Raw genomic sequence first — 115,343 nt, forward strand, 5'->3', positions numbered from 1 at the left:
GGAAAAGGCGTAAATATCAAAGTGTGTTTGTATGAGGCCCTGGGGCGCCCCATGCAACACGTAATTGGGACATAGCCAAAGCAAAGGCATCAGCAACTACCATCTGGAAACCACCAGTTTTCAGGCCCTCCCCTTCTATCAGAAGCAGGGTTACGAAGTCTTTGGCCAGCTGCCCGATATGCCGCCGGGGCATATCAGTTACTTTCTGAAAAAGCAGGACAAGTGATGACATTCCAGCCCCTTGCCAATGCCAATATCGTGATCCGCCCGTTCGAACCGGCCGATGCCGACGAGTTTGTCCACGCGGCCCACGAATCCATCGAGACGGTCGGCCAATGGATGAGCTGGTGCTCCCCTTCATTTACCCGGGAGAGCGCGCTGGAGTGGTTTGCCAGCTGCGATCAGGATCGTGCGGCGGGACGTGCCTTTGACATGGGCATCTTCTGCGCCACCACCGGCCAGCTTTTGGGTGGCGCAGGTATCAACCAGCTGTCGCCCCATCACCGCTACGGCAATATCGGCTATTGGGTGCGGCAATCCCGGCAAGGCTGCGGCATCGCCCGACAGGCGGTCGCCCTGCTCCGTGACTTTGGCTTTCAGCAGTTGGGCCTATTTCGGCTTGAGATCGTGATGGAAGTTGGCAACAGCGCCAGCGAAGCCGTTGCCATCGCCGCTGGGGCAACCTTTGAGTGCCGGGCAAGGAATCGCATCTTCCTACATGGCCAGCCTCTTGATGCACATATCTATGCCCTTGTTCCCGTAGAATGAATCTTTTAGCGGCACCAATTTCACTGGTTTACCTGAGGTGATTTAACGGTGGTTATGCTCCTCCCTCTCAGATTCTAATTATTCAGAAAGTAAGGGTAATGTAATTCAAATACATGAGGAACCTCAAGTTTAGCCCGACGCATTAATGATTATAAAATAGTTAGAAAATGTTCTACATATCACACGTTGATAAAATACCTCTTGCTTTTCTATAGCAATGTGCATTTTACTATCTTTAACATGATATATGTTTATTTCAGGGATATAAATAATGACAGATTACACCTATTCAAGACACGACTTCGGGTTAGTCCATAACAGAGTTATAGAGGTCACTCAATCTAATAACCTACAAAAATGCTCACAAGGATTTTCTTATCTAACCATTGGATTACTGTTAAATATAAATGACGATGAGATAGAGCAATCACTAACGGATACTGAATATCTAAATATCAAGGCTGATCCAAGTAAAAAAGGAAAGGATAGAGGTGTCGATGCCGTCTATATAGACTATAGTTCAACCCCCGCTTGCATTCATATATTTAATTTCAAATACACCGAAAGTTTCGAAAAAACAAAAAGCAATTTCCCAAGCGGAGAAATAGATAAGCTAATCAGTTTTATCTCCGACCTTATGTCTGAGTCAGAGTCATTATCTAATGGTATAAATAGTGTCTTGGCTGATAAAGTACAGGAGATAAACGAGTTATATAAAGAACACCCGATCGTGGATATAAAGATACACTTATGCAGTAATTTATATCATGGCCTAGTCTCTGATGAGAGGGACCGTTTTATAAATGCGCTCTCAAGATATAGCAAAGTACAATTCATTGAGCATAATCTAAAAGAATATGTATCTATAATATCAAATACAAATAAAGAGGTGATCAATGCTAAAATAAGACTAATAGATAAGAATTTCTTTGAAAAAGCTGATGGTGATATCAATGCGCTAATCGCAAATATAGATGCTACTGAAGTATTAAAAGCTGTTTCTAAAAAATCTGACATTAGATTGTCATCTGAACCGGTTACCTATGATGAACTTATATCTAATGGCGTTCATGATGATGCTTTTGATGATAATGTAAGGATTTATTTAAAGCAGAAAACGAAGATAAACAAAAATATTAAAAACACAGCAAAGTCAGAAAATAGCCATCGTTTCTTTTATTTTAACAATGGTATCACAATAACCTGTAAGAGTTTTGAATACACAAAAAGCATTCGGGCGCCGTTAGTTCAACTCCATGACCTACAAATAGTCAATGGATGCCAGACGATTCATGCTTTGTTGGATGCTCTTTCCGAGTCACCTGAGCATTTCGATAATGTCGATTTATTATGCCGCATATATAAAACTGAAAATGAGTCTCTTAGCAATGAAATTGCTGAATATACAAACAGTCAAAATCCTGTTAAATCCAGAGATATACGTTCTAATGATTTCGTTCAAAAATATCTTGAACAATCACTACTTTTAAAAGGATATTTTTACGAAAGAAAACGAAACCAGTACTATAACAAACCAATTGCTTATAGAATTGATGCCGAGAAAGCAGGCCAGTTATTAATGTCATTATATAACGGAATACCTGCCGAAGCTAAAACAGATAAAAAAGTGATATTCTCAGAAAAATATGACATCATTTTCGACGAGAGTATTACAGATGACGACATAATAATTGCTTTTGAAATATATAAACACATTATGCTGAAGGCGAAAGCAGCAAGAGAAAGTAAAGAAACATCCGTATTGGGAAGTGTCAGCTCATTCATAAATCATGCTTCTTACTATCTTTTATATGCAATAGGTGAATGTGCAAAAAAGAGAGGAGTGGAATTAAAGGTTGAAAATATCAACACCCTAAATTGTTTATACGATGACGCATTCAATATTTTAATAAAAGCAGCTGAATCTGAAAAAGAGAAAAAACAAAGCTATGATCACCGCTCATTTTTCATAAGTGCAAGACCTCGTTTCTATCTAGAAGAAGCTTTGCGATAGAAATACCTCATATAGAGAAATCTATCAAACCGTACGACAAGCAACTGAAATATGTAGGGATGCAATGCGCTCCGTTTATTGCACCCTACGACCACTCCCCGAGGTTATGGTGGGCACGGTTTTGGTTCCCCCTCCAATCCGCCGAGGGGAAGGGGCAAGGTCAGGAGCGCCATCAGGGATGATGGCGCAGACGCAGCCGGCACAGGGATGTGCCGTCTGCGGCGGTCCGTCCGACCTTGTTCCTGACCCGAGGGAAACCGCGTAGCGGTCGGATTGGCGGGGGAGAAGACCTTTGGTGACTTTGGGTCTTTCCAAAGTCACTCGCCCAAGCCCGAAGGGCGGGCGAAACCCCTTCGAGGCCAGCGGCCTCGCGTCCTGCACGGCACAGCCGAGCCATCCATCACACACACCACAAAGCGGACGATTACGCCTGACGGCTAATCGACCCTACGATGGCAATGAAATATCGCATCAAGACCCCTCCCCAACCCTCCCCTTCGCAGGGGAGGGAGCCAAAGCGTCGCCACCAGCAAGGTGTGTGACCGAACACCGCCCAACCATGCCGGATGCCACCGGCAAAGGGGCGTGGCCGCCCCTATCGGCCCAAAAACGGTTCCCAGTCCTTGAACACCGGCTGCAACCCCGCCTGCCGCACAGCGGCGGCCACCTCCCCCACCGGGCGGTCGTCGTGGATGGCGAACTGCTCCAGCTCCTCGGCATCTCCCTCGGCATAGCCCCCCGGCTGGGTGCGCGACTCGGCCGACATCTGGGTAATGCCAAGGCGCACCGCGCCGTTGCGAAACGCGGCCGACTCGCGGGTCGAGAGCGACAAGTCCAGCGTCGGTGAGAAGAGGCGCCAGGCGCAGATAAGTTGGGCCAATTGGCGATCCGACATGACCACGGAAGGCTCCAGCCCACCGGTGCAGGGGCGCAGGCGCGGGAAGGAGAGCGAGTAGCGGCTCTGCCAGTGGTGGCGCTCAAGCCAGCTCAGATGCTCGGCGACAAAGTAGCTGTCGGCGCGCCAGTCCGAGGAGAGGCCGATCAGCGCCCCCAACCCGATTTTGTCGATACCGGCGCGGCCCAGCCGATCCGGCGTGGCGAGGCGCCATGCGATATCCCGCTTGTTGCCACGCAGATGGTGGCGGGCGTAGGTGGGGGCGTGGTAGGTCTCCTGATAAACCATGACGGCATCGAGGCCGAGGCTCTTCAGTTCGGCATAGTCAGCCTGCGAGAGGGGCTGAACCTCCATCCCCACCGTGCTGAAGTGGCGGCGGATGATGGGCATCACCTCGCGAAAATAGGCGAGCCCCACCTTGTGCTCGTGCTCGCCGGTCACCAGCAGCACGCTGTCAAAACCGCGCGCCTTGATGGCCAGACACTCGCGCTTAATCTCCTCTGTATTCAAGGTCTTGCGCTTGAGGCGGTTGCTCATGGAGAAGCCGCAGTAGGTGCAGTCGTTGGCGCAGAGGTTCGACAGATAGAGCGGCACATAGAAGCCGATGGTGTTGCCAAAGCGCTGGCGGGTCAGCCGCTCGGCCTCGGCCGCCATCTGCGGCAGATAGACTTCGGCGGCAGGGGAGATCAGCGCCATAAAATCGCCCAGAGTGCGGCGCGGAGCACTCAGGGCGCGGGCCACATCGGCGGCAGTTTTGGCGCGGATCTGCATGCCGATATCGTCCCACTCAAGTTCGAACCAGCGGTCGAGAAAGGAAGGCTCCTTAGCCCTCCCCCCCGGCGCCCTCACCCCCAACCCCTCTCCCAGAGGGAGAGGGAGGCAAACCTCTGGCTGCCCTTGGGGCAAGGGGGAGATGTTCATGGTCGCCCCTGTTTCATGACTCATAACGCCCCCAGAAAATCGGTGAGCGGGCTGGAGGCTTGCGCCTGCAGGGCGCGAGCGCCAAGGCCTGCCTCATAGGCGCTGCGACCGGCGGTGCAGGCCAGCGCAAAGGCGCGGCCCATGGCGACCGGATCGCCGCTCACCGCGATGGCGGTGTTGACCAGCACGGCATCGGCGCCCAGCTCAAAGGCGGCGGCCGCGTGGCTCGGTGCGCCGATGCCCGCGTCCACCACCACAGGCACATTGGCCTGCTCGACGATGATGGAGAGAAACTCCCGGGTCACCAGCCCCTGATTGGAACCGATGGGCGCGCCGAGCGGCATCACGGCGGCGCAGCCCACCTCTTCCAGCCGCTTGCAGAGCACGGGGTCGGCACCGCAGTAGGGCAGCACCACAAAGCCCTCTTTCACCAGCTGCTCGGCGGCTTTCAGCGTCTCGATGGGGTCTGGCAGCAGATAGCGCGGGTCGGGGTGGATCTCCAGCTTCAGCCAGTTCGTCCCCAGCGCCTCGCGGGCGAGATGGGCGGCAAACACCGCCTCGGCGGCGGTCTTGGCGCCGGAGGTGTTGGGCAGCAGCTTGACCCCGAGTTGCAGCAAGGGGCTCAGGATATCGTCGTGGGCCTTGCCCGGTTCGAGCCGCTTGATGGCCATAGTGACCAGTTGGGAGCCGCTCGCCTCGATGGCAGCGGCCATCAGATCCGGGCGGGCAAACTTGCCGGTGCCGGTAAAGAGACGCGATGAGAAGGTGTGATCGGCAATTGTCAGCATGTCAGCCTCCTGCCACTGCGATAAGAAGAGATGAGGCCCCGCCGCAAGGCAGAACGCTCGAAGATGGGACTGTGAGCATCATGGGTCAGCCTCCCGCAATGGCGGTAAAGAGGTGCAGTTCATCCCCGTCATTGAGACGGGTCTCGGCCCAGCGGCCACGGGGCAGCACGGCGCCGTTAAGGGCCACCGCTACCCCTTGGGGACTGACCCCCTGCGCGGCCAGCAGGTCGGCCACGCTCTGCCCTGCCGCCAGCGACTGGGCTTTATCGTTGAGTCGAATGGTGAGGGTCATGGGGTGATCTCCTTATCGTGTGTCGGGCATCCGCGCTGCCCGCAAACCGGGCAATCGGGATCGGGGGCCAGAGTGAGGGTCTGCCACTGATGGGCCAACGCATCGAAACGGCGCAATGTGCCAGCGACCGGGCTTGGCATTCCGAGCAACAGTTTCAGTGCCTCCAGTGCCTGCAAAGAGCCCATCACCCCGACCAGTGGGCCGGTGACGCCGCTGGTCTCGCAGCTCAGGCTCACCTTGGTATCCAGTGGATAAAGGCAGGCGTAACAGGCGTGCTCCGAGCTGGTACGCGTCATCAGCTGCCCCTGCCACCCCACTGCGGCGGCGGAGATCCAGGGCTTGCCCTGAGCTACGCAGGCGGCGTTGATGGCCTGGCGGGTGGCTAGGTTGTCGCAGCAGTCGATCACCAGATCTACCTCGGCCACAAACTCCGGCAGGCTGGCGGCATCGAGCCGCTGGTTGATGGCAATCAGCTCCACCAGCGGGTTGTGGGCAGCCAACCGCTCGCGGGCCAGCTCCGCCTTGGAGTGGTTGACCGCCTCGCTATCGAACAGGATCTGGCGCGGCAGGTTGCTGGAATCGACGGTATCCCCATCGGCCAGCCACAAGGTGCCCACCCCGGCGCCAGCCAGATAGAGGGCCAGCGGCGAACCGAGCCCGCCCAAGCCCACGATCAGCACAGACTTACCTTTCAGCCGTGCCTGACCTACTTCGCCCACTTCCGCCAGCATCAGCTGGCGGCCGTATCGCAGATACTCTTTGTCACTAAGAGAAGCGGCATCAGAGCGCATGTTCTACCTCCCTTATGGCAGTGGCAGAGCGTGGCTCATCCCCCGCCCCCACGGCGGCGAGCAGCCGTTCGGTCGCCCCCTGCCAGTCGTCGCTGGCAGTGATAGCCGAGACCAGCGCGATGCTGCCCACCCCGCTCTCCTTGACCGCCGCCACCCGCTCCTCGCTGATGCCGCCGATGGCCACCGTCGGCCACTCCGCCATCAGGGCGCGGTAGCGGTGCAGCCGCACCAGCCCCTGCGGGCGCGAAGGCATCGCCTTGGTATTGGTCGGGAAGATATGACCCAGCGCAATATAGGAGGGGGCCAGCTCGCGGGCCCGCATCAGCTCGAAGTAACCGTGGGTGGAGATGCCAAGGCGTAGCCCGGTCGCCTGAATGGCGGCGAGATCGGCGGTCTCCATATCCTCCTGCCCCAGATGCACGCCCCAGGCGCCCGCCTCGATGGCCTGCTGCCAGTAGTCGTTGATAAAGAGCCGCGCCCCATGGCGGCGACCGAGCGCGACCGCATCGCGAATGGCCGGTGCCACCTCTGCGGCAGGCAGACTCTTGATCCGCAGCTGGATGGTCTTGACTCCAGCCCCCAGCAAGCGGCGCAGCCACTTGACCGAATCCACCACCGGATAGAGGCCGAGATTGTGCTCGGTGGCGGCAAAGGGGCCATCCGGCAGGCGGGCGCTGCTTGTCTGATAAAGTCCGAAACGACGGTCGAGGGCAGACCCTGCCAGCACGGCACGGGGGAAATGAGCAAGATCGGCTGGCCAGCCAAGATGGGCGATGGGCCCCGGGCCTGCCCCCACTCCTTGCGCCGCCGCCAGCCCCTGTTGCAGGTAGGCGCGAGCGAGGGTGATGGCGTCCTCCACCGGATAATCCTGCGCCACCACGGCGGCGATGGCGCTGGCATAGCAGCAGCCGGTACCGTGACCGTGGCGGGTATCGAGGCGCGGCGCCGCCAGCCAGAATTCGCGGGTCTCGTCCTGGTAGTAGTCGAGGCAGAGATCGCCGCTCCACTCCAGATGGCCGCCCTTGACCAGCACGGCGCGGGCGCCGAGTTCGCGCAGCCGCTGGGCGGCGAAGCGCACCAGCACAGGGCTGGTCGCGGGAATGCCGGTCAGGGCTTCCAGTTCGGGGCCATTGGGGGTAATAAGCGACAGACGTGGCAGCAGCTGCTCGCGCACCGCCTCCAGCATATTGGGCTCCGCCATCGGGGTGCCGGTGCTGGCGATGGCCACCGGGTCGTAGACCACGAAGGGCGCCTCGATGGCAGCCAGTCGGCGGGCCAGCACCTCGACGTGAAGCCGGGTTGGCAGCAGGCCGATCTTGATGGCGGCAGGCGGCAGATCGACACCGAGGGCGTCGATCTGGGCGGTGAAGGTCTGCATCAGCACGGGATCGACCATCTTCACCGCCACCGAGTTCTGGGCTGTAATGGCGGAGATAACAGAGCAGCCGTGCACGCCGAGGTCGTGCAATGTGTGCAAGTCGGCCTGAATGCCGGCGCCACCGCCGGAGTCGGAACCGGCGATGGTCCAGACCACAGGGCGGGAGTCCGTCACAGGCAGCAGATCGGCGGGGCTGACAGCCCCGCTTGCTCTGCTCACGCCTCCTCCCCTGCGGCCTGTTTCAGCGCCGCCGCCTGATGGTAGATCTCGCCACCGGTCTCCTTGAAGGTTTCCGCCATGCGGGCCATGCCGCTCTCCACCTGAGCCACTACCTGCTCCTGTTGGCCATCCATACCGACCAGCTTGATCTCCACCGCTTCAAGCTTGGCTGCGTAGTCGCGCACATCCTGAGTGATCTTCATGGAGCAGAACTTGGGCCCGCACATGGAGCAGAAGTGAGCCACCTTGCCGGACTCCTGCGGCAGGGTCTCGTCGTGGTAGGCACGAGCGGTGTCGGGATCCAGCGCCAGATTGAACTGATCCTCCCAGCGGAATTCGAAGCGCGCCTTGGACATGGCGTTGTCGCGGATCTGGGCGCCCGGGTGCCCCTTGGCCAGATCGGCGGCGTGGGCGGCGATCTTGTAGGTAATCAGCCCCTGCTTCACATCCTCCTTGTTGGGCAGCCCCAGATGCTCCTTGGGGGTGACGTAGCAGAGCATGGCGCAGCCGTACCAGCCGATCAGCGCCGCACCGATGCCGGAGGTGAAGTGATCGTAACCCGGCGCGATGTCTGTGGTGAGCGGGCCCAGCGTATAGAAGGGCGCCTCGTGGCAGTGCTCCAGCTGCTCGGTCATGTTGCGCTCGATCATGTGCATCGGCACGTGACCCGGCCCCTCGATCATCACCTGTACGTCGTACTCCCAGGCAATTTGGGTCAGCTCGCCCAGGGTGCGCAGCTCAGCAAACTGGGCCTCGTCGTTGGCGTCATAGACGGAGCCGGGGCGCAGACCGTCACCCAGCGACAGGGCCACGTCATAGGCGGCGCAGATCTCGCAGATTTCGCGGAAGTGCTGGTAGAGGAAGTTCTCCTTGTGGTGGGAGAGGCACCACTTGGCCATGATGCTGCCGCCGCGCGAGACGATGCCGGTGAGGCGCTTGGCGGTCATCGGCACGAAACGCAGCAGGACGCCGGCATGGATGGTGAAGTAGTCCACCCCCTGCTCGGCCTGCTCCAGCAGGGTGTCGCGGAACAGCTCCCAGGTGAGATCCTCGGCGATGCCGTTGGTCTTCTCCAGCGCCTGATAGATGGGCACTGTACCGATGGGGACAGGGCTGTTGCGCAGGATCCACTCGCGGGTCTCGTGGATGTAGCGACCGGTGGAGAGATCCATCACGGTGTCGGCGCCCCAGCGGGTGGACCAGACCAGCTTCTCCACCTCCTCCTCAATGCTGGAAGTGACCGCCGAGTTGCCGATGTTGGCGTTGATCTTCACCAGAAAATTGCGGCCGATGATCATCGGCTCCGCTTCCGGGTGGTTGATGTTGCTGGGGATGATGGCGCGACCGGCTGCCACCTCATCGCGCACGAATTCGGGGGTGATGTTCTGGGGCAAACGGGCACCAAAATCGCGGCCCGGATGCTGGGTACGCAACAGTTCAGAGCGCACCCGCTCGCGGCCCATGTTCTCGCGAATGGCGATAAATTCCATCTCGGGAGTGACGATGCCGGCGCGGGCGTAGTGGAGCTGGGTGACCCGGCGACCCGGCTTGGCACGGCGCGGCTTGGGCAAGTGCTCGAAGCGCAGGTGATCCAGCCCCTCGTCGGCCAGCCGCTCCTGAGTGAAGGTGGAGCTGAGCCCCGGCAGTTCGTCGGTATCATCCCGCTCCAGCACCCAGTTCTCCCGCAGGCGCGGCAGGCCGCGGCGCACATCGATGGCGACCCCTTCCTCCCCGTAACGGCCCGAGGTGTCGTAGACCGGCACCGGCTCGTTGGGCTCGAATTGGGGATCTTCTTTGGTGCCGCCGACGAAAGTGTCGGCCAGCTGAATCTCCCGCAGGGGCACCCGGATATCGGCGCGGGAGCCTTCGATAAAGATGCGGCGGGAGTTGGGATGAGCCATCCCCTTGAGGCTGTCGATAAAAGCCTGGGCGCTGGAGCGCTGCTCGCGGCGGCTGGATTTGGCGATATCAGATACGGAAGTAGACATAGCAAAACTCACATTAACTGGTTGAAGTTATGGGTATTTGCTTGTCTGGAGTTCGAGGAGAAGATGAACTTGCGGCGGGGTGTTTATCTCGGGAGGGAGTGCGCGCGGGATGGATCTCCGCGCTGCTGTTCTGCCACTTCCCGCTCTCTGCATGCTGTGGGCAAGGCGCCCCACGTGCTGGACAACCGGACGGGACAGACTCCCTCCTGTGCGCCCTGACCCATCAGGGTTACCCCTTCGATGAGCGGAAGAGGCTTGTTCCTCCTCCGGCGCGGTAACCCGCAAGTTACCCTTGTTCCCTTCGCAGGTTTTAACCTGATCAGGTTCCACGGATCCCGAATTAACGGTCTCAGCTTCGCGTCGTTCGACGGTCAGCACTCCGACAAGATGGCGCCAGTATAAGGGGGAAAATTTAAAGCACAAGCCGTTAACAATCTGGCCAACACGCCTCTTTCAACAAATGAGTGAACGATGCCTCGCTCACGGGGCCACCCCAAGTACAGGTCAAACCTGCGTTGGCATCCCCTTGGCAAGCCACAGATTCCCGCTGTGATCATGCAGGGACAAGAGGACAAAAAGAGGGAAAAACGAGGGGCGCAGGGCAAGTGCAGCGTCTTGCGCAGAACAGAAACAGGCCCCTATGAAAGGGGCCTGCGAGGGAGGTTATTGAACCGGAACTATGGTCAGGGATACGTTGCCAAACCCTTCGTTGGCAAGGGCCTCACTGTCCAGATCCACACCGGTAAGCGCCACCTCATCGGCAGAGGCACTGCGCAACTGGGCAGCCTTCGCGGAACGGGTCTGGGGCTGACCGATTTCGATATCGCCGGCAAACTGGCTCTCGGCATAGAAGTCACCGGTCACCGCCGAACGGATCGGGCGCAGCACACGACCCAGGTTATTCTGCATGGTCGACAAACCATACTCGCTGATGGTCCAGTTCCAGTCCCACCACTTCACTTCACCCGGGATATAACGCTTGTCCCACTGGTAGCGGATGCTGCTCGCCTTGTCGCGGAACGGGCCGACGGCAAAGGTGTGCTCCCAGGTCGGACGATTCTCCGGATGGGTATACCAGGCATTGCCGCCCCAACGCAGGAAGCCCTTCATGGTCAGGTCATAATTGACCTCGGCCTTGAACTCGTAGGGGTAGGAGATGTTGGACTTGTAGAGGGCAACCCGCACCGGCAGGCTGGAGTGAGGCGGCACCGTGGGGCGCGCTTCAACCGAGACGGTCTCGGTCGTCGACCCCCCTTTCTGGGAGGCCCAACTCTGGCTCGCAGCGATCTCGATGGCCAATTCGGTTTCACCCACCAACGGCCATTGAAACTTGTTCTTGGTGGTCACCTTCTCGCTCAGGCTGTAGGTGTCGGTCTTCGACCAGTTGGTGGCCTTGTCGTACTTCAGGGTCACCACCACCTGCTGAGGCAGATCCGTGTAGTTGGTCGCATTGGCCGTGATGGTCTTGACCAGTTGCTTGCCGCTCTCGGTGATCTGACCATGGCTGAAGGAGTCGGGTTCCAGGGTATATGAGAAGTTGCTTACCTTGATGGAACTCTTCTCCCCGCAACGATATCCGGAGCAGCCGCCGTCATTATTTCCCTTTATCAGCCAGCCATCGCCAACCCGGGTAACATCCATATCCTCCCCGACATAGGGGCTATGATTTCCACCCACCCAGGCGTATCCCAAATAATGAGCGAGATAACTGACTGGCTTAATAAAATAATCATTATCATGGACAAGCCGCCATTGCACATCGACCTCATCACCCGCCGGAATATTCCAGTCAGAGAGTGTTGGTATTTCTCCGGAAACCGGTGAGTTGGGATAACACCAGGTTTCTCCGGCAGTGCCCTGTTTGATTTCGCCATTATATCCCGGCCCCATAATCACCCAGCGATCAGCCAGCCCGGTTATCTGCCACTGCCCCATGCGGCTGACCAGATTACCCTTGATACTCATGGCTTCATCGCGGGTCAGAGGACGGTAACCACTGGCACAGACGCCCGTGCCAAGGCCCGCCCACTTGACCTGATCAGGGTAGACAGGTTCAGCCGCCTGCACCTGAGCGAGCATCAATGAAGACGCCAAAAACGCCAGATTGGCGGTAATTATTCTATTCATCATTTATCCCTCTTTCAGACATACGATAATTGTTATTGTGTAGAAAGATCCTTTTTCATTTGACAGGTATGGACTCCGACAAAACCTGACACAAATAAAATAAACCACCAAAAAACATCCATGACAAATAAAATAATGGTGATACAGGAAAATAATTAGAGCGATGACTTTATTGAGAAATAAATCATAAATATTGTGACAGTCATTATTTAATGGCTGCCACAATATGGTGAAGCTATATTAAATAAGAAGATGCTGAATTACTCTTCCGGATTGATCACTTCAATTCCCTGCAATATTCCATCCGCCGAACGGATCAATACCAGCTCGCTCCCGGCATGCAGATCGGCGGCCGAACCGTTGACCCAGCGCACCTGTGGATTGAGTGGCACTGTGCCCAGGGTTGCCAACGTGAGCTGCCGTTCATCGAAGGATTGCAGGCGATCTTGCGCCCGCTGCCAGGGCTGATTGGCCAGCGGGGCTCTGGCGGCCAGCAGCTCAATCCGGGTGGCAACGCCATCGGCCACCAGCAGGGCGAGCTGGTCGCCGGGTTTGAGTGGCTGCGGCCAAATCTCCCCCTGCCGCCAGATGGCGGCACTGCCCTGTTCCACCTCGGCCCCCTGAAATTGCAGGCGGATGCCGTCGCTGTGCTCCAGCTCCACCAGCCACAATTCGTCGGCTCCCGCCTGCGCCGCCCAGAGCGGCATTCCCAGCATCCATGCACACCATTTTCTCGATTGTTCCATCTTCGTTCTTCCCTGAACAAAAAGCCCATGCAGGACAAGCATGGGCTTCATTCGGGAGCATTTCTAATCGGAACGCAGAGATCGGATCAGTCATCCTCGCGGCAGCGGCTCAGGCGCATGCCGTCAAACTTGCACTCCAGCTCGAGCCAGCGCCCTTCAAACGGCGCCAGACTGTTATCCGAAGTGGTGTAGCCCCAGATCCGCCCCCCTTCCACCGGCCCCTCCAGATCCATCTCGTCCTTGTCATCTTCGTCGAGGGCTTCGACCTTGCGCACATAGCGCACGCCGTTCTCCACCACCCCCTTCATCTCGACCCAGGTACCGCCGAGATCATCTTCGTTGAGCCAATCCTTGAAGCGGGTCTGGTCGTCGATCACGAACGGCATGCCGTTGACCATCAACTGGCCAAGCTGCCAGGTGGTGCGGCCGGTCAGTTTGAATTCGGTCGCCTGTGCGGTGCCAAGTGGCAACAAGATAAGCAGCAGGAGGGCGCAGAGAGACTTCTTCATCAGGGATCCTCGGGGTTACACTGGCAAACAGGATGCCGAATCCGGTGTGAAAAGAGCGTGAAACGCTCGCCAACCAGGAGAGCAAAGCATGAAGATTTTGGTAGTGGAAGACAATCCTCAGGTGGCGGAAACCATCATGGATTATCTGGAGCTGGCCGGTCACCGCCTCGATTGTGCCTATCACGGTCAGGCGGCGCTGCAACTGCTGGAGGAGCAGCGTTTCGACGTCATCATCATGGATGTGATGATGCCGCGCCTCGATGGCCTCAGCACAGTAGCGCGCCTGCGCGAGCAGGGGATTGCCACTCCCGTACTGTTTCTCACCGCCCGCGACAGCCTGGAAGACAAGCTGGCAGGCTTCAAGGCGGGAGGGGATGACTATCTGGTCAAGCCGTTCGCCATGGAGGAGCTGGAGGTACGGCTGCAAGCTCTGAGCCTGCGCGGCCCGCGCGGCGATGTGGGGGCCATCAGCTTTGGCGATCTGACGGTCGATGTCGCCAGCGGCCGCGCCACCCGCGCCGGTGAGCCCCTCAAGCTCGGCAAGATCCCGTTCCGGATCCTCGCCCTGCTGGCCCGCCGCGCCCCCGCCATCGTCAGCCGTCAGGAGGTGCTCGACACCGTCTGGGGGGATGAGGAGCCCGACTCCGATGCCCTGCGCAGCCACATCTACGCCCTGCGCAACGCGCTCGACAAACCCTTCCCCACTCCCATGCTGGAGACCCTCCACGGTCAGGGCTATCGACTGGTGAGCGCATGAGTCTGCCGAGCCTGCGCCACCGGCTCATCATGGCGCTCGGCGGCGCCGGGGTAGTACTGCTGATCCTGCTCTCCGGCCTGATGCTGGTGGCAGAGGACAAGATGGAGGAGCTGAGCCTGCGCCACTGGCTGGAAGCCGAAGTGACCCGCTACAGCGATGACTGGCTGCGACTCGGCCCGGCCGCCGCAGCCCCGAGCCCCAGACAGTTCTCCAGCTACTGGACCGAAGCGGGCCGCCTGCCGAAATGGCTGAAGCCCTACCAGACCCCCGGCTTTTTCGAGCACCAGCTGGGCAAGGAGGACAAACACTTTCTGGTGGCCCGTCACCCCTCCGGCGAAGGACTGCTCTATCTGGTCTTCAACGACGACGCAGACGACTACCTCGACCCCTACGAAGACAAGCTGCATCTGGCCACCCGACTGATCGGGCTGACGCTGCTGCTCGCCTGCCTCGGCTTCGGCATCTGGCTGGTACGCCATATCACAGGGCCGCTGCAACGGCTGCAACAGAGGGTCGCCCACCTCACCCCGGATCAGGCGGATTTCGAGCCAGACGCCCCCTGGCAGGAGCTGCGGGATATCGAGCTGGCGCTGCTGGCCGGCAAGCAGGAGGTGAGCGCGGTGTTCGCCCGCGAGCAGGAGTTCAGTCGCTTCGCCAGCCACGAGCTGCGCACCCCCAACATGGTGATCCAGGGCTCGGCGGCCCTGCTCGGCAAGGTGACGGACTTGCCCGCACCGGCCGCCCGCGCCACCACCCGTATCCGCGCCGCCGCCGACGAGATGGCGCTGCTCACCGAGACCTTCCTGCTGCTGGGCCGCAAGGAGGCGGTGGAGCGGCCACTGCAACAGGTGACCCCGCTGATCCGTCAGGAGCTGGCCCGCCTCGCTCCGCTGTTGCAGCGGGAGGCCCTCGATATCCGGCTTAATCTGGACGAGAGCAGCGAAGTAAACGCCCCCCTCTCCCTGCTCGCCATCGCCCTCGGCAACCTGCTGAAAAATGCCCTGAGCTATGCCGAGGGACATATCGACATCGAGCTGTGTGGCCCGGTGCTCACCATCAGCAACCCGACGGCGGCGGCGCCGGATCAGATCCTCGGCTACGGCTGTGGCCTCACCATCATCCAGCGCATCTGCGAGAAGCTGGGCTGGCAGATCGATACCCGGCTGGAGGATGGCGTATTTAGCGCCCGATTGGCGATGATCACTGCCGAACAGTTCCCTCTCCCTTTGGGAGAGGGTTAGGGTGAGGGCGCAGTGGCACCGCCAACCCACCAGCCAGATAGCAACAAGGCGCCCGAGGGCGCCCTGTTTCTATCTGACGGATGCAAGCCTGAGGCTCACTCCGCGGGTTTGTTCTTGCGGCTCGCCTTGAGTTCGAGGAACTCGATGATCTTGCCGGCCACATCCTTGCCGGAGGCGGCTTCCACCCCTTGCAATCCGGGGGAGGAGTTAACCTCCAGCACCAGCGGGCCACGTGCGCTGCGCAGGATATCGACCCCCGCCACATCCAGCCCCATGATCTTGGCGGCCTGCACCGCGGTGGCGCGCTCTTCCGGGGTGATCTTGATCGCTTCGGCAGTACCGCCACGGTGCAGGTTGGAGCGAAACTCCCCCGGCTGGGCCTGACGGCGCATGGCGGCAACCACCTTGCCATTGACCACCAGACAGCGGATATCGGCACCATTGGCCTCGCGGATATACTCCTGTACCAGAATGTTGTTGTTGGTCTGGATAAAGGCTTCGATCACGCTCTCGGCAGCCTTCTGGGTCTCGCAGAGCACCACGCCAATCCCCTGGGTTCCCTCCAGCAGTTTCACCACCAGCGGCGCCCCGCCCACCATGGTGATGAGGTCGGGCACGTCGTGGGTGCTGTGGGCATAGCCGGTGATGGGCAGGCCGATGCCGTGGCGGGAGAGCAGCTGCATCGCCCGCAGCTTGTCGCGGGAACGGCTGATGGCCACCGAGCTGTTGAGGGCCATGGTGTTCATCATCTCGAACTGGCGCAGCACGGCGGTGCCGTAGGCGGTAATGCTGGCCCCGATCCGCGGGATCACGGCGTCATAGCTTCCCAGCTCCCCACCCTCGTAATGAATGGAGGGGTTGTGGGAAGCGATGTTCATATAGCAGCGCAGGGTGTCGAGCACCTCTACCTGATGACCGCGCGCCTGTGCCACCTCGACCAGACGGCGGGTGGAGTAGTTTTTCGGCTCACGGGATAAAATGGCGATCTTCATGACAATTCCGCTAGAAGGCTGTGCCTGGGCAGGATGGGGCGGGAGAGTATAAGGTGCCACAGCGCCAAGACAACGCCAATTGTTTATCCTGACAACAAGACAAACCACACCAAACCGCACGCTACCACATCACTGTGACCAACAGGTTAAACGGCGGCTCTGCGCAGATTGTTCCACCCGAGCAAGGATGCCGCCGTTTCTCGTTAAAGATCAACCGATGTCACGCGGGAGTCAGTTCAGGTTGGGCCCCAGCCAGCGCTCGGCCTCGGCCAGCGTCATCCCCTTGCGGGCGGCGTAATCTTCCACCTGATCTTGCTGGATCTGCGCCACCGCGAAGTATTTGCTCTCGGGGTGGGAGAAGTACCAGCCCGACACCGCCGCCCCCGGCCACATGGCGTAGGATTCGGTCAGCTGCATGCCGATAGCCTGCTCCACCTCCAGCAGTTCCCAGATGCTCCCCTTCTCGGTGTGCTCCGGGCAGGCCGGATAACCGGGGGCCGGGCGGATGCCCTGATAGTTTTCGCGGATCAGCTCCTCGTTGCTGAGGGCCTCGTCGGGAGCATAACCCCAATGAACCTTGCGCACCTGCTCGTGCAGATACTCGGCAAAGGCTTCGGCGAGACGGTCGCACACCGCCTGAATGAGGATGGCGTTGTAGTCATCGTGCTGCGCCTTGTAGGCCTTGGCGATGGCCTCCTCGCCGATGCCGCCGGTCACCGCGAAGGCGCCGATCCAGTCGGGCTTGCCGCTCTCTTTCGGCGCCACATAGTCCGCCAGACAGTAGTTGGGGAAGCCCTGCTTCTCGCTCTGCTGGCGCAGGTGATGCAGCACCTTGATGACCTCGGTGCGCGACTCGTCACTGTAAACTTCGATGCTGTCCCCTACCGCGTTGGCCGGGAACAGGCCGATCACCCCGGCGCAGCGCACGCTCTGATCCTTTTCCAGCTGGTCCAGCATGGCGTTGGCATCGGCAAACAACCTGGTTGCCTCCTCGCCAATGATCTCGTCCTCGAGGATGCGCGGGAATTTGCCCGCCAGCTCCCAGCTGAGGAAGAACGGCGTCCAGTCGATGTAGGGGCGCAGCACCGAAATGGCCACATCTTCGAACTTCTGCACCCCGAGCTCGCGGGGCTTCGGCGGCTGGTAGCCAACCCAGTCCAGCTGGTGCCGGTTGGCGCGGGCATGAGCCAGACTGACCGGACGGGAGCGCGGCTGCTTGCGGGCATGCTGATCCCGGGCGATCTCGTACTCCTTGTCGATGCGGGCGACAAACGCCTCCTTGAGATCCGGACTGAGCAGGCTCTGGGCCACCCCTACCGCGCGGGAGGCGTTGGAGACATAGACCACAGGCTCCGAGTAGTTTTGCTCGATCTTCACCGCAGTGTGGGCCTTGGAAGTTGTGGCACCGCCGATCAAGAGCGGCAGCTTGAAGCCCTGACGCTCCATCTCTTTGGCCACGTGCACCATCTCGTCCAGCGACGGGGTAATGAGGCCCGACAACCCGATGATATCGGCGCCGACCTCACGCGCAGTCTTGAGAATGGTCTCGCAGGAGACCATTACCCCGAGGTCGACAATCTCGAAGTTGTTGCACTGCAGCACCACCCCGACGATGTTCTTGCCGATGTCGTGCACATCCCCTTTCACGGTCGCCAGCACGATTTTGCCATTGCTGGAGCCACCCGACTTTTCCGCCTCGATATAGGGCTGCAGATAGGCCACCGCCCGCTTCATCACCCGCGCCGATTTCACCACCTGCGGCAGGAACATCTTGCCCGCGCCGAACAGGTCGCCGACCACGTTCATGCCATCCATCAACGGCCCTTCGATGACGTGCAGCGGCTTCTCGGCGCCAGCGCGTGCCTCTTCGGTATCCTCTTCGATAAAGTCGGTGATCCCCTTGACCAGTGCGTGCTCCAGCCGCTTGCCTACCGGCCAGCTGCGCCACTCCTGATCCCGCGGATCCTCAGCCTGGGCACCGGCACCGCGATACTTCTCGGCGATGGCCAGCAGCGCCTCGGTGGCATTGTCATTGAGGTTGAGCACCACCGCCTCGACCTTCTCTTTCAGCTCCGCCGGAATGTCTTCATAGATGGCGAGCTGACCGGCGTTGACGATCCCCATGTCCATGCCGTTTTTGATGGCGTGGTAGAGGAAGACGGCGTGAATGGCTTCGCGCACCGGCTCGTTGCCGCGAAACGAAAACGAGACGTTGGAGACGCCGCCGGAGATCATGGCGTGGGGCAGGTGCGTCTTGATGTCCTTCACCGCCTCGATGAAGTCCACCGCGTAGTTGTTGTGCTCATCGATGCCGGTCGCTACCGCGAAGATGTTGGGATCGAAGATGATGTCTTCCGGCGGGAAACCGACCTGATCCACCAGGATCCGGTAGGCACGCTGGCAGATCTCGAACTTGCGGGCGCGGGTATCGGCCTGACCCGCTTCATCGAACGCCATCACGATGACGGCGGCGCCGTAGCGACGCAGCAATCTGGCCTGCTGGATGAACTTCTCCTCCCCCTCTTTCATGGAGATGGAGTTGACCACCGGCTTGCCCTGCACGCACTTGAGGCCAGCTTCCAGCACCTCCCACTTGGAGGAGTCGATCATCACAGGCACCCGGGCGATATCGGGCTCACCGGCGATGAGGTTGAGGAAGCGCACCATGGCCGCTTCGGCGTCCAGCATCCCCTCGTCCATGTTGATGTCGATGATCTGGGCGCCGTTCTCCACCTGCTGCTTGGCGACATCGAGCGCCTCGTCGTAGAGCCCCTCCTTGATCAGCCGCTTGAACTTGGCCGAACCGGTAACGTTGGTGCGCTCCCCTACGTTCACGAACATGGATTCGGGGGTGATGATCAGCGGCTCAAGACCCGACAGGCGGCAGGCCACCGGCAGCTCGGGCAGCACACGCGGCTTGATGCCCGCCACGGCGTCAGCCATGGCGCGGATATGGGTCGGGGTGGTGCCGCAGCAACCGCCGACCATGTTGAGGAAGCCGCTTTGGGCCCACTCGCGGATATGCTCTGCCATCTCACCCGCATCGAGGTCGTACTCGCCGAACGCATTGGGCAGACCGGCGTTGGGGTGGGCACTGACATGGGTCTCGCTGATGCGAGACAACTCCTCCACATACTGGCGAAGCTCGTCCGGCCCCAACGCACAGTTGAGGCCGAACGATACCGGTTTGACGTGGCGCAGCGAGTGGTAGAAGGCTTCGGTGGTCTGGCCCGAGAGGGTACGACCAGAGGCATCGGTAATGGTGCCGGAGATCATCACCGGCAGGCTGTAGCCCAGCTCCTCGAACACCCCTTCCACCGCGAAGGCGGCCGCCTTGGCGTTGAGGGTATCGAAGATGGTCTCGATCAGGATGATGTCGGCGCCACCCTCGATCAGGGCGTGGGTCGATTCGGTGTAGGCGGCCACCAGCTGGTCATAGGTGACGTTGCGCTTGCCGGGATCGTTCACATCCGGCGAGATGGAGGCGGTGCGGTTAGTGGGGCCCAACACCCCTGCGACGAAACGCGGCTTGGCAGGATCTTTTGCCGTCCACTCGTCGGCCACGGCGCGGGCCAGACGGGCGGCTTCACGGTTGATCTCGGCGGAGAACTCTTCCATCTCGTAATCGGCCATGGCGATGCGAGTGGCGTTGAAGGTGTTGGTCTCGAGAATGTCGGCCCCGGCAGCGCAATACTGCTCGTGGATCTCGCGGATCACCGCCGGACGGGTCAGCACCAGCAGATCGTTGTTGCCCTTGATGTCGGTATGCCAGTCAGCAAACCGCTCACCCCGATAATCAGCCTCCCCCAGCTTGTAGCCCTGGATCATGGTGCCCATGGCCCCGTCGATGATCAGGATCCGCTCCCTGAGGCAGGCTTCCAGCTTCTTTGTTACGTCCGACTGCTTGCTCGGCTCTCTGCTCGACATTACGTTCGACACCGCGTGTTCCTCTTACATCCATGCAACTGCGTAAACAGCATCCTAACAGCAAACAAATAAAATGGAAATCTAGCCGTCTATCAGTCCAAATGCGCCACCATATACTCATTTATGGGTAATGAGTAACATAGGGCCCGAGAGTAACCTATGCCCGTCCTGCATAGGGATACGTGCTTGCTGTCTACCAACGAGAAAAAAATAACTATGAGCGTCTACTACACACTCTGTTTTCTGGCAGCGTTGGCGATTTTTATCGCCTTTGCCAACCAGTATGTTGTGAAGATCCAGACCACCATCGCCATTACTGCGGGCTCCATGCTGATCTCCGCACTGCTGGTGCTGTTTGGCAAACTGGGTTGGTTCAATCTGGAACCTCTTGCCGTCAAGACCATGGAGAGCATCGACTTCCAGAACTTCCTGCTGAAGGGGATTCTGGGCTTCCTGCTGTTCGCCGGTGGCCTTGGCATCAACCTCAAGGCGCTGCGTAGCCAGAAGTGGGAGATCACCATTCTGGCCATCATTGCCACCCTGCTCTCCACCTTCCTCATCGGCTACGGCTTCTGGTTTATCGCCAAGCTGCTGGGCTGGGAGTTGCCGCTGGTCTACTGCATGCTGTTCGGCGCGCTGATCTCCCCCACTGACCCGATTGCCGTACTGGCCATCGTCAAGAAGATGAAGGCGCCACCCCAGATCGCCATCCAGATCGAAGGGGAATCCCTGTTCAACGATGGTGTTGGCCTCGTCATCTTCGCTACCGTGTTTGCCGTCGCCTTTGGTGGTGTCGAACCCACCTTCGGTAGCGTGGCCGGTCTGTTTCTGCACGAAGCCCTCGGCGGCATCCTGTTCGGTGCCGTGCTGGGCCTCATCGCCCACGTGATGATCAGCGCCACCGATGACGGTTCATTGGAGCTGCTGCTGACCCTCTGCATCCCGACCGCCGGTTTTGCCTTTGCCAACATGATCGGCGTCTCCGGCGCACTGGCCATGGTGGTCACCGGCATCATGATCGGCAACTGGACCCGTCACTCCGGCTTCTCCGAGCAGAGCAGCCATCACCTGGATCACTTCTGGGAGTTGATGGACCAGTTCCTCAACGCCCTGCTGTTCCTGCTGATCGGTCTGGCGCTGGTACTGCTGGATCTCGCCTGGCGTGACTGGATCCTGCTGGTCATTGCGGTGCCGCTCTGCCTGGGCGCCCGCTTTATCAGCGTGTCGCTACCCTATGTGGCTTTCCGCCGATTCCGCAATTACAACACCTTCTCGGTGCGGATCCTCACTTGGGGTGGCCTGCGCGGTGGTCTGGCCATGGCGATGGCGCTGGCACTCCCCTCCGGCGTCATGATGATCCCGGAACATGGCGTCGATCTGCGGGAGGTCATCCTGGTGATGACCTACTCGGTGGTGATGTTCTCCATCGTGGTGCAAGGCATGACCATCACCCCGATGATCACGGCCGCCAAGAAGGCCTGTGGCGACTACTGAGTCGGCCCACTGTGCTGATTGCAGAATGAGAGAGGGCTCCCGTCGGGAGCCCTCTTTTTATGGCGGATAGTTGCGAATATTTGCTGCTGATAGCGCCTTGATTACACAGAGGAAAAGCGTACTGACTTCAACATCGGCAAATTATTGTTTGCTTTTTATTCATTTCGAGGAGAGAATGCTCGTCGGCTAGTTAATCAGCCCTGTTTATGTTTATCCTGCAATGCTTCACCTCACGATGAATCCTGCCAGTACCCGCATAACCTTCTTCTGATTTACTCGCCTTGAGAACCGTCAGGCTGTCTGCCTGCGTTGCCCGGCTCTCACGGTGCAGACCCGATCTGCCCACCCAATTTGATTTATGCATCAGCATATTCCTTGAAAGTGCAGACGCCCTTTAACCGGGCTGGGTATTCCTGCGCGCTTGTCGTTCACCCAATCGATCGCGCCCATTGACCTGACATTTGCCAATACAAGGAGCAAACACCTAATTTATATAGAGAAATACCATGATGAAAGCAGTACAAACACACAAGCCCCTGCGTCGCAGCAAACCCATCAACCTGCCTGTGCAAGAGCACGACAATGATGCGTTTCTGATCCAGTTCAGCACCCGCTTCAGCGGCGGTTTCGCCATCTCCTGTGATGGTATCGCTGGCGAGTTCTCCATCGAAGAACTCAACTGACGTTTCGTTACGTCCAATTAAAACCCGCCTTGCCTACAAAAGCCCCATGATATATAAGGCCCACTGAGAATTCATGTCCCATCAGGTGATGGGAGGTGATACCAGTTAGGGATACATATGTGGGGTTTTTTATGGGGTTTTGTGGGGGTATAAAATGGCATTAGTGGTCACTGCACTCAGGAAAATGCTTGGCACCCCCCACGGCGGCAAGAAGCCCATCCGTAAAGTGGATCGCGGCGATGGACTGAATGCCTTCTGGCATCCAAGCGGGTCAGTCAGCTTTGTTTTCCGCTATCGCTTTAATGGGAAAAATCTGGAAGTGACCTTGGGGAAGTTCACCAACAACAGCGCAGGGATCGATATTGAAGAAGCCCGCAGGAAAACCGAGCAATGTAAAGGATGGCTAGCGGCCGGCCACAATCCAGCGTTGATGCTCAAACTGGCCAAAGAAGAACGACTGAAACCAGTCACGGTAGAAGATGCGATTTGTTATTGGCTGGATAACTACGCAGCTAAAAACAGAAAGAATGCCCCAAAGATCCGGCAACAATTCCAAAAATGGATCTTTCCCAAGATAGGCTATCTCCCACTCATCGATTGTGAGACCAGACACTGGCTGGTGGCTTTTGATGAATGCAACAAGCAGGTACCTGTTACCGCTGGCATGCTCTTCCAGATCTCCAAACAGGCGCTGAAGTATTGCCGTGTTCGATGCTATGCCGTCTCGAATGTACTCAATGACCTGACTATTGCAGATGTAGGTAAACGGGGTGGAAAAAGGGATCGCGTTCTGAGTCTTGCAGAAATCCACGCTCTGATGGAATGGATCCAAAGCCCCTCCTCCAACACCTACTATCGTGCACTATCTCTCTTGCTACTATCTTTCGGAGCAAGAACACGTGAAGTGCGGGAATCCCATATAACAGAGTGGGATCTAGCCGCAGGGATATGGACCGTTCCTATCGAACATTCAAAAACGGACCATAAAATTGTCCGCGCCATACCTGAGCGACTCAAACCGATGCTCGCCGAACTTATCGCAACCGCAAAAAAGAACAAAACGCCCTATCTTCTCGGCCAGCTCAAGAAAGTGAGCACGGTGGCGACCTACGGCCACAAGTTGTCAGTAAGACTTGGACATAGCCCTTTCTGGACCTTCCACGATTTACGACGCTCTCTTGCAACCCATCTCACAGCTGCTGGGATCGCCCCACATGTGATCGAAATCATTGCCGGCCATAGTCTAAAGGGAGTCATGAGTCATTATATTCACGACCACCGGCTATCAGAACAAAAAGCCACCCTCGAGTTATGGCAGTCAATAATCTGGAACTCTACCGCCAGCAGCAATATCATCCACTTAAATAAGGCTGCATGGCGACATCAATAACTATGAAGAGATGCAATTTACCGGACACCGACTACCTCAAGATTACCAAGGCAGCCAGCGAACTGGGTTGCAAGGTAGAAGACATAATCCATTGGGCAGCCAATCAGAAGACCACGCTCTATTTGATGCTAGAAGAGTCAGAATGTGCCGTCATCGTACGCAACCTGGACCCAGCACAGCCAAATGATGCCTTCGACAAGCAGATGGGAGCTCAGGACCGGTTGGTCAATGCGACGCTGAAGATCACTCAGGGTGAATTTGGGCTGGCACGACTCCACTTTAATGATGTGCGTCCAAGCAAACTGTTTGGTGGCGTCCCCATGTTCTACCGCTTCAGTTACGGCGGGGTTACCTATCCATTAACCTTGATGGCCAAGGCTTCCGGACTCTGGACTGTGGGCCACAGCTTTGCCAAGCAGTTGGAAACTCACGGGATGGTGGAGTTCCGCTCCTTCTTTGTGACACACGGTTATCTGCTCACCCTCAACAATCCCATTGATGGCTTTCAGGTCTCCATTGTGCCAGTTACCTCTGCCAAAAACCCCGAGGTGCCAGATTGCCGTGTATTTCCCGAGCACTTGTGGTTGACTCATGAGAGCGTGAAGCAACTATTCAGCAACACGGCCCGGCATTCATCTCGTTCGGGGATTACAGCCCTCAACAAACACCCCAGATATTCCCCCAAAAAACATGCAATGCTCATCTTCCTGACGGAATTGCTGGTGGAGCATGATGACGTGCTGGCAACCATCGCCGTTGATCGGGATACCTTCACATCCTCTCACTATCACCAACTGGTCATCGAGCTGCGTCACGCTCTACAGTGTCCTGATAAGGAGTTGGTCAAGCAGCTTATCAAACGGTGTGCGCACACCTCGGCAGGCTTTCTCTTTCTGGCTAACAAGCCGTTTGAAGAGTGGTCGAATACCGCGATTGCAGAAGCGATTCAAACGCTGATGTGCTCAAGGCCACGAGATCAAATACAGAGCCAGTTGGCCAATGTCGACAAAAACACCATCCGAGATTGGTTAAATTAACGACCATCACGGTGAGTTAACCTAACTCACCGTGATTTAGCCTTTACTCACCTCACATCTCAAAATAATTCCGAGAAGATGCACTCATCAAATCCAATGAGACGAGGTGAACCATGAATTCTCAAAAAATACTTTCCATTACAACAGTTTGCGACCTTGTCGGACGCAATCGCCGCACTCTGTGGGCATGGGTTCGTGACGGGGTTTTTCCCGAACCCATCAAGATCCATGGCAAAACAGTCGGCTGGCCAGAGTCGGTATACCAACAATGGCTCGCAGAATTGATGGAGAGCAAGTGATGGCCAAATCACCCTTCAGCTATCGTTCGTTGGCGGCGGCAGACAGCGGAACGCTGCAACCCATTCTCAAACACAAAGACCTGCAGCGAGTGCTGGGGTGCTCCAGAACGACGATCTACCGGTGGCTCGCTTTGGCCAAGCTCCCGGCACCGCTCAAACATAGCAACGGACGGATCATGGGGTGGACAAGGCAGCAAATTGAAGCGCTGTTAACAGTGGATTGAAGAATAAATGGGGGCAGCAGCCTCCTTTATTTGGCACCGAATGTAACAAACTGGCACATCATCCCCGATTTTCTCCAAGGCCTAGTCTCTGCTTGCAAAGCACCCCGTCCACGATCGGCGGGGGGTTAACTGCACCCAGCCGCCATCACTGCTTCAGGATATTGATAATATATGCCCGGTATTCATCACGATTCTTCTTTGACTCTTCCCCTGAACTATGAGTATCAAGGCCATGCTTGGGCGGTCATGAACAACATACGTATCAGGCGGGACATCATGGATGGCATCTTCCGATTACTGGAAAGATTCTTTAGCAAGACCAGCAAGTTACTTGCCATCCGCCTGGAGCTTAAAATGCAACAGGGCACAGACAACAATCAACCCATCAGTCGTTTCTGCAGACAGTTCAAATCAACACTGATCCAGCACTACGGCCCCTGTTATCACGGTTACATCTGGGTCAGAGAGAAAGCCAAATCCGCAGCCCAACACTACCACTTGGCCCTGTTTTTGGACGGACAAAAGGTCAAGCACTCTGACAATGTCTACCGGTTAGCCAAAGCAGAATGGACATATGGCTACCTAGCCCTACCGATGAATCCCTTTTACTTCGTCCACCGTGATCGCCTGGATGAACATAGATTGCTTGTCTACCGCTTAAGCTATTTGGCCAAAACCAAAGACAAGGGAAAGCGGCCACCAGCGGTCAAGGACTACCAAATCAGTCGCAGTATCAGGAAGCAATGAACGATGAAAAGCCGAATTTATGCTCCGAGAATCCCAACCCGCATTAGGAAACCGAGCGAAATGGGGTTCTATGAACGCAAGGTGTTCTGGCGTAATCATCAGGAGAACTTTGCCAATCTGGTGCTGCTTCAAGGTATCAGCATCAAGTTCTACGCAGAGCTATACAAACTTGATTTGAGACTCGTCTATGTAAAGTTTCGGGATCTGGGCAGTGCGGAGCTAAGGCGACGCTTCTGGGAACGTCATCGTCAACAATACCAATCTGAGCAGGCTGAAAACGGCCTGTCGGTAGAGGCCTATATAAAAACGCATAAGCTGCATCATAAGACAGCAAGACTGGAACTGAAGCGACGGTCCATGAGTGAAAAGTGGGAGACCCACTGTAGACGCTACGCTCTGCAGTCGAAACATCGAGATATCACCATTGCCCAGTATGCGAGGGAAAACAATCTGAATCCCTCGACAGCACGGCGTTACATACGAAAAGCCATCACATCTAATAGATAAAAAGCACCATAGGTATTTGGTCCCCCCCCTAGGATGCCCATCAATGGCAGGGATCGTTTACCAGAAACGCAAAGTCTAAATACACATGTAAAAAATTACCAAAAACAATAAACTTAAATAAAATCAGTAATATATTAATATTGAAAGTGATCATCGCAACTTACTGAACATGCAGACCAGAGGTAAAGTGATCCTCCGTCATCAGTGCGTAAACCTTAGACTTGCTGGTGGCTGGGTACTGACAGGGCTCGCTTGGCGTTTACAATCATCGCTGCAGCCATTGCAGGCAGCAACACAGACATCAGGTACACGGAGGCCTGTGCGTTGTGCGCTGGTGACTGAGTCGATATATTTGGGAGAGTCAAGAGAGGCGCTTGGCCTTTCTGTTGCTTGGCATGGTGGATCGAGCTGCACTAGTTTGTGAGCATGAGTCCTGCAATCCCTCTTAATTCCACGAACTATCAGACCTTATCCCTTCAACGGCCTAAATCCTGGGCATGGTGGCAAGACGCGACCTGGACCGAATGTGTGCTTCGACGGCCTATGCTGGCACCACCTCGGAGGTCTCACCCCAACTGATGGGCCACCAACACGATTCAGAGGTTCAACATGACATTTCAACCCTCAGAACTGAATAAAAAACGCTCCCGCCGCTTGCGCAAAAAACTGCATCTCGATGAATTTCAGGAGTTGGGTTTACACCTGACCTTTACCATAGATCGAGCGCAAGTCGACTTCGAAGAGGCACTGGATCGATGGCTGGACTATATCGAACTACAAGGTTGGAGCTTTGGCGGGGGTGGAGCCGACGCTGAGCTCAGCGGTTACCTGTGCCAAGCAGCTAACGACTCATTGACCTCTCAAGATCGGGAAGCAATTGCCAACTGGTTGACCGTACAGCCATGGGTGACTGGCCATCGGCTAGCACCACTGAGCGATGCCTGGTATGGCCCCTGAGCGGGCTGACCAATTGGGCAGCCCGCTCAGGATCATGACTTACTGATAGCTCATGACAAAGTCTGCCGCGGCATCGAACTCACCCGGCACGGGTGGGTTGCTACCATCAGCAGCCACCGTGCTCACGACCTTGGCGCCAAATTTGAGGTGGTTATCACCATTGACCAGACTGGACACCTTGGTTGGCGTACCCAACACAATCTCTTCCCCTGACTGCTTGTTGACCAGAGCAATCGCACCACCAGACCCCCCACCGTTCAATGCCAGCGCATGCTTGGTATCGTCGGATGGAATCCCGGAGAAGGTCACTGTCGCACTGGCTGCGGTGGCAAAATCACAGGCTTCCAGGTGGATTTCGAAAGGCCGCAGCGGAGTTGAACCCTGCTTTTTCAGTAGCGAGTTGGCGATCTCCCCCATCTGTACTGTCTGATCCACACTCTCGGGCGCAATGGAGCAGGGGGCATCGATAATGGCACCCACAAACTTGATGGTGCCATGACCCTGATCCTGAGGAGAAGACGCAGCTGGACTGGATGGACCCAAATCACTCCAACCGCCATCATCGTCTGCACAGGCAAGTGCAGCATACCCTCCAGATACCATTGCCACAGTCAAGGCAGTGACCAAACGCAAGCCTGATATTTTTTTCATACAATCAACCTCTATTTGTCCAATGATCGAGCGTTGATCATATAAAGAATGAAAGACACTCTCCAATTATGAAAAATTACCTTTAAACTCAGCCATTAACCATGATTTATAGAACCGGAACGGCCATCACCCTGTCGTTATTTAGAAATAACAAATATTAATTTTAAATAATTTGACTCCTCCACCTCACAGGCTACTGTTTCACCCCGCGATTATCAAATCTGCACCGTCCTGATTCAATGTGAATTATGAGCGCTGCGTTGATCGTCGGCATTTGCTTGCAACAAAGCAATAAAACGAGAAATTAAAATATGAGGATGTCATCTATGTTATTTGGACAAAAGAAGCTTGCCCTTGTCGTGAGCTGTCTGATGCTGGGTCTTGGTACCGGTTCTGCCAATGCCACCGAAAACGGTGACTCGGCTGATCTCTATTTCGGTGCCGGTGCCGGCTTCACCCACTTTCAGGGTCTGAACAAGATTGGCGGTGTCGAAAACGGCACCGAAGATGCCGCCGCTACCAACGCCTTTGCGGGTTACAACCTTAACGACTATCTGGGGGCCGAACTGGGCTACATCTACGCCGGGCGTGGCAACACCGATGGCAACCGCTTCGAAAATCAGGGGGGAACCCTCTCCCTGATCGGCCGTGTTCCCCTGGCTGGTGACCTTAGTCTGTTCGGTGAGGCAGGTGGTTACTGGGCCCACACCGACGGGCTGGGCACCAAGGATACCAAGGTCTCCTCCCTGTTTGGCGCCGGCCTGACCTATCAACTGACCGATGCGCTGGATCTGCAGGCCCGCTGGCGTTACATCACTGATGTGGCAGACCTGCACAGCAGTGACTACCACACCAGCACCAAACCCAACCAGAACATGACCACGCTGGAGCTGGTCTACCACCCCTTCCGCTCCAGCTATGTTGAGCCGGTCGCGGTAGAGCGCCCCATTCCGGCGCCGGAACCCGTCATGGTCGACAAGACCTTCGAACTGAGCTCTGACGTGCTGTTTGCCTTTGGCAAGGCAGACCTGAAGGAAGAGGGCTTGCAGACCCTGGACAAGCTATACCAGGACCTGGCCAACGCCCGCCCCAAAGAAGGTGAAGCCATCGTGATCGGCTATACCGACCGCATCGGCTCGGCCAAGGTGAACCAGCGCCTCTCCGAGGCCCGCGCCCGGGCAGTGGCTGATTTCCTGGTCTCCCAGGGGCTGCCGGCCGGCAAAATCCGGGTTGAGGGACGTGGTGCGGATGACTCGCTCACCGGCACTCAGTGCGATGGCATCAAATCCAAAGCAAAACGCATTCAATGCCTGGCACCGGACCGTCGGGTAGAAGTACGACTGACCGGGATCAAGTCAGTACAAGCGTGATGATATCAAGGAAGCTATATCGGGCAGGGATGCCCACCTATTTCCAATATCAGCCCTGCTATATCTCCCCATGATATTTCAGTGTCGCTTATCGTTAATCACTCATGGTCTATCAGCGCGATCTGCTCACTCCCAATAATCCCTCCGCCCTTTTTCCGGCGATATCAACCCGGGCTCCCCACCCATTATCTGCGTCACGCTTTGCCTGACTGTTCTAAAAATCACCAGCAATGGCCTGCCAGACCCGATTTCAGGCGACCCAAGACCTGATGAAAGTAAAGCTCAACACATTGATTATTAACGGATAAAACCGGAATTATCTGTAACTGGTCAAAGAGGGTTCCAGCTCGATACCATGTGCTGGCCAATCGGGGGAATCATTGCGCCGGGCGATATCTGCGGCCAGGAAACCAGGTGGTGCCAGTTTCTCATTTCATCCCTCTGAATATAAAAAACGCGCCTGACCCGGCGTCAGCGCGGCTTTTTTTGTTGAAAGGTTGTCGACCATCACAACCGTGTGGCAGGCAGTTCAGCCCCGGCCCCTTACAGACAGTGACGATATTGATATGAAACAACGCATTGCAATATTGATAATCAACTTGCTTGGTGCCTTTGCCATTCAGGCAGCCCCTGCCAGCGGCATCGATTTCAATACCGATTTGCTGGATGTAACCGACCGCGAAAATATCGATTTCGAACAATTCACTCACGTCGGCTATATCGTTCCCGGCAAATATACCATGCAGGTCAATATCAACGATCGTTCACTGGGCGAGCGCGAAATCACGGTGAAAAGTGATGCGGATGGCGCGTCGATAAGTTGTATTCCGAAAACACTGCTGGAAGAGTTCGGCCTCAAGGAGAGCGCCCTGCAAAAAGTATTGCAGGCCAATACCGACATGCAGTGCATCAATCTCGATGTGCTGGAAGGGAGCACGCTGCGTCCGGATATCAGCAGTTACACCCTCACCATCTCAATTCCGCAAACCAACCTGGAATATATCGACGACAACTGGGAACCCATCAGCCGCTGGGATAACGGCATCAACGGTTTTATGCTCGATTACGGCATCAACCTGCAACATGCGACCAGCTCCGAGCAGTGGGAGAATAATACCAACGCCAGTGCCTACGGCGTGCTGGGGGCCAACTATGGTGCCTGGCGCGTGCGGGCCGACTGGCAGGCGCAATATCAGAGCAATCGTGGCTGGCATACCCAGAAACCGCCTCAGGATGAGGACCAGCAGGATCAGGATGAACCTCAGGATCCCACCCATCCGAAACAGGTGAAAGAGACCCACCAGCAACACTCTGCCGACGTGACCCGGGTCTACGCCTATCGCCCGCTCCCCTCCCGCGAGGAGAAGCTGATGGTAGGGGAGCTGGATCTTGGCAACTCCATCTTCGACTCGTTCCGCTTCACCGGGCTCACGCTAGCCTCGGATGACAACATGCTCCCCCCCAACCTGCGTGGCTATGCCCCCGAAGTGGTCGGTATCGCCAAAACCAACGCCAAGGTGGTCATCAGCCAGGGGGGACGCGTTCTCTACGAGACCCAGGTCGCGGCCGGCCCATTCCGAATCCAGGATCTCAACTCGGCCACCAGCGGCGAGCTGGACGTGCGGGTAGAGGAACAGGATGGCTCCTTGCAAACCTTCAAGGTCAATACCGCCGCTATCCCCTATCTGTCGCGCCCGGGCTCGGTACGCTACAAGTTTGCCAGCGGCAAGCCCTCCAACCTCGACCACAGCCTGGAAGGGCCGCTGTTTGTCAGCGGCGAAGCCTCCTGGGGGGTCAACAATGGCTGGTCCCTCTTCGGCGGCGCCCTGGTGAGCGACGGCTATGCCGCGCTAACTGTGGGTACGGGCCGGGACCTGCTGCAATTTGGTGCCATCTCGTTCGACATGACGGAGTCGCGGGCCGAATTGCCCGAGAAGGGCATCAAGCACGGCGGCTCCTATCGGGTCAACTACTCCAAGAGCTTCGACAAATACGACAGCCAGGTGGCGTTTGCCGGTTACCGCTTCTCGGAGCGCGACTTCATGACCATGAGCGACTACCTGAGCGCCAAAGACGAGAGCCAGGCCTACTACCAGGGGGGCTCGAAAGAGATGTACTCGGTCATTCTGAGCAAGCAGTTTCGCAACCAGAATATTGGCGCCTACTTCGACTACACCCACCAGTCCTACTGGCTGAAGCCGGACAGTGAACGCATCAGCCTGGCCCTCTCCCACCAGTTCGATGTGAAGGATTGGCGCGGCCTGGGGCTGACGGTGAACGCCTACCGCCAAACCCAGTGGGAGAACGCCGATACCGGTATGTACCTCTCCCTCTCGGTGCCGCTCGGCGGGGGCAGTCACCTCGGTTACAGCCTCTCGTCGCAAAACGACACCCTGACTCACAGCGCCAACTACTACAACACCCTGGACGAGCGCAACAACTACTCTCTCTCGGCCAGCACCTCGCCCCGTGGGGAGAGCCTGAGCGGCTTCTACTCCCATACCGCCGACAAGGCGCAGCTGTCGGTCAATGCCAGCGAGCAGAACGGTGGCAAAAACCTGAGTGCGGGCCTCTCCGTGCAGGGGGGCATCACCGCCACCGCGCAGGGCACCGCCCTGCACCGGGTCGGCATGATGGGGGGCAGTCGCCTGCTGGTGGATGCCGATGGCGCCGAAGGGGTGCCGATCCATGCCGGCGGCCCCGTCACCACCACGGATCGCCACGGCAAGGCGGTGGTGGCCGATCTCACCAGCTACTACCGGCAGCGCACCAGCATAGATGTGGATCGGCTCGGCGACGAGGTCGAACCCATCGGCTCCCCCGTGGCCAGCCGCACCCTCACCGAAGGGGCCATCGGCTACCAGCACTTCGATGTGCTGGCGGGGGGCAAGCGGCTGCTCGCCTTCCGGCTGCAGAGCGGCAAGACGCCCCCCTTCGCCGCGGTGGTGGAGAACCGACAGCAGTTGCGACTGGGGATGCTGAGCGACGACGGCATGGCCTATCTGGCGGGGCTGCACGCCGGCGAGCCGATCTTCATCCGCTGGGGCGACCATGCCCACTGCCAGGCAGTGCTGCCAAACCCGCTGCCGGCGGAGGACGAGCTGCCCACCCTGAGCTGTCACTGAGACCCGTTTTACTGACCAACACGAGATCCGACGATGAAACTGATGCAACACGCCCTGCTGGCCTTCGCCCTGGTGGCCGCCCTGCCCACTCAGGCCGCCGTGGCCCTGGATCGCACCCGGGTGATCTACACCGGCGATAGCAAGTCCCAGAGCCTCAACATCCGCAACCACAACAAGGAGCTGCCCTATCTGGCCCAGGCCTGGATGGAAGATGCCATGGGCCGCAAGATTTCAAGCCCCTTCGTGGTGCTGCCCCCGGTGCAGCGGCTGGAGCCGGGCGCCGACAGCATGCTGAAGGTGCAGGCCACCCAGGCGAGCCACCTGCTGCCCCAGGATCGGGAGAGCCTGTTCTACTTCAACCTGCGGGAGATCCCGCCGCGCAGCGACAAACCCAACTCCCTGCAGCTGGCGCTGCAGACCCGCATCAAGTTCTTCTACCGGCCGCAGTCGCTGGTGGTGGAGCCGGAGGCCCATGTCGCCCCCTGGCAGCAGCAGCTCAAGCTGACCCCGACCCAGGGGCACTACCGGGTGGAGAACCCCACCCCCTACTTCATCACCCTGGTCGATGCCGCCGGCAAGGCCGATGACGAAGGGCAGGCCGACTTCACCCCCCTGATGCTGGCCCCGTTTGGCCAGGGTGAGCTCAATCTCGGGGTCGCCCGGCTCGGCAACACGCCGACCCTCACCTATGTCGATGACTTCGGCGGGCGCCGCCCGCTCCACTTTCGCTGCACCGATCAGCACTGCAGCCTGACCAGCGCCGACAAAGCGGCCTGAAGGAGGTAACGATGAACCCCATGATCCACAAGGCCCGCGGCCTGCCGGCCCTGATCTGCCTCGCCTGGCTGGGGCTGCTGCCGGCCCGCGCCTGGGCTGACGGCTACGACTCGGTGCAGCTGACCATCACCGGCACCCTGGTCTCGGTCCCCTGCACCATCCCCCCGGCAGATGCGAACATCAGCCTGGATCTGGGTACCGTGGTCAACAAGGATCTGCTGCGGGACAAACGCTCCAAACCCAAGGGGTTTGTGCTGCACCTGGAAGAGTGCGATCCCTCGGTGGCCAAGGGGGTCAAGGTCACCTTCAGCGGCACCGCCTCCAGCGAGGACAAGAACCTGCTGAGCCTGGCCAAGGGCAGCGCCGCCGCCGGCATCGCCCTCGGCATAGTCCAGGGCAAGGATAGCCCCAAGGATCTGCCGCTGGGTCAGGCCAGCAGCAAGCAGACCCTGCAAACCGGCAAGAACCAGCTCGATTTCGGGGTCTACGTCGCGCTGCTGAAATCGGGGGAGAAAAAGCTCACCCCCGGCACCTTCAGCGCCCAGTCGACCCTCAAGCTGACCTATGAATAACCGCTATCCCGAACTCGCACCGGCGCAGGCCTGGCAACTGGCCTATCAGTGGCTCTGCCAGCGGCGGCGCCACTACCCGGCCAACGCCGATATCTGGCACCTGCGCTTTCACTGGCCAGCGCGCTCGGCCACCCTGTTTGTCCGGGTGATGGCGGGGCACTATCGGCTCAGCCCCATGCAGCTGCTGGGGGGCCACGCCATCTGGTCGGCAGAAGATGCGCTGGTGCTGAAATGGGTGGCGCTGCGGGTCGCCCCACGGCTCCCCTGGCACCCGTCCTGCGAACATGGTCGCGGCATGGGGGTGGTGGCCTCCCGCCGCCGGCTGCACGACTTTTTGCAAGGGGCCGGGGGCAGCCACCCCTATGTGCTGCGCACCGATATTCGCGGCTACTACCAGCATATCGACCGGAATCGGGTGCTCAGCCGGCTGGTGGCGCCGCTGCCCTGCCCCGTCTGCCGCGAGCTGATGCGCCAATACCTCTATTACAGCGTCGAGTGCGGCGGCGAGTTTCATACCCCCAGCGGGGGGATCAGCCGCGGCTGCGCGCTGAGCCCGCTGATCGGCGCCAGCCTGCTGTGGCATATCGATACCGACTTTGCCGCCAGGGGGGAGCTCTATTACGCCCGCTATATGGACGACTTTATCGTGCTGGCCCGCACCCGCTGGCGCCTGCGCGATGCCGTGCGCCGTCTCAATGGCTATCTGGCCGCCGACGGCTTTAGCCAGCACCCCGCCAAGACCTGGATTGGCCGCCTGGATCGCGGCATCGACTGGCTGGGAGGCTGGTATACCACGCAGGGCAGGGTCGGCATCGCCCCCAACGCCCTGCAACGCTATCGAACCAAATCCCTGCGGCTTTATGAGCAGACCCTGCGTGCCGGCAACCCGGAAACCGAGTGCCAGCGCAGGGTGCGGGGGTATTTTATGAGGTGGCGACAAGCCAGATGACCGTAGGATTGACATTGGGGACGGGCCTGTGCCCCCCTACACCGTCCTACCACCGACCTCCGAGCAAAACCAACTGAGATGGAAAAATGAAAAGCTGTAACCACGATACCGGGATCAACCGCAGCCAACATCCACCGCTAGCCCAACAACGGTCGTGGCGCCCGCTCCACAGAGGACGTTTTGCTGGCCTAGCTGTTTACGCTGCGATCCTCCTGTCAGTGGCCAGTTCGTGCGTGGCAATGACCGGGGTAACCGTAGTAGACAACCCCACAAGTCCCCACGGCAGGTTCCAGGCAATCCGAACCATTGACACCACATACCCCATGCCGAACCGGTGCGCTGGGGTCGCGGGATGCTCAGTGGGGGTGTTCGCGCTATCCGACATGTGGGGCGAAGCTGACCATGACGGATACGGCTCTGCGGACTCTAACCATGACTGGGACCACTGTCTGACAGACGAGAATAACAAGACGTTGGGAGACGTTGGCCAATGCCTGGTGGATCAGCACATCAGCTCGGCAATCCCAGTCTACGATTACCTTCCGAGTAGTTACCCGGTGAGGGACCACGCCCTAGCATGCCTGGCGTACCGTCGGGGCTACGATCAGTACGACGCGGCGAAGGGACGGATCTATTGCGCCGCTGTTGGGGGGCCGCTCTCCACCTGCAAGTTTGATGCCCCCTCTCTAACCGGGACTTTCCAAGGCACCGCCGGCGTGATCTACAGGGAAGAGGTAGTCCTCGGGGCTGTGAACCTCACTTGCGACGCAGACCTAACGCTCGTTGCGGGGGTGGGTGGGCCTATCGAAATGGTTCAGGGAAGTAACAGGGACCCCAGGAACGTTGCAACTGTTGACCTCGGCGCCGGGGAGGGTGTTGCGCTGACGATCCAGGCTAAACAGGGGGTGACGACGAGAATAGGTGTGAAAGCTTTCGTGTCGGGGAACTACGAGGCGGGGGACGTGAAGGGGACGGGCACCATTACAATCGGCGTTCCATAACCTATGCCGCGACCGCTGGCTAGAGATCCGGGTTGCGCTGCGGGGCCAGTGGTAACGCGGTGATGTTCGGCGGGCGTGTGCCCCCGAGGTGGTGCAAGCTGCGCCAGATGTCTCGGTGACTCCGTCGCGACCGTCGCCCGGCCAGCCGACGGTTGGATACTGGGGCAGCATGCGTGAGTAGCCAGGCTACATTCCCTACGTGGTGTATGTCCCGTGGCTCGACGGCGGCCGCAGAGCGGATACTCGCGTCGCGTAGTCTATCAGGCACGCCCCGTTGGTGCGCCAGCGGGCGAGGTCTGGGTGACGGTCCGATCGGCAGTGTTCAGGAGATTGGGGACTGGCGAGGTGACATGCAATGCGGGGGGGGGCCGGCACTAACCGAACCCATAGTGGAACCCGCGGTAATAGGTGCCCTGGATGGCCCTCGGTCTCCCCCGCGCCTTGTCCGAGGTTACTGTACCGTGTTGCTCCCTCGACGGCGTGGCTCATTAGGGGTAACCCTTGGGTTCCCTCGTACTGTCGGACGGCGCGTGTCGTGGTTTAGCGGTGGACTGAGCGATGCGCCCAAACAAACTCGGCTAAGCCCTCGAGGACCGTGGACTACGAACACAACAAGACACTGTCGCCCGCCCCCCCCCCGACCTCAGAGGTAGGTAGCCGGGATCGACTATGCGATGTACGGCGCGAGCCGTCCCTGTACCTCCCGCGATGACACGGAACAAACCTCAACCCCCTCCGGCTCGCCTCAAGCGTCCCCCAACCAGTAGTCGCTGGCCCGAAGAAGGCGGGTACGTGCAGGTGCACGCGGCTTAACTTCCGGGGGGGACAGGGGAGGCCTGTTCATGCTGAGCCGAAGCGCGGCCTAAGGCGACCCCGCTGATGCTCGGCGGGATAACTGGTACATGGCAAGGGACGAACCGGCCCCCCTCCCCCGTGGGGAGATTCGACGTCCTGCCGACTCCAACGACGTACCAGACCCCTCACTAGCGGCTGTCCGCGCATCGCCTGTCCGCGAAGAACGCCTTGGGATATGCACTGCGGATAATACGGTATGCCCGTTATGTAAGATCCGATTTCCCCTGGTGTGTGTTTCCTCTCCATTGGCCTAGCCGCAACTGCCCTGCCCCCTCTACCGCATACCAAAAAGAGGTCAACACATTGATATAAAAGGGATTGCAAAGAAATTTTTCATAACTGGGAGCGGGCAGCTTCAGGGGGTAGCATGCCTTGGTCGACAGCACCAGGTGAGTCGGTTTGAACCACCATAGGGCTCCCTTTCTCCTGACTCACCGGCTCGCTGTCGTTATGCATACTCCCGAACGAAAAAAAGTAAGGACAACAATATGAAACCCATGAATTCCGCCCGCTGGGGAATGTCGGCACTCGCCCTCTCCCTCGCCCTGACCGCCGCTGGTACCGCCTTTGCCGAAGAGACCCCACCAACCGAAAAACCGCCGGTGGATCAGGGTCACGGCACCATCAAGTTTATCGGCGCCATTATCGACGCCCCCTGCTCCATCGCCCCGGAGAGCGTGGACCAGACCATCCAGATGGGGGAGATCGCCAACTCGCTGCTGAACAAGCAAGGCTCCACGCCGCTGCGCCCGTTCGAGATCCACCTGGAAGCCTGTGACTTCGCCACCGCCAGCGACGCCACCGTCACCTTCAACGGCATCCCGGCCGACACCGCCAAGAAGAGCCTGGCCCTTAATGGCGGCGGCTCCGGTGGCGCCATCTCCCTGGTCAACAAGCAAAATGGGGAAGAGATCGTGCTCGGCACCCCGACCAAGGTGGCCAGCCTGGTCAATGGCGACAATCACCTGAAGTTTGGTGCCAAGGTGATCAGTACCGTGGCTCAAGGTGGCAAGGCAGTGCCGGGTGAGTTCGATGCCTCCGCCGACTTTATCATGACCTACCAGTAATCCTCCGCAGATAACCTGACTCCGCGACCAAGGCAAACGGAATTGCCTTGCCATTGGGCCTTATTCGCCGAGCTCTGACCCGGAACGCCCTCCAACTCCAACCGATGGCTGTGGCCCCCCTCCTTGTTCCTCCGCACTGTCGCCATTCCCCTCTGCGCCATTACCCGCTATCCCATGCAGCACGCATAAGCCACGTCGATCCTCTGGCCCGTTATGTGCACACCCGCGACATCGAGTCGGGCACCGTCACCATACCGCCCCCGGATGGCCAGCCTCTGCCGACCGGGGTGCGCTCCGCCGAAGGGATCCATCCATTCGCGCTCGGCGTCAGCCCCCTATCCGGGGGCGTCCGGTATCTTCAGCGGCGGCGGTGTGGGGCTCCTGACGGCCGAGTGAATCCCCCTTTCGCACTGACTGCTGAAGCAATCCGCACGGCACAATCCGGCCCCCCTTGCTCCCGCATCATCCCCAGAGCCTGAGGCCCATCCCTGTTTGACCCTTTATCCCGCAGCTGCCCCCCACCGCCACGCCCGGCCTCAGGACCATTGTGTTGCAGCATAGGGTCCAGCAACCAGCGAGCCGGCCGGCACTTCACTTAACCAAGGGGTTCAGGGCGGTGGCGAGGAGAGGGGGCATCAAGGCAAAAGCTGGTGGCGCGGCAAGGGCAGAATAAAGAAAAGGCTGGCACAAGCCAGCCTTGGTGAGATGAGTGACGACGGATCCCCGCCTAGGCATCCGGGCAGGGGCTTAATCCGGCGCCCTGCGCGACAGCATCAGAAAACCGCCATGTACGGTGGAGGCATGCAGCACTTTTTGCGCCTCCAGGGTGTAACGCAAATGCTCCTCTTCGCTGGTCATAATGCTCATGACAGCCGCCCGGTAGGGGGTCAGCAGCTCCGACTCCAGCGCCTTGACGTGCACACTCTGCAGATGGGCTTTCATGACGTAATCGGGATAGCGGCCGTTGATCTCCGTCAGCCTGCCATCACGGGTTTTGAGGAGCGTCAGCTCTGCCATCTCCTCACCGGCTGGCGTCACCAACGAGACCTCCTGCACGAATTCGTGGATCGGCGCACCATACCCCTTGTGTCTGACCTGCATCGCCAATACGGGATGTTCTGTCCCATCACAAGGCGCATAGAAATTGACGTTGTTGTAATACCCCTCCCCCATGGGTGCCGGAAAATCACGGAAGGGGGGCACAGAGAGATGCTGTGCGATGCACCTTAGCTGAGGCTCCAGCGACGCATCATGCTGAACGAAATAGACCTTCTCCCACAGGGGCCGATCGCCTTCATAAGAGACCAGCGATATCAGGTGGTCGGCAATCATCATCCGGTATTCGCTCTCCGCCGACTGCGCAGAAGCCTTGTCAATCATCTCCAGAGTGGCGCTGGAAATCGGCGGATTGGCCCCATCCACGCGATAGATGATGCCGTGCCGGGTGGTTATCTTTTTGGTCAGATAGGGCAGGCTCTCTTCTTCCGCCAGCAGAAACCAGCCAGCCAGAACAAGCAGACCAAGCAGCAACGAGACCATGATGCCACGCTTGAGGATAACCCTGCTGCGGTGCCATGCGGGTTGCAGCAAGGGGGGCTCGTCAAACAGATCGCGGCCTGTGTCCGTTTCATCAACCAGCTCTCCGACCAGCGCATCATGGGTGACAGTGTCGGGGGCGTCGTCAATGATCAGCTCCTCTTTCAGGATGGTCAGATCCATCATGTAACCCACTCTGGGCACGGTACGGATAGAGTCCATCACCCCCAGGGACTCCAGCTTGCGCCGGATCATCAGGATATTTTTATTCAGACCCGCGTCGCTGCTTTCACTGTTGTTCCACAATGCAGAGATAAACTCCTCTCTGGACATCACCTGCTGGGGGTGTTCACAGAAAAACTCCAGCAGTTGGCACTCTTTCTGGCTTAAATGTACTTCGCGGGTAGCATCTCCCCTTTCTTTGACCAGACAATAACGCGATGGAATAAAGGTGATGTCATCACCAATGTGATAATTTATTTCCAGCATGATGCTCATCAATCAGCAAACTTGAATGTGACTACCACCCCAAAAAGCAGGATTCATTAGCCACCCCTTTACATACCAGCCAACCGCTATATTCGAAATAGATCTCAAAAGCAAAATATATGTCCAATACAGCAACTATGACTACCAGTATATACACCAGCGTTTTTATGTACTTTATAGGTATATTTATGTAGTCCAGCTCATAGTTTTTCTTCGGCTTCCATCCCGATGATTCAGTTGGCTTAGGGAAAAGAACATCCACATCAGCCCTTTTACGAAACATTTCGCTACCTTTTGGCAATTAAATGGAGCGAAAATGTTAGCACTGAAAGCCCATGCGGTTAAATTACGATTAATTTCATAAAAATACCCTTAAAAACATAGAGATAAGAGCATCCATAACAACAAAGCCCCCATCCAGGGGGGGCTCGTGACCGTGATTTTATCTGATCAAGATGCAAATCTGAATGAACATTAAAGATGAATCATATCCGCTTGATTCACGTCAATTTTGTTTTCCATACCCTGTCCGGGATGGTCTCTCTCTTCCTCATTTAGTTAAAAAAAATGGCACTACCTGCCGGGAGTCATGGAGGTAGTGCCATAAAAGCCAGCCGCATATTAAGGCTGGAATACCTGCTGCACAACGCTACCGCTGGCAATCACCTTCTTGTTGCTGCTCTCGTAGGACCATGTCAGTGAATTCTGGCCTGCCCCTTCCCATACCAGCAGGTTGTTCGTCTCGTCATAGCTGCCGGGCGTCGCCCAGACAATCTCTGGTACCTCGTCTTGCGGAGTGCGCAAAACGATCTTGAGCCATTTCCCCTGCACCGTATCCGCCATCACCACATGTTGATTCTTCAATGACACACTGGTGTTGTCGTGCAGATAGGCCAGCGGCCGAGTGTTGCTGATGTAGTTGTCATCGGCAGTCAGCTTCGCCAGATAGCGCGGCCCATGCACTATCTTCTCGAGGTCATCCAGGCGACACCCCGACACATCCAGCTTCTGCAAAGCAGACAGGTTGGCCATGCCGGACCAATCCGCCATCTTGTTATTCGAAATATTCAGACCAACCAGGGTCGCAGGCATAAACTCCAGAGTGGAGATCTTGGCTGATGCCACCTCAAGCTGCTTGAGCTTGCTCATCTTTCCCAGCGGGGATAGGTCATCTATCGGGTTATCGCTGACGGACAAGGTGGTCAGATTCATCAGATCCGCAATCGGGCTCAGTGAATCAATCCCATTTCCCGAGATATCCAGCATGGTCAGCGTAGATATTCTGCCAAGTTGATGGATATCAGCGAGACGGTTGGCCGCTATTTTCAGCGTGGAGAGCGGCAGTTCACTGATTGCGGAAATATCACTGATATCGTTGTCCGTCACATCCAGTGAAACAAGATTGGTGGCAAACTGTAACCCGGTCAGGTTCTCGATATGTTTACCGACAGCATTGAGACTATCCAGCGCCAGCATATCCTGAGTCGTCACAGGATCTGCCTCAGCAATACCCAACGCAGATTTGACCGCGGCTTCCATATTCTTGTCAGGAAAATTGATAATCTCTGCATTGACTGCATCTGTCAGGAGTTGTTCATTATTTTCGGAAGGCTGCAACTGGATATATCCATTGCGATTATCGGCTTCATGTTCTGACACTGTGCCGGCAATGGCGGGGACAGACAGCGCCATTGAAATGGCAATTGCCAAGGTCGTGTTTTTCATTATTTACGTCTCTCGGTTTGTTGATTGCTATAAAACCCTACCGAAAATAGATTTCATGAAAAATAAAAAAATCGAGACATATTCATTATTGTGATCACCAACTGCTTATATTTTTAAATTACAAATAATTATAAATAATTTCGGCCAATACCATCCGTACATTTGCCAGATATTGGGTGAGCAAGGTTTATCACAGACCACAGGTTTCAGGTTGGTGTACATGAGCATATGTAATGACTCCTGGCGTAGCGCTCTACATCATTGGCAGCCAATAGCTCAATGAGCATAAGGGAGCCGCACAGATCGTCATGAGGCACGCTTTTTCCACCTATGCGAGATGAAGCCTCGCAACATCGCTGATTGGAAGGCTGCCAGAGCAACCTTGACAGACAACCTGCTGCAGCGGCTAACGGGATCTCGACCCAACCGAACTGATAGATGAAATAATCCCTGCCACCTCACGTCCATGACGCAGTGAAAACGACAACACAGCCCATTCCGCTGGCTGAGTTATCACCACCAGAGGAGAGGAAACGGCTCACTGGCCAAACGCTCTATGCCGGCCACCAGCAGAGAGAATTTTGACTGTGCGGGGTTTAGTGTGGGGCAAAAAAATAAAAACACTTAACCAAAACAATTAAAAATATAATAATCAAACACTTAGATGAATGTGGCGAGTCTTCCATCGAAGACCTCAACTGATCCTGCCTGCCCTCCGGCAGCGCCCGATGCAGACAGGCCGCAACTCACGGCGGCCTCTTTGCTTATCCCCCTCCGCCATCATCTGGTGATAGTACACCCCGCATCGTCTCTGCTCCTTCCCTTAGCCTCTTTATGTCATTCGCCTTGCAAACCACCAATGTGCCACTCCGATCACAAATCGCAGTAAAGCGAACCGCAAGAGGTAGCTGACATACCGAGTTGTCGTTATAAGAGAGCCCCTTATCTCCGGAGTATGAACAAGGCAATCAGATGGCCACCATCAGACAGGTCGCAACCCTCGCCAAGGTCTCGACGGCAACCGTCTCAAGAGTGATCAATAACTCTGCCCATGTTGAACCGGCGACCAGGGAACGGGTAGAGAAAGCAATGCGTGTGCTCGACTATCGACGCGACATGGCGGCAGTGGCTCTGGCAAAACGCAGCGGCAATATGCTCGGCCTGTTGACCGGCAATCTGGCCGATCCCTTCTTTGCCAGACTGGCCCGCGGAGTAGAAGCCATCAGCCGGCAGCACGGCTTTCGGTTGATGGTCTGTAGCGGGTCCCATCAAAGCGAGCAGGAGCAGTATGGGCTCGAGTTTCTGATCAATCAGGGCTGCGAAGCCATCGTTGCCCATACCACTCGCCTCTCTGACGAACTGCTGCTCCGTTACGCCTCACACATGCCAGCACTCATTCCCATCAATCGCTATCTGCCCGAGCTGGCTCACCGCAGTGTCTGGCTGGACAACCGGGCAGGCACCCGAGCCGCCGTCGACCATCTGGTGGCTCAAGGTCATCGCCGGATCGGCTTCATCACCTGTGATTTGCCCATCGCCGATCGGCAGCTCCGCCTGGAGGGATATGAGCAAGGAATGGCTCACTATCATCTGGCACTCAAACCACAGTGGGTTATCAGCCAGCCCTTTACCGAGGAGGGGGGCGAACAGGCGGCGGCGCGCTTGCTTGCTGAGTGCCCCGAGGTAACCGCCGTGCTCACTTTCAACGATGTGATGGCGGCAGGCATGATGTCGCACCTGAGAAAATGCGGGCGACGGATCCCTGAAGACCTGTCGATTATCGGGTTCGATGACATCATGCTGGCCCGCTACCTCTACCCGACACTGACCACTCTGCACTACCCCATTGAGACCATGGCCAAACGGGCTGCCGAGCTGGCCATCACCCGACTGCAACAGCAGGACCCGGGCCCGGAGATCCATGAGTTCACCCCTGCACTGGTCATTCGCGAGTCGGTTATGCCCCTGACGCAACCTCCTCTTCTGCGACCATGATCACGTTCCAGAACACCATGTAACCGGTTACATGGCTGGCGTGCAAGGCTCACATTTCCACCAGGCTGCTCGCCCCACAATGGCGCCATGTTCTGAAGCGATGGATCAACTGTGATGAAACAAGAGAGAAAGACCCTGACCCTGGGGCTTGCCACATTACCCATTCTGGTGATGCTGGGGCTCCTGATCGTTGGCTATGTTCTGATGGGATTGCGCATTGAGCCACTGCTCCTGCTGTCCGCCATCTTCACAGCACTGCTCGCCTGCTGGCAGGGATATAGCTGGGACGAGATCATCCAGTCCATCGTCCAGAAGCTGGCCAAGGCGATGCCGGTCATTCTGATCCTGGTCTGTGTGGGTGGATTGATTGGCAGCTGGATGTTCAGCGGCACCATCCCTTACATGGTCTATTGGGGGCTCAAGCTGATCAGCCCGCAATACATTCTCATTGCGGCCTTCTTCATCACCAGTCTGGTCTCGGTCTGTACCGGTACCTCCTGGGGCTCAGCAGGCACCGTCGGGGTAGCCCTGATGGGGGTTGCGCACGGTCTGGATGTTTCGCTGGCAGCGGCAGCCGGGGCCGTGGTGTCAGGCGCCTATTTCGGCGACAAGATCTCTCCTCTCTCCGATTCGACCAACTTCGCCGCCATTGTGGCCGATACCACCCTCTACGCCCATATCCAGCACCTGCTCTGGACCACGCTGCCCAGCTTCCTGCTGGCTGCCGGCGTCTTCTTCGTCGCCGGTTTTTCAGTCATCGGTGAAGAGGTGGCCACACCGGAGAAGGTCATCACCATCCTGTCCACACTGGAGCAGCTCTACCACTTCAATCCTCTCCTGCTGCTGCCCCCGCTGATTGTGCTGTGGGGGGCGATCGCCAAGAAGCCCACTATTCCCTTGATGCTGCTGGCCAGCGCCATCGCCATTATCCTCGGGATTACGTTGCAGGGATTGCCGCTACAGTCCGGTTTCAATGCCCTGATCGACGGCTTCAACCTCACCATGTTCACCCCGCTGGGTCATGACGTCAGCCAGCTGCTCCCCGATATCCCCCGCCTACTCAATCGCGGTGGCATGTTCTCGATGATGAGCACCATTCTGCTGGTCTTCTGCGCCTTCTCCTTTGCCGGTGTACTGACCCTGACGGGGGCGCTCGACCTCATCATCAATCGCCTGCTGACCCTTATTCACTCCACTGGCCAATTGATCGCCTCGACCATTGCCACCACCCTGCTGGTCACCGGTGCCACCAGTGACGGCAAGCTGGCCCTGCTCATCCCGGGCGAGCTGTTTCAGGACGCCTACCGTCGCATGGGGCTGGATACCAAGAACCTCTCCCGCACCATAGAGGATGCGGGCACCGTGATTGAGCCCCTGATCCCCTGGACGGCTGCTGGTGTCTATATGGCGGGCACCCTTGGCATCCCGACGCTCGATTACCTCCCCTGGGCCATCCAGTGCTATGCAGCCCTTTTCTTTGCCCTGGGCTACGGCTTTACCGGTATTGGCATCGCCCATGCAGACCGGAAAGAGGTGACAGGGGAGCCGCGGACCATGACAGTGGCGGAGGAGCGATAAGATGCCGGAGCACAACTTTGACCAAGTGATTGATCGCCACAATACCAACTCCATCAAGTGGGACTGTATGCCCCAGTACCTTGGCATCGACGGCAGCGATCTGCTACCCATGTGGGTATCCGATTTCGACTTTGCCTGTCCACCAACCGTGCAGCAGGCACTGCAACGGCGGGTCGCCCACGGCGTATTCGGATACAGCGAGCGACGGGATGACTACTTCAGCGCCATACAACAATGGTTTGCCCGGCGCCATCAGATCACCATAGAACGGGAGTGGATCCACTCCGTCGAGGGGGTGATCCCCGGCATCTCGCTGCTACTGCAAATGCTGACACAACCCGGAGAAGGGATTGTTGTCCAGGGCCCCTGTTATGGTTCCTTTGCCAAGATCATCGCGCTGAACGAGCGACGACTGCTAGATAACCCGTTGCTGCGAAAAGGGAATCGCTACGAGATGGATCTGCCGCAGCTGGCACGTCTCTTCATGGTGGAGCGCCCCGCCATGATGATCCTCTGCAATCCCCACAACCCGACCGGCAGGAGCTGGACGTTCACCGAGCTCTATGAACTGGCGACCCTGTGCCAGCAGCACGGCGTGACGCTGGTATCAGACGAGATCTGGGCCGATCTGCAACTGGCTGGCCATCGGCACACCTCGGTGCTATCCCTGCCGCCCCATTTGCTGCCCAACATGGTGGTGGCGACCTCTGCCAGCAAGAGCTTCGGTCTCTCCTCGCTGCGCATCTCCAACTTCATCATCCCGGATCCTGCGCTGCGCCAGCGCTTCAAACAGCGTCTCGATGCCCATGGTCTGGATGTATTCAATGCGCTCTCCATGGAGGCTGCCACTGCGGCCTATCAGCACGGCGAGGCATGGCTAAACGGGCTGCTCGCCTATCTGACAGATAATCGCCACTGGTTTGCCGAGCAGCTGGCAACCCGGTTGCCCCGTCTGCAACTGATGGAGGCCGATGCCACCTATCTGGCCTGGATCGATTGCCGCCAACTGGAGCTGGATGACGATGAGCTGAAACAGCGGCTTATCGAAGAGGCGAGAGTTGTCCCGTCGATGGGGATCGGCTTTGGCAAAGGGGGGCAGGGCTTTATTCGCCTCAATCTGGGCTGCCCGCGCAGCTATCTGGAACAAGCACTCACCGGACTGGAGCGGCTGGTGTCCAGATGACATCGCAGAGCAGGGGACAACAGGGGTAGAGCATGCAACTCCGCTGTCTCCTGCATACCCCAACTGTGAGTTCACCGGCAGTTTCCTGCTCTGGTGCACCACAAGATGCAATAACGGAACGACCGCCACAGGCAGAGACTCGGAATGGTGATACAAACAGGGTCTCTTCAATCCACCTGATAACGATGCCTGCATGATGACGAAGCTTGAACGCCCCTACTTTTCCAGCGTGCACGAGACCGATGAGGGGCTAAGCAGCCCCCTCTCGCTCTACTCCGTTTATGAGGCGATCGATGTGGAACTGCGGGCTCCCCACGAGATGGCCGGTTACCACTGGCATGGCCAGGTGGAAGTCAACATCCCGTTCGATGGTGATGTGGAGTACACCATGAATGGCCAATCCTTCACTCTGGCGGCAGGCCATGCAGGCTTGTTCTGGGCGGCCATCCCCCATCAGTTGACCCGTATCGGCCACTGCTCGCAGATGGGCCTCATCAATATACCGATCCATCTGTTTCTCTCCTGGCCCATCAATCGGGAGCTGCTGAATCAGGTCACCCATGGCGGCGTACTGCAGTCGCGATCAGCCATGCTGGTGAGCGAGTTTGAACTGACCCGCTGGGTCACGGAGAGCCGGATGGATGACCCTGGCCGTCAGCAACTGGTTGCCGACGAGATCTGCCTGATGTTGCGGCGCCTAGGGCTGGATGGCTGGAGCCGCCTGCTCGCCAACCACAGCAATCAGGGGACGACGACGGGTGCCTCAAAACACTCCCAGTTCCATGTGCAGCAGATGCTCGAATACATTGCCGCCCACCATGATGCCCCGCTCACCACCAGGGAGCTGGCCGATCATGTTGGGTTGCACCCCAACTACGCCATGGGGCTGTTTCAGAAGGTGATGCAGATGAGCATCAAGCAGTACGTCACCGCGATGCGGATCAACCATGCCAGAGCCCTGCTCAGCGATACCGACCGCACCATCCTCGATGTCGCACTGACGGCAGGTTTCAACTCCAGCAGCCGCTTCTATGAGACCTTCCAGCGTTATCTGGGGCTGACACCGAGTCGCTACCGCCAACTGAGTCGGGAACGGGCCAACTCTTCGCAGTAAATTCCCAAATAAAAAAGGGGCTCACGCCCCCCTGACTCAATCTCTCACCGCTTAGCGGGACGGTACCGATACATTCACTCGTCCACCCGGCGGCACAGTCACCTCGACCGCACTCACAGTGACTCCGTTGAGGCGCTGCATACGCGCCTTGCGCAGCTTGCCATCCACCAGCAGGAATCCGTGGTTGCCCGGGAAGCGGGCCTCCCAGAACAGCGCGCGCGGCCCCGTGTTGCCCAACTTGCTGGCGGTAACGCCCTCATGGCGCAGTGACAACCGGTGGGCCCCGACCGGCAGTTGCTCGATGGCTACCCAGTCGATGAAAGCGGGCAATCGGGACAGGGTTGCCACCCGGTGCGCGGCCGCATCCGGCTCAACCCCCATCATCCCCTCCACGGTCTGCGACACCAGCGTAAAGGAGATCTCCGGATAGTCGCCATTGGTGCCCTGACTAGGCCGCTCATGGGGGAGATTTCGCTTGGCCAGAATGTAGCGCATCCAGCGCCACGCCTCCTCGTTGCGCTGATAAGGGAAATAGGTATCCGGCAGATAGGTGTAGGCCTCGATGTTGGCGGGTGCCTGTGGTGTCGAGCCGATCCCCTCGCCCACCATCTCGCTGATAAAGTCGAGATAGCGGTCATTGCGCGGCCCCGGCTCTGATAGCCGCTTCATCGGAATAAACCAGCTGTTCTCCTTGCCAAAATCGTTGCGCTTGCTGAGATTGCTGTCGAGGATGCGGGCATAGTGGCCCTCCTCATCCCCGGCAACCCGGCTCCACTCCTCGTTGAAGTAGCGCTTCAGCTGCACCGCCTTGCGCTGCCAGACTTGCGCCGCCCGCTTTTCACCGCGAGCCTGCAGCATGGCGGCATAAGCCAGCGTCGCCTGATACTGGGAGCCGATGGCATCGGCTGCCTCTATCGGGTGCTCACCCCGCTCGTTGTAGGTGCAGGATCCCTGGAAAATACCTCCCTTGCCCTCGGCGATCCCGTTGGGGTGCTGCTCATCATGCAGCGCGATGAAGTCGGTCAGCACCTTGCCGTAAAAGGACCACAGCTCGGGATCCTCGATATAGCGGCGATCGCCGCTCCAGAGGTAGGCGTGGTAAGCCTTCTCCACCAACTCGAACTGGGCGGGCACCTCGCGCACGAACCAGCTGTCGTCCTTGTAGTCGATGGTGTGGGGAGAGCCATCAAAGTTGAAGGCCCAGAGGGTATACCACTTGCGCGCGTCGGTGGCATTGCGAGCAAACACCTTGAACATCGAAAAGTTCTCGGCGCGCCAGCCAGCAATCTCGGCACCGGCAACCTGATGGGCAAAGTCGCGTCCGTAAAAGGCCGTGCGATCGTAATAGCCGGCCCAGTAGGAGGGGATGTAGTCATGCAGGCCGGTGCCATCCCCCTCCGGGTGGTACTCGTCCTTGTTGGTGACGCCACGCTGGCCGGTCATGATGAACTGCGCCGTTTTGGCGGCCGCCCAGTTGAATCCTTCCGCCAGTTCGGTGCTGGAAGAGCTGAGATGCACGGCCGGTTGCGATGCTGCCTCCACTCCGGCGGCGACCGCCGGCTGCGCACAGAGGGTAGCGATGCCTGCCGCCATCATGGCGCATGAGAGACGGGCCCGGCGACTCATTGGATATCCCATGTTCAACTCCTTTGATGATGAACGCCGACCCCAAGGTCGGCGTTATAGGTGAAAGAGATCAGCTGGCCGCCGCCTGCGCCTGCTTGGCCTCGATACTTTCGGATTCATATTTGCACATCAGATGATCTACCACCTTGCTCTGGTAGTGGCCGTTGAGCTTGTAGAAGCGGAAGTAAACAAACAGGGTCAGGGCAAAGAAGATGGCCGGCAGCACCACCATGATGGCCTGCATGCCGAAGAGGGTTTCGGCACTCTGCACCGCATTGGGGACATAACCGACCAGAGTCAACATGACACCGATGAAGAAGCCGGCGAAGGCCGAGCCAGCCTTGACCACCATGGTCTGCACCGAGTAAGCGATGCTCTCGTTGCGGGTGCCAAGCTTGTACTCGCCATAGTCGACCGTGTCGGCGACCATGATCACCTGTAGCACCCAGAACAGGGCGGTACCTATGTGGAGCAGGATGCCGGAGAGGATGATCAGCGCGACATTCTGGGGAGCAATGAAACCGATATACATCAGCATCAGGCAGCTCGTTATGGGGCAGAGTGAGGCCAACGCCCAGAGCACCCGCCGCGAGATGAAGCGGGCCAGCCGCGGGAAGATCATCAGGGTGATCAGGTTGGCGATGCCCCCGTACATCATGAAGCTGGGAAAGAGGGACTCCTGACCAATCACATAGGTAAAGTAGTAGATGGCGAAGGCGGTGATGGTGTTGTTCGCCACGTTGTAGCAGAGCGCCATAAACAGCACGCTGGTGAGCTGATCGTTGCGGAAAATAAGCTTGACCGAATCCATGATGGTGGTGCGCTGCTGACTGACAGTGGGGGTCGCGGCCGAGCTGTAGCGCTCCTTCACATTGCGCAGGGTGACCAGGGTCGAGACAAGAAAGAAGGCGACCAGGATGAAGGTGAACATCAGAAAACCGTGGGCCTTGTCCCCCTGGCCAAAATAGTCCACTACCTTGAGGCCGATGGCACCGGTAATAAGCCAGGAGAGACTGGCAAAGAAGCGGGGATAGGGAACCAGTGCCTCGCGCTCGTGCTTGTCGATGGTCAACGTTGGCACCAGCGACCAGAAGGGTATATCCATCAGGGTATAGGTCATGCCCCACAGGATGTAGGTGATGGCCACATAGACGAGCAGGGCCGTCCCTTCGAAATAGTGGGCACTGAACACCATCACCAGGGCGATGGAGTTGACCACTGTACCTATCAGTATCCAGGGTTTGAACTTGCCCCAACGGCTGCGGGTATTGTCGACAATCCACCCCATGATGGGGTCATTGACCGCATCCCAAATCCTGGCAATCAGAAAGATGGTGCCGACGAAGGCAGCCGACACCCCCACCACATCCGTGTAATAGAACATCAGGTACATGTAGACGATGCCGATGGCAAAATCCTTGCCGAAGGCCCCGAAGCCATAGCTCAACTTGGTTTTCAGCGAGACGCTCATGGTTTATCTCCTTGGGGGTTAAGCCCCCCGCAGGGGGCTCTTGCTCAGCCGTGAATCCACTCCGGCAACCAGCCGCGGTGGGCTTCAATCAGTTCGTCGATCAGGGCGTAGATCTCGTCCATGCCAAGCACTGCCGCCGTGTGGGGATCGAGCAGGGCTGCATGGTAGATGCTTTCCCGCTTGCGCTCGGTGATCGCCTCGGTGACCAGCGCCTGCACGTTGATGTTGGTGCTCATCAGGGCGGCCAGATGGGTTGGCAGCCGACCGATGGCGGTGGGCTGAATGCCGTTGGCATCCACCAGACAGGGCACCTCCACGCAGCAGCCATCCGGCAGGTTGGTAATGAGGCCGTCGTTTCTGACGTTGCCATAAATGACGCTGGGCTCACCGCTCCAGAGGGAGTTGATGATGACGCTCGCATACTCGTTCGATTCGGGCACCTCGACCCGTTCGGCCTGACGATAGGCAGTGAGGTCATCCTGCCAGCGGGCAATCTGCTCGACGCAGCGCTTGGGATACTCGTCGAGCGGCACCTTGTAGCGCTCGATGAGATCGGGGCGTCCCGGCTTGATGAAGTAGGGGGTGTACTCGGCAAAGTGCTCGGAAGATTCGGTAACAAAGTAGCCAAACTTCTTGAACAGCTCGTAGCGCACCAGATTCTGGCAACGCTGGTTGTGGTGCAGGCCGGGTTTGGGGGCAGTCCCCGCTTCATAGGCAGCCAGCAGCTCGGGATAGAGATTGACGAATTCGCCGCTCTCCAGCTGATGCTCAAGGGTCAAATAGAAGGCCATGTGGTTGATACCGGCACAGCGATAACGCAAGGTCGCCGGATCGATGCCGAGATCACGGGCCAACTCGTGCGCCGTTCCCTGCACCGAGTGGCACAGTCCCACCTGCTTGATATGAGGGAACTGTTGATACATGGCCCAGGTGTTCATCGCCATCGGGTTGACGTAGTTGAGCATGGTGGCGTCGGGGCACACCTCGCTCATTACCTCGCACACCCGCCAAAGATTAGGGATGGTGCGCAGTGCCCGCATGATGCCGCCGGGCCCAAGCGTATCGGCAATGGTCTGTTCGAGACCGTGGCGTTTGCACACCTCGAAATCGGTCACGGTACAGGGCTCGTAACCGCCGATCTGGAAAGCAACGATGACAAAGTTGGCCCCTGCCAGCGCAGGTTTCAGCTCGGTATGGCAACTGAGCAGCCCCTTGGCACCGCTGGAATCCATCAGCTTGCGCACCACAATCTGGGACTCTTCCAGCCGCTGTGGATCTATGTCCATCAGGGAGATGTTGGCATTTTTCAGGGCCGGTTTGTGAAACACATCCCCCAGGATGTTCTTCACAAAGATGGTAGAGCCTGCGCCGATAAAGGTGATATTGGGAGTTCTCATGTCCATTGCTCCAATGACGGTGAAACCAGTGTGCCTACTATGCAGGGCTGGTCCCGTCAGGTGCGTCTCGCTTACGGAACAGAGACTCCCAAAAACTCATTTTTGATGGGCTGGCTGACAAGATCTTAGGAAACGGGACACTTGTTCCCGAAAGTGGGACTCCCCTCTCCTGGCATCGACCGGCTCGCAGACAGCCGGAACGTTACTCCGTTACCCCGGATTCGAGCAGCAGGCACTCATCGGCATCTTCGCTCAATTTGACCAGTCGACTGTGCACCAGCCCCAGCTTGGCCAGCAGGCCGATGGATCGCTCGTTGCCCGGAGTGACGATGGCAACTACCTGCCCGATCCCCAACCGGCTTTTGCCATCGGCAAGGGCGGCCTGCGCCGCTTCAATGGCGTAGCCCTGACCGCGATATTGCGGCAGGAAGGCGTAACCGATATCGACCTGCTCCAGGGTATCGCGCTTGATCAGACCGCATATACCGAGGCTGGCACCGTCCTCTTTGCGCTCCACCAGATAGAGCCCGTGACCATAGCGGGCATAGCTGACTGCCGGCCCCTGCTGGATATACTCCTGCGCCTGTTCGAGGGTGCGAATGCCCCGATCACCGATGTAGCGATAGAAGTCACCGTCATTGAGCAGCTCAAGGATGAAGGGGGCGTCGGTGGCGATCATTTCGCGCAGGATCAGGCGGGAGGATGCAATCATGGCAAGGGCTCTCAAACGGAAAGTGAAGGGCAAAGAGTGCCCCGTCACTCCCGGGCTGGCAAGCCTGTGGCACCATCACTCATACAAAAGGGGCCGCAGTGCGACCCCTGACGAGATGGGAGAAACGGGCTCAGGCGGCCAGCAGTCCGGCATAGCCGTTGCCCTGCTCGCGCAGCGCAGTGAACTGGGCAGCGCAATCGGCCCAGCTCAGCCCCAACGCATCTGCCACCTTGTGGGGCCACTCAGGGGGCGCCTCTTCCCCCACATCGGACTGGGCCGCCAGCACAATGGCCAGATGGATCAACCCGGCCTCGGCGGAAAATACCTTGGCCAGCATGGGATTGTAGTGATACTCCACCGCATTGCTGATGGTATCGGGAAACTTCCAGTAACGAGCCATGGCCGCCCCGACCTGGGCATAGTTGAAGCCAACCACCAGCTCTTCTGCCTTGGCCCGCCCCTTGTGCAGCTCCAGATCGTGAATGTGGTGGACAGTGTTTTCAGGCAGCCCCACGTGCATCACCAGCCGGCCAAGATCGTGCAGCAGAGCGCAGGTAAAAACCTCATCTCCCTTCATCCCTTTCTTCACCGCCAGACGGCGGGCCAGTTCAGCCACGTTGAAGACGCAGCCCCAGAAATGTTTGAGATCAATGCCGGGCACGGCCTTGACCGATTCGGTGAGCCCGCAGGCCAGCACCATGTTGCGCACCATCGCCAGTCCAAGCCGCACCGCGGCTTCATTGACGGTGCCGATCTGACGACTGCTGCCGAATTTGGCCGAGTTGGCCAGCCGCAGCAACTTGGCGGAGATGACAGGGTCCTTGTTGATCAACTTGCTGATCTTCAGCAGATCCGGATCCTTTTCATTGAAGGTCTGGATCAAATCGCGCATCACTTCCGGGATCTGGGGCAGTAGCTTGGGCTCAGCCAGCAGGGAATCTATCGTGGGCATAGGCGTGTCCATCCATGTTATCTGTGTTCCAACCTGTTTGCCTTGGCAAACTCTTCCTAATTATGGGTAACAAATGGCCTCCTCATCGGATTGTTTATTCGCTGGCCATTCAAGGTGTTAGTCACATTCAGGCTATACTGGCCGCCACATTCACTGTTGCGGATATCCCATGAACGACACTCAGGAATTTTTTGACGAAGAGACGCTGCTGGAGATGGTGGAGAACCAGCTCAACGATGGTCACCCTCCCCATGTGAAGGCGACCCTGATGCGGCTGGTGATGAAGGGCACCCCGCGGGAAGAGGCGTTGCAATATATCGCCTGCGCCCTAGGGGCCGAGCTGATGGCGATGGAGGCCGATCAGGGCCCCTTCAATCTGACCCGCTACGGCGAATTCCTCGACAGCCTGCCCGAGATGCCGTGGGCTGACTGATAACCGGAGCTGACCAAGGCGCTACGCCTTTGCATGACTCCTTAAAAACAGAAGGGCGGGCGCCAATGGCCCCGCCCTTGTTGTATGGATCCGCTCCGGATCAGAACTGGGAGTTGATGACCACCTCTTCCCCCAGCGCCCCTGCCAACGGCAGTGGTCGATAGCTGGAGTTGGCGGCCCGCAGCAGCCGAATGCCGCGAATGCCGACCTCCTGCGCCGCCTTGATATCACCGTAGAAGAGCGTCATCGGCTTATCCTTGAGCCACTGCACCTTGGTGTTCTGCCCCGCTGGCCACCGGCGAAGATCACCGGATTGAGCTGGTCGGCCGGAATATTCATGGTCTGCTGCAGGATCTGGCTCACGGTCTCGGTCTTGGTGGCTAGCCCCCCATTTTATCCGCCCGGGATAAGCCTCCACCAACCAGGATATGACAAGCCTCTTTTGACCCTAGATATCGGCTGGAAGAGCCAGAGTGGGCTATAACTGCTTAACACCCGCTATTGATATCAAAATCAACGACTCTCTCTGGAGATGCCATGGACGCGCACACTTCCTCTTCCAATACCACAGGTTCGGCCCCTTCCACTCATCATGCCGGGATAGACACCCTCGATCAGGTGCTGGTACGGCTCGAACTCTCGCCAGAGGGGCAGATCCTTGATGCCAACCCGCGATTTCTGAGCCTCATGGGCTACACGCTAGATGAGCTCTCCGGCAAGCACTACGGCATGCTGCTCTCCCCGGACCAGGTGCAATCCGCCACACATGACACCTTTCAGGCCGCACTGCGCAGCGGCTCCTCGCAGGAGGACGAGCTTCACCTGCTGGACAAGCCGGGACGGGATGTCTGGATCCGTGGAGCCTGCAGCCCGGTTCTGGATGACAATGGACAACTATCTCGTATGACTCTGTACGCCATGGATCTGACCGGGCAGAAGCAGCTCACGGCCAGCTTCGAGGGCCAGCTCAATGCGCTGAGCCGGGTCATGGGCAAGGTCGAGTTTTCGCTGGAGGGCACCATACTGGATGCCAATCCACGCTTTCTCGACATAGTGGGTTACCAGCTGGAAGAGCTGAAAGGGCAACACCACAGGCTGCTGGTTGACCCAGACTACGCCCAGTCGGCGGATTACCTCGCCTTCTGGGACACGCTGCGCCGGGGCGAGTTTCTGGCTGGCGAATTCTGCCGCCTGAACAAGCAGGGACAGGAGGTATGGATCCAGGGCTCCTACAACCCCGTGCTGGATCTGAACGGCAAGCCCAGTAAAATCGTCAAGTTTGCCACCGACATCACGGCGCAGGTGGAGCAGCACCGCCAGCTCAAACAGGCGATGGTGGAAGCGGAAGAGGCCGCCAGAGTGCGCGAGGAGCTGCACAAGTCTCTGCAAGAGATGTCGACCCCTGTCACCCCTATCTGGGACGGGATCCTGCTGCTGCCACTGGTTGGGATCATCGACTCCATGCGCACTGCCGACGTGATGAACAAGTCGCTCACCAAGATTGCCGAAACCCGCGCCCGGGTCTTTGTGCTGGATATTGCCGGAGTCGCCACCGTGGACACTGGCGTCGCCAACCAGCTGATCAAGATCACCAAGGCGACCCAGTTTATGGGCTGTGAAGCCATCATCTCGGGAGTCTCCCCCGCCATTGCCCGTACCATGGTGGAGCTGGGGGTGTCGGTCGGTGACGTCCGTACCACGGCGACCCTAAGAGACGCCTTCGAAATAGCGCTCAAACGGGTTGGCTCAGCCCTCTAGGTCGCGGCAATGACCATGCAGCTCAACAACGATCTTGGCATCGCCGATATGGCCGACTGCATAGTAGTCAGCATGCGCCCCGATCTCGGAGACGACGGCATGCAGATGCTGATGCAGGCCCTCTCCCAGCGACTGGTACACGGGCGTCACCATGCAGTCTTGCTCGACTTCTCCGGCGTCATGCTACTGGATCACCATGAATTCAGACAGGTTTGCAAACTTGCCGAGGTGTGCCGTCTGTTGGGTGCCACCTGCCTGCTGGTAGGGCTCAATGCCGGGATCGCCGCATTTCTGGCGCTAGCCGAGGCACAGCCCGGGCCACTGCGCTGCTTCATCGACATGGACGACGCTTTTGCCCATGTCAGCCGCCTCCAGGGCGAGGAGTAAACCGCCATGATACAAGAGCATGCGACCCGGGAGGCCAGCTATCCGCTACGCCACGATATCGATCTGCACCTGGCTGTGATGTCGGTTCGTCGGCTCCCATTTATCGCCAACCTATCCGACGTGGATCGCGCCATGCTCTCCACCGTGGTCTCCGAACTTGGCAGCAATATCCTGAAATACGCCGGGCAGGGGGAGATCACCCTGATGCTCCATCACCCGAAGGGGAGATCCTGCATCGACATCATCGCCCGTGACAAAGGGCCCGGCATATCGGATGTCTATCAGGCCCTGCAGGATCACTACAGCACTTCCGGCACCCTGGGACTGGGACTGCCCGGCGTGCGGCGCATGATGTCAGAGCTCACCATCAGCACACCGCCGGAAGGGGGCACCCTGGTGCAGGCGCGCAAATGGCTGGGTTCTGTACCCTCGGTCCCACGTCTCATCACGCCCACCCAACAATGGGGGCAGGCAGGTCTGACACTGGTCTGGGCTAGCGAAAACAGACCCTGTTATCCGGAAAAGGTCTCCGGCGATCTGGTCTTTATCCGGCCCACATCCGACGGCGTCTTGCTGGTACTGATCGATGTCAGCGGCCACGGCTCCTCGGCCAACAAGCTGGCACTGATACTGCAAGAGGCGCTGCAAAACACCCCTGAACAGGAGCCGGCACCTCTGCTGCAGCTGTTGCACCAACACTGCATCGGTACCCGGGGAGCGGCCGCTGGCATAGCCCTGGTCAACAGTGAACGGGGTGAACTGAGCTACGCCGGCATCGGCAACACCCGCATCTGTCTGCGCGGCCATGACCTCTGGCGCGGTATCTCCCGTGATGGGGTGCTGGGGGAGCGCTTCCCCACCCCCTTGCTGCAACGGCAGCCCATCAAGCCGGGGGATGTGCTGATGCTCTATTCGGATGGCATCAGCGAGTCACTCAACCTGCGTGACGGCGCACTGGATCTGGGGGCTGATCCCGTCATTCTGGCCCGTCAAGTCATAGACCATAGTGGGCGCAGCACCGACGATGCGAGCTGTATTGTGCTGCGGGTACAACCAGAGAAGGAGCGCTAGATGCGGCAGCTGATCGGTGATATCAGACTCTCTGGCCCGACGGCAGCCCTCACCGCCAGACGCAAGGTGATCCAGGTGCTCACCTGCATCGACAAGAGCCCCACCTTCGTGGCGCCGCTGGCGGGTACCACCTCGGAGCTGGTGCGCCAGCTGACGGCAACCATCGACTCACTGCAACTCCAGCTTTGGCTGGAGAGCAATACGCGGGAGCTGTGGGTCTCCCTCTCGGCCGACGAGCCACTGCAGCACAACGCACCCGGTGCAACCCATGGCAGCATCCGGCTGGTTCCTCATGCTGACACCGCCATCGCTCTGGTATGCCACCTGCCACACTGGCCCGATGACGCTCTGCTGTTGCAGATGCAGCAGCAGTTCGCTGAACCGACCCGGGATGAGCTGTTCGCCGTGATGCAGACCAAGAATCAGGAGCTGGAGCAGGCCTATGAGCTGGCAGAAAGCGCAACCCGGGCCAAAAGCGATTTTCTCGCCAACATGAGCCATGAAATCCGCACCCCGATGAACGCCATTCTGGGTATGGCCCACCTCGCCCTGCAAACACGCCTCGACTCGCAGCAGGCTGATTATCTGGGCAAGATCCAGCGCTCGGCCCATCACCTGCTCGGCATCATCAACGATATCCTCGACTTCTCCAAGATCGAGGCGGGCAAGCTGGATCTGGAGCAGATCGAGTTCGATCTCGACCATGTGCTGGAAAATCTGGCAACCCTGGTGGGCGAGAAGGCCGAAGCCAAAGGCATAGAACTGCTGTTCGAGGTCGATCACCAGCTAGACACCCTGCTCTATGGCGATCCCCTGCGGCTCGGCCAGATCCTGATCAACTACGCCAACAACGCAGTCAAATTCACCGAGCAGGGGGAGATACTAGTCAAGGTCACTTGTCTGGAGAAACGACCGCAAGAGGTGCTGTTGCACTGCTCGGTGCAGGACACGGGGATCGGCATGAGCCAGGAGCAGCAGCAACGGCTGTTCCAGTCTTTCCAGCAGGCGGACAGCTCCACCACCCGCAAATACGGCGGCACCGGCCTCGGGCTCGCCATCTCCCGCGAACTGGCGGCACTGATGGGAGGGGAGGTCGGCGTGCAGAGCGAACCGGGCAAGGGAAGCACTTTCTGGTTTACTGCCCGACTCGGCCGCGGCAGATACCGCTCACGCTATCTGCCAAGTCTGGATCTGCGTGGCCGCCGCATACTGGTGGTCGACGACAGTGCCAGCGCCCGCACCATACTGGCTGCCCTGCTGCGCAGCATGAGTTTCGTGGTCGACACCGCCGAATCGGGTCAGCAAGGGCTGCAGATGATCGCCTGTGCCGAGCAGGAAGGTAACGCCTACGAGGTGGTGCTGCTGGATTGGCACATGCCCGGGCTGGATGGCATAGAGACGGGGCGCCGCCTCATCGCCCGCGGCCTTGGCAAGCGGCTTTATCGGGTCATGGTGACAGGTTATGGGCGGGAAGAGATTTTTCGCGAAGCAGAGGCCGCCGGCTTTGATAGGGTGCTGGTCAAACCAGTCTGTGCCTCTGTGTTGTTTGATACCATCATTGGGCTGTTCGGCCAGCAAACCACGGCGACTGCCTTGAAGCCCACCCAGCCTACCCACAACTATCGCTTCGAGGGACTCCGTATACTGCTGGCAGAAGACAACGAGCTGAATCAGCAGGTGGCCATGGAACTGCTGCGAGCGGCGGGCATCGACGTCAGCATTGCTGCCAATGGTGCCATTGCTCTGGAAATGGCTGCGCAACAACCATACGACCTGATCCTGATGGACATGCAGATGCCGGTGATGGATGGACTGACTGCCACTCGTCAGTTGCGCCAGCAAGAGAGCGAAGGGCACCACACTCCGATCCTCGCCATGACGGCCAATGTCATGGCCGGTGACCGGGAACGCTGTCTGGCGGCCGGTATGGATGACCACATCGCCAAGCCCATCGACCCCGACAAGCTTTATGCCGCACTGCAGTGCTGGGCCCCTGCCTTCAGCGTTGAAACCGATGCAATACCCAAGAGCGCACCTTCACCACAGCACCAGCCATTGCAGCCTCAGTTAAGAGCGCTCGGACTCAATGCCGAAGCCGCCCTGCAACGGCTGATGTACAACTGGGGGTGGTATCAGGATCTGCTGCAACGATTTGCCCAACAGGGCACCCGGCCCATGCAGAGCCTGATCGCCGCCCTGCAGAAGAACGACCGGGAGGAGGCCCATCGTCAGGCCCATACCCTCAAGGGGATTACCGCCACTCTGGGCGCCGAACCACTGCGGGGTATCTCGGCCAGGCTGGAGAGTGCACTCTCCCGGGGGGATGACACCACCAGCCTGCTTCCACTGGCGGAACAGGGGCTGCAGATGCAGCAGCAACTGAGCGATGGCCTACAGGCCCTGCTACCCACCCAGACCACAGCCGACCTGCCGGAGCAAGAACAAGTCGACCTGGCGCCCCTGCTGGCGCAGCTGATCCGGCTGCTGGCGGAAGATGATGCCGGAGCTCTGACCCTGTTCCAGCAGCATCAGCAGCAGCTGACGAGAGTGCTGGGAGAGACGGCATCCAGGATAGCTGACGCCATTACCGGCTTCCGTTTTACGGATGCACTTGCACATCTGCAACGAGTCCGGGCCCTCAGGCCCGATCTGTTCAACCAAGAGTGAGGGCACCACCATGCTCAACCTGCTGGATCCCGATACCAAGCCCACCCTGCTGGTGGTCGATGACACCCCTGAAAACCTCTCATTGCTCAGCGCCTTGCTCAGCCCACAATACCGGGTCAAGGTCGCCATCAGTGGCCAGCGGGCACTGGAGATACTGTCATCAGACTCCCGGGTAGATTTGATCCTGCTTGATGTCGTGATGCCCGGGATGGATGGTTATCAGGTGATGCAGGCACTGCAGGAGATGCCGCAGGCACGGCATATTCCGGTGATTTTTCTGACTGCCAAGGTAGAGGAGAGCGCCGAGGCACATGGACTGGCTCTCGGCGCCGTGGACTATATTCACAAGCCGATCTCCCCCGCCATCGTGCTGGCCCGCGTCAGAAACCACCTTGAGCTGAAGGCGGCACGGGATCTGCTACATGACCAAAATGCCTATCTGGAGCAGGAGGTGGAACGACGCACCCGAGAAAACGAGCTGATCCAGAACATCACCATCCACTCCCTCGCCTCTCTGGCCGAAACCCGGGACAACGAGACCGGCAACCACATTCTGCGCACCCAGCATTATGTGAAGCTATTGGCGGAAACTCTCTGCGAGCACCCTCGCTTTCGTGCCGAGCTGACCCCCAAGACAATAGAGCTGCTGTTCAAGTCGGCCCCCCTGCACGATATCGGCAAAGTCGGCGTACCGGACCGGATCCTGCTCAAACCTGGCAAACTCGATGAAGATGAGTTCGCCCAGATGAAACACCACTCCACCCTTGGCAAGGAGGCCATAGTCCACGCCGAGGAAGCGCTGGGGGTAGAGGTGGAATTTCTGAGACTGGCCAAGGAGATCGCCTGCTACCACCACGAGAAGTGGGATGGCACCGGCTACCCCTACGGTCTGATAGGAGATGAAATTCCCCTCTCGGCCCGACTGATGGCGCTGGCAGATGTGTACGATGCCTTGATCAGCAAGCGGTGTTACAAGGCAGCCATGACCCATGCAGAGGTGGTGCCCATTATTTTGGCGGGAAGGGGCAACCATTTTGATCCCGACATCACGGATGCCTTCGCTCACATCCACGTGCAGTTTCACGAGATCGCGCTGCGCTACAACGACGACAAGAGCGATCAGGAGGCCAAACTCGACTAGGTGCTGGAATCAGCAGGCAACAAGTCAGTGAAGATGAAACCATCGCGCTCCACCGTCTCCCCCGTGCAGATCGCCAGCGGGCGCAGAAACATGGGACCATCCCAGGCCAGAGTGTGAAACTCGCCGTTCTCGCCGCACGGATCGACCCCCGCCGGCAGCGCCGCCAGCAGTGCCTCGTCAAAATCGTGGCCACCCAGGCTGGCATCCAGCTTGTTCGGGTCGAGAGCACTGATCCGCGCCTTCAACCCAGCGGCCACCATCTGCGACGCCAGTTCACGGGTATTGCTGCCCCACAGCGGGAACAGTGGTTCGATGCCGGTGCCTGCCAGCTGCTTTTCACGGTAGGCGCGCACATCCTCAAGGAACAAGTCGCCAAAGGCCATATGGCGGATCCCCTGTGCCACCACATCGGCGATAAAGCCGGTCATGATGCGGGCGTAATCCTCGTTGCTGCAGGGCCAGGGCAGATCGATGGTGATGAGGGGCAGCCCGACGCAGGCGGCCTGTTCGGTCAACAGCTGCTTGCGCACCCCGTGCATCGCCACCCGCTCGAATGCCTGATTGAGGGTGGTAAACAGCCCCACCACCTCGATGGCGGGATCCTGCCGCAACTGATGCAGAGCCCATGCGCAATCCTTGCCGCTGCTCCAGGAGAGCAGTACCCGTTTCTTTTCCATCATTCCTCCGCCAGCGGGGCACTCGGATTGCCCCAAAAAGATGCAAGACAGTGTTGCGAATTGCGCGATTTACACACAAGAGGCAGGCAGCATACTCTCGATCACCTGTATATACCCCTTGTCCGGGGTGACAATAACTAAAAAAACCGATGGGAAACATACGGATATGACCACGACCACACAACAACACGATCACGCCCGCCCCCTCAATCGACAGGATTACAAAACTCTGAGTCTGGCTGCCCTCGGCGGCGCGCTGGAGTTTTACGACTTCATCATCTTCGTCTTCTTCGCCGTGGTCATCGGCGAGCTGTTCTTCCCGGCCGACATTCCCGAGTGGCTGCGCCAGTTCCAGACCTTCGGCATCTTCGCCGCCGGTTATCTGGCCCGCCCGCTTGGCGGCATCATCATGGCCCACTTTGGCGATCTCATCGGTCGCAAGCGGATGTTCACCCTCAGCATCATCATGATGGCGCTGCCGACCCTGTTGATCGGTCTGCTGCCCACCTATGCGGTGCTCGGCATCGGCGCCCCCATCGCCCTGCTGGGATTGCGGATCCTGCAAGGCGCCGCCATCGGCGGTGAAGTGCCGGGCGCCTGGGTATTTGTCGCCGAGCACGTTCCTGCCCGTCGGGTCGGGGTCGCCTGCGGCACGCTCACGGCGGGATTGACGGCCGGCATCCTGCTCGGCTCCCTCATCGCCACTGCGGTCAACAAGAGCCTGACCCCGGCCGAAGTGAGTGACTGGGGCTGGCGAGTTCCCTTCCTGCTGGGCGGTATCTTCGGCATCGTCGCCATGTACCTGCGTCGCTGGTTGCACGAGACCCCGGTTTTCGCCGAGATGAAGGCCAACAAGACCCTGGCTGACGAGCTGCCCCTCAAGTCGGTGCTGCGCAACCACAAGAGCAGCGTGGTGGTCTCCATGCTGCTCACCTGGCTGCTCTCCGCCGGTATCGTGGTGGTGATCCTGATGACCCCGACCTATCTGCAGAAGGTTTATGGCATCAGCCCGGCGGACGCCCTGACCGCCAACTCGCTGGCGATCATTGCCCTGACCCTCGGCTGCATCGTCTATGGCCGACTGATCGACCTGCTGGGCAGCGGTCTCACCTTCATGTTCGGCTCCCTGCTGCTGGCAGGCTCCAGCTACGCCTTCTATCACGGTCTGGCGGCCGGTACGAGCCAGCTGGTGCCGCTCTACATGCTGGCGGGCTTTGCGGTCGGGATTGTCGGCGCCGTGCCTTACGTGATGGTCAACGCCTTCCCGCCGGTGGTGCGCTTCTCAGGTCTGTCGCTCTCCTACAACGTGGCCTACGCCATCTTCGGCGGCCTCACCCCGATGGCGGTGACCCTCTGGATGAAGAGCGACATGCTGGCCCCCTCCCACTATGTGGTAAGCCTGTCGGTGCTGGGTTTCGCCATCGGCCTCTGGCTCTGGTTCCAGCAACGGGCCATCCGGCAACAGCAAGCGCCGCAAGCGGCCTGAACCGAACATCAAGCCCCGGTATCTGCCGGGGCTTTTTTGTACTGCTTATGTTCAGTTTCGCCAGCATAAGATAGCCTCCCTCTTGAGTCAGGTGACCACCTGGATCAAGGTATTCCCATTCATCCCTGCTATCCGAGGCTCAACATGTTCTTTCAGGTCGTATTTCTCGCTTTGCTGGCGTTGCTGCCCATGGTCAATCCGCCTACCACGGCCACCCTGCTGCTGGGGCTGAGCAAGGGGATGTCGCGCGAACATGTGCGACGTCAGGTCAATATGGCGGCCATCTATCTGTTCTGCACCCTCTGCATCACTTTCTTTATCGGATCCTCGATTCTGGATCTGTTCGGTATCTCCATTCCGGGTTTGCGCCTGGCCGGGGGGCTCATCATCGGCTTTATCGGCTTTCGCATGCTGTTCCCCGCCCCCAGCCAGCAGAGCGGGGTCGATATCAACCAGAGCATTGCCTTCGTACCACTCACCATGCCCAGCATGTGCGGGCCGGGCACCATGGCGCTGGTGATAAGCGGGGCAGCCCAGATTGCCGAGCTGCCTGACGAGTACAACCGCCTCACCATCTATGGCGCCATGGTCACTGCGTTTGCCCTGATGAGCCTGATCAGCTGGGGAGTATTGAAGCTGGCGGATCCGGTCTGCAAGATCCTTGGCGCCACCGGCATCGATGCCATGACACGCATCATGGGCTTCCTGCTGGTCTGCATGGGTATGCAGTTTTGCATCAACGGCATCAAGGAAGTGGCACAGGATCCGGTCTTCCACGGCGGCCAGGCCGTGCAAACCGCACCGGCGCTACCGCAGGCTTCCGGCACGTTTGATCAGTTGCCGCAAAAGCCCGCCATCTCTGATTGAAAACGGTATCAAAAAGTCCCTGACGATCTGCACTGATCTTGTTCCTGATCATGTTATTGACACAAAAATGGGTTAGTTTGTTTTTTATACAGACTTTATTCAGACGGACGCTGATAGGTTTGTTGATGAATACCCACTCAACTTCAGGAGAGTATGCAGATGGAGAAGATACTGACCGAAATAGGGAGCCATAGCCTGTTTCACGAGTACCTGAACGTGGTTGGGATTGCGAGCCCATCCCTCGCCAAGATTGAGCAACACTGGGAATATAAAAAGCGGGAGCAGCTGGTCGCCAAAATCCAGATCGACAAACAGGGCAATGCCCGTTACTTCATCGATGCTCGCGCAATATCCATCAACTGATACCGAATAACCAGCCAGCCCCGCTCCACCGAACGGGGCTTTTTGTTGTCTGCGATCCCGCACTCGCTGACCCGCATTATCTCTGCTGTTGCCAGAATCTCTGTTTGTTTTTTGTACAGCACTCATTCAGCTCGACATGGCTATCTTGTATCTGCCCCCCTTGTTCCAGAAGAGTGCCCATATGACCAAGATGCTGACCGAAATCGGCAGTCATAGCCTGTTTCACGAATACCTGAATGTGCTCGGCATAGCCAATCCAGCTCTTGCCAACATAGAACAACTGTGGGAACACAGGCAGCAAGAGAGGCTGCTCGCCAAAATCCAGATCGACAAACAGGGTAAAGCCCGTTACTTCATCGACGCCCGCGCCATCTCGGTCAATTAACACCGATGATTCTGCAAGCCCCGGCCTACTGACCGGGGCTTTTTGTTGCATGTCCATCAAGCAGGCTAGCCAATCCCCCTGTCACCCCCTCTTCTCTCTATGCTCCTCTGATGGAATTTTACCTCCTTTAAAAAGAAAATAATTGGAATAATTAATTATGCGACACCAGTCTCATAATAAAAATCAAAAATCGAGCATGATGACCCGCATCGAGAAGAATGATTTACGCCGGGAATGGCGACGACCTGAAGTAGAGGAAGCGATGACCATTGACCTATCAAGCATGATTACCGAAACCCGCAATCCAGCCAGCATCGAGATCGATCAGCTCCCGACGCTGGATATGCTGCGGATCATCAATCAAGAAGATCAACACGTTGCAGTGGCTGTAGGCCAACTGCTGCCCGAGATCGCCAAGACGGTCGATGCTATTGCAGCCGCATTTGGCAAAGGCGGCCGCCTGATCTACATCGGGGCTGGCACCTCCGGGCGCCTCGGCATCCTGGACGCCAGCGAATGCCCGCCCACCTACGGGGTCTCTGCCGAGCTGGTCATCGGCCTGATTGCCGGGGGCCACAAGGCCATACTGCAGGCGGTGGAGAATGCCGAAGACGATGCAGAACTCGGTGCCAACGATCTTAAAAATATCCACTTCAGTGCCCACGACGTGCTGGTGGGTATCGCAGCCAGCGGGCGAACCCCCTATGTGCTGGGCGCCATGCAATATGCCAGGAGCCTGGGTGCCACAGTGTGCAGCATCAGCTGCAACCCGGGCAGCCCGCTCGCCAAAGCGGCCGACATCAGCATGGTCGCCGTGGTCGGCCCCGAGATTGTGACCGGCTCCTCCCGCATGAAAGCGGGCACAGCCCAGAAGCTGATCCTCAATATGCTCTCGACCGGCGCCATGATCCGTACCGGCAAGGTCTACGGCAATCTGATGGTGGATGTGGAGGCGACCAACGCCAAACTGGTGGAGCGCCAGAAGCGCATCGTCATGGAAGCAACCGAATGTGATCGTGGCACGGCCGAGCAGGCTCTTGCTGCCGCAGATAACCATTGCAAGACCGCCATTGTGATGATCCTGGCCAATATCTCCGCCAGCGAAGCACGAGAGCGGCTGAAAAGCAGCGGCGGCTTTATCAGCAAATGCACAGATTAATCGGCCGACCGCACATTGGCCGCGCCAGCAATGGCGACAGGATAACAACATAAGCGGGGGCATCCGCCCCCTCACATCAGACTGACCGGGTTCTTTATGGCAAAAATAACTGATTCCATGATTGGCCAGATCATCCAGGCCATCGGCGGCCGGGATAACATCACCAACTGTGGCCACTGCATGACCCGCTTGCGGCTGAGCCTGGCGGACAGCCTGCATGCCGATCGCGATACCATCAAACGGATCGCCGGGGTGATGGGGGTGATTGAAAGCGACAACCAGTTCCAGATCGTGCTTGGTCCGGGCAAAGCCCAGACCGCCTGCGAAATGATGAACGGCATGCTGAGTGCGGACGCGGGCATCCTCACCGCCCCCCGCCCGCAATCAGCGGATCTTGTCGACATCGCCGCCGCCAACAAACAGGCGCTGAAGCAGAAACAGAGCAGTGCGGCGCACCGCTTCCTGGCCAAGTTTGCCACCATTTTCACACCGCTGATCCCCGGTTTTATCGCTGCGGGTCTGCTGCTCGGCTGCGCCACCCTGATCGAGCAAACCCTGCTGCTGGAAGGACAGCAGACAGGGGGCATGCTGGCCGAATTTGTCGGCTACATGAAGCTCTTCAGCAAGGGATTGTTCAGCTTCCTCAGCATACTGATCGGCTACAACGCCCAGAAGGCGTTTGGTGGCTCCGGCGTCAACGGTGCCATCATCGCCTCTCTGTTTGTCATGGGTTATGACCCTCAGGCCAGCAGCGGCATCTACTCCGGTATCACCGACTTCTTCGGCCATCAGATCGATCCCCGCGGCAACATCATCGGCGTGCTGATCGCCTGCATCATAGGCGCCTCAGTTGAGCGCCAGGTTCGCCGCTACATGCCGGACAGTCTGGATATGATCCTCACTTCCTGCATCACCCTGCTGATCATGGGAGCCGTCACCTTTATCCTGATCATGCCCCTCGGCGTGCAGCTCTATAACGGCATGTCCTGGCTCTTCATCAACCTCAATGGCAACCCGTTCGGTACCGCTATTCTGGCTGGCCTGTTCCTCATCTCGGTGATGTTCGGCATCCACCAGGGGTTCGTTCCCGTCTACTTTGCGCTGATGGATGCCCAGGGCTTCAACTCCCTGTTTCCTATCCTGGCGCTGGCCGGTGCCGGACAGGTAGGGGCTGCGCTGGCGCTCTACAGCCGGGCAGGCAAGGATTCCCTACTGCGCACTCAGGTGAAGGGCACCATCATTCCGGGCATTCTGGGGGTCGGTGAGCCGCTCATCTACGGCGTCACCCTGCCGCGGGTCAAACCCTTTATCACGGCCTGCTGCGGTGGTTCGCTGGGGGGCTTCGTGGTTGGCCTGATCTCCTGGCTGGGTCTGCCGGTCGGCCTCAACACCGTCTTTGGACCATCCGGTATCGTCGCCCTGCCGCTGATGACCTCCGCCCAGGGGATCTTCCCCGGCATGATGGTCTATGCGGTCGGCCTCGCCGTCGCCTACCTCGGCGGCTATCTCTTCACCCTGATGTTCGGCTGCAAGAACGTCGATCTGAGTTAATCCCTCCTCCGGATTTCTAGCCAAGGTCTGGCCCCGAGCAATCGGGGTCATGGCCAAACTCATCCCGGCTCTGGCACAGAGCCCGTACAGGAACGATAAAAAATGAAAAAATCCATGCTTGCTCTGGTTCTTCCCGCACTGCTCGGCACAGGTTCCGCTCATGCGGCCGTCATCTATCAGGCTGACGATGGCTCCAACGTCGACCTCTACGGCCGTCTTGGCTTCAATATTTCCGACAAGAAGAGCGGCAATGATCAAGGTGACTTCGATGGCCGTATCGGCTTTACCGCCCGTCAGACCGTCAATGACGATGTCGCAGTGATCGGCATGGCGCAATATCAGGTCAATGCAGCCGAATACGCCAACAACGTGCAGAAGAACAGCAGCGATCTCACTGCCCGTTACGTGTGGGCCGGGATCGACGGTGGCCAGTGGGGCAAGGTGACCGGCGGGCGCGTCTCTTCCGGCCTCATCATGTTCACCGATATTGGCGATGTGTTTGCCGCCTCTGATGTCTCCATGGCTCGTCAGGCCAGCAAGGTGGACTCCACCGCCGTGCAGGTGTTCCGTCAGGATGGCACCCTGCAGTACCAGAACACCCTCGGCAATCTGGATCTCTCGCTCGCCTACATCCTTGGTAACGGTACCTCGGATCTTGATTACGGCTACAACGGCGCCCTGCGCTACACCTTCGATCTGGGCAATGCAGGCAAACTGGCTCCAGTCGTGGCGTATCAGCAGACCAAAGCCGCCCAGAGCAGTGGCAGCAAGGTCGATCCCAATACCGATGAGTATCGCTTCGCCGGGATCGGTACCCGCTACTATCTCGGCCCTCTGATGTTGGGCGCCCTCTATAGCAAGGATCAGGTGACCTATCGCGATGGCCGTGCCGACAGTGAAGACAAGGTGTGGGAACTGACCGCGGTGTATGACATCAACCAGAAGTGGGCGGCCCGCGCAGGCTATCGTCACCTCGTCAACGAGGGGGGCGACCAGATGGCACTGCGCGATACTACGCTGGAACTGCAATACAAGCTCACCCCGCGATCTTCCCTCTACAGCGCCTATGTGATCCGCAATGGTGAAGATGGTCTGGCTGGTAGCACCATCACCAGTTTTGGTGGCAGCAGCAACAGCGAGAGCTTCTACCACCTCGGCCTGCGCTACGAATTCTGATCTGGTTGCCGGCCTGCGGGCCGGCTCCTTCATGGAGTCTTATGATGGCACGATCCTCCCTGCTCTCTCCCCTACTATTATCCCCCCTGTTTGCCCTGCTGCTCAGTGTACCGGCCACGGCCGCCCGACTGGAGCTGGCCGATACCCTCACCCTGCTCGCCTCGCCACAGGGCAAACCCTCGGCCTTCACCCGGATCATTGAGCTCCCGGCGGGAGAGTCCCGACTGCTGGTCCGCTTTGACAGCCCAAGTGACCCTCGCTCCACCAACGAGAGCCAGGGACGCGTGACCTCGGCTCCTCTGCTGCTCACCCTTACAGCACCATCACAAGGGACGCTGCAACTGACCACCCCGGTGCTGACCAGATCCTCGGCTATCCGCCAGTTTGCCGCCAGCCCGGCCCTGCTGCTGAGTGACGACAAGGGCACCTCACAACCGCTGGCACTACAAGCCCTGCCACGCAACCAGGATAGTCTGGGCACCGATTACCAGGCCCTGCTGGCAAGCCATACGCCAACAGTGAGTCCGGCCCCCATTTTCGCAACACAAGCCGCAACTACCGCTCATACAGCTTCGGCACTTACGCCGGAGCAGGCGGATGCCACCCTGCGGGAACTCTATCTGGCGGCCGATGCCAAGCGGCGTAAAGCCTTTATCCGCTGGGCCCTTGACCTCTAGCAGACAACAAAAAACCACCTGTTCAGGTGGTTTTTTGTTGTACGGATGATGCTGCGGGAGAGCAGGCATCACTCCTTGTTGAGTCGGTCGATGGCATCCCGGGTACCGTCAATCAGGGCCCAGGCTCGCTCGTCTCTGCGCTGCACCAGGCCGAGGAACAGGATGTCGGTAATGGTGTTCTGGGCGGTACGGGAGGAGATGGAAGAGATACGCAGTTCGTTCTCCTCCGCCACCGTATCCAGCACCATGTCGGCCATCTGGCGCAACTGGGTTTGCCGGAACGAAGTCACGGCAATCAGGGTGGCACCATTGCGCTTGGCCAGCTCGGCCGCCGCCAGCACATCACGGCTGGCGCCAGAATAGGAGATGACCAGCTGCACATCACCCGGTCCCAGGGTCTGGGCGATGGAGATCTGCACATGGCTATCCTGGGCAAACAGTGTAGTTACGCCAATCTTGAGCAACTTGTACCAGAGATCCTTGGCGGTCAGTGCAGAACCGCCAATCCCCACCAGCTGTACCCGCCCGGCGCCATCTATGGTGTCGAGTACCTGCTTCAGCAGAGCACTGTCGAGAGCCTGAGTGGTCTCGATAATAGAATTTATCTTCTCCTGCGCCAGCTTCTTGGCCATGGTCTCCAGATCATCGTCTCGCCCGATGCCATTGTAGAGATCACCGACATTGTCGGTCTTGATGGCATGCTTGCGCCCCAGATCCTCGCTGACCGCCAGCTTGAAGGCGGTGAAGCCCTTGAACCCGATCTTCTGGGTGAACTTCACTATGCTCGACTGGCTCACCTCCGCCTGCTGGGCCAGCTCCTGAGAGGAGAAGTGGGTCACCTGTTCCGGACAGGAGAGGATGTAATCGGCAATCTTGAGCTCGCTGGGGGAGAGCTGGCTCCTGATATTGGATATTTTCGACAGGGTAAGCATGGTTTCTCTCTGTTCTTGTTCTGCGTCGAGGCTTACTGGGTGCCACCCACGGTGAGCTGGTCCAGTTTGAGGGTGGGCTGGCCGACACCGACCGGCACGCTCTGCCCCTCCTTGCCGCAGATGCCAACCCCGCGATCCAGCGCAAGATCGCTGCCCACCATGGAGACCTGGCTCATCGCCTCGGGGCCGTTGCCGATCAGGGTCGCCCCCTTGATGGGAGCGGTGATCTTGCCATCCTCGATGAGGTAGGCCTCGGAGGCGGAGAAGACAAACTTGCCGGAGGTGATGTCCACCTGACCGCCACCGAAGTTGGGGGCATAAATGCCCTTCTTCACCGAGGCGATGATCTCGGCCGGATCGTACTGACCCGCCAGCATGTAGGTGTTGGTCATGCGCGGCATCGGCATGGCGGCGTAGGATTCGCGGCGCCCGTTGCCGGTGAGCGGTACCCCCATCAGGCGAGCGTTCTGTTTATCTTGCAGATAACCCTTGAGGATACCGTTCTCGATCAGCACGTTGTAGCCACCCGGTGTCCCCTCGTCATCAATGGAGACGGAACCACGGCGACCCGGCAAAGTGCCATCATCGACGATGGTACAGTGCTTGGAGGCCACCTGCTCGCCGATGCGGCCAGCAAATGCGGAAGATCCCTTGCGGTTGAAATCCCCCTCCAGACCATGACCCACCGCTTCGTGCAGCAGCACGCCGGGCCAGCCGGAGCCCAGCACCACCGGCATGGTACCGGCTGGCGCGTCGATGGCTTCCAGATTGACCAGCGCCTGGCGCACCGCTTCACGCACATAGCCAAAAGCGCGGCTCTCCAGCCCGTCCAGTTCGAGGAACCAGTCGTAACCAAAGCGGCCACCGCCACCGGCACTGCCACGCTCGCGGCGATCGCCCTTCTCGGCGATCACGGTCACCGACAGACGCACCAGCGGACGAATATCCGCGGCCAGGGTGCCGTCGGTGGCTGCCACCAGCACCTCTTCGTAGACGCCGCTGATGGAGGCCATCACCTGATTGATGGCGGGATCCAGACTTCTGGCGAACTTGTCCATCTGCTCCAGCAGGGCGATCTTCTGATGCTTGTCGAGGGTCTGCAGCGGATCCATGGCCGGATAGAGCAGGTTCGCTTCGGTGCGGGCCCACGCCTTCACCTTGCCGTGAGCACCGGCTGCGGCGATGCCGCGAGCGGCAGTCACCGACTGTTGCAGCGCCAGCAGGCTCAGCTCGTCCGAGTAGGCGAAGCCAGTCTTCTCGCCGCTGACTGCGCGCACCCCGACCCCCTGATCGATGTTGTAGCTGCCATCCTTGACGATGCCATCTTCCAGCATCCAGGACTCGTGCCAGCTGCGCTGGAAATAGAGATCGCCGAACTCCACCTGATGGCTCATCAGGCTGCCGAGCAGCTGCTGCAGGCGCCCTTCGTCGAGATCGTTCGGGGCCAACAGGGAGGCACTAACCTGGCTCAATAGACTCAATCTTCTTCTCCAATCTCGACGTGAGATGTCGTAACGGTTAATTCATCCGGTGTGGCCCGGTGTTCAGTTCGTATTCGCAGGGTGCAATGGGCGCCGTGAATGGCGCCGCCAACCCCAAGATCGGCACAGGTGCAATGCGCTTCGCTTGTTGCACCCTACGTCGATCAACATCCCGGGATCACAGCAACCGGGCATGCCTCAGCACCGGCATGGTGCGTTTCAATTCGTCGATAAGCCCGGGCTCCATCTTCGCCAGCACTGTGCCGCGCCCGCACTCTTTGCTCGCCAGCACCCGGCCCCAGGGGTCGATCACCATGCTGTGGCCCCAGGTCTGGCGCCCCATTTCGTGAGTGCCGCCCTGATTGGCAGCGACTACGTAGCACTGGTTTTCGATAGCGCGGGCCCGCAGCAGCGGCTCCCAGTGCGCCTCGCCGGTCACGGCGGTAAAGGCGGCAGGCACCAGCAGTACGCGGGCACCGGCACGGGCCAACTGGCGGTAGAGCTCGGGAAAGCGCAGATCATAACAGATCGAGAGGCCGAGGGGACCAAAGGGGGAGTCCACCAACACAGGCGACTCGCCGGGGCTGAAGGTCTCCGACTCCCGATAGCGGCCGTGATTATCCGCCACATCTACGTCGAACAGGTGGATCTTGTGGTATTGGCCCCTAAGCTCACCGCTTGGGTCAAACACCAGCGAGCTGGTGTGGATATGGTCGGAATCTGCGATGGTGGTCGGCATGGCCCCGGCTACCAGCCAGATGCCGTAATCGCGTGCCCATTCAGCCAGTTGCTGCTGGATCGGGCCCTCACCTATGGCCTCGGCCCCATCCAGATAACCCTGCCGTTCGCCAAACAGGGCAAAGTTCTCCGGCAGCAGCACCAGCAGCGGCTGCTCTTTGGGCAAGGCCGCCAGTTCGGCGGCGATCTGCTCCCGGTTATCCTGCCAGTGACGGCCAGATACCAGCTGTATTGCGGCTAACCACATGACGTTCTCCTTGTCGCTTGGGCCATTAGACGGTGACAGCATCCCCCGCCTGCAGGGTGTAATCCAGCACTATGATGCGCTCCAGCACCGGGCGGAAGATGGCCTTGAGGGCATCGTGATCAGGATGGGGCAGATAGCGCTGGCGGGCCGCTTCGTCGGCGAAGGTCATCAGCACGCTGTGGGTAAACCCCTCGGCTCTCCCCTCCGGGCTGTCATCACGACCCCACTCCACGGCGGTCACGCCGCTGACCTGATGGGGAATGGCGAGAAAGGCGGTACGGACCGCATCTATCTGGGCAGGCTGGGTGCCCGGCTTGAAGGCGATCAGCAGGATATGTCGGATCATGGCTCACTCCTTGTGATGATGCCGGGCCGCTCGTTTAGCGCTGAGCGGGCCCCGCGTGTTTGGGGCTCAGCAGGAAAGGGGTCACCTCTTGGGTCGGCAGGCTGGGAGCAACGGCGTCAACCGCCTCTTTCTGCTGCTGGTTGAGCTTGATGCGTGCGCGATCTCGCCCCGCCTCGATCAGCTTGGGGGCGTCGAGCGGGCCCGAGATGCGAAAATCGATGCGGGTCACCACATCCACCACCGGCTCCAGCAGTTTGGAGAGGGCCAGCACATAGAGCCCCGTGACCGGTGTGATGGAGAAAGCCGCCACCACCGGCAGGGTGCCACCCAGATTGGGGGAGAAGCTTAACTCGTAGTCGAGCTGCCAGCGCACCAGATCGGCGATCCCCTCGCCGCGCAGGTTGCCTGCCGCCCCCTTCATATAGAAATCATCGTTGCTGACCTGCCCCTGCTTGATGGTGGCAGAGGCGGACATGGATTCGAAGTAGAAGCCCTTGTCGAACACATCGCGAAAATCGAGCCGCAGCTTGCGCAGCAGGGAATCGAGGCTGAGCAGGGAGAGCAGCCGCGCCCCCTTGTCGTTGACCTCCCGCAGGGTGCCCCCTTCCAGCTGATAGTTGGCACTGCCCCCCAGGGTTGGCAGGCTCGGGCGATAGGGCACATCCTGCCAGTTCAGATCAAAGGCAAGTGAACCGGGAGCATCGCCGATGGGTGAGGTGTAGCCGAGCCGCTTGAGCAGCAGCTCGCTGTTGTTGCTGGTCAGCTTGCCACGGGCGCGGGTCTCCATCCGGTTGCCATCGGCCAGCCAGTCGACGCTGCCGGTGAGCTGGCTCCCCGCCAACCGCACATCCAGCCCCTTGAGTGTCACCTTGTTGGCACCGGGCACCAGTTCCCCTTTCACTTCACCGAGCGGCAATGCGCCAAAGCGGCAATCGACACAGCTGAATGTCAGCCAGGGGATCGAAGCCATGATGGCGTTATCCTGCTTCGCATCGGGATCCGGGCTGAGATCCGAACTCTTGCCGGACCAGTAGATGCGGGCAAACTTGGCATCCACCGGGCGATTGGACACTGCGGGCAGGCGGATCACCCCCATCACATCGGGGCTATCGATCATCACCTCGGTCGCCTGCTTGGTCGGCCCCACGGTGAAGCGCGCCGCCTTGAGGGTGGCACTGCCGATATAGGCGCGAGCCAGCTGTCCATCCACCCACCACTCCTGCGGCAGGAAGGCGGGGCCAACCACCGCATTGCCAGTCTGGTTCTGCGCTGGCAACCACTGCTTGAGTCTGGCCAGCCAGCCGCCCACATCGGCCTCCTGCTGGTTGATGGCGAGCAGCATGGGGGCATCGCGCATTACCCGGGCGCCCGGCTGGCCCACATCGACCCGCACCCGACTGAGATAAGGCACCCCTTCGCCGTAGACCAGTCGGGTCTGCATATCCACATCAGCCCCCAGTACGGCGCGAATGTCGGCGCTGCCATCCCGGCCACGGGCGATCACCTTGAGCGGCAGTCGGCTGGCGCTGCTCTTGGCCAGCGGCAGCGGCAGATCCAGCCCCATCCCCTGCAGGTTGGAGTCGAGCGCCAGCTGGAAGCTGAACGGCTTGCTCTCGGGCAGGGTCAACCCGAGCTTGCCGCCCCAGTTGCTGCGACCGTTGAGGATACCGTACGAGGAGATGGCAGCGGGCTGGCGGCGGCTATCCCACTGCCCCTTGAAATCGAGGTCGACCTGATAGTGATCCGGATGCTGGCGCCCCTGATAGTCGAGGGTCAGCGGCTGGTTCCACAGGCTCGCCTTGAGGTTGCTGAAACGGGTCTGTTCGTTGTCATATTCGAGGCGTCCCTGCACCTTCTCCAGCGGCAGATCCAGACTGGCAACCCGCACCTTGTTGTTGCTGAAGGTGGCATCGCCGCTCGCCTTGACCTCGCTCTCGCCATCGAGAGGAATATCGAGCTTGACCGAACCGGCCATCGGGCCGCGGATCTCGATCTCCCGCAGCGCCTGACCTACCGAACTGCCCAGTGGGGAGTCCTGCAGGTAGTCGCTGATGGCCTTGCCCTCCCCCTGCACCTTGGCATCCACATAGAGGTGGGCACCGGGGGAGAGATCCGGGATCCAGGCATGCACCGAGTCGGAGCTCGCCTTGCCGAGTTTGGTGGAGCGGCTGCGCATATCGAGACCGGCATTCTGGAACAAGAGATCGATCTGCAGGTCGGTAAGCGGTTGCCAACCGGGGAAGAACTCGTAGGTGGCCTGCTCCAGCGGCACCGCCACCTGGAAGATGCCCTTGCCGTTGTCGTAGGGGAAATCCCGAAACTCCCCATACCAGAGCAGGTCGGCCCCCTTGGCCTTGCCCCCCTTGATGGCGCCACTCAGGTAATCCACCAGCCCCTTGTCCATCGCCTGCAGCGGGAAGTAGCGATCCGCATGGCCCGCATTCTTTACATCGATGCGACCGGTCAGGGCGAGGAAAGGGTGTTCGAACAGATCGAGGCGGAAACGGCTGGACAGGGTCAGATCCGGGTTATCCAGCGCGATATCCTGCCCGTAGAGCACCCAGCCCTGTTCCTCGCGCCACCAGTCGAGGCGGGCCGAGAAGTTGTCGACCGGGATCGGCATCTTGAAGTGACGGGCGGGATCAACCTTGTCGTTCGCCAGCGCCAATCTGGCGCTACCGCCGGTCGGGGTAAGCCAGAACTCGCCGTTGAGATCCTGCATCCCGGGTATATCCTGCCACGCCTTGAGGCGCACCTTGCTGAAGCGGCCACTGAGGGAGATATCCTGCCACCCGGCATCGGCCTGCAGGGTCAAATCAGTCAGCTTGCCCTTGGGTTTGGTCTGCTTGAGCAGCTCGCTCTGGGCAGGATAAATCGCGGAGACCAGCTGGCTCAGCTGAGCAAACTGCTCGAGATCGATCTGCGGCACATAGCCCTGCACCCGATCCCCGACCCGCTCCAGCTGCAAGCGGCTCTGCAACCAGGGTTTGCCGTCCAGCTTGAAGGTGACGTTATGGCTGGCCAGTTGCCAGTCAGTGCCGTCACGGCGCAGCTGGATCTTGCCGCCATCGAGGCCGAAGCGGTGCATCTCCCCTTTCTTGGGATCCTTCCAGATCAGGTAGTTGTTGCCAAACGCCAGCAGGGTATTGCCCAGCTTGCCGCTGTCAAACTCGCTCCAGAGCTGGAAGTCGAGCTGACCGGTAACCCTGGGTTCACCAGCATGGATCCTGGCCAGGGTCGGGGTGATATCGAGCTGGCGGGCCCCCAGATAGAGCTGCCCCTTGAGGCGATCGAGCCGGGCAGTCGGGGCGTCCACATCCAGAATCAGATCGAGGGTGCTCTCACCCACCCCGTTGATGAGGTAAGCCTTGCCGACCCCCTGATGGCGCTTGCCACGGTTCTGCCAGCGTAGTTGGGCGATGTCGAGGGCGCGCAGATCACCGAGGGAGGTGGTGACGCTGAGACGAGTGTTGTGCACATCGAAGGTGGAGAGCTGGGTCAGCAGAAAGCGCAGCAGGGCGCCCTGCTGGGGATCGCCAGAGGGGCTCTCGTCAGCCGGTTGGCCCAAGTCGATGGTGATATCGCCATCGCTCAGGATCAGCTCGCCAAACACCGGCTTTAGCTCGTTAATGGTGCGCCAGAAGTCGAGATGCACCCAGGCTTTGCCGAGCTGTACGGCAAAACGCCCCGAATCCGGGGCGACGGCGAGCTGTTGCAGCTCGAGGGCCGGGCCAGACTGTGTCCAGCTCAGCCCAATCTGATCGACGCTGACCTTGATTTGCGAATCGCCGAGCAGAGAGTTGATAAGGCTCTCCCGGTACTGATTCAGCAAAGGGCCTCCGACCCGTACCAGGGTGACCAGCATGGCCAGCAGTACGAACAGAACCCCCAGGGCCAACCAGCCCCGACTCAGCCAGCGATAGACCAATTACATCATCACCACGTCGAACTGCTCCTGACCACAGAGGGGTTCGCTCACTACCCGCACCTGTTTGCCGATAAACACTTCCAGCTCAGCTAGACTGTGGGACTCCTCGCCATGGAGGTAGTCTGCCACGGCAGGGGCTGCGTAGACGGTGAACTGATCCGCATCGTAGGCACGATTGACCCGGATGATCTCCCGCAGGATCTCGAAGCAGACCGACTCCACCGTCTTGACCCGGCCGCGCCCTTTGCACTCGGGGCACTCGGAGCAGAGCACATGCTCCAGACTCTCGCGGGTGCGCTTGCGGGTCATCTCTACCAGACCCAGCTGGGAGAAGCCGTTGACGTTGGTCTTGGCGCGATCCTTTGACAGCGCCTGCTCCAGACTGTGCAGCACCCGGCGGCGGTGATCTTCCGACTGCATGTCGATGAAGTCGATGATGATGATGCCGCCGAGATTGCGCAGGCGCAGATGACGGGCGATGGCCGCCGTCGCCTCGACGTTGGTATTGAAGATGGTCTCTTCCAGATTGCGGTGGCCGACAAAGGCGCCGGTGTTGATATCCACCGTGGTCATGGCTTCGGTCTGGTCGATGATGAGGTAGCCGCCGGATTTCAGCTCCACCTTGCGCTCCAGCGCCCGCTGGATCTCGTTCTCCACGTCATAGAGATCGAAGATGGGCGACTCGCCGGGATAGTACTCCAGCTTGCTGGCCAGCTCAGGCACGTACTCTTCGGTGAAGCGCTTGAGCTGATCGAAGCTCTGGCGCGAGTCGACGCGGATCTTGTCGAGCTCGGCACCGACGAAGTCGCGCACCACCCGAAAGGCCAGACTGGGATCCTCGTAGAGGATCTTGCAGGGGGGATACTTCTGCTTGCGCTCGAGGATCTTGCGCCACAGCCGCTTCAGGAAGGCGGCATCCTGCTCCAGCTCCTGCTCCCCCACCCCTTCGGCGGCGGTACGGATGATGTAGCCACCCAGCTCATCCACATAACCGGCCACGGTGCGCTTGAGGCGTTCCCGCTCCGCTTCGGACTCGATTCGCTGGGAGACGCCGACGTGGGCACTGCCCGGCATAAAGACCAGATAGCGGGATGGCAGGGTGATGTCGGTGGTGAGACGGGCCCCCTTGGTGCCCAGCGGATCTTTCACCACCTGCACCATGATGTCCTGCCCCTGACGCACCAGCTCGGCGATATTGCCGACCTGGAACTGCTCCTTCTCCTTCACCGCCACACACTCGGTATGGGGCACAATATCGGAGGCGTGCAAAAAGGCCGCCTTGTCCATGCCGATATCGACGAAGGCTGCCTGCATGCCAGGGAGCACCCGGCTTATCTTGCCTTTGTAGATGTTGCCGACAATGCCGCGTTTGGCCTGACGCTCTACATGCACTTCCTGCAGCAGACCGTTTTCGACCAGAGCGACCCGGGTTTCGGAGGGGGTAACGTTAACCAGCAGTTCTACCGACATAACTAACCTTGCCTGTTCCAGTTTTGAATTCTTATACAGCCAATCCGGTACAACGCGCGCAAGGAAGAACGCAGCAGAGCACAGCTGACGGAAAATTACTTGTGTTGTTCCAGATGCTGCTTGATCAATAGATCCGTCTCCAGCAGCGGCAGGCCGACCACGGCGCTGTAGCTCCCTTCGATACGGCTGACAAACTTGCCGGCAATACCCTGAATGCCGTAGGCCCCGGCCTTGTCACAGGGCTCGCCGGTTTGCCAGTAAGCCTCGATCTCGGCCTCGTCCAGCTTGCGAAACGCCACGTTGGTGGTGACCAGTCGCACGTCACAACGCTCGGGGCTGGCCAGCGCCACCGCGGTCATCACCTGATGCACCTTGCCGGAGAGCGCCTCCAGCATATCCTTGGCATCGAGCAGATCGGACGGTTTTTCCAGCACCCTATCCCCCAGCACCACTATGGTGTCGGCCCCCAGCACCGGCAACGCTGTCGGCGCACACGCCACACCCGCCATCGCCTTGTCGCGAGCGAGACGACAGACATAATCTTGCGGCTTCTCCCCCTCTTCCCGTTGCTCCGGTACATCCAGTTTCAGCACATCAAAACGATAGCCAAGCTGGGTCAGCAGTTCGCGACGACGGGGAGAACCCGAGGCGAGATAGAGTTGCAGTTCGTTGTTTTTGCTCATATTTACCTGATATTGAAGCGGCGCCGCACTTTGCGCAACACCAGAAACACCCAGGGCCATATTAGCATCGTCGTCAACGTCGACCAAAAGTAGGCGAAGTTGAGGCTGGCCCGGCTAAACAGGTGCTCGGCCCAGAAGACCGTCAGTTTGCCCACCAGCGAGAGGCAGCCGATGATCAGCGCCTGCTGCCAGAGGGAGAAGTTGCGGATCTTCTGGAACTGGAAGGCCGCCAGATAGGTGGTAATGGCCATCGCCATGGCGCGCACGCCGAGGGTGCTGCCAAGCAGCACATCCAGCAGCAGACCGGCCACCCAGGCGGTACCGACGTTGGTCCGGTGCGGCAACGCCAGTGCCCAGTAAATGAGCACCATGGCCAGCCAGTCCGGACGGAATGGATCAAATTCAAAGGGAAGCGGCAGGATCGACAGGCTTAAAGCCAGCAGGATCGAGATCCAGATCCAGATCCTGCCACTGGCGGGTTGCAGCATCAGCGAGTGGCTCCTGCGGCGGACGCAGCGGCAGCGGGGGCCGGGCGTTCGCCATCCTTGTCATTTACCTCGGGCTTCTTGTCGGTCCACAGCAGCAGCAGATAGCGCAACCGATCCAGCTCGACCAGCGGTTTGGCCTCGATCTGGGCGAAGGGCTTGCCCTCCACATACTCGGAACGGGTCACGGTTGCCACCGGATAACCTTCCGGGAAGCGGCCACCAAGACCGGAGGTGACCAGCAGATCACCCACCTGAATATCGGTGTTGCGCGGCAGGTTGCGCAGCTCCAGCTTGTCGAGCTCGCCACTGCCGGAAGCGATGGCACGCAAATCGTTGCGCAGCACCCGCACCGGAATGCCGTGGCTGGAATCGGTGATCAGCAGGACGCGACTGGTGGTGGAGCCCACATGGAGCACCTGACCAATCACACCCTGATCGTTGATCACTGCCTGACCGTTGTAGACGCCATCCAGTGCCCCCTTGTTGATCAGCACCTGATGGCTGAAGGGGTCGGAGTCCACCGACAGCAGCTCGGCTACCATCTTGCGGGACTCTTTGTGCACCGGCGAACCGAGCAGCTCACGCAGCCGCTGGTTCTCGTGCTCCAGCTGATCCATTTTGAGCAGGCGGGCGCGCAGGGTGAACAGTTGCTGCTCCTGCTGCTTGGTCTGCTCGATGAGATCGGCGCGGGTCTGCACCTGGGTCGACATGGTGTCGAGCAGGGTGCCGGGCGCATTGGCCATGTACTGCAACGGACTGACTAACGAACTGAGGTAGACGCGGACATGGGTAAACACACCGAAGCGAGAATCCGCGACGATGGCAGCAATGGAGATGATGACGGCGAGAAACAACCGTAACTGAAGCGAAGGGCCTCTACCAAAAATGGGTTTCATGGGTCGTCAAAAAAGAGCCGGCACGCTGGCCGGCTTTGGGTCTTATTCGTAGTGGAACAGATCGCCACCGTGCATATCGATCAGCTCCAGCGCCTTGCCGCCGCCACGGGCCACACAGGTGAGGGGATCTTCGGCAACGACGACGGGGATACCGGTCTCTTCCATCAGCAGACGGTCGATATCTTTCAGCAGCGCACCACCACCGGTTAGCACCATGCCGCGCTCGGAGATGTCGGATGCCAGTTCCGGCGGAGACTGTTCCAGCGCAACCATCACGGCAGCCACGATACCGGACAGCGGCTCTTGCAGCGCTTCCAGGATCTCGTTGGAGTTGAGGGTAAAGCTGCGCGGCACACCTTCAGCCAGGTTGCGACCACGTACTTCAATCTCGCGCACCTCTTCGCCCGGGTAGGCGGAGCCGATCTCGTGCTTGATGCGCTCGGCAGTAGCTTCACCGATCAGGCTGCCGTAGTTGCGACGGACGTAGCTGATGATCGCTTCGTCAAACTTGTCGCCACCGATACGGACAGACTGGGAGTAGACCACACCGTTCAGGGAGATGATGGCCACTTCAGTGGTACCACCACCGATATCCACGACCATGGAACCGGTCGCTTCGGAGACCGGCAGGCCGGCACCGATGGCAGCGGCCATAGGCTCGTCGATCAGGTAGACCTCACGGGCACCGGCACCCAGTGCGGATTCCTTGATGGCGCGACGCTCAACCTGGGTTGAACCGCACGGTACACACACCAGCACGCGCGGGCTGGGGCGGAAATAGTTGTTGTCGTGAACCTGCTTGATGAAGTGCTGCAGCATCTTCTCGGTCACGTAGAAATCGGCGATCACGCCATCTTTCATCGGGCGGATTGCGGAAATGTTGCCCGGGGTTCGGCCCAGCATCTGCTTAGCGGCATGACCGACAGCAGCGACCGATTTGGCGTTCCCGCGCTCTTGGCGAATGGCGACAACTGAGGGTTCGTTAAGGACGATCCCTTGATCTTTTACATAGATCAGGGTGTTGGCAGTTCCCAAATCGATCGACAGATCGTTGGAAAAGACGCCTCTGAGCTTTTTGAACATGGCTACGGGAAATCCTAAGAATTTGGAGGTGCAGAAAACCGGCTAACTTTACCAATGCCCACCCCAATGGGCAAGCGCTCAAACTGTCGCCAATCAATCAGGCGCGACAAAAATGCGAGTCATCACTCACTCGCACACGCTTGCAAACACTAATAAACAAGGATTTAGGGGGATGCTGTTGAGCCATTCCTCCTTTCACATCATTCAGTGCAATACTTCGCGCCGATAAATAATTCTGTCATTACCCCGGCTGGAGCCGAAAATGGCCTCACCTTGCAGGTTGCCGTCATTGGCACTCGTTGGGTCAGACAACCAGAGTGGCTGCGACGGCTGTTTTGCCAATTCGACCTTGTAGGGGATGCGCACCGAGATGTCCGGCTTGGCAAAGTGGAACAGGATCTCCCCGTCTTTCGCCAGTGCAGCCTCCCCACCCGGTGCCGAACTGCCCAACCCCAGCTTTATCTTGCGACCCGCCCCCAGCTCCAGGTCACGGCTGGCCCCATCAAAGGTGTGACTCGGGTTGAGGAAAGTGAACCCCTGATTGGCCAAAGAGAGCTGGGTACATTGATCTTCCTTGTTCAACAACCAGTTGCCCGCTTCGTAATATTGCATCTGCTGCGGAATGGCCAGCGGCGCCGAGGCCAGGCCTGCCTCCGTGCCCGCCTGCAGGCGGCCGAAATAGGCTTTCATTGGCACACTGTCGATTAAACGGGCATTACAACCGCGGCCACTGCAGTTACCCACTACGGCATCATTGAAATTCGGGCTGGCAATCAGCGTTCTGTCGCCATCGTTATCCCTCATATAAAGGCCAAACAGCAAAGAGTTGTAGGGACCATCCGGTTGCGTGTCAGAGAGGCGCACAAACTCGCTGCTACCGGCAGTCAAAGTCGCCCGGCCATTTAGCCATGGCAACGGCTGCAAACTGCGCAAGCGGTTCGACAGGGATTTACCATCCTGGTTATTGGCAACCGAGATAAAAGCACTCCCCTTGGCAAAGGGCCCCGTATAATTCAGGGTCTGTACACCCGTCGTGTTACGAGCCAGCACATCCAGCGCAACGCCAAAGGGCTGGCCCATGTAGGAGAACGCATTGCAGGCCGGCACGATATCACCGCTGACCAGATTGAAGTCGGCAGGAATAAAACGCCCCACCGGCTGGCTCTGGGCTGATGGGATGGTGTAATTGAAGTAGCCATTGGCTGGTGGCGTCGCCGTCATCCGGAACACTCCCACCTCGCTCACAGTCTGGCTAAGGCTATTGACACTGTTGGTCGCTGCCACGTGGTTGTAAGTAGAAGTACCCAATACGGCATTGGAGCCGGGGCTTGGTGCCACCAAGGTGCTACCCAAGCCAATGCCACTCAGCACAAAGTTGGGCGTAGTCTGATTTCCTGCGCAGATATCCCCATCATTAGCCGACTCCCAGGCCATCGCCTTGATATCTACCTGAAACGTCTCCCCCGCTTTTTTGAAGACTGGACAGCTGCTATCACCTGCCGCGCATACCCCTTGCGGAGGGGTAATGCACAAGCCCACCGGACGCGCTACAAACTGATCCGCGCCGAGCATCACCAGACCGGCTTCACTGCCGGTACCATCATAACGGGCATCCAGTTGCACCTTGCCCGCGTCCGGGTACTTAACCGTTATGGTCGACTGCCCCTGAGCATCGAATGCGAGGGAGAGCGGCGTTGCAGCGCCCTGACTGGCACCAATCGTACTGCTGTTGACGCTCATCTGGCTGTTATAGGGGTTACTGGTGGGGGTGATATAGCTACCCCAGAACTTGACGCTCTTGCTCTGGTTGGCAAACCCCGGCACGCACTGCCTGGTCACGTCGCTCTTCTTGACCGCCTTGATGGTCACCGTCTGCGGCTGGTTCGAGTAGGTGTCGGGCACGTCGAAGATAAATCCGCTGTCGGCAAAGGTGAGCGTACAGGCAGCCGCACTCTTGGCGCCACCGCCAACCCGGCACAGGGTGGTACTCAACGGTTTGGTCGAGGGCGTCGAGCCGCTGACCCCGACGGTCACCGTACCGGCGGTATTCTGTCGCAGCGCCAGCGTGGTGGTTCCTCCGCTGAAGCTCACTTGATTGCCTCCCACCCAACCACCGCTGGTACTCGTTGCGGGTTGCAGGGTGGCAGTCACGGGCTCGGTCACCAACAGGCTGCAGTCGGCATTGGCACAGGCCCGAATGGTCAGGGTTTCAGGGTTGCAGGTCAGCGCATTGCCGCTGTGATCGAATTCGAAATGATCGATCTGGGTGCCCACTGGACTGGAACGCAGCGCACAGATCCGCACGTTATCGATCTCGTGGAAGTTGGTCACCGACCCGGTGGACCCAGTCAATGACAGCAGGAAGTTGCCCGGTACTGTCGCTTGGCCGGTCTGGCTCGTCATGTTGATTGGACCAACGAGCGTACGAAACCCGTCACCGCTATCCCGTTCGACGGTGGCCACCGAGTTGCCCGCCGTGCGAGAGTCGACCGTAATGCGATAGCGGTGGGGGCGATTGCTGTTGGTACCGCTGTCGACGGTCGGGTTGAGATTGCTGGCGGTTCCGGCCAGGTAGCGGTAACCGGAGGTACCGGAGCCGGATCCGCGAATAGATACGGCCTGCGGTCGGGAGCCGATATTATAAGACCCCCCCTCATTGGCGTAGTTGCCGTATTCGTCGATCCCGACACCAAGCCAGCCGCCCGCAAAACCACTGATCCCGGTCTTGAAACCGTATCCTAGGGGGCCACCAAACGCACCTGGTTGTGGCGTCAGGGTGGCATCCGAGAGCACCACCGCCATGCCATCCGCCCCGCTTGTGCCGGAAGTCTTGTAGGCGTATTGATCGAACTCGACCGTCACCAGGTTACCAGCCCCGGGGAAGAGGCGCTGGAAAGTGGCCGACGTGGCCTGGTTGGTGACGTTCTGGGTGAGACGCAGGCGACCATTCTGCACCGATGGCAATGTGCTGTTGTTGCGCTGAGCCACGACCCAACTGTCGGGGTTGATCTGGCTGCTTTCGAAACCGTCGACAAAACAGGTCAGCATCGGCGGAAGTACCGCTTCATTGATGCTGGACTGGGCATCCATGGCCAGATAGCGGGCCGTCACCCTGCCATAGACGGTGGCATTATTGTTCATGGTGAGCTTCCCATCGGCATAGAGATAACCATAAAACGTGGTGCGGTTGTCGATCACCATGTCGTTATAGTTAACCCAGATGAGACTGCCCTGATTATTGGCATTGATATTGACCGTATTGACCAGCTTGACATCCTGATTGACGAAAATCCGGGTGGTGCCACTGCCTGAGAGACGGATGGTACCGCTGTCCAGAATCAGCTTGTCGATGAAGTAATCCCCCTCCCCCAGCACCAGGATCGCGTTGTTGCGCACTGTCAGCGTCTTGATCAGGTAGGTGCTGCGGCTGGGGAACGTCATAGTGCAGTTTTCTACCGTCATCGCACCATAAGAGGTACTGGAAGCCGTTTGCGCACCGAACGAACAGAGCTGGGTCGAATTGGAGGTGATGGCGGGAAAAGCATTATTCCCGCTCAGGGACAGCCCGCGGATATCTTTGCCAGTAACGCTACAAACCATGTAGCCGCCAGTACCATCATCGCAGCGCGGCGTATTGTTCTGATCCGGCTGGATGGAGCAGAAGTTGAGAGGCAAACCGCCGGAACCGTTGATCTTGGCGTTGTTGAGTTGGCTAAGCTGGTAGCCGCTAATCTGATGGCAAACGTTATTGTTGTTGCCATGATGCCCTTGCACCACATCCGGAAAGAGCGTGCCTGTGTCGATAGGGTCGAAGGCCCAGACATGGCCAGTAAAGAGGGCAAGCGCCCATACCCATTTCATTGTCCGCCTCCGTCATACGCTTCAAGCATCAGAGTTCTGCTCACGGCAAAATCGGGACTCGCACTATCCAGTTCAGAGGAACCACAGGTTCCGACACTCTCGAGACGATAGCCATTAGTCACGGCACCGTTATAGGTCACCGGAACCTGAGTGCAACGCACAGCAACTTGGCACTGCACCAGACCGGTAACGCCGGTGAACGAGGGGGTCGGGCTGATCCAGTCACAACGATCCTGGGGAGATGGCGCAGCAGGCCGGTTCGGAAACAGCTGATACAGAGCAATCTCCAGCCCGCTCTGGGCGGCCAGCAGAGCACGCACACTGCGTACCTCCACGGTATTTTTCTCGCTACTGTCGACCAGAAAACGGCCCATGGCGGCCGCCAGCAGCGCCATCACCACGATCACAAACAGGGCGATCATCAGGGCGCTACCACGCATCCGTCCTGCCGGGAGTGCATCACGGGACATTGAACACCTCGATCTTGTGGCTGAAGGTGACCGACTCCCCCTTGCGTTCGAACAAGAACCGCATGCCAAACTCCCCTTCCGCGTTGAATGCCGATGTTTCCCGATAGAAACCGCCAGCGCGGAGCGACTCTGCCATCAGCACGCCTTGCGCAGGTAAAGGAGCACCGATTGCGGCACTGGCACGAGTGAGGGTGCCCCCATCAACGCAATAACGTACCTGTTGATTGGCAAAGTAGACACGGCTACCGGGAGAGAGGCCAGCCAGACTCTCGCTATTGGTATAGCGGATCGTTTGTGCGCCGGAGACGGGCGCCAGCACATCAGCAACCCTGGCCACACAGCGGCCATATTCACAATTGCTCAGCAGCGACCCTGCACTTGGGTCAGGTACCGGGAAAACGATCATCCAGTCACCTTTGCCGACGGCTAACGGATCTGCACTCGACGGGCTGGCAGCAGAAGCCGGGGTCGCCATCACCAGCTCAAGGGTGGCCGTGCTCCCCGACATGGCACGGTTAAGCGCCAGATAGCGGCTGGAGGTGCTGATAGGCCAGAACCGCAGGCAAGCCCCCGAGTCAACCCAGGTACCATCAAGCGTCTCGATCCGCTCCGATCCCGGCACCGCATCGCGCAGTTCGCGATTAAGCCGTTCCATGGCGAAGCGGGCATCGCTCATCAACTGCTCACGACTGCTGGCATCACCATAGATCTGGCTGCCGATGCCGATAAACTGGCTGGTAAATGTCGCCATGATGCCCAGCAGCAGGATCACCATCACCAGCTCGACCAGGGTAAAGCCACTGTTACCCCCAGGTTTACGGTAAGTTCGACTAGCCGCCAGACATAATCGGAGGCCGGAAGTGGTTACAGGAGCGGACTTTCGGACAGGCAGGCAACACCCGACAGCGGAACGATTCATCAGTAGTTCCCCCGGTAGAAGGAGAAGTCGAGTACGCTCTCATCCGGCAGCTTGATCTGCAGATCAATCCGCTTGCCCACAGAACAGGGCGCGGTACAACTCTTGAAGGTGCCATCGCTAAAATCGACGGCGCTGACCGCAATCCTGACCTGATAATTGCGATACTCCTCGCCGCTGATCCCCGCCGCCGTCTGGGTAAACCAGCTGGCATCCCGCCAGTTTCCCGCAGTATCGAAGTCATCCACATCGTTATAGGCGTAGGGAGCCGGCTCACCATCGGGGCCATAACTGCCGGAGCAGGGAGCTATGTTCACCCCCGCCACCTGCTCGCCACAACGATAACGGCCACCATTATGATCCGAATGTTCATCAAACGACTTTTGCAGGATCTCGCCGGAGAGGCGCTGGGCCAGCTGGGCGGCACGCACCTGCTGTACCGGATCCACCGCCCGGGGCGCCTGATTGATGAGTAACCCCAATATGCCGGTCAAGGCCACCGCCAGCAGCACTATGCCGACAATCAGCTCAATCAGGGTAAAGCCGCGCTTAAGGGATCTCATGGATATACCCCTCAGACTCAATCTGGATGCGGCTGGTTTCGCGACCATCACTCACCAGCAAGGTACAACCGTTGGCACAGCTGCCTAGCGGTCTGCCCATCTGATCGAAGCGGAGTACGAAGCTTCTGTTGCTGTTCAGGGAAAGCGTGATTCCGTCAGAGGCGGTCACCAGCCGACCACGGGTGCGCAGGTTATCGGTCCAACCACTGCCCAGATCATCGCTGGCGGGACACGCCGCATAAGTACGGTGGGCAAAACGGGGAGAGGCGACCACCAGCAGGGTACAGCGGTTGGCAGGCTCATGCATATTGACGGTCTGTACCAACCGCAGACGGGTCAGCAGTTCATCACGCACAGTTTGAGTTTCAACGCCGCCTTTGCCCAGCCATTTGGGCACGACAAAGGCGGCGAGAATCCCGAGTAACAGGATCACCACAACCAGTTCAATCAGGGTAAAGCCCTTGGTTGCAGGCATGGTTTTTCTCATAGGGGGAAAGAAGAAAGCGAGGCCAAAGCCTCGCTTGATAATTCAATCAGTTGCTACAACCTGTCACATCAACACTGAATGCAGCGGCTGAAGTGGCCTCATTGTATTTAACTTGGCAATTAGCGTTATTGCCAGCCGCCTTGGGCTTGAAGGTTCCTTTGGATGCAGATACTTCATCCCACCCATCTAAAGTAACGGCGTTTGCAATGGTACCTACTGTCGGATAGCCATACTTGGCATCGACGGTAGTGCCAGCAACAGAGACTGCCGCAGAAGAGTTTTCAATACCTTGGATAGCCGCCTTACTGTAAATCATCTGAGCCGCACTCTGTAGTGATGCTTTGACCCCATCAGCAGCTGCTTTACGCGCATCATCCTGCAGATTCAGGAACTTGGGTGCAGCGGTGACCGCCAGAATACCCAGAATAATGATCACGATAACCAGTTCGATAAGGGTAAAACCCGCCTGTTTTTTCATTTCACTTTCCTCTGTCAATTGATGTTGGTAGTCACCTGACCGGACGCCGGACGGTAACTGAAACTCATGAATGCATCAGTACTGCCTTGCGGATCCTGATACTTGCCATCGCTGCCCTTACTCAAACTATTGACCAGATAGTAACGACAGACCGAATCCAGTCCATTACTGCTCACAGTGGCATAGTATTTCAGGTCATTGCCGCTACCGCGTACTTCATTGAAGTTGGCCGTAGCCTTGGGCGGGTTTTGCAGCAACCCCTCCCAAATCTTGAGACAACGCTCTGCGCTCAGATTGGCCGGATCCACATCCGGATTGCCGCTAGCCGCAGTATCCATGGGATAGCCGGGAGACAACTCGCCGTTGCTGATCTGGGCATCGGTCGGCGTGGTCAGATAGAAGCGGCTGCCGTCATAGAGCACGGTATTGAGGCTATCCTGTTTGGCGCGCCCTTCCGCTTCCCACTGGGCCCGCACTAGCGACACTCCTGTTGCAAAACCACCCGAGACGCCCTCGACGCTGGCCTTTTTCGCCTCGTCGGTTACATCTAGAAAACGGGGCAACGCTGTTACCGCCAGGATCCCCAGGATCACGATAACGATCACCAGCTCAATCAGGGAGAAGCCGGCGGTCACTCTTGTCATCCCGTTATTTGACATTGATGGTGCCATTGGTTTCATTTTCATGCTCCCTTGGTAATGGCCGATATTATTTCATGCAGACCTAAAAAAATCATGTAGTTGGGTCATATGATTAGCCTCATTCAAGGCTTTTTAATCACTCGCCCGTCGGAAAACAGATAAACCAGCCAATAACCATCCCACCCCATCTCGCACCCGCTGCCATCGGGGCGGGCCAGAAACTGCAAGGGTGGCATGCCCCCCTCCGTCTCTCCCACCAACGCCAGCCACAACTGACGACAATTTTCTGATGGTGATTGCAGGGGCAACAGTCCGAGTGGCCAGCCACGCTCATCAAATTGCCAACCATGACCCGCGCTATGCAGGGTGTCGGGGCGCCGTTCATTCAGCCAGATCCCGTGCAAACGCTGTGCCCGCTCCGCAAATTGCTCCCCCAGCAGGGTGAGCGAAAGCTGTTGCGCCTCCTCCCGGTTGATCTGATAGCTGCGCACCAGGGTCGTGACGATCACCATCAGCAGGATTATCACGGCGATCCGCCGATATCCGGCCAGCCAGCGATCATCCTGTTGTGTCTGTCTGTTCATCCACTCCTCGACTCCCTCGCCCTATTGCCTCTTACGACGCTCATCATGCCCAGCCACTCAGGTGTGAAGATGCCGAGTTACTTGCTACGAACCACTCACATCCCGCTCGCATCATGTCCCACCATTCTGGCGTGAAGATACGGGGTTACTTGCCTCTTACGGCCCTCATCATGTCCCACATAGGCGTGAAGATACCCAGCGCCAGGATCAACACCATTACTGCCACGATCCCGATCAGGATCGGCTCGATGCGGGCGGTGAGACTCTTGAGGTCATAATCCACCTCGCGCTCGTAATACTCGGCCGCTTCGTGCAGCAGGTCATCGACCTGACCGGTCTCCTCACCTACGGCGATCATCTGCATCACCAGCGGGGTGAACAGGCCGCTGCTGCTGGCGGTGCGAAGCAGGCTCTCGCCCCGCTCGATACCGGCGCGCATATCCCGTACCCGCCCCGCCATATAGGCGTTATCCACCGCATCGGCCACCAGGGTCAGCGCGGTGTTCAGCGGCACCCCTGCCTTGAGCATCATGGAAAAACTGCGGGCAAAACGGGCCAGCAGGGAGCGCTCTATGATGGTGCCGACGATCGGCAACTTGAGCTGCCAGCGGTGCCAGGTCAGCTTGCCCTTGGTGGTGGCGACCCAGCGGCGCCAACCGAACACCATCCCCGCCAGAATAGTGAGCAGCAGCCACCAGTAGTTGACAAAAAAGTGCGAGGTGGCGAGCAGAATGCGGGTCGCCAGCGGCAACTCCACCCCGAATTTGGCGAACATGCCGGCAAACACCGGGATCACCATGATATTGAGGATCACCATGGCGATACCGATGGCGATCATCACGAAGCTGGGGTAGCGCATCGCGGTCTTGATCCGCTTGCGAGTCTCCAGCTCCAGCTCGAAATAGTTGGCGAGCTGCAAAAAGGACTCTTCCAGCTGACCTGTGTTCTCACCCACATGGATGATGGCGACGAACAGGCTGCTGAATACCTTGGGGTGCGCCTGCATCGAGCTGGAGAGCGGGCGACCGTTGCCAAGATCTTCCCCCAGCGAGTGAAGCGCCCGCTTGAGCGGCTTGCTGTGGGTACTCTCCTCCAACCCAGCGATGGCACGCAGGATCGGGATCCCGGCCCGGGTCAGGGCATACATCTGGCGGCTGAAGATCACCAGCTCATCCAGCTTGACGCCACCTTCCAGCAACAGTGACCAGTCGATGGCGGCGGACTTGGCCTTGCCCGGTTTGAGCTCGGTGGGCATCACACCACGGCGCATCAGCTGCTCGGCGGCCGCCATCTCGTTGGCCGCTTCGACCACGCCACTGGTGGCGTTGCCCTGGCTGTCACGCCCCTTGTAAGCAAAGTTAGCCATCGCTTACCCCAAATCCTCGGCCAGTCGCAACACCTCATCCACCGAGGTGATCCCCTGACGGGCATAATCGAGGGCAGTGAGGGCCAGCGGCCGGTAGTGTTCGTGTTGACGGGCCGCCTTGGCGAACCCTTCCGCATCGTTGCGGCGCAGGGCATCCATCATCGGCTGATCCAGCTCCAGTAGCTCGTAGACCCCGATCCGGCCGGAATAACCGGTAAAGTTGCAGCTCTGGCAACCCCGGCCCTTGTGATAGGTATGCTGGCCAGGCGCCTCGCCGGAAAGCACGGTGAGCCAGGTGGCCTGCCCTTCGTCGGGCGCCTTCTCCTCGACGCAGTGCTCACATACCCGCCGCACCAGCCGCTGGGCGACCACAGCCCGCAGGGCACTCGCCACCAGATAGCCGGGCGCCCCCATGTCGATAAGGCGCAAGGCACTGGTCACCGCATCGTTGGTGTGCAGGGTGGTCAGCACCAGGTGACCGGTGATGGCGCCACGCAGGCCGATCTCCACCGTCTCGTTGTCACGCATCTCACCCACCAGCAGGATGTCCGGATCCTGACGCAGGGTAGAACGCAACACGTGGGAAAAGGTGAGACCGATCTTGGGATTGACCTGCACCTGGCTGATACGGGGCAAACGATACTCCACCGGATCTTCGACCGTGATGATCTTGTTGCTGGACTGGTTGAGCTCGGAGAGAGCGCCATAGAGGGTGGTGGTCTTGCCGCTACCGGTGGGGCCGGTCACCAGGATCATGCCGTGCGGGCGTTTGAGCTGACGGCGGAAACGGGTCAGGATCTCCGGCGGCATGCCGGTCTCGGTCAGCGAGAGGATGCCGGAGGATTGATCCAGCAGACGCATCACCACAGACTCGCCATACTGCACCGGCATGGTGGACATCCGCACATCCACATCACGGCCGCGCACCTTCATATTGAAACGGCCATCCTGCGGCAGCCGCTTCTCGGAGATATCGAGCCCGGCCACCAGCTTGAGGCGCAGCACCAGCGCCTGGGCGATGCGTACCTCATTGAGGATGTTTTCGTGGAGAATGCCGTCGATCCGCTGGCGAATGCGCAGCACCTTCTCGTCCGGCTCGATGTGGATATCCGACGCGCCCACCTGTACCGCATCCTCGAACAGGGAACGCAGCAACTTGGCTACCGTCGCCTCCCCCTCGTCACTGGCCCCCAGATTACCGGAACCCAACTCGAAGCCGGAGTCCTGATACTCCTCCTGCAGCTGTTCGGCGAAGCTCTCAATCTCGCGGGTACGGCGATAGAGGCGGTCAAAATAGTCCAGCAACTGCCCTTCCCGCGCGACCGCCAGCACCATCTCCCGCGGGCTCAGCAGGGCGGCGATGGCATCCAGCGCACTCAAGTCCGCCGGATCCGACATCGCCACCGTCACCTTGTTGTCGGTGAGGTTGACTGCCAGCGCCCGATAACGGCGCGCCTGCACTTCGGGCAGCAACGGCACCGCGGCGGCGTCAATGGTGAGGTTATTGAGATCGAAGAAGGGCACATCCAGCTGGCGAGCGAGGAACTGCAGCAGCTGTACCTCGCTGATAAAGCCGAGGTCAATCAGAGTGGTACCCAGTTTGCGTCCGGTCTGACGCTGCTGCTGCAAGGCAAGCTGCAACTGATCATCAGAGATGATCTGCTCCTGGACCAGCAGGTCGCCGAGGCGCATTTTCAGTCTGGGTTGTGCCATGTTTGCTCCGATATCTGTTACTTCACACCCGTTGCCGCATCCGATGAGTCTTCGCTCATCGAATCTGCGTTTATCAAGGGGTTAGTTGGCCAATTCGTTGTTCCAGCCAGTTGGTCGACGCCTCGCCGAGATTGCCGTGCAGCAGGGCGTTGCGATAGGCATCGAGTGCCCGCTGGCTGTGCCCCTGACCATCCTCGGCGACACCGAGACCAAGCCACCAGCGGCCCTGATCCGGCTGCTGGCGCAGCAGCTTCACATAGAGCGCCGCCGCATCGGCATTTTGACCCAGCTCCTGGGTCAGACCCGCCCAAGTGGCGTAATAGTCCAGGTTGCTGGCAAGATCAGGTTGATAACCGGACAACCAGCCAAGCGCCTGCTGTTGCTGCCCCTCGTTGATGGCAAGACGGGCCAGCAGCAGACGAAAATCGGCCTGTTGGGGATCGAGCCGGATCCCCTCCTCCAGCAGCTGGCGCGCCTCGGTCAGGCGCCCCTCGCCGTAGAGCAACCCCGCCAGTTGCTCGCGCGCCCCCTGGTTATAGGGATCGTGGGCCAGCACCTGATAGTAGTTGTCCTGCGCATCCCGCAGGCTTCCCTTGGCCATGGCGGTCGTCGCCTTGCGCTCCGCCAGTGCCGCCAGCTCCTTGGCCGACAGCTCGACCGTCTCGATCTTCAATATGCCCGGTTTACGCGGGGCGCTGGCGACAGCCTGCTGCTCTGCCGCCAGTTCGGCGTAGAGCTCGGGCTGCAGCTCTTCATCGGTCGGCTCCGAATCGTCAACATCGCTGGAGGCATCAAAGGGGGCACCATCGGCCATCTCTCCCTCTACCTGCCCGCCAGCGGTATCAGCCACTCTCTCATCCCCACCCGGCAACGGCAGCGCAGCGGCCACTGCGACCGGCTCGGGCGGATTGACTGGCTCGGCGGCCCGTGTCACCACATCGGGAACCACCACTTCGCTGGCGGCGACGACAGGGTGTGTCTGCTGCCAGTAGATCCAGGTGCGCCAACCGAGGATCCCCAATGCCAGACCACAGATCAGGGTCAGCAGCAACATCCACCACCCCTGCTGGCGCGCAGGGGCAATATAGACGGCAGTTCCCTCGGCGCCTTGCTGGCGCCGATCCAGATCTTTCAGCATCTGGTTGATAACGCTCATGGCCAGACTCCATAAGCCAGGGCGCACCCCAGCAACAGTAACAGGGGCCACCAGCGCAATGGCGCAAAGCGGCTGGCATCGTCGGTATCGCGAATGGCGAGCCTCACCAGACGGCTATCGATCCGGCGCCTCCCCTGACCGTAGGCCAGCATCAGGCACTTGTGCGCCAGGATGTTGATAAGTCTCGGGATCCCTCGCGAGGCCCGCCACAGCATCCGCATGGCGCGGCCGGCAAACAGTGGTGCCCCGCGGTAGCCGGAGACCTGCAATCTGTGCTCCAGATAGGCGCGGGTCTCGTCAAAGCGCAGCGGGCGCAGGCAGTATGAAAAGCCGATCCGCTGGCGCAGTTGGCGCAGGTGGGGCCTGGCCAGTCTGATATCCAGCTCCGGCTGGCCGAACAGCACAATCTGCAGCAGCTTGCTCGATTCGGTCTCGAGATTGCCAAACAGGCGAATCGCCTCCAGAGTCTCGTCAGGCAGCGCCTGGGCCTCATCGATCAGCACCACCACCCGACTGCCCTGCTGGTGCAGGCTGATCAGGTGACGATGGATGCGATCGGTAAGATCCAGCTCACTCTGCTCCCGCACCGACAACCCCAGTTCCAGCGCCAGCGCTGTGCGCAGCTCGGCCGGGCTGAGGTGGGGATTGGGCAACCAGGCGAGCCGCACCGGGCACTCTTCCGAGCCCAGCTCGCTCAGCAGTTTTCGGCAGAGCAGGGTCTTGCCGGTACCCACCTCGCCGGTCACCTTGATAAATCCCTCCCCTTGCGCCAACGCCCAATTGAGCACCTGTTGCGCCTCCTCGTGAGGGGGCAGGCCGTAGTAGAAGCCGGTATTGGGGGTGAGGCCGAACGGCGCCTCCTGCAGGCCGAAGTGGCTCAGGTACATGGGCGCTCACCAGCCAGTACGGGGAACCTGCGACCGCGAGCCTCGGCCCGCAGTACGGCGGAATGGAAAGATGCCAATCGCCAGCTCATGGCTTACCCCTTCGCCGGATACCACTTGTCGAGCAGATCTGCGGAACGCTGCAGCTCGTTTTGCCAGGTATCTTTCTCCACCACGGTCGGTTTGAGCATGATCACCAGCTCCACCTTCTTGGTGCTCTCGCGACGATTGGTAAAGGCTTCGCCCACCCAGGGAATATCTCCCAGCAGCGGCACCTTGCTGACGATCTCCTGCTTGTCGGTCTTCATCAGACCACCGATGACGATAATGTCGCCGTTATTGGCCTGCACCACGGTATCGGACTCGCGGATCGAGCTCTTGGCGAGCGGCAGCTCCAGCGGTTTGGCGGTACCGACGTTGATGGTCTTCTTCTGCTCTTCTGTGTCGATAACGGAAGGGTGGATATGGAGCAGCACCTTGCCCTCTTCATCGATTTGCGGCGTTACGTCCAGCGCAATACCGGAGAAGAAGGGGGTCAGCTCCACATTGGGGGTCACGATAGGTTCGGCCGTGCCGGTCGAGGTCACCGTAGTGGTCGAGGCATTGGTGACGAAATATTCGTCCGTCCCCACCTTGATCACCGCCTTCTGGTTGTTGGTCGCAGTGACCCTCGGGCTGGAGAGGGTATTCACATCGCCCTGGGTCTTGAGCAGGTTGACCGCCACCTCGAAGTTGCCATCAGAGATCGTGAAACCGGCGCCGCCGCCCAGCGCACTGAAGATCTGGTTGGGGGTGGTGGGCAGCTGGGTCTTGGCAAGTGACTGGCCGCCGGTAATACCCTTGCCGCCATCCCAACTGGCGGAGAGACCGCTCCAGTCAACCCCCTGCTCATACCCTTCGTTGAGGGCGACTTCGATGATCCGCGCCTCCAGCACCACCTGGCGCTTGAGGTGACTCTCGGATTGATTGAGGAATTCACGTACCGCCTTGAGCTCCTTCGGATAGGCGCGAATAGTGACCAGACCCGCCTGCGGGCTGGTAATCACGGCGCGACCATCACCCGTGCCAATCAGGGTCTGCAGGGAGTCGCGCAGATCGGTCCAGTAGTCGCTGTTGGTGTCAGTCTCGATCCGGGTACCGTTGCTGTTGTCACCGCTCGAGTTGTTGCTGGAGGAGCTGTTGCTGCCGCTGTTGTTGGACGCGCTGTCGAAACTGCTGTTATTGCTGCCATTGTTGTTGTCATTGGCAGTCACCCCGCCGGTGCTGACCGAGGTGCGGGATAGGCCACGGCGGGACATCATCAGATAGTTGACCGGAATGGTTTCGGTGCGCAGACCCGCCGGATAGATGTGGAAGACATTGCCCTTGCGCTGCACGTCGAAGCCATACATGTCACCTACCACCGCCAGCACCTCCGGCAGGGTCACATCCTTGAGCTCGACCGAGACCAGCCCGGCCACCCCGGGATGAACCGCCACGCTGTAGCGGGAGCCCTTGAACAGGGAACCGAAAAACTCCACCGCCTCCACGTCGTGAGCCGCGATGCGCAGCCGCTTCTCCGGCATGCCGACCGGCATCTGCGGCCGGTTCAGCTGCAGCAATTCACTCTGCACCGATTTGGGCAAGGCGGTCAGCGGGGCAGCCTGCTTCTGCTGTTCGTTCATGGCCTGTTTGAGAGCATCCTTGGCCTGGGTCGGCTCGGGGTGCTGATACGTGGTACAGCCTGCGGCCATCATGGCCATGGTGATCAGACAGAGACGGTGTTTTTTCATGTAATTAGAGCACCCTGACTTGCAATTAAACTCGATAAAGCCGCTCCACCTCTCGAAAGGCAAGCACGACTCAAACCCGGATCTTGCTGGCAAAGAGTGTGACCGCGTGGCGTTTGCCCGCCTTTTCCAGCACCACGGCATCTGCCGTGATGGCCACCAGCGTATAGCCATCCACCTGTTGCCCGACCCGATAACTCTTGCCATTGAGCACCGCCAGCGCCGGGCCATTGCCCAGCACCACACTCTGCAGCTTCGGTAAACCGGTGTTGCTCTCGCCGGTCGCACGGGCGCCAATCGCCACATCCGCCAGCGGTGCGGTGGGATCCTGCAATACCTCGACCTGCTCCGCCTTTACCAGCACGCTGAACAGGCAACAGCACAACGCAAACACTCTAGCCACGGATAAACTCCTTGCTGGTACTCAGGGTGTAGATCTCCATCTCCACCACCGCGCCGGGATAGGATTTGACCCGGTAGTCGAACTGCTTCCAGTAAAAGTGGCGCGGCAAGGCTTCCAGCGCTTTAAGATATTGATAAACATCGAAATAGCCACCTTCAAGCTGAAGCCGGATACCATGTTTGTAGAGATTGACCTTCTGTTCTCCCGCCATCAGCGGGGTCGGCTCCAGCGAACTGAGCGCCAGCATGTGAAGGTTGGCGGAGCGGGAGAGCAGCGCCTCCAGCACCTGCGGCATCTCGTGCGCCGGGATCAGATCGACGGTCTGGGCCTTCAGCTCATCGTCGATCCGGGCCAGATCCGCTTCGACCTGCGCCAGCTGGTCGCGAACGCCCTGATTGGGATCCCGCTTGAGCCGAGCCTGTTTGCCGAGGTTCTCCAGCTCCATGATTTCGAGGTCGCGCTCGGCGGCGCTCAGGGCCATGCGATCCTGCTGCAGGCGGGTATCGGCGCCATCGAGCCAACCGTAGATGCTACCAGCGCCCAGCAAAACCAGACCGGTAAGCAGGATCAACACCCGCTCCCGCTGGCTCAACAGGGCGATACGCTGGCCCCACGCCTGCCATTGTGCTTTCAGGTTCATCAGGGTTTCTCCCGCGCGATGCCGCTCAACTGGAATGTCAGACGACCCTCCTCGTCACGGCCGAGGGTCAGTTCACCAAACTCCTTGCCTACCAGACTCGGGGTCTGCTTGAAGCGGTTGACCCAGGCCGGCACATCCTGACTGCGTCCGGCAAAACCGGAGAGGTTGATCCGCCCTTCGTTGATCTCGATGCGCTGCAACGAGAGGTTGCTGCTGCGAATGCGGGAGAGATCCGCCATCACGCTGGCATAGCCCTGGGATTTTTGCAGAGACAGGCTACCGAGCTGACGCATCAGCCCCTGCTTGGCGGTCAGCTCATCCCGTTTATTGACCAGTTGCTGTTGCAGCCGGGGATCCGCCTGATGGCGCGCCAGCTCGGCATCGAGGCGTCTGGCCTCGCTGCGCTTGAGCTCCAGCTCGGCGGTGCGTTGCGCTAGCGCCCGGCTGACCTGTTGCTGCTGCCAGCTGTAACCGATAGCCGTTAGCAGGATCAGCAACAGCGCAACACCCCATACCAACGCCATCTGATTGAGGCTGGCCCACTGCCGCTTGGGACGAAACTCGGCACCATAGAGATTTATCTGACGTTTCATCACGCATCCTCCCCGATGGCGGCTGCGTAGGCAGAAAGGTATTCGACGCCAGCCAGCAACATTGTCTTGTTGACCATGGCAGCAAGGGGGAATAACACTCTCATTGATCATCCCCCAATGCGGCAGCATAAGCCGAGAGGTATTCGACGCCGGCCAGCACCGCCTTGTTGGCCATGGCGGAGACGGCAAAGCCGAAGGTCTGCTCCATGTGACGCACCAGGGTACCGATAAAGGGCGAAGCGACGGCAAACTGCATCTGCCCCAGCTCGGGCAATTTGAGCTGGCCCGCCAGATAGTCGAGGGAGCGCTGGATCTCCAGCGCCAGTGAATCGAGCAGCATGGCGTCAGGCTCATGTTCGCCGGTCAGGCTGGTGAAACCGCGCAGCTGGCGGGAGAAGCAGAGCCCCCCCTGATGGAAGACCAGCAGTTGCAGATCCTGCCCCTTGGGCTGCCACAGCAGCATGCGCACAGTGTCATCCGCTTCATAGAGAGAGGTGAGCGCCAGCTCGTCGCTGATGATGGATTGCAGGGTGGCGATGCCGTTGATGGCATCGGCCAGCTGTTGCACCCGGCTCTTAGGCAGGCAGATCACATTGATGCGCGGACGACCGGCAGGCGGGGTGGGCAAGTCCACATAATCCATCGCCAGTTGCAGCACGGGTTCGCTGACATAGTCCTTGATGGCCCAGGGGAGCGCCCCCGCCATCTCGGCGTCAGGCACGGCAGGCTTGTCGATCTGGATCTGTTGATAAAGGCTGGCGGCGAGGGCTACCCGCACTTTAGACTTGGCCAGCCCATAACGGCTGAACAGCTCGTTCATGGCCACAGCCCACTCCTGTGGGCCGTTGATGGTGCGCGTCGCGAAGACGGGGGGATTGCCCACTGCAGCCAGCATGATCCTGTCATTGGCCAACAAGAGCCCGACCTGGCGGCTTGGCGTCGACCGTCTGAACAGTTTTTTCATGTAAGCCCGCCCATCAATAGTGATTAAATGTATGAAATATTAACATAAACAGCAGATTAGCCTCTATATAAAAGACGGACTCACCATTGCAAGCCAGCCTTCCAGCCGAGCCAGAGGGGTCAGCTATCCTGCCCTCCCCCCTGCACCCCCTCCACCACCCGTTGCTGACCCGCTACGGCGTCGAACTCTGGTGCAAGCGGGATGATCTGATCCATCCGACCATCTCCGGCAACAAGTGGCGCAAGCTCAAATACCACCGGCTTCATGCCAGAGAGCACGGCAAACGGCATCTACTCTCGTTTGGCGGCGCCTACTCCAATCACATCCATGCACTGGCAGCAGCAGGGTGCCAATCTGGCCTTCGAACTACCGGTATCATACGGGGCGAATCTGATGCCGTCAGCAATACCACCCTGAGGGATGCCAGACGCTGGGGTATGGATCTCGTTTTCGTCGACCGCCAGAGTTACCGCCGTCGCCAGGATCCCGACTGGCTGGCCCAATTCGATGCACCCGATACCCTGATCGTGCCGGAAGGGGGCAGCAGCCCGCTGGCCATCCCCGGGGTTGCCGAACTGGTCGGCGAGGTACCCTTCTCGCCGGATCTCTGGGTACTGCCCTGTGCCAGCGGCGGCACCCTGGCGGGCCTAATCGCTGGCAAACAGGACCGGGAGCAGATCCTCGCCATTGCGGTACTGAAAGGAGGCGGCTTTATCGCTGACGAGGTGTGTCGCCTCCATCCCGCTGCCGCCAGCATCCCCGGCTGGCGGGTCGCACTCGATCACCACGATGGTGGCTACGCCAAATTCAGCCCGGCCCTCTGGCAGTGGGTTCAAGATTTCAGCGCCGAAACAGGTCTGCCTTTGGAGCCCATCTACAGCGGCAAGGCGATGTGGGGGCTGTTTCGCGAGCTGGCTGCGGGCCGCATCGCCCCCGGCAGCAAGATTGTCTTTATCCATACCGGCGGCATGCAGGGATTGGCCGGACTGCGGGAGCAGGGGCGACTGTGAGCCCCGCCTGACGGCAACCGAAAACGAGAGAGGGTCGCCCCACGACGACCCTCTCTCATTTATCTCAATCACCACCCGGCTCCAGCACCAACCGGCGTGGTTCGGCAAACCAGAGCCCCTGCCCGGCATGCACCCCGAGGTGGCGCAGCATCTTCCACTCATCGCCACTCTCTACCCCCACCGCCAGCACCCGGGTACGGGTATTGGCGCAGCCCCCCACCAGACTGCGGACCGCCATCTGGTTCACCTGTCGGGCATGGATCTCCCGCACCAGGCTGGGGTGCAGCTTGAGGAAGTTGATCTCGAACTCCTTGATGTACTGGGTGCTCACCACATCCTGGCCAGCATGATCGATGGCCAGCTGGCAGCCCAGCATCCGCAGGGAGCGCAGCGGCCGCTTGAGTGCTTCGAAGTGGCGTGTTACCTGAGCCTCCGAGAGCTGCAGGATCAACCGCTCGTTGGTGCTGCGCGGCAGCTGGAACAGGGCGAAGAAGAGCCAGCGCTGGAACTCGCGGTTGAGCAGACTCTGGGCACTCAGGGTCAGAGTGATGGGACAGCTCTGCTCGGAACGCTGGCGCAGCAACACCAGCGTTTGCTCCGCCACCAGCCGATCCAGTTGCAGCAGCAGGCCCACCTTCTCCGCCATTGGCATAAAGATCCCAGCTTGCAGTTCCCGCCCCTGCTCATCGTGGATATAGGTGAGCAGATCCTGCTGCAGTACCACCTGATCCCGATCCTGCTGGACCGGTTGGGTATAAAAATCGATCCCCTGCTCTTCAAGACGGCGACTGATGAGGGTGCGCCAGCGCACCGTCCCCTTGCTGCTCTGCTCCTCGTCCAGCTGCTTCTCGTAGAGGAACCAGCCGTTGTGCCCCTGCAGACGTGCACTCTTGAGGGCCAGCTCGGCCTCCTCCTGCACCTTGAGCAGAGTGTCTTGCGCCTGGTAGCAGACAGCCCCGATATAGATGGCCGTCTCCGGATTGACCTGCTGCGGCCAGTGTAGCCGTTGCAGACTCTTGAGCAGCTGGCTGGCACTGTCCACCATCTCGCTCTCCGACATGTTGGGCAACAATACCGCAAAGACATGTCCGGCATAACGAGCCTGCAAGGCACCGTTATGCTTGCGCACAAAAGCACTGATCACGGCGCTCGCCTCCAGCAGCAGATCATGCCCCTGCAGCTCGAACTGCTCCGCTTCCAGCTCTTCCAGACAGGCGAGTTCAATCAGCAAGACACCGCCACTCATCACGCTCGCCTCCATGATAGCGCTCTCGAGCCGGTTATCGAAGAAGAGGCGGTTGCCGATGCCGGTCATCTTGTCGACGAAGGCGTTGCTGCGAATGAAGTTGTCGAAGCGGCTGCGCTCCTTGCGGGCATCCGCCAGCTCGGCGAGCAGATGATCGAGGGCCTGACTGGCGGCCACCGGCCACTCTTCGGCGGGGTCATGGCTTAGTTTGGAGAGCTTGTCATCGAGGATCAGCTGGGCGCGAATGCCCAGCAGCTCGGCGCCGCGCAACTGCTGACGCAACCAGCGGATGGAGTACCAGAGACCGAACACCACGATGAAGATCCCGAACGAGATGCCCGACATCGCCTTGATGGAGTACTCCGCCTCCTTGAAGGGGCGCTCCAGCTTGAAGCTGGCCTGCATGCCAGCCTGATGGGGCAGCGGATGGCTGTATGGCACCAGCAGCGGTTCATCAACCGGACGCTGTACGTCACGGAACCAGTAGACCCGCTGGTCATTCTGGCGCACCTCCAGCTCCACCACATGAGCCGCCCGCAGCAAGGTGGGCAACCAGCGGCTCATATCCTCCATACCGTGAGCAACGTCGAGTTGCTTGTCGATCACCTCGACCAGCGCATCGACCTTCTTTTGCTGCAACTCCATGCCCAGCTCGCGAAAGCTGAACACCCCGCCAATCAGCACGGTCGCCATGGCAGCGATCACGCACAAGGTAATAAACGAGACAAGATGTGTTGTGAGTTTCATGTGCCTTTCCGTGTGCCCGGCATCATCCATTGGAGTTCATGGTAGCAGTGGCGCTGTGGCCATCACTATGGACGGGGATCCCGCTTCTGTAATTTAAGCGGGGCAGCATACCCAAAGCAGCGGGAGAATACCAAGGAAGGTACACAGGTGGAGCAGGGGAAGATAGCAGACAGAAAAATGGTCCCTCAAAAGGGACCAAAAGGAACACTCATATCAAAACTAACACTCTGTGCTACTGACAAAAAACAGATACAGGAGTATTGAACACACGGTGAGTCAAACCGCAGGGGTACTCTAAAGCAGTTCGGATAAGTTGAGCAATTGTCATTTATGACAGGTCAGCGATTGAATCTTTTCAAGGTTAATAATAAAAACATTTAAAATCATACATTTAAAAAATCATCCAATAAGTGTGACAAGTAGATCTCAAATTGATTGTACTAATGCACTATGATGGATTGACCCATTTGTGTCTCGTGAAACTGGCAGGCGCCCTTGTTACGCATCCCCCCCCTCTGGATCACTGTACTGCTACTGCTCTTGCCCATCCTGGCAAGCCAGTCCGTCGGTCTGTGGCTAACAAAACCGATGGCCAACCACCTGCTTGAGCAGAAGGTGGCCGAGATAAAGCGAGCCATGGCGATACGCCATCACACGCTGGACAAGGCCATGAGCGAGCAGCTGACGCTGTTTGATTTCGATTGTGGTGCCAACGACATGGCACTGCTGCGGGATCCCCGCTTTTACAACACCCATATTCGTCTGCAGGGGCTGGAACTGGCATCAGGGAAAAGCTGCTCAAGCCTGGGTGTGGGTATTTCGCTCATCAAAAACGCCAACCAGGATGGCGCCCTCCCCGACAAACTGGGGCTGACTGCTACAACGGCCAGTTTCAATACGGAACAGGAGATGGTTGCCTACTACAAAAACGGCGGCAACATTGCCTACTGGGTGCTCGATAACAGCTGGAGCCACGATCTGCTACAGCTCCCCTGCAGTGACTGTTTCTATCTGGAGTTCAGCCAGCGGGATCCCGCAGCGATGACCCCCCGCTTCCCGCGCGGTGACCGGACCATCAAGCTGGAAGAGGGCAGCCGCAGCCTGAGCTTCTTTGATCAGGACAAACTGACCCGACAAACCATCTGGGCCGGTTCTGCACTGGACCTGTATGCTCACGAGCAAGTCAGACAAATCGCACTCTGGAGCGGCACTATCCTGGGCCTGCTGCTGGTGACCGCTTACTGGTCGCTGCGAAACTATCGCCGCTCGCTCAAGGGGCTATTGCAGGCCGGATTGGTGCGCCAGGAGTTCATCCCCTTCTATCAACCCGTGGTGGATCTTCGAACCTGGCAGGTTGCCGGTTTTGAGGCGCTGCTACGCTGGCAACGTGGACACGAGCTGATCCCCCCGAGCGCTTTCATCGAATATGCTGAAGATCAGGGACTTATCCTGCCTATCACCAGGCAGTTGCTGGAGCAGGTGATCACGGATCTGCCGCTGTTGCCACCAGAGCAGTGGATCAGTGTCAATCTGATGGCCACCCATATCGAACAACCCTTGCTGCGCAACATGTTGAGTGAACACCATAACCCCTCACCCACCCGGCTCACCTTCGAGCTGACGGAGCGCAAGCCGATCCTCGACATCAAGGCGGCCACCGAGGAGATCACCCTGCTGCAACAGATGGGGTATCACTTCAAGCTGGATGATTTTGGTACCGGCTACGGCGGCTTTGCCTACCTGCAGAGCTTGGGGATCCGCCAGATCAAGATCGACAAGATGTTCGTCGATACCATAGGCACCAACGACCTCAAGCGCAGCGTACTGGATGCCATCATCGTCTTCGGTCGGGAATCGGGCATGGAGATGATCGCCGAAGGGGTCGAGAGCCAGTTGCAAGTCGACTATCTGAGCCAGCACGGCGTCTATCTGATCCAGGGCTACTTCTTCGGCAAACCCATGCCGCTGAAGATACTGACCCATTGGCAACGGGAGTGGCAGTCGCAACACCAGAAGGCCAGCTAACGCAGAGATGGCAGGATCTAGCCGCGAAACAGTTTGGCCAGCGGTTCGACATCATCAGGTTGATGCTGGCGGTAGCGCCGTAGCCCAGCCCGGCTCAGTGGTGAAATCGAAGCGGCTCCTGCCACCCCTTATTTACATTCAGCAACAAAATGATCTGCCCTGACGGGGATAACAACCTTTATCATAAGGAGCCGGTTATTGCGCAACCGATAACCGTGCAGCCTGTTTATGTCATCCGGTCGTCAAGACCCCCAATAGAGAACCATTGCCTATGAAGACAGTTATCCGGCAAGAGATTGCCCTGCCCGTTGGCCTGCTGACCCTGCTCTTTTTCAAGACCCTGGGCAGTGACCTGCTGACAGAGACAACTCCGCTCGGGATCTATCTTCCTGTTTCGGCGGCACTATTGGCCATCGTCACCTGGGCCATCTTCTCGGTGGTGCGCCACTCCGATGCCCTCGCCATCAAGCTGGGCGAGCCCTTCGGCACCCTGATCCTCACCCTCTCGGTCATCTCGCTGGAGGTGGTGATGATCTCCTCGGTGATGCTGACCGGCGAGCCCAACCCCACCATGGCCCGCGATACCATGTTTGCGGTAGTGATGCTGGTGAGTACCGGTCTGGTGGGCTTCACCCTGCTGTTTGGCGGCTGGCGCTACCACACCCAGAGCTTCAATCTGGACGGGGTGAAATCCTATCTGGTGGCCATCATCCCACTGGCCCTGCTCTGTCTGGTGCTGCCCAACTTCACTGAGGGTGGCGCAATCGGCAGTATGTCGCGCGCCATGTCGTGGATGCTGATCATCATCTCGATCCTGCTCTACGGGGTCTTTCTGCTCATCCAGACCCGCAGCCACAGCCACTTCTTCGTCGACAGCGATCACGAGGATTATGAGGAGCACCACGGCCCGCTGCAGAGCAACGTCTATCACACCATCCTGCTGCTCGCCTACCTGCTGGTGGTAATCCTGCTGGCCAAGACCCTGGCCATCCCCATCAACTACGGGGTGCATGTGATGGACGCGCCCGCCGCACTGGGCGGCTTTATCGTGGCCTGCATCGTGCTGGCCCCCGAAGCAGTCGGCGCCATCAAGGCCGCCTTCAACAACCAGCTGCAGCGGGCAATGAACCTCTACTTCGGCTCTGTGCTGGCCACCATCGCCCTCACCGTGCCTGCCGTGCTCTTTATCGGCTCCATGCTGGATCAGGAGGTGCGCCTCGGCCTCTCCCCCGCCGATATGGTGCTGCTGGTCACGACCTTGATGGTCTGTAAAGTAACCTTCAGCAGCGGCCGCACCAATGTGCTCCATGGTGCGACCCATCTGGTGTTGTTTGTGGTCTATCTGTTCCTGATGTTCGAACACGAATAACCGCTTTCAACCAACGTCAGACACGCAAAGACCGCCCGATGGGCGGTCTTTTGTTATGGGCGGATAGCCCCTTACAGACTGGGCAGCACTCCCGCTGGGATCAGGTCGTTGTAGCTGGCACGGCCCAGCAGGGCGGCGGCCGCCTCGATGTCCGGTGCGAAGTACCTGTCCTTGTCGTAGAAGCTCACCTCTGCCCGCAGTCGTCCCTTTGCCTGCTCGATCAGCTCGGTACTGCGCAGCGGTGCACGAAAATCGAGCCCCTGTGCCGCCGCCAGCAGTTCAACTGCCAGAATGCCGCGGGTGTTCTCTGCCATATCGGCAAGCCGGCGGCCAGCGAAGGTCGCCATGGAGACGTGATCCTCCTGATTGGCGGAAGTGGGCAGGCTATCCACCGAGGCGGGATGGGCCAGGGTCTTGTTCTCGGAGGCCAGCGCCGCCGAGGTGACCTGAGCGATCATAAAGCCGGAGTTGACCCCACCATTATTGACCAGAAACGCCGGCAGACCGGACATCCGCGAGTCGATCAGCAGCGCCATGCGCCGCTCTGAAAGGGAGCCGATTTCGGCGATGGCCAGCGCCAGATTGTCGGCGGCGAAGGCCACCGGCTCGGCGTGGAAGTTGCCGCCGGACAGGATGTCTTCATCCTCGGCAAACACCAGCGGATTGTCGGAGACCGCGTTGGCCTCGCACACCAGCACCTCGGCGGCTTGGCGGATCTGGGTCAGGCAAGCCCCCATCACCTGCGGCTGGCAGCGCAATGAGTAGGGATCCTGCACCTTCTCGCAGTTGTGGTGGGACATGCCGATCTCGCTGCCATCCACCAACAGGTGACGGTAGCAGGCGGCCGCGTCGATCTGGCCACGCTGACCGCGTACCGCGTGAATGCGAGCATCGAACGGCCGGCGACTGCCGAGCGCAGCCTCCACGCTCATGGCACCGATGGTGATGGCACCAGCGAACAGATCCTCGGCGTGGAACAGCCCTTCCAGCGCGAAGGCGGTACTGGCCTGAGTGCCGTTGAGCAGCGCCAATCCTTCTTTGGGTGCCAGCGCGATAGGCTCGAGCCCGGCAATTTTCAGCGCCGTGGCGGCGTCGATCAGCTCGCCCTTGTGGCGAGCCTTGCCCTCCCCGATCAGCAGGCAGCTCATATGAGCCAGCGGCGCCAGATCGCCGGAGGCACCGACGGATCCCTTCTTCGGCACCACCGGATAGACTTCGGCGTTGATGAGGATCATCAGGGCCTCAAGCACCGTCAGCCGGATGCCGGAGAAGCCCCGCGCCAACGAGTTGAGCTTGAGCACCATCATCAACCGTACAGTGGCGTCATCCATGTACTCGCCAATCCCTGCCGCATGGGAGAGCACGATGGAGCGCTGAAGCTCGTCCAGCTGCTCCACCGGAATGCGGGTGTTGGCCAACAAGCCAAAGCCGGTGTTGATGCCATACACCACCCGGTTCTGCTCGATCACCTTGGTAACCACGGCGGCGGAGGCGTGGATCCCCGGCAGGGCGGCCGGATCCAGTGAAATATGTACCGGCTCGCGGCTGACGCGGCGCAGGGTGGCAAGATCCAGCTTGCCCGGGGTAATAGTCAATTCAAACATGGTGTTACACCTTTCCTTTGACACCGTTGGCGCCGTCAATCATCGGCAGATCCAGTTTCGCCTCATGGGCACAGTTGATGGCAATCTCGTAGCCGGCATCCGCGTGGCGCATCACCCCGGTGGCCGGGTCGTTGCGCAGCACGCGGCCGACCCGCTTGGCAGCGTCATCGGAGCCGTCGCAGACGATCACCACGCCGGAGTGCTGGGAGAAGCCCATGCCGACCCCGCCGCCGTGGTGCAGCGACACCCAGGTCGCGCCGCCAGCGGTGTTGAGCAGAGCGTTGAGCAGCGGCCAGTCGGAGACGGCATCGGAGCCATCCATCATCGACTCGGTCTCGCGGTTCGGGCTCGCTACCGAGCCGGAGTCCAGATGGTCGCGGCCAATGACGATGGGGGCTTTCAGCTCGCCGTTTTTCACCATCTCGTTGAAGGCCAACCCGAGCCGTACCCGATCCTTGACCCCGACCCAGCAGATCCGCGCCGGCAGCCCCTGAAACGCGATGCGCTCGCGGGCCATGTCGAGCCAGTTATGCAGGTGAGGATCATCGGGGATCAGCTCTTTCACCTTCTGATCGGTCTTGTAGATATCTTCCGGATCGCCGGAGAGGGCCACCCAGCGGAACGGGCCTATCCCCTCGCAGAACAGCGGGCGAATGTAGGCGGGGACGAAGCCGGGGAAGTCGAACGCGTTCGCAATCCCCTCCTCCAGCGCCATCTGGCGGATGTTGTTGCCGTAATCCAGAGTCGCCGCGCCGCGCTCTTGCAGGGTCAGCATCGCCTCCACCTGACGGGCCATGGAGCGACGAGCGGCCAGATTAACCTCCTGCGGGGCACTCTGCTGCAGCTCGCGCCACTTGGCCACGCTCCAGCCTTGCGGCAGGTAGCCGTGCACCGGGTCGTGGGCGGAGGTCTGGTCGGTCACCACATCCGGTGTGATACCACGGGCCACCAGCTCGGCGAAGACGTCGGCGGCGTTGCCGAGCAGACCGACGGAGACGGCGGTGCCGCCCTCTTTGGCCTCCTCGACCATGCCCAGCGCCTCATCCAGGCTGTGAGCCTTCTTGTCCACATAACGGGTGCGCAGACGAAAATCGATACGGGTCTCGTCGCACTCCACGGCGATCATCGAGAAGCCAGCCATGGTAGCGGCCAGCGGCTGGGCGCCGCCCATACCGCCGAGACCACCGGTGAGGATCCAGCGGCCCGCAGGCGAGCCGTTGAAGTGCTGGTTGGCCACCGCGAAGAAGGTCTCGTAAGTGCCCTGCACGATCCCCTGAGTACCGATGTAGATCCAGGAGCCCGCGGTCATCTGGCCGTACATCATCAAACCCTTCTTATCGAGCTCGTTGAAGTGCTCCCAGTTGGCCCAGTGCGGCACCAGGTTGGAGTTGGCGATCAGCACCCGCGGTGCATCCTTGTGGGTCTGGAACACCCCGACCGGCTTGCCGGATTGCACCAGCAGGGTCTGATCCTCCTCCAGCCGGGTCAGCACCTCGACGATCTTGTCGAAGCAGGCCCAGTTGCGGGCGGCGCGACCGATGCCGCCATAGACCACCAATGACTGGGGATGCTCGGCCACCTCGGGGTCCAGGTTGTTCATCAGCATCCGCAGCGGCGCTTCGGTGAGCCAGCTCTTGGCGGTCAGTTCGGTGCCGCGCGGGGCACGGATCACGCGGTTCGGATCATGGCGGGGATCCTGCTGTTGCACAGACATACACACTCCTTGTTGTATCAATAGGGTGCCTTCGGCGACGGGCGGCCAAAGGGTTAACGGGTCAACAGATGAACCAGTCGCGCGGCCACGCGGGCACTGCGATTATCCTGATCCAGCGTCGGGTTGTACTCGGCCAGATCGGCGAGCCTGAGCTTGCCGCTGGCCCGGATATGGGCAATGAGCGGTTCGATCACCGCCAGCTCCACGCCGCGGGCGGCGGGGGCGCTCACTCCCGGCATCACGGCTCCGGGCAGCACATCAAGATCGATGGTCAGATAGAGGTGATCACAATCGGCGATAAAGGCATCCAGCCCGCTTAGCAAGGCTGGCAGCTCGGTCTGGGTCATTGCCTCGTCCAGCACATGCCACACACCCAGCGCCTCGGCGCGGGCAAACAGGGCTTGGGTATTGGCGGTCTCGGCTACCCCGAGGCAGGCGTAGTGAAACGGCGTGCCCTGAGCGGCGCACTGCTCGGCGATCTGGAAGAAGGGGGTGCCGGAGCTTGCCAATTCCTGCTTCATGCGCAGGTCGAAGTGGGCGTCAAAATTGATAATGCCGACTCGCCCCTGACCCGCCAGATGCAAGTTGAGGCCGCTCCAGCTGCCGAACGCCACCTCGTGACCGCCCCCCAGCACCAGCGGAAAGTGGCCCAGATCGAGTGCTGCGGCAACCCGCTCGGCCAGACGACCGTGGGCGGCGTCGAGATCGCCGTCGGGGCAACTCACATCCCCACCATCGTAGACGGGTCGATTCAGATGCCAGGCAGTGTTGGCCAGCAACTTGCGCACCGCTTGCGGCGCACCGGCGGCACCGACACGCCCCTTGTTGCGGCGCACCCCTTCATCGCAGGCAAAACCAAGCAGTACTACACCGGCAGAGTCTTGTGCTCCGGCGGTCCAGGGCTGCACCTTGTCATGCCAGCGCAGGGCCAACTCGCCATCTTCCGGATCCTGCCGCCCTTGCCAGAGCGACATGTCGATCGGATTGAACTTATCCATGGAGGGTCTCCTCGCCGTTGAAGATGCGGCTTGCCAGCTGATCGACGCCGACCATGTAGCTCAGCTCGGCCGGATGGGCGCAGTGCCAGATCAGGAAATCGGCCGCCATGCCGACCCTGAGCTGACCAAGGCGATCCTGCTCGCCTAGCGCTTTGGCGGCGTGACGGGTCACCCCGACCATCGCCTCCAGCGGGGTCAGGCCAAACAGGGTGCAGGCCATGTTCATCGCCATCCGCAGCGAGACGATGGGGGCGGTACCCGGGTTGATGTCGGAGGAGACCGCCATCGCCACCCCCGCCTTGCGCAAGGCGGCAACCGGCGGCAGCTTGGTCTCTTTGAGGAAGTAGAAGGCGGTGGGCAGCAGGGTGGCGACCACGCCACGGTGGGCCAGCGCCAGGATCCCTTCCGGATCCAGATACTCCAGATGATCCACCGAGAGGGCGCCAAAGTTGGCAGCGAGTGTGCTGCCACCGAGATTGGAGAGCTGATCCATGTGCCCCTTCACCGGCAGGCCGTATTGATCCGCCGCCAGATAGACCTGCTCGGTCTGGGCCAGCGAGAAGCCGATGTGTTCACAGAAAACGTCCACCGCATCGGCCAGACCCGCCTCGGCGGCGGCTGGAATGATCTCCTGACAGATGGTCTCGACCCAGCTGTCAGGATCATCGCGATACTCCGGCGGCACCGCATGGGCCGCCAGCAGAGTGGTCTTGACCCGGATCGGCAACGCCTCTCCCAGTCGGCGGGCCACCCGCAGCATCTTGAGTTCGTCATCCAGCGTCAGGCCATAGCCGGACTTGATCTCCACCGTGGTGACCCCTTCGCGGATCAGGGATGTCACCCTCGGCAACGCCAGCTCGAACAGTTGCTCTTCGCTGGCGGTGCGGGTCGCACGCACCGTGCTGATGATGCCGCCGCCCCGACGGGCGATCTCGGCATAGGGCACTCCCTGCTGGCGCAGCTCGAACTCCTCGGCACGGCTGCCGGCAAAGATGAGGTGGGTGTGGCAATCGATAAGGCCGGGGGTGACCAGCTTGCCCTGCATATCCTGCCAATGGGCAGGATGGGGCCCCTTAAGCTCGGCCATCGGCACCAGCGCATGGATCTTGCCATCCTTTACGCCGATGGCATGGAGCGGCAGCAGACCGTAGTCGGCCAGCTCATCATTCAGGGTAGCGGGCGTCACGTTGAGCCAGACCCGCTCGCAGTTCAACAGTTCCTTGTTCATAGCGACCTCAAATGTATATACATATTCTTATAGTCGATCTCTATGACGAAAGGAAGAGCGAAGTTCACATCCTGATAACAGCATCAAACTTAGAGTTTAAGCACAAAAAAGCCCACCAGGAGGTGGGCTTTGCAAAATCGAGTTGTATAGACATTTACTCCAGCTGAGTCTTGGAGCTGAGCTTGTAACGGGAACCGGGGGAGAGCAAACGGGCATAGGAGACCAGATGCCCCTCCGACCAGGTACGCCGGTGCAACAACAGGCAGGGGGAATCTACGCGGATCTGCAACAATCCCGCCTCACCGGCGCTAGGCAACACGGCTTCCACCACGTGCTCCATCTCGGAGAGGGGGCAGACATCCATCAGATAGCGGTTGGGAGTCTGTTGGGTAAAATCCTGCTCGCCATAGCCCGGCAGGCGCCCGGCATCGACGAAGCGCTCCTCCAGCTGCAACGGCTCCCCATCGGCCTGATGGACGATCAGGCTGTGAAAGATGGGGGCGCCAACCCGCAGTCCCAGTTGCACTGCCACCTTCTCGTCGGCGGCCAGTCGCTGCAGCCGGATCACCCGGGCGCTGTACTCGCCGCCACGCTCGGCGATCTCGTCGGCGATGTTGCGAATAGCCAGCAGCGGCGACTCGGTGCGTCGGTCCGCCACGAAGCTGCCGGAACCGGCGGTACGCACCAGCCACCCTTCCGCCACGAGTTCCCGCAGCGCCCGGTTGACCGTCATCCGGCTCACGGTGAACTGCTCGCACAGGGCCGCTTCGGTCGGGATCCTGTCCCCCGCCTGATAGTGGCGTTCGCGGATCCCGTCCAGAATGTGCTGCTTGATCTGCAGATAGAGGGCTGGCACCACCATGAAGCTCCCTAGCGCCGACGGTGGGGCGGACGCATGTCCGGCCAGGCGCGATAGACATCGGGGATCTGATCCGGCCCGCTGATGCAGAGATCGAGATCATGCAGCAAGCCATCCTTGATCCCGTAGATCCAGCCGTGAACGGCCAGCTCCTGCCCCTTGCGCCAGGCGTTCTGGATGATGGTGGTGTGGCAGACGTTGGCGACCTGCTCGGCCACGTTCAGCTCGCACAGGTAGTCGAAGCGCTCATGCTCATCCTCGATGGCCTCGAGCTCTTCACCATATTTGAAGTAGACATCCTTGATGTTGCGCAGCCAGTTGTCGATGAGACCCAGCTCCTGGTTCTGCATCGCGGCCTTGACGCCGCCGCAACCATAGTGACCGCAGACGATGATGTGCTTCACCTTGAGCACTTCTACCGCGTATTGCAGCACGGAGAGGCAGTTGAAATCGGTATGTACCACCAGATTGGCGACGTTGCGGTGGACGAAGACATCCCCCGGCAGCAACCCCATCAGCTGGTTGGCGGGGACCCGGCTGTCGGAACAACCAATCCAGAGGTATTCGGGGGCCTGCTGGGCAGAAAGAGTGGCAAAGAAAGCGGGATCTTCGGCTTTGATCCGTTCGGCCCACTCACGGTTGTTGGTAAACAGGTCGTTCAACAGTTTCACTTCTGCTCTCCCTAATGTGGCAGTGGCGGCAACATAACACACTCAAGGGTAACCAAAGCAAGGCCGACCAGATCCCTGCGAAACAAAAACAGGGCCATCAGGCCCTGTTTTTATGAGAGGAAGCATCAGGCTTCCATGGCATCTTTCAGCTTCTTGAGTGCGTTTTTCTCAAGCTGACGCACACGCTCGGCAGAGACACCGTAGGTATCGGCCAGCTCCTGCAGAGTGGTCTTGCTGTCATCATCGAGCCAGCGGGCGCGGATGATGTGCTGGCTGCGCTCATCCAGAGTGGCGAGGGCCGAGCTCAGACGACGGGTCGCGTGATCATCCCAGTTGTCGTTCTCGATGGTCGCGGCCAGATCGGAGGATTTGTCCTCCAGATAGTGAACCGGAGCGAAACCGCCCTCTTCCTCATCGTCACCCACCAGATCGAACGCCTGATCGTAGTTGGCCATCCGCGCTTCCATTTCGGTCACATCAGCGGCAGAAACGCCGAGATCGGCCGCCACGGCCTGAACCTCTTCGTGGTTCAGCCAGCCCAGACGCTTCTTGGATTTGCGCAGGTTGAAGAAGAGCTTGCGCTGGGCCTTGGTGGTCGCCACCTTGACCATGCGCCAGTTGCGCAGGACATATTCGTGAATTTCGGCCTTGATCCAGTGCACGGCAAAGGAGACCAGACGCACGCCGACCGTCGGGTCGAAGCGCTTGACCGCCTTCATCAGGCCGATGTTGCCTTCCTGAACCAGATCAGCCTGAGGCAGGCCGTAACCGGCATAACTCTTGGCGACATGAACGACAAAGCGCAGGTGCGACATAACCAGCTGACGAGCAGCCTCGAGATCGCCATCCTGCTGCAAACGCTCAGCCAGCTCACGCTCTTCCTCTGCACTCAGCACCGGAATAGAGTTTACTGCCTGGATATAGCCTTCCAGACTACCTTGCGGAATCAAAGCCATAGTGCGCTGCAATGAAGTTCCCATCTGTTACCTCTTACTTTTCAATCGAATCAGTCTAACACCCTGAGAGGGTCTGTCTACTGACCGGATGCCATTCTGCGGCGTGTATCAAAGAACATGCCCAGTTTTAGACCGGCTTATCTTAAGCCTGCAGGATGAATCATGAATGAACAGTCAAAAAAAGGGGGTCACAATGAAGGACCCCCGAAAAGTAGCATGCTAAGTCCATTGTTGCGGAGCTCGCAACCTTCACATGCTTGCCAAGTCTGACGAGCAAGGCAGAGGGGCCACACTCGTATAAATGCTTCAGCTTAATAGACTGCTTATAAATCAGAAGGTTCCACGGATCCAGCAAAGATCCGGAAGATCGCCGCTATTCAGAATACTCTGACTAAGGGGGTCAAGCCAGAAACGGAGCCTCTTTTACTTGATCCACCTCTCAAAATCCAGCGATTTACTTTGATAATAAATTAATCAGGATGGCTCTATATCTCGAATGTGACGATGAACCGAAAACCAGGAAGCAATCAGCCCCAGCAAGGCCCCCAGCAGGATCAGGTTCACCCCGTCCACCAGACCCATGCCAACCAGCCGGAAGTTACTGTTATACAAGCCCGCAAGCTCCTTCACCACCCCTTCGCTCCAGATCACCATCACTTCGGTCAGCCACCATGCCAGCATGCCGCCGATCACCCCGAACCAGATGCCGGTATAGAGGAAAGGGCGATGGATGAAGGCATCGGTTGCCCCCACCAGCTTGAGCACCTCGATCTCTGAGCGCTGGTTGAGGATGTTGAGACGCAGGGTGTTGCCGACGATCAGCAGCACGGCGGAGAGCAGCAGCACGGCGATACCGGTAATGGTGTGACGCAGCAGGTTCATGATCCCCTGCAGGCGGGTCAGCCACTGCAGATCCAGCTTGCCCTGCTCGACCCCATCCTCATTGTTTAGCTTGCCGAGCAACTCGGCGGCCCCTTCCGGATTCTGCCAGCGCGGATCCGGAATGACGCTCAGCACCGGCGGTAGCGGGTTGCTGTCCAGATAATCGAGGGCATCGCCGAAACCGGAGATCTCGCGAAACTCCCGCAACGCATCGTCACGGCTCAGGTAGGTGACCGAATCCACCTCGGGATAGAGCAGGATCCTGTGCTGCAGATCGAGAATGCTCTGCTCCGGCAGATCCTTGCGCAGATAGAGGGAGATCTGGGAGCTGTTCTGCCAGCTCCCCTCCACCACCTCGGCGTTTTTCAACAATACGTGGAAGCAGGAGGGCAACGCCAGACTGACACCGAGCACCGCCAGCGTCATCAGGGAGGCGAGCGGATTTCGCCACAGCTCCCCGAGACTGGCAAACGCCTGCCGCACATGGTCAACCCCGTACATCATCAGACGACGCAGCGGTGGTTGTTTATGACGAACAATAGCCATCAGAGCTCCTCCCCGGCCGAATACATGCGACCCGCCTTGAGGGTCAGGGTGCGATAGCGCATGCGGGCGATCAG

99 protein-coding genes, 1 pseudogene and 1 riboswitch (1 of these 101 running past the window's edge) are annotated in these 115,343 nt (G+C 59.1%); of the genes and pseudogenes, 42 read left to right on the plus strand and 58 right to left on the minus strand.

What is annotated here, in order from left to right; all coding sequences use genetic code 11:
- Positions 1-70: 70 nt before the first annotated feature.
- From G5315_RS05520 to G5315_RS05530, 3 genes and pseudogenes are all read left to right on the plus strand, one after another.
- A pseudogene (locus G5315_RS05520) lies at positions 71-226 on the plus strand (GNAT family N-acetyltransferase); the annotation flags it as partial.
- Entirely contained in the window at positions 226-768 is a 543-nt protein-coding gene (locus G5315_RS05525) for a GNAT family N-acetyltransferase (protein ID WP_421332664.1), read from the plus strand. The pseudogene G5315_RS05520 and the gene G5315_RS05525, both read left to right, overlap by 1 nt.
- Positions 769-1,039: 271 nt before the next feature.
- Positions 1,040-2,782 (plus strand): AIPR family protein, encoded by a 1,743-nt coding sequence (locus tag G5315_RS05530; protein ID WP_421332666.1) that lies wholly within the window; start codon positions 1,040-1,042, stop codon positions 2,780-2,782.
- A 595-nt stretch (positions 2,783-3,377) separates the two neighbouring features.
- Here the strand turns inward: G5315_RS05530 and thiH are convergent.
- The 9 genes from thiH to G5315_RS05575 form a co-directional block, all read right to left on the minus strand.
- Positions 3,378-4,598, minus strand: a complete 1,221-nt coding sequence (gene thiH, locus G5315_RS05535) for a 2-iminoacetate synthase ThiH (protein ID WP_421332763.1) — start codon at positions 4,596-4,598, stop codon at positions 3,378-3,380.
- A 20-nt stretch (positions 4,599-4,618) separates the two neighbouring features.
- Positions 4,619-5,386, minus strand: a complete 768-nt coding sequence (locus G5315_RS05540; protein WP_005357775.1) for a thiazole synthase — start codon at positions 5,384-5,386, stop codon at positions 4,619-4,621.
- 85 nt (positions 5,387-5,471) lie between these two features.
- On the minus strand, positions 5,472-5,678 hold the full coding sequence (gene thiS / locus G5315_RS05545) for a sulfur carrier protein ThiS (RefSeq protein ID WP_421314036.1): 207 nt from the start codon (positions 5,676-5,678) through the stop codon (positions 5,472-5,474).
- The gene (locus G5315_RS05550) at positions 5,675-6,469 is read right to left on the minus strand and encodes a HesA/MoeB/ThiF family protein (RefSeq protein ID WP_421332668.1); all 795 of its coding nucleotides are present in this window, start codon (positions 6,467-6,469) and stop codon (positions 5,675-5,677) included. Before G5315_RS05550 ends, thiS begins: the two co-directional genes overlap by 4 nt.
- Positions 6,459-8,066 carry a thiamine phosphate synthase gene (gene thiE / locus G5315_RS05555; protein WP_421332670.1) on the minus strand — a complete coding sequence of 536 codons (1,608 nt, stop codon included), beginning with the start codon at positions 8,064-8,066 and terminating at the stop codon, positions 6,459-6,461. The genes G5315_RS05550 and thiE overlap by 11 nt, the downstream gene beginning before the upstream one ends.
- Positions 8,063-10,054, minus strand: a complete 1,992-nt coding sequence (thiC, locus tag G5315_RS05560; protein WP_421332671.1) for a phosphomethylpyrimidine synthase ThiC — start codon at positions 10,052-10,054, stop codon at positions 8,063-8,065. Before thiC ends, thiE begins: the two co-directional genes overlap by 4 nt.
- Before the next feature lie 279 nt (positions 10,055-10,333).
- A riboswitch (TPP riboswitch) is annotated at positions 10,334-10,446 on the minus strand.
- Between the two features lie 271 nt (positions 10,447-10,717).
- A complete protein-coding gene (gene aerA / locus G5315_RS05565) occupies positions 10,718-12,181 on the minus strand; it encodes an aerolysin AerA (RefSeq protein WP_421332764.1) in 1,464 nt (487 codons plus the stop codon).
- A gap of 260 nt (positions 12,182-12,441) precedes the next feature.
- Complete coding sequence (locus tag G5315_RS05570) at positions 12,442-12,927, minus strand: hypothetical protein (RefSeq protein ID WP_421332673.1); 486 nt, start codon at positions 12,925-12,927, stop codon at positions 12,442-12,444.
- A gap of 86 nt (positions 12,928-13,013) precedes the next feature.
- Complete coding sequence (locus tag G5315_RS05575) at positions 13,014-13,436, minus strand: hypothetical protein (RefSeq protein WP_005340092.1); 423 nt, start codon at positions 13,434-13,436, stop codon at positions 13,014-13,016.
- A gap of 88 nt (positions 13,437-13,524) precedes the next feature.
- Here G5315_RS05575 and G5315_RS05580 point away from each other — a divergent pair, with 88 nt between their 5' ends.
- Together G5315_RS05580 and G5315_RS05585 are read left to right on the plus strand one after the other, a co-directional pair.
- Complete coding sequence (locus tag G5315_RS05580) at positions 13,525-14,193, plus strand: response regulator transcription factor (protein ID WP_005340090.1); 669 nt, start codon at positions 13,525-13,527, stop codon at positions 14,191-14,193.
- Positions 14,190-15,434, plus strand: a complete 1,245-nt coding sequence (locus tag G5315_RS05585) for a sensor histidine kinase (protein ID WP_421332674.1) — start codon at positions 14,190-14,192, stop codon at positions 15,432-15,434. Before G5315_RS05580 ends, G5315_RS05585 begins: the two co-directional genes overlap by 4 nt.
- Before the next feature lie 95 nt (positions 15,435-15,529).
- Here G5315_RS05585 and rimK read toward each other — a convergent pair whose 3' ends face one another.
- Complete coding sequence (gene rimK, locus G5315_RS05590) at positions 15,530-16,426, minus strand: 30S ribosomal protein S6--L-glutamate ligase (protein WP_005340088.1); 897 nt, start codon at positions 16,424-16,426, stop codon at positions 15,530-15,532.
- Positions 16,427-16,657: 231 nt separating this feature from the next.
- On the minus strand, positions 16,658-20,353 hold the full coding sequence (gene metH, locus G5315_RS05595) for a methionine synthase (protein ID WP_421332765.1): 3,696 nt from the start codon (positions 20,351-20,353) through the stop codon (positions 16,658-16,660).
- Positions 20,354-20,569: 216 nt separating this feature from the next.
- On the opposite strand from metH, the gene G5315_RS05600 reads away from it, so the two are divergent.
- From G5315_RS05600 to G5315_RS05640, 9 genes are all read left to right on the plus strand, one after another.
- A complete protein-coding gene (locus G5315_RS05600; protein ID WP_019446508.1) occupies positions 20,570-21,847 on the plus strand; it encodes a cation:proton antiporter in 1,278 nt (425 codons plus the stop codon).
- Between the two features lie 506 nt (positions 21,848-22,353).
- Entirely contained in the window at positions 22,354-22,530 is a 177-nt protein-coding gene (locus tag G5315_RS05605; RefSeq protein WP_118854342.1) for a hypothetical protein, read from the plus strand.
- A 154-nt stretch (positions 22,531-22,684) separates the two neighbouring features.
- Positions 22,685-23,920: a tyrosine-type recombinase/integrase gene (locus tag G5315_RS05610; RefSeq protein WP_421205552.1), complete on the plus strand. Its 1,236-nt coding sequence runs from the start codon at positions 22,685-22,687 to the stop codon at positions 23,918-23,920.
- 2 nt (positions 23,921-23,922) lie between these two features.
- Positions 23,923-24,957, plus strand: coding sequence for a hypothetical protein (locus tag G5315_RS05615; RefSeq protein ID WP_421332675.1), 1,035 nt, complete (start codon positions 23,923-23,925; stop codon positions 24,955-24,957).
- Positions 24,958-25,070: 113 nt separating this feature from the next.
- Positions 25,071-25,256, plus strand: coding sequence for a helix-turn-helix transcriptional regulator (locus tag G5315_RS05620; RefSeq protein WP_421205554.1), 186 nt, complete (start codon positions 25,071-25,073; stop codon positions 25,254-25,256).
- On the plus strand, positions 25,256-25,480 hold the full coding sequence (locus G5315_RS05625; protein ID WP_016349205.1) for a helix-turn-helix transcriptional regulator: 225 nt from the start codon (positions 25,256-25,258) through the stop codon (positions 25,478-25,480). Before G5315_RS05620 ends, G5315_RS05625 begins: the two co-directional genes overlap by 1 nt.
- Before the next feature lie 171 nt (positions 25,481-25,651).
- A complete protein-coding gene (locus tag G5315_RS05630; RefSeq protein WP_421205556.1) occupies positions 25,652-26,227 on the plus strand; it encodes a YagK/YfjJ domain-containing protein in 576 nt (191 codons plus the stop codon).
- Between the two features lie 60 nt (positions 26,228-26,287).
- Positions 26,288-26,734 (plus strand): hypothetical protein, encoded by a 447-nt coding sequence (locus G5315_RS05635; protein ID WP_421332677.1) that lies wholly within the window; start codon positions 26,288-26,290, stop codon positions 26,732-26,734.
- Between the two features lie 609 nt (positions 26,735-27,343).
- Positions 27,344-27,691, plus strand: a complete 348-nt coding sequence (locus tag G5315_RS05640; RefSeq protein WP_421254358.1) for a 50S ribosome-binding protein YggL — start codon at positions 27,344-27,346, stop codon at positions 27,689-27,691.
- 39 nt (positions 27,692-27,730) lie between these two features.
- Here the strand turns inward: G5315_RS05640 and G5315_RS05645 are convergent, their stop codons facing one another.
- Positions 27,731-28,342 carry a fimbrial protein gene (locus tag G5315_RS05645; RefSeq protein WP_421205561.1) on the minus strand — a complete coding sequence of 204 codons (612 nt, stop codon included), beginning with the start codon at positions 28,340-28,342 and terminating at the stop codon, positions 27,731-27,733.
- A 326-nt stretch (positions 28,343-28,668) separates the two neighbouring features.
- Between G5315_RS05645 and G5315_RS05650 the strand changes: the two genes are divergently transcribed.
- From G5315_RS05650 to G5315_RS05680, 7 genes are all read left to right on the plus strand, one after another.
- Positions 28,669-29,712, plus strand: coding sequence for an OmpA family protein (locus G5315_RS05650; protein WP_421332678.1), 1,044 nt, complete (start codon positions 28,669-28,671; stop codon positions 29,710-29,712).
- Between the two features lie 566 nt (positions 29,713-30,278).
- Positions 30,279-32,837, plus strand: a complete 2,559-nt coding sequence (locus G5315_RS05655) for a fimbria/pilus outer membrane usher protein (protein WP_421332679.1) — start codon at positions 30,279-30,281, stop codon at positions 32,835-32,837.
- Between the two features lie 33 nt (positions 32,838-32,870).
- Positions 32,871-33,614: a fimbria/pilus periplasmic chaperone gene (locus G5315_RS05660; RefSeq protein WP_016349199.1), complete on the plus strand. Its 744-nt coding sequence runs from the start codon at positions 32,871-32,873 to the stop codon at positions 33,612-33,614.
- An 11-nt stretch (positions 33,615-33,625) separates the two neighbouring features.
- Entirely contained in the window at positions 33,626-34,186 is a 561-nt protein-coding gene (locus G5315_RS05665) for a fimbrial protein (protein WP_016349198.1), read from the plus strand.
- Positions 34,179-35,135, plus strand: coding sequence for a reverse transcriptase domain-containing protein (locus G5315_RS05670; protein WP_421332680.1), 957 nt, complete (start codon positions 34,179-34,181; stop codon positions 35,133-35,135). Before G5315_RS05665 ends, G5315_RS05670 begins: the two co-directional genes overlap by 8 nt.
- A 497-nt stretch (positions 35,136-35,632) precedes the next feature.
- Positions 35,633-36,136, plus strand: coding sequence for a hypothetical protein (locus tag G5315_RS05675; protein ID WP_421332682.1), 504 nt, complete (start codon positions 35,633-35,635; stop codon positions 36,134-36,136).
- 1,343 nt (positions 36,137-37,479) lie between these two features.
- A complete protein-coding gene (locus G5315_RS05680; protein WP_421332683.1) occupies positions 37,480-38,058 on the plus strand; it encodes a fimbrial protein in 579 nt (192 codons plus the stop codon).
- A gap of 747 nt (positions 38,059-38,805) precedes the next feature.
- Here the strand turns inward: G5315_RS05680 and G5315_RS05685 are convergent.
- Positions 38,806-40,083, minus strand: coding sequence for a winged helix-turn-helix domain-containing protein (locus tag G5315_RS05685; RefSeq protein ID WP_421332684.1), 1,278 nt, complete (start codon positions 40,081-40,083; stop codon positions 38,806-38,808).
- 621 nt (positions 40,084-40,704) lie between these two features.
- Positions 40,705-41,808 carry a leucine-rich repeat domain-containing protein gene (locus G5315_RS05690; RefSeq protein ID WP_421205575.1) on the minus strand — a complete coding sequence of 368 codons (1,104 nt, stop codon included), beginning with the start codon at positions 41,806-41,808 and terminating at the stop codon, positions 40,705-40,707.
- A gap of 972 nt (positions 41,809-42,780) precedes the next feature.
- Between G5315_RS05690 and G5315_RS05695 the strand changes: the two genes are divergently transcribed.
- The 4 genes from G5315_RS05695 (at position 42,781) to melR (ending at position 47,678) form a co-directional block, all read left to right on the plus strand.
- On the plus strand, positions 42,781-43,803 hold the full coding sequence (locus G5315_RS05695; RefSeq protein ID WP_421332686.1) for a LacI family DNA-binding transcriptional regulator: 1,023 nt from the start codon (positions 42,781-42,783) through the stop codon (positions 43,801-43,803).
- A 114-nt stretch (positions 43,804-43,917) separates the two neighbouring features.
- Positions 43,918-45,381 (plus strand): Na+/H+ antiporter NhaC, encoded by a 1,464-nt coding sequence (nhaC, locus tag G5315_RS05700; RefSeq protein ID WP_421332687.1) that lies wholly within the window; start codon positions 43,918-43,920, stop codon positions 45,379-45,381.
- Position 45,382: 1 nt separating this feature from the next.
- Positions 45,383-46,564 (plus strand): MalY/PatB family protein, encoded by a 1,182-nt coding sequence (locus G5315_RS05705; protein ID WP_421172684.1) that lies wholly within the window; start codon positions 45,383-45,385, stop codon positions 46,562-46,564.
- A 193-nt stretch (positions 46,565-46,757) separates the two neighbouring features.
- On the plus strand, positions 46,758-47,678 hold the full coding sequence (gene melR / locus G5315_RS05710) for a transcriptional regulator MelR (RefSeq protein ID WP_421172683.1): 921 nt from the start codon (positions 46,758-46,760) through the stop codon (positions 47,676-47,678).
- 51 nt (positions 47,679-47,729) lie between these two features.
- Here melR and G5315_RS05715 read toward each other — a convergent pair whose 3' ends face one another.
- From G5315_RS05715 to G5315_RS05735, 5 genes are all read right to left on the minus strand, one after another.
- A complete protein-coding gene (locus G5315_RS05715) occupies positions 47,730-49,316 on the minus strand; it encodes a hypothetical protein (RefSeq protein WP_421332689.1) in 1,587 nt (528 codons plus the stop codon).
- A gap of 58 nt (positions 49,317-49,374) precedes the next feature.
- Positions 49,375-50,775, minus strand: coding sequence for a melibiose:sodium transporter MelB (gene melB, locus G5315_RS05720; RefSeq protein ID WP_216952768.1), 1,401 nt, complete (start codon positions 50,773-50,775; stop codon positions 49,375-49,377).
- Positions 50,776-50,819: 44 nt separating this feature from the next.
- Positions 50,820-52,172, minus strand: coding sequence for an alpha-glucosidase/alpha-galactosidase (locus G5315_RS05725; RefSeq protein WP_421172679.1), 1,353 nt, complete (start codon positions 52,170-52,172; stop codon positions 50,820-50,822).
- A 202-nt stretch (positions 52,173-52,374) separates the two neighbouring features.
- On the minus strand, positions 52,375-52,884 hold the full coding sequence (locus G5315_RS05730) for a GNAT family N-acetyltransferase (RefSeq protein ID WP_421332690.1): 510 nt from the start codon (positions 52,882-52,884) through the stop codon (positions 52,375-52,377).
- Between the two features lie 130 nt (positions 52,885-53,014).
- Positions 53,015-53,836, minus strand: a complete 822-nt coding sequence (locus tag G5315_RS05735; protein ID WP_201937502.1) for an HDOD domain-containing protein — start codon at positions 53,834-53,836, stop codon at positions 53,015-53,017.
- Between the two features lie 169 nt (positions 53,837-54,005).
- On the opposite strand from G5315_RS05735, the gene G5315_RS05740 reads away from it, so the two are divergent.
- Positions 54,006-54,269 (plus strand): hypothetical protein, encoded by a 264-nt coding sequence (locus G5315_RS05740; protein ID WP_042658108.1) that lies wholly within the window; start codon positions 54,006-54,008, stop codon positions 54,267-54,269.
- Between the two features lie 100 nt (positions 54,270-54,369).
- Here G5315_RS05740 and G5315_RS05745 read toward each other — a convergent pair whose 3' ends face one another.
- Positions 54,370-54,516: a hypothetical protein gene (locus G5315_RS05745; RefSeq protein WP_302055900.1), complete on the minus strand. Its 147-nt coding sequence runs from the start codon at positions 54,514-54,516 to the stop codon at positions 54,370-54,372.
- Positions 54,517-54,806: 290 nt separating this feature from the next.
- Here G5315_RS05745 and G5315_RS05750 point away from each other — a divergent pair, with 290 nt between their 5' ends.
- The 5 genes from G5315_RS05750 to G5315_RS05770 are packed head-to-tail and all read left to right on the plus strand — an operon-like array spanning position 54,807 to position 61,293.
- Complete coding sequence (locus G5315_RS05750) at positions 54,807-56,027, plus strand: PAS domain-containing protein (RefSeq protein ID WP_216952764.1); 1,221 nt, start codon at positions 54,807-54,809, stop codon at positions 56,025-56,027.
- 15 nt (positions 56,028-56,042) lie between these two features.
- Positions 56,043-56,414: an anti-anti-sigma factor gene (locus G5315_RS05755; protein WP_216954502.1), complete on the plus strand. Its 372-nt coding sequence runs from the start codon at positions 56,043-56,045 to the stop codon at positions 56,412-56,414.
- A gap of 6 nt (positions 56,415-56,420) precedes the next feature.
- Complete coding sequence (locus G5315_RS05760) at positions 56,421-57,485, plus strand: ATP-binding SpoIIE family protein phosphatase (protein ID WP_216952763.1); 1,065 nt, start codon at positions 56,421-56,423, stop codon at positions 57,483-57,485.
- The gene (locus G5315_RS05765) at positions 57,486-60,152 is read left to right on the plus strand and encodes a response regulator (protein ID WP_421205585.1); all 2,667 of its coding nucleotides are present in this window, start codon (positions 57,486-57,488) and stop codon (positions 60,150-60,152) included.
- On the plus strand, positions 60,091-61,293 hold the full coding sequence (locus G5315_RS05770; RefSeq protein WP_216952761.1) for an HD-GYP domain-containing protein: 1,203 nt from the start codon (positions 60,091-60,093) through the stop codon (positions 61,291-61,293). The genes G5315_RS05765 and G5315_RS05770 overlap by 62 nt, the downstream gene beginning before the upstream one ends.
- Here G5315_RS05770 and G5315_RS05775 read toward each other — a convergent pair.
- Complete coding sequence (locus tag G5315_RS05775) at positions 61,290-61,970, minus strand: adenine nucleotide alpha hydrolase (protein ID WP_216954501.1); 681 nt, start codon at positions 61,968-61,970, stop codon at positions 61,290-61,292. The two genes, G5315_RS05770 and G5315_RS05775, sit on opposite strands and share 4 nt — an antisense overlap.
- A gap of 166 nt (positions 61,971-62,136) precedes the next feature.
- Between G5315_RS05775 and G5315_RS05780 the strand changes: the two genes are divergently transcribed.
- The 8 genes from G5315_RS05780 (at position 62,137) to G5315_RS05815 (ending at position 69,634) form a co-directional block, all read left to right on the plus strand.
- The gene (locus tag G5315_RS05780) at positions 62,137-63,456 is read left to right on the plus strand and encodes an MFS transporter (protein WP_421332691.1); all 1,320 of its coding nucleotides are present in this window, start codon (positions 62,137-62,139) and stop codon (positions 63,454-63,456) included.
- A gap of 144 nt (positions 63,457-63,600) precedes the next feature.
- Positions 63,601-64,323, plus strand: coding sequence for a MarC family NAAT transporter (locus G5315_RS05785; RefSeq protein WP_421332692.1), 723 nt, complete (start codon positions 63,601-63,603; stop codon positions 64,321-64,323).
- A 159-nt stretch (positions 64,324-64,482) separates the two neighbouring features.
- Positions 64,483-64,686 carry a hypothetical protein gene (locus G5315_RS05790; protein WP_216952760.1) on the plus strand — a complete coding sequence of 68 codons (204 nt, stop codon included), beginning with the start codon at positions 64,483-64,485 and terminating at the stop codon, positions 64,684-64,686.
- A 181-nt stretch (positions 64,687-64,867) separates the two neighbouring features.
- Complete coding sequence (locus G5315_RS05795; RefSeq protein ID WP_041209699.1) at positions 64,868-65,071, plus strand: hypothetical protein; 204 nt, start codon at positions 64,868-64,870, stop codon at positions 65,069-65,071.
- Positions 65,072-65,333: 262 nt separating this feature from the next.
- Positions 65,334-66,230, plus strand: a complete 897-nt coding sequence (gene murQ, locus G5315_RS05800) for an N-acetylmuramic acid 6-phosphate etherase (protein ID WP_421332694.1) — start codon at positions 65,334-65,336, stop codon at positions 66,228-66,230.
- 96 nt (positions 66,231-66,326) lie between these two features.
- On the plus strand, positions 66,327-67,781 hold the full coding sequence (gene murP, locus G5315_RS05805) for a PTS N-acetylmuramic acid transporter subunit IIBC (RefSeq protein ID WP_041234056.1): 1,455 nt from the start codon (positions 66,327-66,329) through the stop codon (positions 67,779-67,781).
- A gap of 102 nt (positions 67,782-67,883) precedes the next feature.
- Positions 67,884-68,957: a porin gene (locus G5315_RS05810; RefSeq protein WP_421332696.1), complete on the plus strand. Its 1,074-nt coding sequence runs from the start codon at positions 67,884-67,886 to the stop codon at positions 68,955-68,957.
- 41 nt (positions 68,958-68,998) lie between these two features.
- Positions 68,999-69,634 (plus strand): DUF2057 family protein, encoded by a 636-nt coding sequence (locus G5315_RS05815; protein WP_421332697.1) that lies wholly within the window; start codon positions 68,999-69,001, stop codon positions 69,632-69,634.
- Positions 69,635-69,702: 68 nt separating this feature from the next.
- Here the strand turns inward: G5315_RS05815 and G5315_RS05820 are convergent, their stop codons facing one another.
- The 27 genes from G5315_RS05820 to G5315_RS05950 all read right to left on the minus strand — a co-directional run bounded on the left by G5315_RS05820 (position 69,703) and on the right by G5315_RS05950 (position 99,414).
- On the minus strand, positions 69,703-70,566 hold the full coding sequence (locus tag G5315_RS05820) for an SIS domain-containing protein (protein ID WP_108588468.1): 864 nt from the start codon (positions 70,564-70,566) through the stop codon (positions 69,703-69,705).
- Positions 70,567-70,598: 32 nt separating this feature from the next.
- On the minus strand, positions 70,599-72,047 hold the full coding sequence (gene tldD, locus G5315_RS05825; RefSeq protein ID WP_213393445.1) for a metalloprotease TldD: 1,449 nt from the start codon (positions 72,045-72,047) through the stop codon (positions 70,599-70,601).
- A 178-nt stretch (positions 72,048-72,225) separates the two neighbouring features.
- Positions 72,226-73,032, minus strand: a complete 807-nt coding sequence (locus G5315_RS05830; protein ID WP_421332698.1) for a carbon-nitrogen hydrolase family protein — start codon at positions 73,030-73,032, stop codon at positions 72,226-72,228.
- 25 nt (positions 73,033-73,057) lie between these two features.
- Positions 73,058-73,378 carry a Dabb family protein gene (locus G5315_RS05835; protein WP_005357731.1) on the minus strand — a complete coding sequence of 107 codons (321 nt, stop codon included), beginning with the start codon at positions 73,376-73,378 and terminating at the stop codon, positions 73,058-73,060.
- A gap of 34 nt (positions 73,379-73,412) precedes the next feature.
- Complete coding sequence (locus G5315_RS05840; RefSeq protein WP_421332699.1) at positions 73,413-77,306, minus strand: YhdP family protein; 3,894 nt, start codon at positions 77,304-77,306, stop codon at positions 73,413-73,415.
- A complete protein-coding gene (gene rng, locus G5315_RS05845; protein ID WP_005340056.1) occupies positions 77,307-78,776 on the minus strand; it encodes a ribonuclease G in 1,470 nt (489 codons plus the stop codon).
- A gap of 95 nt (positions 78,777-78,871) precedes the next feature.
- Complete coding sequence (locus tag G5315_RS05850) at positions 78,872-79,459, minus strand: Maf family protein (RefSeq protein ID WP_227341517.1); 588 nt, start codon at positions 79,457-79,459, stop codon at positions 78,872-78,874.
- A 2-nt stretch (positions 79,460-79,461) separates the two neighbouring features.
- Positions 79,462-79,947, minus strand: coding sequence for a rod shape-determining protein MreD (gene mreD / locus G5315_RS05855; RefSeq protein ID WP_033112548.1), 486 nt, complete (start codon positions 79,945-79,947; stop codon positions 79,462-79,464).
- Positions 79,947-80,843, minus strand: coding sequence for a rod shape-determining protein MreC (gene mreC, locus G5315_RS05860; protein ID WP_216952752.1), 897 nt, complete (start codon positions 80,841-80,843; stop codon positions 79,947-79,949). Before mreC ends, mreD begins: the two co-directional genes overlap by 1 nt.
- Positions 80,844-80,885: 42 nt before the next feature.
- Positions 80,886-81,926, minus strand: a complete 1,041-nt coding sequence (locus tag G5315_RS05865; RefSeq protein WP_005340051.1) for a rod shape-determining protein — start codon at positions 81,924-81,926, stop codon at positions 80,886-80,888.
- A gap of 204 nt (positions 81,927-82,130) precedes the next feature.
- Positions 82,131-85,787, minus strand: coding sequence for a DUF6701 domain-containing protein (locus G5315_RS05870; protein ID WP_421332701.1), 3,657 nt, complete (start codon positions 85,785-85,787; stop codon positions 82,131-82,133).
- Positions 85,784-86,209 (minus strand): MSHA biogenesis protein MshP, encoded by a 426-nt coding sequence (locus tag G5315_RS05875; RefSeq protein ID WP_216954499.1) that lies wholly within the window; start codon positions 86,207-86,209, stop codon positions 85,784-85,786. The genes G5315_RS05870 and G5315_RS05875 overlap by 4 nt, the downstream gene beginning before the upstream one ends.
- A 37-nt stretch (positions 86,210-86,246) precedes the next feature.
- Positions 86,247-87,176, minus strand: a complete 930-nt coding sequence (locus G5315_RS05880) for a PilW family protein (protein WP_421205601.1) — start codon at positions 87,174-87,176, stop codon at positions 86,247-86,249.
- On the minus strand, positions 87,176-87,736 hold the full coding sequence (locus G5315_RS05885; protein WP_128834797.1) for a type II secretion system protein: 561 nt from the start codon (positions 87,734-87,736) through the stop codon (positions 87,176-87,178). Before G5315_RS05885 ends, G5315_RS05880 begins: the two co-directional genes overlap by 1 nt.
- Positions 87,723-88,211 carry a type II secretion system protein gene (locus G5315_RS05890; RefSeq protein WP_128834795.1) on the minus strand — a complete coding sequence of 163 codons (489 nt, stop codon included), beginning with the start codon at positions 88,209-88,211 and terminating at the stop codon, positions 87,723-87,725. Before G5315_RS05890 ends, G5315_RS05885 begins: the two co-directional genes overlap by 14 nt.
- A gap of 58 nt (positions 88,212-88,269) precedes the next feature.
- Positions 88,270-88,701: a prepilin-type N-terminal cleavage/methylation domain-containing protein gene (locus tag G5315_RS05895; protein ID WP_319920144.1), complete on the minus strand. Its 432-nt coding sequence runs from the start codon at positions 88,699-88,701 to the stop codon at positions 88,270-88,272.
- Between the two features lie 14 nt (positions 88,702-88,715).
- Positions 88,716-89,387: a type II secretion system protein gene (locus G5315_RS05900; RefSeq protein ID WP_421332703.1), complete on the minus strand. Its 672-nt coding sequence runs from the start codon at positions 89,385-89,387 to the stop codon at positions 88,716-88,718.
- 77 nt (positions 89,388-89,464) lie between these two features.
- Positions 89,465-89,926 (minus strand): hypothetical protein, encoded by a 462-nt coding sequence (locus G5315_RS05905; protein ID WP_128834793.1) that lies wholly within the window; start codon positions 89,924-89,926, stop codon positions 89,465-89,467.
- A 145-nt stretch (positions 89,927-90,071) separates the two neighbouring features.
- Positions 90,072-91,292 (minus strand): type II secretion system F family protein, encoded by a 1,221-nt coding sequence (locus G5315_RS05910; protein ID WP_421332704.1) that lies wholly within the window; start codon positions 91,290-91,292, stop codon positions 90,072-90,074.
- 3 nt (positions 91,293-91,295) lie between these two features.
- Entirely contained in the window at positions 91,296-93,005 is a 1,710-nt protein-coding gene (gene mshE / locus G5315_RS05915; RefSeq protein WP_236346262.1) for an MSHA fimbrial ATPase MshE, read from the minus strand.
- A 73-nt stretch (positions 93,006-93,078) separates the two neighbouring features.
- Entirely contained in the window at positions 93,079-94,161 is a 1,083-nt protein-coding gene (locus G5315_RS05920; RefSeq protein ID WP_266134568.1) for a tetratricopeptide repeat protein, read from the minus strand.
- Entirely contained in the window at positions 94,158-95,048 is an 891-nt protein-coding gene (locus tag G5315_RS05925) for an ExeA family protein (protein WP_421208888.1), read from the minus strand. The genes G5315_RS05920 and G5315_RS05925 overlap by 4 nt, the downstream gene beginning before the upstream one ends.
- Positions 95,049-95,140: 92 nt before the next feature.
- Complete coding sequence (mshL, locus tag G5315_RS05930; RefSeq protein ID WP_216952745.1) at positions 95,141-96,817, minus strand: pilus (MSHA type) biogenesis protein MshL; 1,677 nt, start codon at positions 96,815-96,817, stop codon at positions 95,141-95,143.
- A gap of 70 nt (positions 96,818-96,887) precedes the next feature.
- Positions 96,888-97,217: a SctD/MshK family protein gene (locus tag G5315_RS05935; RefSeq protein WP_106844136.1), complete on the minus strand. Its 330-nt coding sequence runs from the start codon at positions 97,215-97,217 to the stop codon at positions 96,888-96,890.
- A complete protein-coding gene (pilO, locus tag G5315_RS05940; RefSeq protein ID WP_266134566.1) occupies positions 97,210-97,857 on the minus strand; it encodes a type 4a pilus biogenesis protein PilO in 648 nt (215 codons plus the stop codon). Before pilO ends, G5315_RS05935 begins: the two co-directional genes overlap by 8 nt.
- Positions 97,857-98,450, minus strand: a complete 594-nt coding sequence (locus G5315_RS05945) for a PilN domain-containing protein (RefSeq protein WP_128834786.1) — start codon at positions 98,448-98,450, stop codon at positions 97,857-97,859. Before G5315_RS05945 ends, pilO begins: the two co-directional genes overlap by 1 nt.
- A gap of 100 nt (positions 98,451-98,550) precedes the next feature.
- On the minus strand, positions 98,551-99,414 hold the full coding sequence (locus tag G5315_RS05950) for an MSHA biogenesis protein MshI (protein WP_421205609.1): 864 nt from the start codon (positions 99,412-99,414) through the stop codon (positions 98,551-98,553).
- A gap of 86 nt (positions 99,415-99,500) precedes the next feature.
- Between G5315_RS05950 and G5315_RS05955 the strand changes: the two genes are divergently transcribed.
- Complete coding sequence (locus G5315_RS05955; RefSeq protein WP_421332705.1) at positions 99,501-100,424, plus strand: 1-aminocyclopropane-1-carboxylate deaminase/D-cysteine desulfhydrase; 924 nt, start codon at positions 99,501-99,503, stop codon at positions 100,422-100,424.
- 64 nt (positions 100,425-100,488) lie between these two features.
- On the opposite strand, the gene G5315_RS05960 is transcribed toward G5315_RS05955, so the two are convergent.
- A complete protein-coding gene (locus G5315_RS05960; protein ID WP_421332707.1) occupies positions 100,489-102,417 on the minus strand; it encodes an EAL domain-containing protein in 1,929 nt (642 codons plus the stop codon).
- Between the two features lie 495 nt (positions 102,418-102,912).
- Between G5315_RS05960 and G5315_RS05965 the strand changes: the two genes are divergently transcribed.
- Both G5315_RS05965 and G5315_RS05970 read left to right on the plus strand, forming a co-directional pair.
- Positions 102,913-104,442 carry an EAL domain-containing protein gene (locus G5315_RS05965; RefSeq protein WP_421332708.1) on the plus strand — a complete coding sequence of 510 codons (1,530 nt, stop codon included), beginning with the start codon at positions 102,913-102,915 and terminating at the stop codon, positions 104,440-104,442.
- A 271-nt stretch (positions 104,443-104,713) separates the two neighbouring features.
- Positions 104,714-105,811 (plus strand): calcium:proton antiporter, encoded by a 1,098-nt coding sequence (locus G5315_RS05970; RefSeq protein ID WP_005340008.1) that lies wholly within the window; start codon positions 104,714-104,716, stop codon positions 105,809-105,811.
- A 71-nt stretch (positions 105,812-105,882) separates the two neighbouring features.
- On the opposite strand, the gene hutH is transcribed toward G5315_RS05970, so the two are convergent.
- The 9 genes from hutH to ftsE all read right to left on the minus strand — a co-directional run.
- The gene (hutH, locus tag G5315_RS05975) at positions 105,883-107,415 is read right to left on the minus strand and encodes a histidine ammonia-lyase (protein WP_421332709.1); all 1,533 of its coding nucleotides are present in this window, start codon (positions 107,413-107,415) and stop codon (positions 105,883-105,885) included.
- Positions 107,416-107,419: 4 nt separating this feature from the next.
- The gene (gene hutU, locus G5315_RS05980; protein ID WP_421332710.1) at positions 107,420-109,129 is read right to left on the minus strand and encodes a urocanate hydratase; all 1,710 of its coding nucleotides are present in this window, start codon (positions 109,127-109,129) and stop codon (positions 107,420-107,422) included.
- A 53-nt stretch (positions 109,130-109,182) separates the two neighbouring features.
- Complete coding sequence (gene hutG, locus G5315_RS05985; RefSeq protein ID WP_421332712.1) at positions 109,183-110,127, minus strand: formimidoylglutamase; 945 nt, start codon at positions 110,125-110,127, stop codon at positions 109,183-109,185.
- Complete coding sequence (gene hutI, locus G5315_RS05990) at positions 110,120-111,355, minus strand: imidazolonepropionase (protein WP_421332713.1); 1,236 nt, start codon at positions 111,353-111,355, stop codon at positions 110,120-110,122. The genes hutG and hutI overlap by 8 nt, the downstream gene beginning before the upstream one ends.
- Positions 111,356-111,509: 154 nt before the next feature.
- On the minus strand, positions 111,510-112,214 hold the full coding sequence (hutC, locus tag G5315_RS05995; RefSeq protein WP_041236096.1) for a histidine utilization repressor: 705 nt from the start codon (positions 112,212-112,214) through the stop codon (positions 111,510-111,512).
- A gap of 11 nt (positions 112,215-112,225) precedes the next feature.
- The gene (can, locus tag G5315_RS06000) at positions 112,226-112,885 is read right to left on the minus strand and encodes a carbonate dehydratase (RefSeq protein ID WP_005339998.1); all 660 of its coding nucleotides are present in this window, start codon (positions 112,883-112,885) and stop codon (positions 112,226-112,228) included.
- 125 nt (positions 112,886-113,010) lie between these two features.
- The gene (gene rpoH, locus G5315_RS06005) at positions 113,011-113,865 is read right to left on the minus strand and encodes an RNA polymerase sigma factor RpoH (protein WP_005339997.1); all 855 of its coding nucleotides are present in this window, start codon (positions 113,863-113,865) and stop codon (positions 113,011-113,013) included.
- Between the two features lie 450 nt (positions 113,866-114,315).
- Positions 114,316-115,269 carry a permease-like cell division protein FtsX gene (gene ftsX, locus G5315_RS06010; RefSeq protein WP_005342860.1) on the minus strand — a complete coding sequence of 318 codons (954 nt, stop codon included), beginning with the start codon at positions 115,267-115,269 and terminating at the stop codon, positions 114,316-114,318.
- Positions 115,269-115,343 carry the final stretch of a cell division ATP-binding protein FtsE gene (gene ftsE, locus G5315_RS06015; protein ID WP_005339995.1) on the minus strand. The gene runs 594 nt beyond the window's last position, so 75 of the gene's 669 nt are visible here — the last part of the coding sequence; its start codon lies off the right edge, out of view; the stop codon is at positions 115,269-115,271. Before ftsE ends, ftsX begins: the two co-directional genes overlap by 1 nt.

The organism is Aeromonas sp. 603607, from assembly GCF_049171595.1.
In the GTDB taxonomy this organism is placed as follows: Bacteria; Pseudomonadota; Gammaproteobacteria; order Enterobacterales; family Aeromonadaceae; genus Aeromonas; species Aeromonas veronii.

Excerpts from the sequence above, each read along its gene's own strand:
- G5315_RS05790 (WP_216952760.1), top strand. The coding sequence starts at position 64,483 with ATGGAGAAGATACTGACCGAAATAGGGAGCCATAGCCTGTTTCACGAG.
- G5315_RS05820 (WP_108588468.1), bottom strand. The coding sequence starts at position 70,566 with ATGCTTACCCTGTCGAAAATATCCAATATCAGGAGCCAGCTCTCCCCC.
- G5315_RS05660 (WP_016349199.1), top strand. The coding sequence starts at position 32,871 with ATGAAACTGATGCAACACGCCCTGCTGGCCTTCGCCCTGGTGGCCGCC.
- hutH (WP_421332709.1), bottom strand. The coding sequence starts at position 107,415 with ATGTTTGAATTGACTATTACCCCGGGCAAGCTGGATCTTGCCACCCTG.
- G5315_RS05765 (WP_421205585.1), top strand. The coding sequence starts at position 57,486 with ATGCGGCAGCTGATCGGTGATATCAGACTCTCTGGCCCGACGGCAGCC.
- G5315_RS05950 (WP_421205609.1), bottom strand. The coding sequence starts at position 99,414 with ATGAAAAAACTGTTCAGACGGTCGACGCCAAGCCGCCAGGTCGGGCTC.
- G5315_RS05970 (WP_005340008.1), top strand. The coding sequence starts at position 104,714 with ATGAAGACAGTTATCCGGCAAGAGATTGCCCTGCCCGTTGGCCTGCTG.
- G5315_RS05680 (WP_421332683.1), top strand. The coding sequence starts at position 37,480 with ATGAAACCCATGAATTCCGCCCGCTGGGGAATGTCGGCACTCGCCCTC.
- murP (WP_041234056.1), top strand. The coding sequence starts at position 66,327 with ATGGCAAAAATAACTGATTCCATGATTGGCCAGATCATCCAGGCCATC.
- G5315_RS05785 (WP_421332692.1), top strand. The coding sequence starts at position 63,601 with ATGTTCTTTCAGGTCGTATTTCTCGCTTTGCTGGCGTTGCTGCCCATG.
- G5315_RS05665 (WP_016349198.1), top strand. The coding sequence starts at position 33,626 with ATGAACCCCATGATCCACAAGGCCCGCGGCCTGCCGGCCCTGATCTGC.
- G5315_RS05890 (WP_128834795.1), bottom strand. The coding sequence starts at position 88,211 with ATGCCTGCAACCAAGGGCTTTACCCTGATTGAACTGGTTGTGGTGATC.
- G5315_RS05715 (WP_421332689.1), bottom strand. The coding sequence starts at position 49,316 with ATGGGATATCCAATGAGTCGCCGGGCCCGTCTCTCATGCGCCATGATG.
- thiH (WP_421332763.1), bottom strand. The coding sequence starts at position 4,598 with ATGAACATCTCCCCCTTGCCCCAAGGGCAGCCAGAGGTTTGCCTCCCT.
- hutG (WP_421332712.1), bottom strand. The coding sequence starts at position 110,127 with ATGGATAAGTTCAATCCGATCGACATGTCGCTCTGGCAAGGGCGGCAG.
- thiC (WP_421332671.1), bottom strand. The coding sequence starts at position 10,054 with ATGTCTACTTCCGTATCTGATATCGCCAAATCCAGCCGCCGCGAGCAG.
- G5315_RS05770 (WP_216952761.1), top strand. The coding sequence starts at position 60,091 with ATGCACTTGCACATCTGCAACGAGTCCGGGCCCTCAGGCCCGATCTGT.
- thiS (WP_421314036.1), bottom strand. The coding sequence starts at position 5,678 with ATGACCCTCACCATTCGACTCAACGATAAAGCCCAGTCGCTGGCGGCA.
- G5315_RS05575 (WP_005340092.1), bottom strand. The coding sequence starts at position 13,436 with ATGAAGAAGTCTCTCTGCGCCCTCCTGCTGCTTATCTTGTTGCCACTT.
- G5315_RS05635 (WP_421332677.1), top strand. The coding sequence starts at position 26,288 with ATGGGGTTCTATGAACGCAAGGTGTTCTGGCGTAATCATCAGGAGAAC.
- G5315_RS05685 (WP_421332684.1), bottom strand. The coding sequence starts at position 40,083 with ATGCTGGAAATAAATTATCACATTGGTGATGACATCACCTTTATTCCA.
- G5315_RS05810 (WP_421332696.1), top strand. The coding sequence starts at position 67,884 with ATGAAAAAATCCATGCTTGCTCTGGTTCTTCCCGCACTGCTCGGCACA.
- G5315_RS05745 (WP_302055900.1), bottom strand. The coding sequence starts at position 54,516 with ATGACGCTCTTCTACGGTGATATCAAGGCGGCGCAGGAGGTCGGCATT.
- hutI (WP_421332713.1), bottom strand. The coding sequence starts at position 111,355 with ATGAACAAGGAACTGTTGAACTGCGAGCGGGTCTGGCTCAACGTGACG.
- G5315_RS05870 (WP_421332701.1), bottom strand. The coding sequence starts at position 85,787 with ATGAAATGGGTATGGGCGCTTGCCCTCTTTACTGGCCATGTCTGGGCC.
- G5315_RS05610 (WP_421205552.1), top strand. The coding sequence starts at position 22,685 with ATGGCATTAGTGGTCACTGCACTCAGGAAAATGCTTGGCACCCCCCAC.
- G5315_RS05830 (WP_421332698.1), bottom strand. The coding sequence starts at position 73,032 with ATGTGGTTAGCCGCAATACAGCTGGTATCTGGCCGTCACTGGCAGGAT.
- melR (WP_421172683.1), top strand. The coding sequence starts at position 46,758 with ATGATGACGAAGCTTGAACGCCCCTACTTTTCCAGCGTGCACGAGACC.
- G5315_RS05630 (WP_421205556.1), top strand. The coding sequence starts at position 25,652 with ATGCCCGGTATTCATCACGATTCTTCTTTGACTCTTCCCCTGAACTAT.
- G5315_RS05580 (WP_005340090.1), top strand. The coding sequence starts at position 13,525 with ATGAAGATTTTGGTAGTGGAAGACAATCCTCAGGTGGCGGAAACCATC.
- G5315_RS05645 (WP_421205561.1), bottom strand. The coding sequence starts at position 28,342 with ATGAAAAAAATATCAGGCTTGCGTTTGGTCACTGCCTTGACTGTGGCA.
- G5315_RS05885 (WP_128834797.1), bottom strand. The coding sequence starts at position 87,736 with ATGAGATCCCTTAAGCGCGGCTTTACCCTGATTGAGCTGATTGTCGGC.
- rimK (WP_005340088.1), bottom strand. The coding sequence starts at position 16,426 with ATGAAGATCGCCATTTTATCCCGTGAGCCGAAAAACTACTCCACCCGC.
- G5315_RS05905 (WP_128834793.1), bottom strand. The coding sequence starts at position 89,926 with ATGAACAGACAGACACAACAGGATGATCGCTGGCTGGCCGGATATCGG.
- mreD (WP_033112548.1), bottom strand. The coding sequence starts at position 79,947 with ATGCTGCAACCCGCCAGTGGCAGGATCTGGATCTGGATCTCGATCCTG.
- G5315_RS05670 (WP_421332680.1), top strand. The coding sequence starts at position 34,179 with ATGAATAACCGCTATCCCGAACTCGCACCGGCGCAGGCCTGGCAACTG.
- G5315_RS05895 (WP_319920144.1), bottom strand. The coding sequence starts at position 88,701 with ATGAAAAAACAGGCGGGTTTTACCCTTATCGAACTGGTTATCGTGATC.
- G5315_RS05725 (WP_421172679.1), bottom strand. The coding sequence starts at position 52,172 with ATGAGAACTCCCAATATCACCTTTATCGGCGCAGGCTCTACCATCTTT.
- nhaC (WP_421332687.1), top strand. The coding sequence starts at position 43,918 with ATGAAACAAGAGAGAAAGACCCTGACCCTGGGGCTTGCCACATTACCC.
- G5315_RS05550 (WP_421332668.1), bottom strand. The coding sequence starts at position 6,469 with ATGCGCTCTGATGCCGCTTCTCTTAGTGACAAAGAGTATCTGCGATAC.
- G5315_RS05625 (WP_016349205.1), top strand. The coding sequence starts at position 25,256 with ATGGCCAAATCACCCTTCAGCTATCGTTCGTTGGCGGCGGCAGACAGC.
- rpoH (WP_005339997.1), bottom strand. The coding sequence starts at position 113,865 with ATGGGAACTTCATTGCAGCGCACTATGGCTTTGATTCCGCAAGGTAGT.
- G5315_RS05540 (WP_005357775.1), bottom strand. The coding sequence starts at position 5,386 with ATGCTGACAATTGCCGATCACACCTTCTCATCGCGTCTCTTTACCGGC.
- G5315_RS05705 (WP_421172684.1), top strand. The coding sequence starts at position 45,383 with ATGCCGGAGCACAACTTTGACCAAGTGATTGATCGCCACAATACCAAC.
- G5315_RS05620 (WP_421205554.1), top strand. The coding sequence starts at position 25,071 with ATGAATTCTCAAAAAATACTTTCCATTACAACAGTTTGCGACCTTGTC.
- G5315_RS05780 (WP_421332691.1), top strand. The coding sequence starts at position 62,137 with ATGACCACGACCACACAACAACACGATCACGCCCGCCCCCTCAATCGA.
- pilO (WP_266134566.1), bottom strand. The coding sequence starts at position 97,857 with ATGAACCTGAAAGCACAATGGCAGGCGTGGGGCCAGCGTATCGCCCTG.
- hutU (WP_421332710.1), bottom strand. The coding sequence starts at position 109,129 with ATGTCTGTGCAACAGCAGGATCCCCGCCATGATCCGAACCGCGTGATC.
- G5315_RS05815 (WP_421332697.1), top strand. The coding sequence starts at position 68,999 with ATGATGGCACGATCCTCCCTGCTCTCTCCCCTACTATTATCCCCCCTG.
- G5315_RS05600 (WP_019446508.1), top strand. The coding sequence starts at position 20,570 with ATGAGCGTCTACTACACACTCTGTTTTCTGGCAGCGTTGGCGATTTTT.
- G5315_RS05735 (WP_201937502.1), bottom strand. The coding sequence starts at position 53,836 with ATGCCCACGATAGATTCCCTGCTGGCTGAGCCCAAGCTACTGCCCCAG.
- G5315_RS05730 (WP_421332690.1), bottom strand. The coding sequence starts at position 52,884 with ATGATTGCATCCTCCCGCCTGATCCTGCGCGAAATGATCGCCACCGAC.
- G5315_RS05875 (WP_216954499.1), bottom strand. The coding sequence starts at position 86,209 with ATGATCGCCCTGTTTGTGATCGTGGTGATGGCGCTGCTGGCGGCCGCC.
- G5315_RS05850 (WP_227341517.1), bottom strand. The coding sequence starts at position 79,459 with ATGAGCAAAAACAACGAACTGCAACTCTATCTCGCCTCGGGTTCTCCC.
- G5315_RS05570 (WP_421332673.1), bottom strand. The coding sequence starts at position 12,927 with ATGGAACAATCGAGAAAATGGTGTGCATGGATGCTGGGAATGCCGCTC.
- G5315_RS05880 (WP_421205601.1), bottom strand. The coding sequence starts at position 87,176 with ATGAATCGTTCCGCTGTCGGGTGTTGCCTGCCTGTCCGAAAGTCCGCT.
- ftsX (WP_005342860.1), bottom strand. The coding sequence starts at position 115,269 with ATGGCTATTGTTCGTCATAAACAACCACCGCTGCGTCGTCTGATGATG.
- mshL (WP_216952745.1), bottom strand. The coding sequence starts at position 96,817 with ATGAAAAAACACCGTCTCTGTCTGATCACCATGGCCATGATGGCCGCA.
- G5315_RS05900 (WP_421332703.1), bottom strand. The coding sequence starts at position 89,387 with ATGAAAATGAAACCAATGGCACCATCAATGTCAAATAACGGGATGACA.
- G5315_RS05920 (WP_266134568.1), bottom strand. The coding sequence starts at position 94,161 with ATGAGCGTTATCAACCAGATGCTGAAAGATCTGGATCGGCGCCAGCAA.
- G5315_RS05910 (WP_421332704.1), bottom strand. The coding sequence starts at position 91,292 with ATGGCTAACTTTGCTTACAAGGGGCGTGACAGCCAGGGCAACGCCACC.
- murQ (WP_421332694.1), top strand. The coding sequence starts at position 65,334 with ATGACCATTGACCTATCAAGCATGATTACCGAAACCCGCAATCCAGCC.
- melB (WP_216952768.1), bottom strand. The coding sequence starts at position 50,775 with ATGAGCGTCTCGCTGAAAACCAAGTTGAGCTATGGCTTCGGGGCCTTC.
- G5315_RS05740 (WP_042658108.1), top strand. The coding sequence starts at position 54,006 with ATGAACGACACTCAGGAATTTTTTGACGAAGAGACGCTGCTGGAGATG.
- G5315_RS05760 (WP_216952763.1), top strand. The coding sequence starts at position 56,421 with ATGATACAAGAGCATGCGACCCGGGAGGCCAGCTATCCGCTACGCCAC.
- G5315_RS05525 (WP_421332664.1), top strand. The coding sequence starts at position 226 with ATGACATTCCAGCCCCTTGCCAATGCCAATATCGTGATCCGCCCGTTC.
- G5315_RS05750 (WP_216952764.1), top strand. The coding sequence starts at position 54,807 with ATGGACGCGCACACTTCCTCTTCCAATACCACAGGTTCGGCCCCTTCC.
- G5315_RS05755 (WP_216954502.1), top strand. The coding sequence starts at position 56,043 with ATGCAGCTCAACAACGATCTTGGCATCGCCGATATGGCCGACTGCATA.
- mshE (WP_236346262.1), bottom strand. The coding sequence starts at position 93,005 with ATGGCACAACCCAGACTGAAAATGCGCCTCGGCGACCTGCTGGTCCAG.
- mreC (WP_216952752.1), bottom strand. The coding sequence starts at position 80,843 with ATGAAACCCATTTTTGGTAGAGGCCCTTCGCTTCAGTTACGGTTGTTT.
- G5315_RS05530 (WP_421332666.1), top strand. The coding sequence starts at position 1,040 with ATGACAGATTACACCTATTCAAGACACGACTTCGGGTTAGTCCATAAC.
- G5315_RS05865 (WP_005340051.1), bottom strand. The coding sequence starts at position 81,926 with ATGTTCAAAAAGCTCAGAGGCGTCTTTTCCAACGATCTGTCGATCGAT.
- G5315_RS05925 (WP_421208888.1), bottom strand. The coding sequence starts at position 95,048 with ATGTACCTGAGCCACTTCGGCCTGCAGGAGGCGCCGTTCGGCCTCACC.
- G5315_RS05775 (WP_216954501.1), bottom strand. The coding sequence starts at position 61,970 with ATGGAAAAGAAACGGGTACTGCTCTCCTGGAGCAGCGGCAAGGATTGC.
- G5315_RS05690 (WP_421205575.1), bottom strand. The coding sequence starts at position 41,808 with ATGAAAAACACGACCTTGGCAATTGCCATTTCAATGGCGCTGTCTGTC.
- G5315_RS05960 (WP_421332707.1), bottom strand. The coding sequence starts at position 102,417 with ATGAAACTCACAACACATCTTGTCTCGTTTATTACCTTGTGCGTGATC.
- aerA (WP_421332764.1), bottom strand. The coding sequence starts at position 12,181 with ATGAATAGAATAATTACCGCCAATCTGGCGTTTTTGGCGTCTTCATTG.
- G5315_RS05650 (WP_421332678.1), top strand. The coding sequence starts at position 28,669 with ATGTTATTTGGACAAAAGAAGCTTGCCCTTGTCGTGAGCTGTCTGATG.
- G5315_RS05615 (WP_421332675.1), top strand. The coding sequence starts at position 23,923 with ATGAAGAGATGCAATTTACCGGACACCGACTACCTCAAGATTACCAAG.
- G5315_RS05795 (WP_041209699.1), top strand. The coding sequence starts at position 64,868 with ATGACCAAGATGCTGACCGAAATCGGCAGTCATAGCCTGTTTCACGAA.
- G5315_RS05945 (WP_128834786.1), bottom strand. The coding sequence starts at position 98,450 with ATGAAACGTCAGATAAATCTCTATGGTGCCGAGTTTCGTCCCAAGCGG.
- G5315_RS05695 (WP_421332686.1), top strand. The coding sequence starts at position 42,781 with ATGGCCACCATCAGACAGGTCGCAACCCTCGCCAAGGTCTCGACGGCA.
- G5315_RS05655 (WP_421332679.1), top strand. The coding sequence starts at position 30,279 with ATGAAACAACGCATTGCAATATTGATAATCAACTTGCTTGGTGCCTTT.
- G5315_RS05605 (WP_118854342.1), top strand. The coding sequence starts at position 22,354 with ATGATGAAAGCAGTACAAACACACAAGCCCCTGCGTCGCAGCAAACCC.
- G5315_RS05640 (WP_421254358.1), top strand. The coding sequence starts at position 27,344 with ATGACATTTCAACCCTCAGAACTGAATAAAAAACGCTCCCGCCGCTTG.
- rng (WP_005340056.1), bottom strand. The coding sequence starts at position 78,776 with ATGTCGGTAGAACTGCTGGTTAACGTTACCCCCTCCGAAACCCGGGTC.
- G5315_RS05835 (WP_005357731.1), bottom strand. The coding sequence starts at position 73,378 with ATGATCCGACATATCCTGCTGATCGCCTTCAAGCCGGGCACCCAGCCT.
- G5315_RS05585 (WP_421332674.1), top strand. The coding sequence starts at position 14,190 with ATGAGTCTGCCGAGCCTGCGCCACCGGCTCATCATGGCGCTCGGCGGC.
- metH (WP_421332765.1), bottom strand. The coding sequence starts at position 20,353 with ATGTCGAGCAGAGAGCCGAGCAAGCAGTCGGACGTAACAAAGAAGCTG.